The following is a 115,343-nucleotide window of genomic DNA, read 5'->3' on the forward strand; positions in this document are numbered from 1 at the left end:
GGAGACGCCGAAGGAGGCACCGTCGCCGTGGAACCCGGAGCGCTGATGCCGGGCTTCGAATTGGCGGTGCAGCGCCGGCCGACCGCGGCGGGTGTCCGAATTGTCGATGACATCATCGTGGATGAGCGCGGCGGCGTGCAGCAGTTCGAGCGACCCGGCCGCCTGCGCCAGACCCGCAGTGACGTCGGCGGCGGTGCCGGTCGTCGGGCGGACGTCACCGCCGGCGAGCTGGAAGCCCCACCACAGCAGGACGGGGCGGATCCTCTTGCCGCCGCGGGTGAACTCGATGAGTGCTTCGCCGATCGCAGTCGCATCGGGTGAGATCGCCTCGAACTCGGCGGCCTTCTCGGCGAGGAACGCCTCCAGCTGGGCGGACACCTCGGCGGCGATGGACTCCGGGGAATCGAGAGACTCGATGAGGGCGGGGAGGGCAGCGGTCGCCTCGGGTGGGGCGGTCGCCTCGGACGGGGCGGTCGCCTCGGACGGGGCGGGTGCGGCTGACGATGTGGGTGCGGAGGACGCGCGGTGCTCGTCGGGCGTCACTGAATTGTGTGAGGTCATGAACCGATGTTTCCGCCGACGGTGACGATCGAATTCGCCTTGTCCTCCGAGTCCTCGGCGACCGTGACGACGAGGACGCTGTCATCGTCCTTGTGCTTGAAGTTGACCACGCGGGCGCTCTTCGTCTTCATCTCATCACCGAGGGACTCGAAGTCGGCCTTGCCGAGCTCCTTCTCGTAGAACGCGAAGATGTCCTCGGCATCGGCTTCGGCACGGACGACGAGGCTGACCTGCTCGGGCAGCTTCTTGTCCTTGTCGTTGTGAGCCTTGACGATCGATGCCGAGAGCACCTCGGAATCCGGGTAGGGCCTGATGTACTCGGGCAGATCCTTCACATCGTTCGACGTGTCGGGATCTGAGCCGGTGGCCTCGGTCGATGCCTCGGCCGACGCGGTCTCGGACTCCGCCGGAGCCGCAGCGGTCGAGGTCTCCTGAGCGGCCGAAGGGGTCGATTCGGCCGTGTCTCCACCGTTTCCCGAGCACCCGGCAAGCGCGAGAGCGGCAACGATGGGCAGTGTCATGACAGCGGTGCGCGATACCATGCTTCAAGAGTACCTGGACTGTTCGGCGGAGCCGAAAGGAACAAGCGCGAGGGGCAGGCGATGAGTCGGAAGCAGCTGGCACGATCCGGAGGCGATCTGAGCCGACTGGGCACTGACGACGCCGGTGCCACCATCCTCCACCTCGACATGGACTCGTTCTTCGTCTCCGTCGAGCTGCTCAGCCGACCCCACCTCGTCGGACGCCCCGTCATCGTCGGCGGCCGCAGCGGACGCGGAGTCGTCGTCTCGGCCAGCTACGAAGCGCGCGAATTCGGGGTGCATGCGGCGATGCCGATGTCGAGGGCCATGAATCTGTGCCCCATCGCCGAGGTGATCCCACCGTCCCATGGCCTGTACTCCTCTTACTCCCGCCAGGTCTTCGACCTCGTCTCCGAGGTGACCCCCGACGTGCGGCAGGTCAGCGTCGACGAAGCCTATGTCGACGTCTCCGGTGCCGTGCGTCGTCTCGGATCGCCGGTGGAGATCACCACCCGGCTGCGAGCACAGATCCACGAGCGCACGGGGCTGAGCGCCTCGGTCGGCATCGCCGTCAGTCGAGTCGTGGCCAAACTCGCTTCCACCCGGGCGAAGCCGAACGGTCAGCTCCTCGTGCCGGTGGCCGCGACTCAGGAATTCCTCGACCCGATGCCGATCGAAGCGCTGCCCGGAGTGGGGGAGAAGACGCAGGAGGGGTTCTTCCGCTACGGCATCCGGCTCATCGGCGATCTTGCCGCAGTCGACGAGGATTGGGCCGCACGTGTCTTCGGTGCCCAGGGCCATCAGCTGTGGCGAGCCGCTCACGGCCAGGACTCCTCCGGATTCGACCAGCAGGCCAAGGAGCATTCGATCAGCGCGGAGAACACCTTCGGCGAGGACATCTGGGACCTCGATGTGCTCGAACACGAACTGCTGCGTCTGGCCGACAAGGTCGCGTACAGGGTCCGTGCCGAAGGAAAAGTGGCCACGAGCCTCGGACTGAAGTACCGCCTCGGCGATTTCACCACCCTGTCGAGGTCGGTGACCCTGTCGGCTCCGACGGACCTGGCCCGGGAGATGTATGAGGCGCTGCGGCCGGCCCTGCGCAAGCTGCGCGAGCAGCGCGCCCAGGGAGTCAGGCTGCTCGGCGTCAGGGCCGCGGGTCTCAGCGATTTCGCCGTCACCGGGCGGCAGGCCACCTTGGACGAACCGGAGCATTCCGGACGCGAAGCCGAGGTCGCCCTCGACGAGGTGAGACGTCGATTCGGCAGCGAAGCGATCTCTCAGGCCTCGCTTCTGCGCAGGCGACCCGACGCCTGAGAGCGGGTGAGCGGGAGCACAGTCTGAAGACCCCGTGGGAATCCGGCCCCTGAAGGCCCCCGGAGATGTTTTTTCAAGCCTCAGAGACTATGATTGTGGGAAAGACTTGAGTAGCGAAACGGGGGTTCGAGATGCCACTCTCCGATCACGAACAGCAGCTGTTGGATCAACTGGAGAAGCAGCTGCGCAGTGAAGACCCTCGTTTTGCCCGGAATATCTCGGAAACCCAGGCCGCGGCCACGGGTCCCGGGTTCTCCGCCAAGCGCTTCGTCCTCGGCATCCTCATCGCTCTGGCCGGACTGGCCGCGACGATCCTCGCGATCTCGCTCATCTCCAGTTCGACTTGGTGGATCGCCCTCGGCGTCGTCGGATTCGGCCTCATGGTCGCCGGAATGTACTGGGCGTTCAGCCGTCCCGGCCGTGCGCACACCACTCAGACCGACTCTCGGAACTCCGGAGCGAAGTCCGGCTCCAAGGGCGGGGCCGGGTTCATGAGCCGGATGGAAGACCGGTGGGAGAAGCGCCAGCGCGGCGAATGATCCGCACTCTCCACGATCAGGGCACTCTCGATATGAGAGTGCCTTTTTCAATGCCCGTCCGCGCGCTCGGGATCGCCGGTGCGGTCCTCGCGGGAGTCTTCGCCTTCGCCGAGGCGGCGCACTGGCGATCGAGCCGCCGACGCCTCGGCGACGGCCGTGGAGTGGTGAGCTGTCGAGCACAGCCTCAGGGCCTGACCGGGTTGAGCACAGAGCCCCGGATGACGGCAGGCAGCAATCAGATCATCGTTGTGCTCGGGTACGCCAACCACGGGGAGCGGCCGAACGGAATCAACCGCTTCCGGGCCCGTGCCGGCCTGCGGACGATCGATCCGGCGGCACGTTCGACCGTCCTCATCTTCTGCGGGGGAGCCGTCATCAGGCGGACACCGGAGGCGCTCATCCTCGAACGCTTCGCCCGTCGGACGCTCGGCTTCACCGGCCGATCTCTGCTGGAGACGCAGAGCTCATCGACGTGGGAGAACATCGCCAACGCGATTCCGCTCATCGACGAGGAACTCACACCTGCCTCGACGATCAGCGTCGTCTCGAACTCCCACCATGCGGAGAAGGCCCGTGACCACCTGTGGCAGATGCGACCGGATCTGGCACGTCGCCTCGTGCGCGGGGGAGACTACCGATTCGGCGAACATCCGTGGGTCAGACCCATCGCCGCCGTGCGCGGTCTGATGGCCCTGCGGATGCTTGACCGAGAGAACGCCGGACAGGCCATCAGTTCGGACGATTGAACAAGCTGGCCGGCCAGATCCTCGCGGAGATCCGGCTGCCCGGCGTGGCCCGCTCCGACAGCTCCGTACTCACCTCGTCGATGAGCGCGCGCACTTCGGAGTCGTCGAGAGACTCGGCCGCGGCACCGTAGCGCTGGGCTTCGAGAGCATCGACGAAAGCCGACAGGGCGGAGTCATCGCGACCTGCTGCCTCCGGTCCGGTCGGGGCCGGACTGCTCAGACGCTTCAGCCGCTCATCCGAACGATCGAACGCCGAGGATCCGGCAGCCCCGTCGCCGTCTGCGGCGGCACCGGAACCGGCAGCCAGCTCGGCGGCGGACCTGCGCACGGGTTCACCGGTCTCCGGATCGGTCTCGGGACCCGTGGAGCCGGCAGCCGTACCAGCGGAGCTCGAGACGTCCGCGGACCCTGCCGCAGCGCCACCGGCAGCACTGGCTCCGGCCGCAGGCACGGCGCCGGCCAGCACGAGTTCGTTGAAGCGCAGCGTCCGACTCGAATCCAGGCTCTGCCCGAAGTCGGTGGCCAGAGCCCGCACTTCGGTCCACACCGCTTCGAGATCATGCGGATCCTTCGTCCGGCGCGACCGCAGGATCGAACGCCAGATCGCCGGCAGCGCGGCGAGCAGCAGCAGGACGAGCACGACCGCTGCGATGCCGAAGACCGTGCTGAGATCCGAGCCGGCCGGCTCAGCGGCCTGAGTGCTCGTCTCCTCCTCGGTGGGCTCGTCGGAGCCGCCGGTCGGCGACGCGGATTCGGTCGGTTCCTCGCTCGGGCTCGCCGATTCCGACTCGTCGCTGTCCTCCTGCTGGCCGGCGCCATCGGCCAGAGTCCACTTCGGCGGATCGCCGGCGGGACCGCCGGGGGTGGGTTCGAAACGGACCCAACCGGCGCCTTCGAAGTACAGTTCGGGCCATGCATGCGAATCCTGCATGCTCACGTCATAGCTGTTCCCGGCTTCATCTCCGCCGGCGAATCCGACGCCGATACGGGCCGGAATACCCATCGTCCGGGCCATGATCGTCATGGCCGAGGAGAACTGGACGCAGTAGCCCTGCTTATCGGCCAGGAAGTCCGAGATCGCATCGCCGCCGGCACGTTCGGGAGCATCGAGCGAATACTCGAAATCACCGCCGCGGAAGTACGCCTGCAACATGACTGCGGCCTCCCACTGGTTCTGTGCATCGGCGGTGACCCGCTCCGCGGTCTCCTGCACACTGGTCGGCAGAGAATCGGGGACGGCGAGTTCGGTCTCGAAGTCGCTCTCGGACACCGGAGTCGCAGACTGCAGATCTTCGACATCGGGGTTCGGGGACAGGTAGTCCATCGAATACTGCAGGCCACCGGTCTTCTCACCGTTGCCGACGATCGTCAGAGTCTTGTCGTCGAAGATCCACCGCCGATCCAGATCCTTCGGCTGCTGCGGTGCATACGGCGACGGCAGATACTGCTGGTCGTATCTGTCACCGACAGTGACGCTGATCGTCTCTTCCCTGAAGTTCTCATCCCGCGGCATCCCCTCAGGCCATGGCATGCCGTCGGCGGCGATCGCGAAAAGATCGAGGCTGAACGGGCTCGGTGCCCAGGCCTCTCCGTCGAAATCATCGATGGACGTCAACCTGATCGGATCCGCGTCCTCATCCGTCGTCTGGAAACTGAACAGCGTCGAATCGTCACGATCGCCGAGGTTCTGGCGCAGGTTGAGGAACGGGTTCGTCACCGTCAGATCGCCTTGGCCCTTCGAGGCCCGATCGGGCAGGCTCGGCACCGGCGGCAGCAGAACGGGCAGACCGATGCCGATCGCCAGAGCCAGAGCTCCGGCCAGGATCGCCGTCATCCCGCCGCGCCAGCGGGTCGCCGGCAGATAAGGGCTGAGCATGAGCAGCAGGAAGGCCGCGAGGATCGCGACCACATGCCACCACTGGACTTCCTGAGAGGCGAAGTAGACGGGGATCATCCACAGCACGAGCAGCAGCACACCTCCGACCTTCGGCGCCCGCAGGTCCGAGACGAGGCCGTCGATGAGGATCGTGATGAGGGTGAAGGCGATCGTGAGCATCGCGATGAAGCCCGGAGTGCTCGCGGCCGGGGGAGCAGTCGCGTAGAGGTCGCTGACTCCCTCGGAGAGCAGGTCGACGATCGTTCCGAAGGACTCGCCCGTCGGTATGAACCCGAGCAGCAGCGAATTCCCGGCGCAGACGACGAAGACCGCGATGAGACCGGCCACGCACTGAGCGATGACCGCTGTGCCGCTCGAGCGCAGCACGGGGACGGTCCGGAACACGGCACCGATGATGACGACGACGGCGACGGCGACCAGCACGGGCGGCAGCCAGGCGAAGTCCTTGAACACCGCGGATACGGCGACAGCGGTCAGAGTCATGGCGACGAAGACGACGATCGCTTCGAGCCAGCCGGTGCCCGGACGCTCATCACCTGTCGACACGCGGGCCGACCGGCCCTGCACAGGAGGTTCGGAAGCAACCCCGCGCGGACGGGTGGGAGGAGTATCGAGGCTCATCGGCGCACCCCCTGCGGAGTCGAGGTCGCGTCGCCCGGTGTCGAACTCGTGCCACCCGGCGCCGAGGAGGGACCACCGGCCCCGGCAGTTCCCGACCCGGTCGCAGTCCGACCGGTGCCGCTGCCGGATCGCCTCGACTCGAAGGTCGTCCACGACTCCGGCAGATCCTCGCTGAGGCCGAGCATCGTCAGATCGTCGATCTCGCTGAGCGTGCGCAGAGTCACCGGCACACGGCGGGAGAAGTGCGAGGCGAGTTCCTGCCCGCGCTGATCCCCGACGGAGCAGATGACGATGTGATTCGGGTTGTCGTGCGAGGGCAGTTCGACTCTGCCCGATCGCACCAGGGCCGAGAGAAGACGCAGCTTGTCGATGTCGCGTGCTCCATTGAATCTGATCTGGTGTCCGGGAGCGACGACATTGACCTCGTAGTCGGCCCTGAGGAACGCCGTTCCGGCAGCGGTCGCCGCCGCCAGCAGGAACTCGATCTCGAGATCGCTCGGCTCCTCGACGCCCTCATCGGCGATGAGGTCGATGACGATGAGCGCATGGAGAGTCTCCTCGTCGGCTTCGTGTCGGACCATGAGCTCGCCGGACTTCGCCGTCGAGGGCCAATGCACATGCCGCAGATCATCACCGGGCACGTACTCACGCGTGTGGAAATCCCGGGTGGTGTGCCCGGTCCGGACCTTGCCGTCATCGAGGCGGGCGGGCCGGATCGACGAATCCTGCGGAATGCGCGCGGGCAGAATCGGCACGGATACGGCAACGGGGAAGGCCCCGTGGACCTTCTTCTTCATCTTCACCAGGCCGAAGGGGCCGAACACGGTGATGAGCACCGCTTCGATGCCGGAGACGCCGCGCCGGTTGGGGGTGAAGGACGTGAGAACCGACTGCGAAGCGCCATGGGCCAGAGGCGGAACGTCACCGGAGGTGGAGTCGCCGAAACCCTCGGCCGGGACGAAGTCGATCGTCGCCGCCGGAATCGCGAGCTGACCGATATTGGTCACGCGCGCCTCCATCTCGACCTCCTTGCCCTCGGCGGCCAGAGGGTGGCGGTCGCCCGAAGGGGACAGCGCCACCTCGTGCAGCGAGGTGCTCATCGCAATCGACACCCGCCGGGTTCCCCACAGGATGAGCAGCGCAGAGAGCAGAACCAGACCGAGCAGCAGCAGACCTGCCGGCAGCAGTCCGGGCAGCGCGAAGCGGTAGGCCGTGATGATCAGGGCCGCCCCGGCGAGGACGAAGATGATTCCCGAAGTGCTCAGTCGCATGCGGTCACTGGTTCGTCGAGACGGGCACGCGGCCGATCACTCGACCGATGAGGTCGGCAGCCAGGTCTGCGTCATCTCCGTCGCGGGGGATGATGCGGTGGGCGAGGACGAACGGGGCCAGGGCCTGCACATCATCGGGGGTGACGAAGGTGCGACCCGAGAGGGCCGCACGAGCCTTCGCCGCACGCAGCAGGTGGACTCCGCCGCGCGGGGAGCTGCCGAGCAGTATCGCCTGATCATTGCGGGTGGCATGGAGGATCGCCACGATGTATTCGCGCAGCTGCCGACTCGCGGAGACATGGCGGACGATCGTGCGCGCCTGAGTGATCTGTTCGAGATTCGTCACCGCGGCCGCGGTCTCGAGCGGATCGTTCTGGATCTGGTTGTCCAGCAGATCGACCTCATCGGCGGTCGCCGGGTATCCCAGAGAGATGCGCGTGAGGAACCGGTCACGCTGCGCCTCGGGCAGAGCGTAGGTGCCCTCCATGTCGATCGGGTTCTGAGTGGCGACGACGATGAACGGCGTGGGCATCGGATAGGTCTGCCCGTCGATCGTCGCCTGTCCCTCGGCCATGCACTCGAGCATCGCCGACTGCGTCTTCGGGGACGCACGGTTGATCTCATCGGCGATGACGATGTTGGCGAACACCGGGCCCTGCCGGAACTCGAAGTGACGAGTCTCCTGGTTGAACAGGTTCACACCCACGACGTCGGTGGGCAGCAGGTCCGGAGTGAACTGGATGCGGCGCACGGAACCGTCGACGACCTTGCCCATGGCACGGGCCAGCAGTGTCTTGCCGACGCCCGGGACATCTTCGAGGAGGACGTGCCCGCCGGCGAGCAGCGCGATGAGCGAGAGCCCGACAGCGTCATCCTTGCCCTCGAGGACCGAGTTCATCGCCGTGCGTGCCCGCGACGTCAGATTCTGCACCCACTCGATGTGTTCGGCGCCGATCACGGAATTGGTCTGTGTACCTTCTTGGCTGGTCGACATACCCACCATTGTCCCTTAAAGCCGGCACCCCAGCCACACGAGCTTCTTTCAGCTTCGTCACTGCCGTCTCCTCCCCGCTCCCATTCCCTCCCCGAGGCGACCCCCACTCCACTCCCCACCCTCCGCCCCACTTTCCTCCACGCGGACCCTCCACTTCCCTCCCCACTCGCCTCCACGGTGGTGCGGGGAATCCGTGACGATCCGCGGATTCTCGCGGATCCCGGCCGTCATCGGCACTCTCGCCGAGGCGGCGCACCCTCACCGTGAACCCATCATCTTCCGGTCGTCCGACACTCCCGCAACGCGCCTTCGGGAAATTTTCCCCACTTTCCTCCACCTGTCTGACCTGGGAAAATAATGGGTCTTCGGCATCGGCGGGGTGAAAAGCTGGAATCTGTGGAGGGAAGTGGAGTACTGTGGTTGCTATCGGAGCCGATGGGTTTCGAAAGGGGTGAGACGACATGTTCTTGGGCACTCATATGCAGAAGCTCGACGACAAAGGTCGCCTCATCCTGCCCGCAAAGTTCCGCGAGGAGCTGTCGCCCGGACTCGTTCTGACCCGTGGCCAGGAGAACTGCCTCACCCTGTTCCCCACCACGGAGTTCGAAGCCGAGCACGCGCGAATCCAGAACGCGCCGAAGACGAATAAGGAAGCCCGCGATTACCAGCGTGTGTTCCTGTCGGCGGCATTTGCGGACCAACCGGACAAACAGGGACGCATCACGGTCCCGAACATATTGCGGCAGTACGCATCACTGACACGGGAAGTCGCAGTGATCGGCATGGGCAACCGAGTCGAGATCTGGGATGCACCGACCTGGGAGGACTACCTCGTCGGCGCTCAGCAGACCTTCGCCGAACGCGAGGAGGAGGTGATCCCCGGAGTGATCTGATTCTGCTCGGGTTTGATCCTTGCCCGCCGTGCTCGAGTTTCGGGGAACTTCCCCGTTTCCGAAGCTCGGACGTCCTGACACACTTCCCCGGTGGCAGGGCCACGGCGGTCAAGGTTCTGGCTCCAGCAGCGCACCCCCGACCACCCCCGTATGAAGGACCCACGAATGACAGCTCAGCACGTACCGGTGCTCCTTCAGCGCGTGGTCGAACTCATCGGCGTCGGGGTCGACGCCGCACGTGTTGCCGGACTCACCCCGGTCGTCGTCGACGGCACCTTGGGCATGGGCGGGCACGCCGAAGCCGTGCTGAGCGCCTTCGACGACGTCCACCTCGTCGGCATCGACCGCGATCTGCAGGCCATCGACATCGCCACCGCACGTCTGGCCCCCTTCGCCGACCGCACCGATATCGTCCACGCCGTCGACGATGAGCTGCCCGACGTGCTCGCCGACCTCGGCATCGAGGCGATCAGCGCGATCCTGCTCGACCTGGGGGTGTCCTCCCTCCAACTGGACGAAGACGAGCGCGGATTCTCCTACGCCCGGCCGGCGCCCCTGGACATGCGCATGGACCGCACCCAGGAACTCACGGCCGCGAAGGTGCTCGCCACGTACTCCGAATCCGAGCTGCGTCGCATCCTTCGCGAATACGGCGAGGAGAAGCTGGCCGGCAGGATCGCGAAGATCATCGTCACCGACCGGACGCACACTCCGTGGGAGACCTCGGACCAGCTCGCAGCCATGCTCTCGCGGGTGATTCCGCAGACGAAGAAGAAGTCGCATCCCGCCAAACGCACCTTCCAGGCCCTGCGCATCGAGGTCAACGACGAGCTCGGGGTGCTGCGCACCGCACTGCCGGCGGCACTGGAAGCACTGCACATCGGGGGAGTAGCCGTCATCGAGTCCTACCAGTCATTGGAGGACACGATCGTGAAGAAGACCTTCCGGGCGGCCACGACCTCCTCGGCGCCGCCGGACCTGCCGGTCGTGCCCGAAGCGCACCAGCCCTGGCTGACCGAGATCATCCGGGGCGCCGAAATGGCTGATGAGCAAGAAGCAGAGACCAACCCGCGGGCGGCGAGCGTCCGACTGCGGGCAGTGCAGAAGATCAGGGAGGCACGATCGTGAAGAACACACAGGCGACCGCGGGTCAGTCCCACTTCACCGAACGCTTCCGCCGGCTCGAAGAGGCCGGTGGCCAGCAGGGCGGGGCGAAGCTGCGGCTGCTCAAATTCGAGCTGCCCAAGTCCCGTCTGCCCTTCTCGCTGCTGTGTGTGGGGATCCTTCTCGCCACTCTCGTGGCCGTGCTGCTGCTCAACATCTTCGTTGCCAACACCTCGTATAAGGTCGACCAGCTGACGAGCGAGAAGGAAGCCCTCGCCGAACAGAAGGACCGCCTCGTAGAGGACAATTCGTACCGCGAGTCCCCGCAGAACATCGCGCTGGCCGCCGAAGAACTCGGCCTCGTCCGCGATTCCTCACCGGAATTCCTCGATGCGAAGACCGGAAAGATCATCGACGCACCGGGAATCGACGTCAGCGGTGAGAAAGAGCCCACAGTCGTGCCCGGCCCGCGTGCCGATACACGTGAAGACATCCGACCCAATCTACGATCGGATGAGAAGCTCCCGGTCGTCGGGGGCAGCCCGAGCCAGGACGTGGCGGCTCCGAGCCAGGAGGCGCCGAAGTAGTCCGAGCTCACCGGGACCAGGGAACGGCCTGACCGAACCATACGCCGACCACACCAAGGACCGAGGACTCAAGCTATGGGCTCAGCCAAGACCCGACTGAAGAAGAAGCGCAAGGGCGATGGCCCCAATCTGCGTCTGCGGATGGGCATCATCGCCGCGCTGTCGGTCCTCGCTCTCCTCATCACCTCCGGCCGACTCGTGTCGATCCAGGGCATGGACTCGATGAAGCTGGCGGAGAAGGCGCTGTCGAACCGGCTCGTCACCCGGACCCTGCCGGCCGACCGCGGACAGATCCTCGCCGCCGACGGCGCCGTGCTCGCCGACAGCGTCTCCCGCTACCAGCTCGTCGTCGACCAGCAGAACGTCGCCCAATACGAGGTCGACGGCGAACTCGTGGGTGCATGGGGTGCGGCCGAAGCCTTGTCGAAGCCGCTGAACACCGACCCCGGTCTGCTCTACCCGAAGCTCGTCGGTGACAAACGCTGGAACCCCGTCGCCAAGGGACTGACCTCGGAGACGTGGCGTGAGGTGAAGAAGCTCGGAGTCCTCGGCGTCTCCGCCGAGGAGTACGCAGTGCGTTCATATCCCGCTGGCGGAGTCGCCGGCAACCTCGTCGGCTTCCTCAGCTCCGACGGCACGGCTCAGGCCGGACTGGAAATGGCCTATGACGAACAGCTGTCGGGCACGGACGGCCAACAGCAGTACGAACGCGGGGCACGCGGAGAGATCATTCCGCTCGGCGACAACAACATGAAGGACGCCGTCGACGGTCAGGGACTGCAGACGACGATCGACCCTGCGATGCAGTACTACGCTCAGCAGGCCATCGAGGAGCAGCGGAAGAAGCACGAAGCCGAATCCGCCTCGATCGTCATCAAGGAGATCAAGACCGGACGGATCATCACCGCCGCGGACGCTCCCACTGTCGACCCGAACTCTCCCGGCAAGGTCGACGGTCCCGACCGCGGCTCGCGCATCTTCACCGACGTCTTCGAACCCGGTTCGACCGCGAAGATGGTCACCGCCGCATCTTTGCTCGACCAGGGGCTCGTGACTCCCGAACAGGAGTTCACCGTCCCCGACAAGTGGAAGGCGCCGAACGACGAAGAGTTCCGCGACTCCCACGAACACCCCGACGAGAAGCTCACCTTCGCCGGAATCCTCGCCGAATCCTCGAACACCGGCACCGTGCTGGCCGGAAAGGAACTCACCGAGGCGCAGCGCTACGAATACATGAAGAAGTTCGGCTTCGGCTCCAGCTCGGGCATCGGCTTCCCGGCCGAGACTGCAGGCATCCTGCACCCCTACGAAGACTGGGACGGACGCACGAAGTACACCGTGATGTTCGGTCAGGGTGTGGCCGCGAACGCGATCCAGACCACCGACGTCATCTCCACCATCGCCAACGGGGGAGTGCACGTGCCCTCCCGTCTGGTCGACGGGATGATCTCACCGAACGGGCGCACCATCTCCACCCCGGCAGGGGAGAACGAGCGGATCGTCAGCGAGAAGGCCGCCGACGAGACCCTGCGGATGCTCGAAGGCGTCGTCGCCGAAGGCACCGGCAAGTCCGCCCAGGTCTCGGGGTACCGAGTGGCCGGCAAGACCGGCACGGCCCAAGCGCCGGCCGCCGAAGGCGGAGGCTACGACGGATACACCGCCTCCTTCGTCGGCGTCCTGCCGGCAGAAGACCCCGAGCTCGCGATCTCCGTGACTTTGCAGAGGCCTCGAAACGGCTACTACGGTGGACAGGCCGCAGCCCCCGTCTTCTCCGACGTCGCGGGCTTCGCCATGCGGCATCTGAAGATCCCACCGTCGACGCAGAAGCCCGACCTGCCCGCTCGAGAATGGAAATGATGCGTTTTTCACAGCTGCTGCCGATCGCACCCGGCACCCTCCACGGCGACCCCGAGACAGAGGTCACCGGAGTTTCCCATGACTCGCGAGCGGTCTCACCCGGTCAGCTCTACGCGGCACTTCCGGGGGCGAACGTCCACGGAGCGAAGTTCGCCCCCGAACTGATCCGTGCCGGCGTCAGCGCCGTCCTCACCGACGAAGCCGGCTGGCAGCTCATCACCGAATCCCTCAGCGCGGACGAGGCAGACAGGCAGCTTCTCGCCGGAGTGACCGCACTCATCGTCGAAGCGCCCCGCTCCGTGCTCGGGTTCGTCTCCGCAGCCGTCTACGGGACCACCTCGGTGCCGGAGCTCATCGGAGTCACCGGAACGAACGGGAAGACGACGACGACCTACCTGGCCGACGGAATGCTCGCGGCGCTCGGCCACCGCACCGCCGTCATCGGGACTGTCGCCATCCTCATCGCCGGTGACACCGTTCCCAGTGTGCGCACGACGCCGGAAGCCCCCGAACTCCACGCACTGTTCAAGAAGATGCGCGAGGCCGAGGTCGACACCTGCTCGATGGAGGTCTCCTCCCACGCGCTCAGCCAGCACCGCGTCGACGGGGCGCACTTCCGCGTCGCAGGATTCACGAACCTGTCCCAGGACCACCTCGACTTCCACAACACGATGGAGGAGTACTTCGAGGCGAAGGCCCAGCTGTTCACCCGGACGTTCTCCGACACGGCCGTCATCGTCGTCGAAGACGAATGGGGCGAGCGGATGACGGAGGCCGCACAGGTGCCGGTGCGCACCCTGGGACGCGACGAGCGCAGTCAGTGGCGCATCGAACACACCCCAGGCGTTTCGGACTTCGTGCTCCACCTCGGCGAAGGGGAGAGCATCCGACTGCGCTCACCGCTGCCCGGCGACTTCAACGTCACGAACACGGCGCTGGCGGCCTCGATGCTCATCGAATCGGGCATCCCGGCCGCAGCCATCGACGCCATCGGCCGCAGCTTCGCGGCCACGGTGCCCGGACGGATGGAGATCATCGACGTCTCCGGACCGCGAGCTCTCGGGGAATCCCACCCGGAGGTCCTGCCGCGGGCCATCGTCGACTACTCGCACACCCCCGATGCGATCGCGAAGGCACTTAGGACCCTGCACGCCGATTCCGACGAACTCATCATCGTCTTCGGCGCAGGAGGCGACCGCGACCGCGGCAAACGCTTCGGAATGGGGCAGGCCGCGGCTCGTGAAGCCGATGTGATCGTACTCACCGATGACAATCCGCGCACCGAGGACCCGGATACTATCCGCGCCGCCATCAGGCAGGGCATCGACGCCGAGGTGGATGCGGGGCGGGCCCGTGTGAAAAAGATCATCGAAGTGCCCGATCGCGGTGCCGCCATCGATGAGGCGATCGCGGGAGCGGACGCCTGCGCAACCGTGCTCATCGCAGGCAAGGGGCACGAGACAGGCCAGACCGTGGGCACCGCGGTCACCGATTTCGACGACCGGGCCAGGACACGCTCAGCGCTGTCCATGCGACTGGGCGGCGCACAACCAGGTAAAGTTCACAGATGATATGAAGCGACTGACTGCAGCCGAGATCGCAACCGCCCTGAGCGGCGAGTTGTACGGCATCGACCCCGAGACCCCATTGACCGCCGGTGTGGTGACCGACTCGAGAGAAGTCGGACCCGGCGATATCTACGTCGCCCGCCGAGGCGAGAGCTTCGACGGCATCGAATTCGCCGCCGCCGCCGTCGAGGCGGGAGCGGCCCTGATCATCGGCGAATCCGTCCCCACCGTCGACGACGAGCCGCTGCCGTCCGTCGTCGTCGCCGATGCCACCGAAGCGCTCGGCCAGCTGGCCAAGCACAGCATCGAGGGCCTGCGCGCCGACGGTGAGCTGACCGTCATCGCGATCACCGGATCAGTCGGCAAGACCACCGTCAAGGACCTCGCCGCGGACCTGCTCTCCGGTGAGGCCGAGACCGTGTGGCCGCCGAACTCGTACAACAACGAGGTCGGTGTTCCGCTGACGGCTCTGCGGGCCGACGAGTCCACCCGCTTCCTCGTCCTCGAGATGGGGGCCCGGTCGATCGGCAACCTCGCCTACCTGACCAGCCTCATCCGGCCCGATATCGCCGTCGAACTCGCCGTGGGCACCGCTCATTCGGGAGTCTTCGGTTCGATCGAGAACACGGCTCGGGCCAAGGCCGAGCTCGTCGAGTCCCTGACCGCCGGGTCGACCGCCGTGCTCAACGCCGACGACACCCGCGTGTCTGCGATGCGCGAAGTCCTCGCCCCCGAGGTGACCACCCTGTGGTTCTCGCAGCGTGAGTCCCTGCCCGAATGGGTCGAAGCGGATGACCGGGTCGTGCGCGGCACCTCCGTGACCACGGACTCCTCCGGCCACCCGACCTTCACCCTCACTCTGCCCGGTGAGGAGCCGCGGGACGTGCGTCTGGCGCTCATCGGCGAACACCACGTCGGCAATGCCCTGGCCGCCGCCGCCATCGCCCACGCCTGCGGAGTCACCACGAAGTCGATCGTGACGACCCTGTCCACCTCCTCGGCGGCCAGCCGCTGGCGGATGGAGCTCATCGACTCGCCCTCGGGCGTGACCGTGCTCAACGACGCCTACAACGCGAATCCCGAATCCATGCGGGCCTCGCTGAAGACCCTGGCTTCGATGGGCCGCGGGGACGAGGAGACCAGCCCGCGCCGCACCTTCGCCGTGCTCGGTGAGATGCTCGAGCTCGGTGACGAGTCGGTGTCCGCGCACTCTGACATCGGCGAGCTCGTCGTGCGTCTCAACATCACCCGCACCATCGTCGTCGGCGATGGCGCCAAACCGATCTTCAACGCCGCGAACCTCGAAGGCTCCTGGGGCAACGAGGCGGCCTGGGTCGCCACGGCGGCAGAGGCGAGAGATCTGCTGAGCGCCGAACTCGCGCCCGGCGACATCGTCCTGTTCAAGTCCTCCCGAGACGCCGGTCTGCGCTACCTCGGAGACGAAATCGCCGGAGTATCGGGGGCCCAATGATTGCCGTACTGCTCGCAGCCTGCCTGGCTCTCATCTTCGCCCTTGTCGGCACCCCGCTGTTCATCCGGGTGCTCGTCAGGAAGGGATACGGCCAGTTCGTCCGTGACGACGGTCCGACCTCGCACGCGACGAAGCGCGGGACTCCGACCATGGGCGGCGTCGTCATCATCGGTGCCGCCGTGCTCGCCTACCTGCTCGGACACCTGTTCACCGGTTCCGTGCCGACGGCGTCCGGTCTGCTCGTGCTGTGGCTGGCTGCGGGACTGGCGGTCGTCGGCTTCCTCGACGACTTCATCAAGATCAAGAAGCAGCGGTCCCTGGGGCTGCGCCCGATGCCGAAGCTCATCGGACAGGCCTTCGTCGGCATCTCGTTCGCCGTCCTCGCCCTGCAGTTCCCGAACTCCTTCGGCGAGACCCCGGCCTCGACGAAGATCTCGTTCATCCGCGACACGAACCTCGACCTCGCCTTCGGGTCCGCGATCCTCGGTCTCATCCTGTTCGTCATCTGGGCGAACCTCATCGTCACCGCCGTGTCGAACGCGGTGAACCTCACCGATGGTCTCGACGGTCTGGCCGCCGGCGCCTCGGTGGTCGTCTTCGCCGCCTACGTCGTCATCGGCACCTGGCAGTCGACCCAGAACTGCAACCTCATGTCCGAGGCCACGAACGCCTGCTACTACATGCGCGACCCGCGCGACCTCGCGATGGTCGCCGGCGCCATGGCCGCGGCCTGCTTCGGCTTCCTGTGGTTCAACACCTCGCCGGCGAAGATCTTCATGGGCGACACCGGTTCGCTGGCCATCGGCGGCGCCTTCGCCGGACTGGCGATCATGTCGCGCACCGAGCTGCTGCTCATCGTCCTCGGCGGACTCTTCGTCATCATCACCCTGTCCGTGATCATCCAGGTCGCCTCCTTCAAGACCACCGGCAAGCGCGTGTTCCGAATGGCCCCGCTGCAGCACCACTTCGAACTCAAGGGCTGGGCCGAAGTGACGATCGTGGTGAGATTCTGGATCATCGCCGCCCTCTTCGTCATCGCCGGAATCTGCCTCTTCTATGCCGATTGGGTGGCCCGCGTTGGCTGATGAACCCACCACCGCCAAGGAGATCCCGGTCGCACTGAGCGGACCGAGCTCATCCCTGGCGGGACTGCGCATCCTCGTCACCGGTCTCGGCGTGACGGGATTCCCCGCGGCCGTCCACCTCGGCGAACGCGGTGCCGACGTCATCGTCATCGACGGTGACGACACCGTCGATGTGAGTGAGAAGGCGCAGATCCTCGAGGTCTTCGACGTCGACATCCGACGCGGACCCGAACACGTCGAAGCCCTGCCCGAAGGTGAGTTCGACCTTGTCGTCACCTCTCCCGGTTGGCGACCCGACCAGCCGGTGCTCGCGGCGGCCGCGGCAGCCGGAGTCCCCGTCATCGGCGAAGTCGAACTCGCTTGGCGGATCCGCGGGGCCAATGACGCCAAATGGCTGGCCATCACCGGCACCAACGGCAAGACGACGACCACGACGATGCTCGAATCGATGCTGCTGGCCGCCGGACTCAAGGCCAAAGCCTGCGGCAACATCGGCACCCCGCTGCTCGAAGCAGTCCTCGAACCCGGGCTCGAAGTCCTCGCGATCGAACTCTCGAGCTTCCAGCTGCATTGGCAGGAGTCGATGAGCGCCGACGCCGCGGCCGTGCTCAACATCGCTCCCGACCACCTCGACTGGCACGGCAGCGCCGAAGCCTACGCGTACGACAAAGCGAAGATCTTCCACAACGCGAAGCTCGCCTGCGTGTACAACTGCGCCGACGAGGTGACTCTGCACATGGTCGAGGACGCCGACGTCATCGAAGGAGCCAAGGCCATCGGCTTCACCTCCGGTGTGCCTCGCCCCGGTGAGCTCGGAGTCGTCGAGGACCTCCTCGTCGATCGGGCCTTCATCCCTCAGCGCTACTCCTCGGCCGCCGAACTCGCCTCCCTCGAAGACGTGGCGGTCGCCACCGGCGTCGCCGGCTCCCGCCCCGCTCCGCACCAGGTCGCCAATGCTCTGGCCGCAGCCTGTCTGGCACGCGCCATCGACGTGCCGGGCCAAGCGATCTCCGCCGGTCTGCGCAGCCACTCTCTCGGCGCCCACCGCATGGTCACCGTCGCAGAAGCAGACGGCATCCGCTGGGTCGACGACTCGAAGGCGACGAACACCCATGCCGCGAATGCCTCTCTGGCCGCCTTCGACTCGATCATCTGGATCGCCGGCGGACTGCCGAAGGGCGCCGACTTCACCTCACTGTTCGCCGACCACCGCGACCGACTGAAGGCACTCGTGCTCATCGGCTCCGATGACTCGGCCTACCGCGAGGCCATCGCCGCGACCATTCCCGACCTCGACGTCATCCGGATCGAACCGGCCCTGGCCGTGGACTCCGGAGTGCCGAAGCGCCGTGGGGAGGCCGTCGCCGCGGCCGCAGTCGAGGCCGCCGCAGGCGTGGCCGAAGCCGGAGACACCGTGCTCCTGGCCCCAGCCGCCGCGAGCATGGACCAGTTCCTCAACTACAACACACGCGGCGAACTGTTCACCGAGGCCGTCAACACGCATCTGGAGCGCTGAGATGGGACGGCAGACCACCGCGAAGGCGGATGAACGTCGCCGTCGCAAGCTTGCGAAGTCGACGGTCTCCGCATCCGCTCCGACGACGTCGAAGGATGCCGGAGTGAAGACCGCGGCAAAGACCTCGGGCGTGAAGACCGCCGCGAAGACTCCCACCGCGAAGACTGCTGCTGCGAAGTCTGCCGCGAGGAAATCCGCCACGAGGAAGTCCGCCACGACCACGACTGCCGGGAAGCGTCCGGCCGGGAGCAGGACGGCTGCTCCACGCGGTACGGCGTCCACGACAGCAGCGGTGGAGAGGAAACCGGCGAAAGCCGCCGGGAAGAACTCTGAGAAGACCGCCTCGGTGCTCGGGAGAGCGTGGGATCATCTGCGCGGCGATATCGCCGGTCTCTCCGCTCATCCGCTGACGACCTACTTCCTCATCCTCGTCTCCGTGGTGCTGCTCACGGGGCTCGGCCTGGTCATGGTGCTCTCCGCCTCATCGATCACCTCGTACGACGGGGGAGCGGGCTCCTCATTCGCCTACTTCAACAAGCAGGCGATGTTCGCCGGGGTCGGCCTCGTCCTCATGTACACGGCGAGCAGGATGTCGCTGCAGTTCTGGAAGCGGATCGCGTGGTTCGCGATCATCGGCGGACTCATCATGCAGGCTCTGGTCTTCGCACCCGGACTCGGCAAGGAGACGAAGGGCAATGCGAACTGGATCGGCCTCGGCGGATTCCAGATCCAGCCCTCCGAGTTCCTCAAGGTCGCCCTCGCCCTGTGGCTCGGCTTCATCCTGGCCCAGAAGGCCGGGAAGATGACCACCTTCGGCCACGCCATGATCCCCGTCGTCCCCGGAACCCTCGCCGCCGTCGGCCTCGTCGTCGCCGGCAACGACCTGGGCACCGGACTCGTCATCATGGCCATGGCGGTCGTCTGCCTGTTCGTCGGCGGATTCCCGATGAAGTACTTCCTGCTGCTGGGCAGCGTGCTGGCCGCGTCCGTCGTCTTCTTCGTCCTCAGCTCCCAGAACCGTCTCGACCGCATCCAAGCGATGCTCACCGGACATGCCGATCAGAGCGCCGCGGACACCATGGGCCAAGCCTGGCAGTCCAACCACGGACTGTTCTCCCTGGCCTCCGGCGGATGGCTGGGTGTCGGGCTCGGCGCCAGCCGTGAGAAATGGTCCTGGCTGCCCGAAGCCCACAACGACTTCATCTTCGCCATCATCGGAGAGGAGCTGGGGCTCGTCGGCACCCTCGTCGTCATCCTCATCTTCGCCGTCCTCGGCTTCGGAATGGTCCGTGTGGTGATGCGTTCGAACAGTCTCATGGTCCAGGTCGCCACCGCCGGCTTCTTCGCCCTCATCGTCGGCCAGGCCGGCATCAACATCGGCGTCGTGACCGGACTGCTGCCAGTCATCGGTCTGCCGCTGCCGTTCGTGTCCTACGGCGGCTCCTCGATCATCGCCTCACTCCTCGCTGTCGGAGTGGTGCTGTCGTTCGCCCGCACGGAGCCGGGCGCCGAGGCGGCCATCGCCGCCAACAAGGATCGGCTGCGATCCTCACTCGCCGTGCTTGCCCGCAAGAAAAGGAAATGAGATGACGAGCATCCTCCTCGCCGGTGGAGGCACCACCGGCCATATCTCGCCGATGCTGGCGATCGGCCGCGAGCTGCGACGGCAGCACCCCGATTGGGATGTCGTGGCATTGGGCACTCCCGACGGACTCGAAGCCGAAATCGTTCCGCGTGGCGGATTCGAACTGCTCACCATCGACAAGGTGCCCATGCCCCGGTCGATCAGCCCGGCGCTGCTGAAATTCCCGGGCCGCTTCCGCGGCAACATCTCCGCCGTCGGACAGATCATCTCGTCCCGCAGCATAGACGCCGTCGTCGGCGTCGGCGGCTACGTCTGCCCACCGGCGTTCCTCGCCGCCAGACAGGCGAAGATCCCGCTGATCGTCCACGAAGCCAACGCGAAGCCGGGAATGGCCAACCGCCTCGGCGCGCGACTGACCACACCCGGTCGGGTCGGGATCACCTTCCCGGACACGAAGCTGCGGAACTCGACTCTCGTCGGCATGCCCATGCCCACCGAGATCACCGATCTCGACCGCAGCGACGACGCACAGCGAGCAGGGTTCCGTGCCGATCTCGGACTGCGCGATGACCGCCCGGTCCTCGTCGTCACCGGCGGCTCGTCGGGCGCACAGAAGATCAACGAAGCCTTCCTGGCCACCGCGACCGCCTGCCAGGACGCCGGCATCCAGGTCCTCCACATCACGGGAGCGGGAAAGGGCGACGCTCTGCGCACGGTCGCCGCGGAACTGCCCGACTACCACGTCGTCGACTACGTCGACGGAATGCACCGGGCCTATGCGGTCGCCGATCTGCTCGTCGCCCGCTCCGGAGCCGCTACGGTCTCCGAAGCCACGGTCGCCGGAGTGCCGGCACTCTATGTGCCCCTGGCCATCGGCAACGGCGAACAGCGTCTCAACGCCTCCGGCAGCGTCGCCGCCGGGGCCTCGCTGATGGTCGACAATGCGGAGTTCTCCCCGTCGACGGTCGTCGAGACCATCCTGCCGCTGCTCGCCGACGAAACCCGCCGCGCCGACATGAGCGCAGCGGCACTGGAGCTGAACTACCCCACCGATGCCGCGGCCCGCATGGCCGCCATCGTCAATCGCGCGCTGGAAGGCTGAACATGACCTCTGCGAACACGAGTCCTGCGAACATCGTTCCCGTCGGTGAACTCGGAGCCGTCCACTTCATCGGGATCGGCGGTTCGGGAATGTCCGGAATCGCCCGGATCATGGTCATGAACGGAGTCGCCGTGTCCGGATCGGATGCGAAGGAATCCAACGTCGTCGACGTGCTCCGCACCCTGGGCGCCACCGTCACGATCGGACATTCGCCCGCCAACCTCGGCGAGGCCGATACGCTCGTCATCTCCTCAGCCATCCGCAAGAACAACCCCGAACTCGTCGAAGCGCAGCGTCGGGGACTGCGCATCCTGCACCGCTCCGGGGCCCTGGCCTCGCTCATGGTCGACCGGCGGGCCGTGGCCGTGGCCGGCACCCACGGAAAGACCACGACCACGTCGATGACCACCGTCGCCCTCCAGGCCTGCGGAGTCGATCCGTCCTTCGTGATCGGGGGAGTGCTGTCGACGACGGGCACGAACGCCCACCTGGGCACCGGAGACGTCTTCGTCGCCGAGGCGGACGAATCCGACGGATCGTTCCTCCTCTACGAACCGGCCATCGGCATCCTCACGAACGTCGAAGCCGACCACCTCGACCACTACGGGACACCGGAGAAGGTGCGCGAAGCCTTCATCGAATTCTGCGCCGGCATCCAGTCCCGCGGCGGCACGATCATCGCCTGTGCCGACGACCCGGGATCCCACGACGTCGCCATGCACTCCCGCAGTCAGGGAGCCGACGTCGTCCTCTACGGCACCTCCGACGACGCCGATATCATGCTGCGTGACCTCGACTCCGGAATCGGCTCGTCCTTCGTCCTCGACCTGCCCGGCCGGGACGACGAGCTGCGGGTCGAACTGCGGCAGCCGGGAATGCACAACGCCCTCAACGCCACTGCCGCGATCGCCGTGGCACACAGCCTCGGTGCCGATGTCGAACGCGCTGCCACCGGGCTCGCCGGATACGGCGGGACCCGCCGCCGGTTCGAAGAACGCGGGCTCGCCGGCGGAGTGCGAGTCATCGACGACTACGCCCACCACCCCACCGAAGTGCGGGCCGTGCTCAGCGCCGCCCGCGGAGTCGTCACCGACGGGGGACGCGTCTGGGCGATCTTCCAGCCGCACCTGTACTCGCGGACGATGGAGTTCCGGGAGGAGTTCGGCCACGCCCTCGGCCTGGCCGATGAGGTCGTCGTCCTCGACGTCTTCCCCGCCCGCGAAGATCCCGTGCCCGGAGTCACCGGAGCGCTCATCGCCGACCGAGTCCCGCACGAGAACGTGACCTTCCTGGAATCGTTCGCCGAGGCGGTCCCCTTCGTCGCCGCCCGGGTGAAGCCGGGCGACCTCGTGCTCACCGTCGGAGCCGGTGACGTGACGATCCTCGGACCCGAGCTGCTGAGCGCATTGGAGAGCTGAGGCCGATGGTGCCGCTTCCCCCGGCTCGGGCCGGTGACAACTCCACTGCGGACCTCACCGGAGTCATCCGGGCCCGCCGTCGGCAGACGTGGCGCCGCCGACTCATCGCCGTCGGCATCGTCGCAGCCCTCATCGCCATCGTCGCCGTCGCCTGGTTCACACCTCTGCTGGCCCTGCAGAAAGTCCAGGTCAGCGGCAGCCGACTGGTCGACACCGACCGAGTCAGCAGCTTCGTCCTCGACACCGAGGGCGGCAGCCCGCTGCCCCAGGTGCGTCCCGGTGCGGTCGAGCAGTCCGTGCTCAAGGAGTTCCCGAAAGCCGAAGCGGCCTCCGTCCGCTATTCCGGCCCCCGTGCCCTGAAGATCGAGATCACCGACCGCACCCCTGTCATCGCGATCGAAGGCGAATCCGGCTACCGCCTCTACGACTCCGAGGCCGTCGACCTCGGAACAGTCGACACGGCACCTAAGAAGCTCACCGTGCTCAGCGGGGGCGGGCACCAACCGGACAGAGAGACCGTGTCCGCGGTGATCCGGTTCATGGGCGACCTGCGGCCGGAGCTGCGCCGTCAGCTGGTGACGATCGAGGCCAAGGACGCCATGAGCCTCGAAGGTCGCCTCGACACAGGAGAACAGAAGGCCACAGTCGTGTTCGGCGATGCCTCCGACTCCAGCCTCAAGATGCGCACCGCCGCCCAACTCGCCGCGGAGGGCCGCACCGAGATCGACGTCTCCGTGCCTTCGGTGCCCGTGACCGACTGAGTCCCGAACCGACCGGCTCAGTCCCGAACCGACCGGCTCAGTGTTGAGCCGACCGGCTCAGTCCCGAACCGACCGGCTCAGTCCCGAACCGACCGACTCAGTCCCGAACCGATCGAGCCCCGAAGACCCGGGGGCGCCGGCCATGAGACCTCCGTGTCCGTCCCACGCCGGGCAGTCACCACGATTGCCTCCGTTTGGCCCCGACACACCGGGCGCGGAGTTTGGCCGAAGTCCGACACTCCGGGGAGAATGGTTGCAGTGATGTTGCCCCGCCCAATAGCCTCAGGGCAGAGAACACAGACCGATTGCACACGCAGACCCTGCGTGACCGAAGCGCTTGAGACGAGGAACCGACTTGGCTGAATTCCCACAATCCGGAGCGGATATCAAGGTTGCCGGAACCGGCGGCGGCGGTGTCAACGCTGTGCAGAGGATGATCGACGTCGGCCTGCGCGGCGTGGAGTTCATCGCAATCAACACCGATGCCCAGGCACTCGTCCTCTCCGATGCCGATGTCAAGCTCGAGATCGGACGTGACCAGACCCGCGGGCTCGGTGCAGGTGCGGACCCGGAGATCGGCCGCAAGGCCGCCGAGTCCTCCGAAGACGCCATCCGCGACGCCCTCGAAGGTGCGGACATGGTCTTCGTCACCGCTGGCGAAGGCGGCGGCACGGGAACCGGCGCCGCCCCCGTCGTGGCCCGCGTGGCCCGTTCGCTCGGCGCGCTGACCATCGGTGTCGTCACCCGTCCCTTCACCTTCGAGGGACGTCGTCGCTCCGCACAGGCAGAAGCCGGAATCGCGGCGCTGCGCGAAGAGGTCGACACCCTCATCGTCATTCCCAATGACCGTCTGCTCTCGATCTCCGACCGCAGCGTCTCCGTCGTCGAAGCATTCCGCTCCGCCGATGAGGTCCTGCGCTCCGGTGTTCAGGGCATCACCGACCTGATCTCGGTGCCCGGCCTGATCAACCTCGACTTCGCCGACGTCAAGTCGGTCATGCAGGACGCCGGAACCGCGCTCATGGGCATCGGTGCCGCGACCGGAGACGACCGCGCCGTGCAGGCCGCCGAATCCGCCATCGCGTCCCCGCTGCTGGAAGCCAGCATCGACGGAGCCCACGGAGTGCTGTTCTGCATCACCGGCGGCGGCGACCTCGGACTCTTCGAGGTCAACGAGGCCGCCCGTCTGGTGCAGGAAGCCGCGCACCCCGAAGCGAACATCATCTTCGGTGCCGTCATCGACGACAACATCGGTGACGAATGCCGCGTGACCGTCATCGCAGCCGGATTCGACAACTCCTCGCCGAATGCCGAGACCGCAGGGTCCGATCAGATCCCGGCGCCGATCCCGGCCGCTCCGGCAGAGACCGAGGCCGAGTCGCCCGTCATCGCCGAATCCGAGCCCGAGACTCCGGAAGCCGACGAGCCGGCGGCTGCTCCGCGCCGCAGCGAGGAGCACCAGATTCCTGCCTCGCTGCCGAACGAACGCAGCACCTCGAACTTCGACTCCGACCTCGATATCCCGGACTTCCTCAAGTAATATGCTGCGCTCGAGGTTCGTCATCCCGGGCAGGCGCACCGCCCATGTCGCCTTCACCGACCGGCACGGCGGCTATTCGAGCGGGGACTTCTCCTCGTTCAACCTCGCCCGTCACGTCGGAGACGATGACGAACTCGTCGCAGCCAACCGAGCCGCTCTCGCTCAGGTCATCGGCCTGAGCGGGGAGCGGCTCTCGTTCGTCTCCCAGGTGCACGGAACCGATGTGCACACCATCAGCGACGAGGCGCAGCTGCGGCAGGCATCGGTCGAAGCCGATGCCCAGATGACGACCGTCCCCGGGATCGGACTGGCGATCATGGTCGCCGACTGCACCCCAGTCATGCTCGCCGATGCCGAAGCCGGGGTCATCGCCGCCGTCCATGCGGGACGTCCGGGCATGGCCGCGGGCGTGGTCGGCACCGCGGTCGCCGCGATGCGCGAGGCCGGGGCCGGGGACATCCACGCGGTCATCGGCCCCTCGGTCTGCCCCCGCTGCTACGAAGTCCCGGCCGGGCTGAGAAGCGAGGTCGCGGCGATCGAGCCGACGGCCGCCTCGGTGTCGGTGACCGGCACACCGGCACTCGACGTCGCCGGAGCCGTCGCCGAACAGTTGGGGCGGGCAGACGTGACCATCGATCATTTCTCACGCACCTGCACGAAGGAATCCGAGGATCTGTTCTCCTACCGCCGACAGAAGCGGACGGGCAGGTTCGCCGGGATCATCTGGCTGCAGGAAGAAAAGACCGCGACACACCCGTAGGACTCACCTGCCCGGATGCCCGCGTGCGATAGTTTGGGCGACAGGTGAGCAAGTGCCGAAGTCCGAGGAGCTTTAGACATGTCAGCAATCAAGAAGACGCTGGAATACCTGGGTTTCGTCGAAGAAGAGGACGAGACCGCCCAGCGCACCGATCGTCGTGAACCCGCCCACCGGGACCGCGAAGTCGTCGAGACCTTCGACGACGTCGAGCAGTACGACGAACCGGCAGCAGCGGAAGAGCGGACTCCGGCCCCGGTGACACCGATCCATCCGTCACCGATCCGTCCCGTAGACACCCCGGCGCCAGGAACCTCAATGAATCGCATCAGGACCATCCACCCCCGCAGCTACAACGACGCCATGGTCATCGGTGCCGCCTTCCGCGAGGGCACCCCCGTGATCATGAATCTCTCGGAGATGGACGAGAACAACTCCAAGCGCCTCGTCGACTTCTCCGCCGGACTGATCTTCGGTCTGCACGGGTCGATCGAACGGGTGACGAACAAGGTCTTCCTGCTCACTCCCGAGAACATCGAGGTCGCCGGCGAGAACGAAGCGGATTCGGACACTCAGGCCAGCTTCTTCAACCAGAGCTGAACGCAGCCGAAGAATCTCTCAACTCGTCCTCAGCTGGAGCCGATAGGCTGAAGCCTCGGAACTCAAGCAACAACGAAAGGCGCGGGGGACCCACGTGGCCATCATCTTCTACATCCTCGGTACAGCTCTGAGCCTCTATGTCTACGTGCTCCTGGCGCGAGTCGTGCTCGACCTGGTCCAGGTGTTCTCCCGCGACTGGAAACCCTCGGGGTTCCTGCTCGTCCTCGCCGAGATCGTGTACACGCTCACCGATCCGCCGCTGAAGCTCCTGCGCAAGGTCATTCCGCCGCTGCGCCTGGGGCAGGTCTCGCTCGATCTGGGATTCATCGTCCTGCTCATCGGCATTCAGATCATCGCGTCAGTGTTCTTCAACCTCTCGCACGCCTCTGCCTGATCCCCGCTATCACGGTGATCTCGGGCGATGAGTCACTGCGATCGGGTGCCGGGAAGAGCATGAGTGATGTGCCGGTCGATTCACGGGAATTCGATTGCGTGTATACCGGATAACCGGTGAATATGCTCACCGGAATTGGCTGTTTGCGTGCCCGGGTTGTTAGCCTCGGATGCGTAGAACTTCGTCATTGAACGCAAGACACGCCATTTCTGCGGGACAAAACTGCAGGTGTTACGCTAATGTGACGTTGAAGCCGTCCTTCGGGGCGGCAGCGTAATGAATGTAGATCGACCGAAGGTGACCTCATGGCGCTCACGCCTGAAGACGTAGTAAACAAGCGGTTCCAGCATGTGAAGTTCCGCGACGGGTACGACCAGGACGAAGTCGACGATTTCCTTGATGAGGTCGTCGTTGAGATTCGCCGTCTCTACCAGGAGAACGACGAACTGCGTCAGAAGCTCTCCACCGCCGAACAGCGTGTGAAGGAACTCGAAGCCGGCGGCGCCACCGCCGCACCGGCCCAGGACATCGACGCCACTCAGGCGATGCCCGCCGCGGTTCCTGCACCCGAAGAGAAGGAAGAGGCTCCGGCTCCGGCCGAAGCACCTGCTGCTCCGGCACCGGTCGAAGAGACCCCGGCCCCGGTCGTCAAGGAAGCCGCCCCGGCTCCCCAGGAAGGCTCTGCTGCACCGGCGATGGCCGCCGGCGGAGCCGCAGGCGCCGGTCTCGGTGCTGTCGCAGCCGGTGGCGACGGAGACGCCCATGGCCTCATCGCTCTGGCCCAGCGCGTCCACGACGAGCATGTCGCCGAAGGTGAGCGCAAGCGCGACGAGCTCATCAAGGGTGCCGAGAAGGAAGCCGCCGACATCGTCGGCAAGGCCGAATCGAAGCGCGACGAAACGCTGTCGACCCTCGAATCGCAGAAGTCGACCCTCGAGCGTTCCATCGACCAGCTCTCGAACTTCGAGCGCCAGTACCGCACACGACTGAAGAGCTACCTCAACGATCAGCTGCGTGACCTCGAGAACTCCACGAGCCTGGCTCCGGAGACCCTCGACGGAAACGGCCCGCTGGGCGGTTCGTCGAACCACAAGCTCTGATCCCAGGGCATCACCGACCGAGGTCCGGGAACTCTTCGGAGTACCCGGGCCTCCGTTGTGTCCGCGCATTCCACCGGCACGCGGCTGAGTCCCTCAACGTCGGCAGTGGGCTAGAATGAACCAAATGAACGATCCTGCCTCACGGGTGAAAAGACCTCGCGCCGCCATGATGGCCCTGCTGTTCACAATCGCGGCGACCGTGCTCGTGATCGATCAGTTCACCAAGTTCCTTGCCGTCACCCTCCTCGAGGACCAGCCGCCGGTGCCTGTGCTCGGCTCTCTGGCCGGATTCACCTTCTACCGCAACCCGGGAGCCGCACTCGGACTCGGCTCGAACGTGACGTGGATCTTCCCGATCATCGCCATCGGGGTGTTCATCGCGATCCTCGTGATCTCCCGCAAGCTCGGGTCGCGAGCCTGGGCGACCGGGCTCGGTCTGCTGCTGGGCGGACTCTTCGGCAACCTCGTCGACAGGCTCTTCCGCGAACCCGCATTCCTGCACGGAGCCGTCGTCGACTTCATCGATCTGTCGCTGTTCATCTGCAACGTCGCGGACATCGCGATCTCCGCCGCCGCAGTGACCCTCGTCATCGTCAGCCTCAGGGGAATCGACATCGACGGCTCGGACTCCACACGTGTGAAAGAGGACTCTCATGACTGAACGCTCCATCCTCGTCCCTGAGGGACTCGACGGTCAGCGCGTGGACGCTGCGATGTCGAAGCTGCTCGGCCTCTCCCGCACCGCAGCCGCAGATATCTGCGCCGACGGGGGAGTGGAGATGTCCGGACGCCCGGTCATCAAATCCGATCGCGTCATCGCCGGTGAACGGCTCGACATCATGATGCCCGAACCCAAGAGGCCCCTCGAGGTCGTGCCCGATCCCGTGCCGGGAATGCGCATCGTCCACGACGAGGATGCCTTCGTCGTCGTCGACAAACCGGTCGGCGTGGCCGCTCACCCGGCTCTCGGCTGGACCGGACGCACCGTCGTCGGCGGGCTCGCCGCGGCGGGCTTTCGTATCGCGACCTCGGGTGCCCCCGAACGCCAGGGCATCGTGCAGCGCCTCGACGTCGGAACCTCCGGGCTCATGGTCGTGGCCAAAAGCGAATACGCCTACAGCGTGCTCAAACGGGCTTTCAAGGAGCGCACGGTGGACAAGACCTACCATGCGGTCGTCCAAGGTCTGCCCGACCCTGTGCTCGGCACCATCGACGCCCCGATCGCCCGCCACCCGAAGCACGACGGACTCTACGCTGTGCGCAGCGAAGGCAAGAACGCGATCACCCACTACGAGGTGATCGAAGCTCACCGCCGTGCCGCGCTCGTCGAGATCCACTTGGAGACCGGACGCACCCACCAGATCCGTGTCCACTTCTCAGCCACCAAACACCCCTGCGTCGGAGACCTGCCCTATGGAGCCGATCCGGTGCTGGCGAAGGAACTCGGTCTTGAACGCCAGTGGCTGCACGCCGTCAAACTCGGCTTCCACCACCCCGACACGCAGAAGTGGGTCGAGTTCGAAAGCGGCTATCCGGAGGATCTGCAGACCGCGCTCGACCGCATCCGGCCGAACTGAACACCGAGTCGCAGCCGTCGAAGGTGCCCGGAGCAACAGTCTCCGAAGCCTCCTGAAGCGCAGCTGATGGACTAAGCTGGGGGCGCACCACCGGCAACTTCAGGAAGGCGGCGCCCAGTGCCGAACGAGGACTTCGTCCACCTCCACGTCCATACCGAATACTCCATGTTGGACGGTGCGGCCCGCCTCGCCGATCTGATGGCGGCGACGAAGGCATCGGGAATGTCCGCGATCGCCACGACCGACCACGGATACCTGTTCGGAGCCTTCGACTTCTGGTCCCAGGCGACCGCCGCCGGCATCAAACCCATCATCGGCGTCGAAGCCTATGTCACCCCGGGCACCGACCGCCGGGACAAGACGCGCGTGAAGTGGCGCACCGACGAATCGCAGAAGAGCGACGACCTCTCCGGCGGTGGTCTCTACACACACATGACCCTGCTGTCGCGGAACAACACGGGCATGCGGAACCTGTTCAAGGCATCGTCCTACGCCTCTCTGGACTCGGTGACGGCGAAATGGCCGCGGCTGGACCAGGACCTGCTCGAGACCTATTCCGACGGACTCATCGCCACCACCGGCTGCCCGTCGGGAGAGGTCCAGGTCCGCCTGCGACTCGGACAGTACGAAGAGGCCAAGGCTGCGGCGGGGAAGTACCGTGAGATCTTCGGCAGGGACAACTACTACGTCGAACTCATGGACCACGGTCTGTCCATCGAGAAGCGAGTGACGAAGGACCTCATCCGGCTGTCGAAGGAACTCGACATTCCGCTGGTCGCCACCAACGACCTCCACTACACACACGAATCGGATGCGAAGGCGCACGAAGCGCTGCTGGCCATCCAATCCGGTTCCAAACTCATCGAACCCACCTATGATCAGGGCGGTTCGCGCTTCGCTTTCTCCGGCTCCGGCTACTACCTCAAGACTCCCGCAGAGATGCGGTCCCTCTTCAGGGAATTCCCCGAAGCCTGCGACAACACCCTCGAGATCGCCGAGAAGTGCGAAGTCTCCTTCGACACCTCGGCGAACTATATGCCGAAGTTCCCGTGCCCTCCGGGTGAGGATGAGACCTCATGGCTGATCAAGGAGGTCGCGAAGGGACTCGACTACCGGTACCCCGACGGTGTTCCCGACGAAGTCCGCAGACAGGCCGACTACGAACTCGACATCATCATCTCGATGGGCTTCCCCGGATACTTCCTCGTCGTCGCCGACTTCATCAACTGGTCGAAGGACAACGGCATCCGCGTCGGGCCCGGCCGTGGTTCGGGAGCCGGCTCCATGGTCGCCTACGCGATGCGAATCACCGACCTCGACCCGCTGCAGCACGGACTGTTCTTCGAGCGCTTCCTCAATCCGGACCGTGTGTCCATGCCCGACTTCGACGTCGACTTCGATGATCGTCGCCGTGGCGAGGTCATCGAATATGTGACCGAGAAGTACGGCGATGAGCGTGTGGCGATGATCGTCACCTACGGCACGATCAAGACGAAGATGGCGCTGAAGGACTCCGCCCGTGTGCTCGGCAAGCCCTTCTCGATGGGTGAGCGGCTGACGAAGGCGCTGCCGCCGGCGGAGATGGCCAAGGACATTCCGCTCAAGGACATCGAGGACCCGGAGTCCAAGCGCTTCAAGGAAGCCGGCGAATTCCGCGAACTCGTCGACACCGATCCGGAAGCCCGAGAGACCTTCGAGACCGCGAAGGGGCTGGAAGGACTGAAGCGGCAGTGGGGTGTCCACGCAGCCGGTGTCATCATGTCCTCGGACCCGATCATCGACGTCATCCCGATCATGCGTCGGTTCCAGGACGGTCAGGTCATCACCCAGTTCGACTATCCGACCTCTGAGGGCCTCGGGCTCATCAAGATGGACTTCCTGGGCCTGCGCAACCTCACGATCATCTCCGACGCGGTGGAGAACATCAAGGCCAACCGGGACTTCGACCTCGACCTCGAGCACCTGACTCTCGACGACCCGGCCGCCTATGAACTGCTCACACGGGGCGACACCCTCGGTGTGTTCCAGCTCGACGGCGGTGGTCTGCGTGCCCTGCTGCGGATGATGAAGCCGGACAACTTCGAGGATATCTCCGCGACCCTGGCCCTCTACCGACCCGGTCCGATGGGTGCTGATTCGCATACGAACTATGCCCTGCGCAAGAACGGCCTGCAGGAGGTCACCCCGATCCACTCGGAGCTCGAGGAGCCGCTCAAGGATATCCTCGACACCACCTACGGTCTCATCATCTACCAGGAGCAGGTGATGGCGATCGCGCAGAAGGTCGCCGGCTACTCGCTGGGTCAGGCCGACATCCTCCGCCGTGCGATGGGCAAGAAGAAGAAGTCCGAGCTCGACAAGCAGCAGGTCGGCTTCTTCGGCGGAATGAAGGAACGCGGCTACTCGGAGGCCGCCGCGCAAGCACTGTGGGACATTCTGCTGCCGTTCTCGGACTACGCGTTCAACAAGGCGCACTCGGCCGCCTACGGTGTCGTGTCCTACTGGACCGCCTACCTCAAGGCCCACTACACAGCCGAATACATGGCGGCCCTGCTGACGTCGGTCGGTGACAACAAGGACAAGCTCGCGATCTACCTCAACGAGTGCCGTCGCCTCGGCATCACCGTGCTGCCTCCGGATGTCAACGAATCCGCGCTCCACTTCACCCCGGTCGGCACCGATATCCGCTTCGGCATGGGCGCGGTCCGCAACGTCGGCGCCCACGTCGTCGAAGGCATCGTCGAAGCCCGCGGAGAGAAGGGCGCCTACACCTCGTTCACGGACTTCCTCGACAAGGTGCCCAGCCACGTGTGCAACAAGCGCACGATCGAGTCGCTCGTCAAGGCCGGCGGCTTCGACTCGCTCGGCCACAGCCGTCGCTCACTCGTCGAAGTCCACGAGGAGGCCGTGGACTCGGTCATCGGCGTCAAACGGCAGGAAGCCAACGGACAGTTCGACCTCTTCGCCGGGCTCGGCGGGGGAGACGACGCACAGGGCTTCTCCGTGACCATCCCCGATCGTCCGGAGTGGGAGAAGAAGGAGAAGCTGTCCTTCGAGCGCGACATGATCGGCCTCTACGTCTCCGACCACCCGCTGAACGGGCTCGAAGGGGTGCTGGCCGCCGAATCCGATGCCTCCATCGCCGAGGTGGTCGATCCGGAATCGCACCGCCATGACGGATCCCAGATCAAGGTCTGCGGAATGATCACGCAGGTCACTCGCAAGGTGTCGAAGAACTCCGGACGTCCCTATGCGATCGTGACCTTGGAGGACCTCGAAGCCGAGATCGAAGTGATGTTCTTCGGCGACACCTACGAACCCGTGGCGAGCCTGCTGGCGACCGACCTCGTGATCTCCCTGACCGGCCGCATCCGCACCTCCGACGACCGTCCGACCTCACTGATGGCGATGTCGATGACGATTCCCGATGTCACCGACCCCGACGATCGACCGCTCACCCTCATCATGCCGATGGAGAAGGCGACCGAGGAGATGGCGACGAAGCTGCGACGGATCCTCGAATCCAACAAGGGCCAGACGGACGTCCACATCACCCTGTCTCAGCCGGGGCGGCAGACGGTGATGCGTCTGGACCGGTCGATCCGGGTCGACCCGAACCCGAGCCTCTACGGAGACCTGAAGGCTCTGCTGGGCTCCCGCTGCTTCAGCGTCTGAGGCTCAGCCGCATCGCCGCTCACGATTGCTCAGCGGCCGCAGGCAGCGGGTCGCGCTGGCTGTTCTGGTGCACCCTTCTCTGAACCGCCCACTGAAGAACGTGAGCAGTTCAGAGAAAGGTGTGTCGTTTCGCCGATCGTGCCGTTGCAGCGATTCCGGTCCGTCCGCACTTCGGGCCGGAGGACTGCGGTGCTGCTGCGGAGACTAGAATGGTGCGGGTGAACATTCTGGACTTCCGTGGTGAGACCCTCAGCAAGCGATTCCTGGCGCAGAAGCTGCCTCGGGCCGCCGAGACCCATGCCGATATCGAACGACGCGTCGCCGAACTCCTCGACACCGTCGCCGACGGGGGCGCGGCCGCGGTGAAGGACTTCACCGAACGCTTCGACGGAGTGCGCCCCGAGTACCTCCGCGTACCGGCATCGGCTCTGGCCGAGGCCGCAGACGCTCTCGATCCCGCGGTCAGGGCCGCGCTCGTCGAATCCATCGCCCGCGCCCGGAAGGTCGCCGCCGACCAGCGTCCCGCCGATGTCCGCACCGAGCTGGCCTCCGGTGCCTTCGTCACCACCCGCCACCTGCCGGTCGAACGCGTCGGCCTCTATGTGCCCGGCGGACTGGCCGTGTACCCCTCAACGGTGATCATGAACGTCGTGCCGGCGCAGACCGCCGGTGCACACTCACTGGCGATCGCCAGCCCGCCCCAGAGCAGCGGCCTGCCGCACCCGACCGTGCTCGCCACCGCACACATCCTCGGCATCGACGAAGTCTGGGCGATCGGCGGAGCACAGGCGATCGGCGCACTGGCCTTCGGCTTCGACGACGGCGAGGAACTCGAACCGGTCGACCTCATCACCGGCCCCGGGAACGCCTATGTGGCTGCGGCGAAATCACTCGTCCGCTCCCGGGTCGGCATCGACGCGGTCGCCGGTCCCACGGAGATCATCATCCTCGCCGACGCACAGGCCGACCCGCGTTTCGTCGCCGCCGATCTCATCAGCCAGGCCGAACACGACGAACTGGCCGCCTCGGTGCTGGTCACCGACTCCGTCGAACTCGCAGAGGCGGTGCAGAGGGAGCTGGACGTGCAGGTAACGGAGGCGACGCACACCGAACGGATCTCCACGGCTCTGGCCGGAAGACAGTCGGCGCTCGTCCTCGTCGACGACCTCGACGCCGGGATCACCGTCGTCAACGGCTATGCCGGTGAGCACGTCGAGGTCCACACGGCCGATGCCGCAGCGGTCGGGGCGCGGATCACGAACGGGGGAGCGGTCTTCCTCGGCGATTGGGCACCGGTGTCGCTGGGCGACTACTGCGCCGGGTCGAACCACGTGCTGCCCACGATGGGCACCGCCGCCCACGGTTCGGGCCTGGGTGTGCACTCATTCATCAAGGTCAGCCAGGTCATCGACTACGACCGGCAGGCCCTGTCAGAGGTGGCCGAACACATCGGTGTTCTCGCCGCCAGCGAACAGCTGCCGGCCCACGGCCGGGCTGTCGACATCAGGTTCGAGGAGTAGAGATGCGCTGTCCGTTCTGCCGTGAGTCCGATTCGCGGGTCGTCGATTCGAGGACCAGCGAAGACGGAGCCGCGATCCGCCGGCGCAGGCAGTGCCGTCACTGCGGTCGCCGATTCACCACGATGGAGGCCACGAGCCTGTCGGTGATCAAACGCTCCGGAGTCACCGAGGAGTTCTCCCGTCAGAAGATCATGTCGGGTGTGCGCAAAGCCTGCCAGGGTCGTCCGGTCAGTGACGATGATCTCGCGAAGCTCGCGCAGCGGGTGGAGGAGAACATCCGGTCGCGGGGAATCGCCGAGATCGACGCCGACGAAGTGGGTCTGTCCATCCTCGAACCGCTGCGCGAACTCGACCAGGTCGCCTACCTGCGCTTCGCCAGCGTGTACCAGGGATTCGACTCGCTCGAAGACTTCGAGGCCGCGATCGATTCGCTGCGTGCCGATGCGCTGCTGCAGTCCGGTCAGACCCGGGAACCCACCCCCGAAGACTTCGCCGACTGAACGTGTCGGAGCGTCCCCGTGACTGGATTCCGAGACTGCTGAGATTTCTGTCAGAAATCTTCGTGTCGAGTACCGCGGTACAGAATTAGTTGTGTAGTATTGAACGTGCGCGCTACGGCGCGCGGCCGCTTGCGGTTCGGAGGGGAAGCCGAACCCAAGCGGCCTTTTACATTCACCCACCTCCCTTGCTACCTGACGGCGGCCCAGCAACCTCGCGCGAGGTTGCTGGGCCGCCGTCAGGTAGCAATTGGGAGGGTCAGCCGGCTTGACGGATCGCCTCGGCGGAGAAGAGTTCGGTCAGCTCCGTGGACACAGAGGCCAGGACGCGCAGACGTTCCGTCGTCCGCGTCAGCGCCACATAGAGGCCGCCGACGCCGGCCTCGCCGCCGATCGGGGCGATGCGGCCGGGTTCGACGATGATCACCGAATCGAACTCGAGGCCCTTGGCCTGCTGCGGGGTGATGAGGGCGATCTGATGGTCCAGGCCCGTGACCGAGCGTCCGAAATCGAAGTCCGCGACCGCCTCGGCGATGGGCTCGATGAGCTCCTCATCAGCGATGACAGCGATCTTCCCACCTTCGGCAGCGGACACCTCGGCCGCAACCGCCGCGGGGAGGGCGGCCAGCATCTCGGACTCGTCGGCGAAGGAATCCAGCTGCGGGTCCGAACCTCCCCGGCGCACCGACTCGACGAGCTCGAGCTGCGGGAAATGCCGATGCAGGTACCGGTTGGCCAGATCCATCACCGACTGCGGGGTGCGGTAGGAGACAGTGAGCACCTGGAGGGCGAAACGGTCCCCGACGAACTCGTTCAGGATCGACGACCAGGTGCGGGCGTTGTCGACCTGCGAGGACTGGGCGAGGTCGCCGACGACGGTGGCCGACTTCGACGGCACGCGGCGGAAGAGGACGCGCCACTGCATGGGAGAGAGTTCCTGGGCCTCGTCGACGACGAGGTGGCCGTACGTCCATTCCCGGTCCTCAAGGGCGCGTTCGGCCAGGGTCATCGTCGGCCCCTGCTCCTCCCAGCGGGAGGCGAGCGTCTCGGCCGAGACCATTCCGCCGGTCTCGGTCATATCGACGACGGCTTCGGCGTATTCGCGGGCCGAATCATCCCGAGCCTGGGTCTGCTGCGGAGCGGAGCCGAGAAGCTCGGCCAGCTCATCGAGCAGCGGCACATCGTCGACCGTGAACTCATCGCGACGCTGCTCGAGCAGAATCGACTGCTCGGCCGGGGTGAGGAGTCTGCGAGCGGCGCCCTGCAGCTTGTGCGCTCTGCCCAGCAGGGATCGCAGAGCGGCGACGGGGCCGATGGGGAACCATGCGAGGTTGAGGGCGCGACGGACGTCGACGGAGGAGCGCAGATCCTCGAGCAGCTCGGGCAGCCGCTCTCCGGCGGCATCCAAACCCATCTCACGGGCGAGATCCTCGGCGAGGATCTTCAGCAGACCGGTGACGAAACCGGTGCGAGCGGCATTGTGCGGATCTCCGCTGCGACGGGCCCGATCGCGCGCGGACCGGACGTCGCGGCGACGCAGCACGATCGTGTGCGAACGCACCCGCATCTCGACATCGTGGTCGGGGATGCGCTGGTAGTTCGCAACGTGGTTCTTCAGCACCCGGGCCATGACGGAGCGGCCCTTGATCTCGGCTACTGCCGGTGCATCTGTGGCATCCGTGTCGAGCCCGGGGTAGAGCTGACCCGGGGTGAGCAGGACGGCCCCGGTCTCGCCGAGGCTGGGCAGGACCTTCTCGATGTACTTGAGGAACACCGTCGACGGGCCGACGAGGAGGACACCGGACTTCGCGATGCGCTCCCGGTGCCGGTAGAGCAGGAATGCGGCGCGGTGGAGGGCGACGGCGGTCTTGCCGGTTCCCGGCCCGCCCTGGACGACGAGGACTCCGGAGAGCGGACGGCGGATGATCGCATCCTGTTCGGCCTGGATGGTTGCGACGATATCGCCCATCCGACCGGTGCGGTGTGTGGTCAGAGCGGCGAGAAGGGCTCCCTCACCCTGCAGGTTCGACCGCTGATCGTCATCGAGCGCGTCGATGTCGAGCACATCGTCTTCGATGCCGGTCACCAACCGGTTCGCGGTGACGAGGTGACGGCGGCGGGCGATCCCATCGGGGTTGGCGGCAGTCGACTGGTAGAAGCGCTCGGCGGCCGGCGCTCTCCAGTCGATGAGGATCTGCTGTCGCTGTTCGTCGGTGAGTCCGATGCGACCGATATACGTGGGTGCGTCTTCGTCGACGATGTCGAGGCGACCGAAGCACAGTCCCTCCTCGGCGCCGTCGAGGCGGATGAGCTGATCTTCGTACATCGTCGCGAAGGCATCGCGTTCGGTGCGATGCTGGTGATTTCCTCCGACCTCGGAGATCCTCACCGTGCCCAGGCGGGCTGTCGTCTCCTCCCGGAGCTCATCGAGGCGGGCATAGAGCTCGTCGAGCTTGGTCTGCTCAACACGAATTTCTGAAGTTTCGGTCATCTCACCTTCTTGGGTCGGCATTCAATTATGCCGAACTTTCCCGGGCGTCTGTAGTCGCAACGTCATTTCGGACCGGGGCGTACCTCACATCCTGCTGAGGGCGTGCCTGCGATTCCGGTTGTGGGCGTTCCTCAGATTCCGGATGTGGGCGTGCCTGAGACTCCGGTGGAAGGCTGGCGCGGGAGTCAGAGACCGAGGCGGTAGCGCAGGTCCGCTCCGGCCAGGAAGGTCGCAGATGAGGCGGCGGTGCGCAGACTGCGGTCGAGACCGGTCACATCCGGCGCTGTGTTGGATGCGAGGACGACGACATTGCCGCGTCGACGTCCTTTGAGGATCGCCGGTTCCGTGGCTGCGGCCAGATGGGCGAAGTGTTCGCCGAGGCCGCGCAGTTCGGACCGGAGGATGCGGTGGTCCCCGCTGTCGGGAACGTTGGCGATATAGAGACCGGAGTCCTTGACCGCCACGGCGCAGCCGGCGAAGAACTCAGCAGTCTGCAGGGAGGACGGAACCGAGTCATGGTCGAAGGCGTCCCGGACGAGGACGTCGAGGGCATCGGGCCGGAACTTCCCGATCTCCACCGCGCCGTCACCGGCACGCAGAGCCAGCGAGGGGGAGCGGGGCAGGTCGAACCACTCGCGGGCGAAGTCGAGCAGCTTGGCATCGATGTCGATCGCCGTCTGTTTCGACCCGGGCCGCGCCGAGTCGATGGCGCGGGCCAGAGCACAGCCGGCGGCACCGATGTGTGCGGCCCGCAGCGACCCGGCAGGGAGCTCGACGTCGATGATGCGTCGCATCCAATCCAGGTACTCGAAGTCCAGTCGCTGCGGATCGCTGAGAGTGATCGACGAGGAGGGGACCCCGTTGACGTGGAGGATGTAGGAATCGGCCTCACCGTCGAGCTTCTCCAACCGTGCCTCTCCCGTCGAGATGTCGACCACTTGAGAACCAGGAGCTGTGTATATCCGTCTCTTCGCCACCCCTCACTTGTATGCCAGCGAGGGGCTGGAAGCAATTCGGAGCTGATTCTCGTGGGGACGCCGGCCTCGACTCAACCACCAGGGCGCTGTGGGCAGGTTCGGGCCGTCCACAGGCTCGGAGCCGGATCTGGAGGAATCGACCCGGGATCGGATGGAGTGGGACCCACTCACGGAACCACCACCGGCGCAGGTGCCGTCCCGGGTACGGGAACCGCTCCGGCCGACACGACCCGCCCCGACCACGGAGGACACAATGAAGACACCGGCCCGCTCACCCGAAGACATCATCGGGATCATTCCCCACACACTGGGCTACACCCCGCGGCGCAGCCTCGTCGCCGTCATCGTCGGCACCGAGAAGACCGGGGCCCAGACCAGTTCGACGACGATGCGCGTCGACTTCGACCGGGAGAGTGCGGCTCAGACGCTGTCCGAAGGCGGCGGCTGGTACGCCGACCTCATCATGCGCACCTGCAGGGTGACCGGTGTCTTCCTCGTCCTCTACGACGATGACTACCAGCCGGTCGGTGCCTTCGGGGCCGGTGCCGACTCCGAATACGCCGAGGTCCACCGCGGCCTCATCCGAGCGGCGATCGACGAACTGGCCATGACCTTCGCCGCCAGAAGCGTCGACACGCTCAGCGCATGGTGGGTCAACCAGGACCACTTCGGCCGCATCGACGAGGACGGATACGACAGCACACCGCTGATCGAAGCGACCACCTCGGCGTGTGCCACGGAACTCGTCGCCGGCGGATCCAACCCGGTCGCCGATCCCGAGGACCTGGTCATCTCCCCGATGCCGGCCGAGGCCTTCGCCGACAGCCGCCGCGGGCGGTCTCAGGAGTGGATGGGCACGGACGAGGCGTTCGCCATCCTCGCCGACGTCTACCCGCGGCTGGAAGCGATGCGACACGAGGACGAACCGGTCGACGAGGTGCGCATCCACGACCTGATGGACCTGCCGACGGTGATGGCTCTCGATACCCTGCTCGTCGAGATCTGGTCACGTGACGCCCTCGAGATGATCCTCAGCTTCGACCACCCCGACTTCCCGCCCTCCCAGGTCAGGGAACTCGACGGTGATGAGCTCTGTGCGATGAGCCGCCGCATCGTCTCCCAGGCTCACGCCGCCCAGCAGCTCGTCGGACTCTCATCCCGTGCTCCGCGGCCGCGGGACATTCTGCTCGCCATCGCCTTCCTCAAGGTCTACCTGCGGGCAGGGCACCCGCAGGCTCGAGCCAACACCTATGCCGTCATCGCCTGGTTCGAATGGGCGTTGGGCGGCTCGACGATGGCGCTCAACTATGCGCTGGCCGCCGTCGAACTCGAATCCGAACACGGTCTGGCCGAACTCATCATCAATGCCGTGAACATGGGGTGCCTGCCTCGGTGGCTGGCGGAGACCCAGAGCTCGGCTGTCTGAGTCTCGACGAGCGGGAACAGTTTCGCCGGCCCCTTCGTTCTCATGGGCAGACAGGCCGTATCGCCCCGGAGTCTTCGCGGGCCGATTCGCAAAGCAGGGAATAACGTGAGAAAATTAAGCGTTGACCCAGTCATTGCAGGATGGGCGAACTATGCGTTCGCCCCGGACCGCACGCGGACCACTTGACTTGGGTCTTAGTACTGTCCGAATGCATGGGGAAGTTTCAACGCTCGCGAAAGGTGAACACGTGCCCAGAGTCGACAAGGAATCCACAACGGTGACGGAGAAGTCGGAGGGAACGGCCGGCACGACCTCGACCGGTGGATCCAAGACCACTGCGGCGTCGAAGTCCACTGCGAAGAAGACGTCCGCTGGAGCCAAGAAGGCGGCGACCGCGAAGACGACTGCGAAGTCGACTGCCGCAAAGACGGAGACGGCTGCGTCGAAGAAGACGACTGCTGCAAAGAAGACGACCGCCGCGAAGACCACTGAGACCAAGTCGACGGCTGCTCCGAAGAAGACCGTGACGAAGGCCACCGCCGCCAAGGAAGCCAAGAAGGAGACCAAGGCGAAGAAGGCCGACGACGATATCGACACCACCGAGGAGGTCGAACCGGCAGCGGACGCCCTGGCCACAGAGGAGAGCCCCGCCGAGGCGACCGAGACGAAGAACTCGGAGGAGAAGGAGAAGAACGCCGCCGTGGCCGAGGCCGGAGGCTTCATCGTCTCCGATGCCGACGAAGAAGATGCACCTGCCCAGCAGGTCGTCTCCGCCGGTGCGACCGCGGACCCGGTCAAGGACTACCTCAAGCAGATCGGCAAGGTGGCACTGCTCAACGCCGCCGAGGAGGTCGACCTGGCCAAGCGCATCGAGGCCGGAATGTACGCCGAGCACCTGCTCGACGGCGGAGAGGTGACCGATCCTCGCGAAACGATGGACTACAAGTGGATCATCCACGACGGTCGCATCGCGAAGAACCACCTCTTGGAGGCCAACCTCCGACTCGTCGTGTCGCTGGCCAAGCGCTACACCGGCCGTGGAATGCTCTTCCTCGACCTCATCCAGGAGGGCAACCTAGGCCTCATCCGCGCCGTCGAGAAGTTCGACTACACGAAGGGCTTCAAGTTCTCCACCTACGCCACCTGGTGGATCCGTCAGGCCATCACCCGCGCGATGGCCGATCAGGCCCGTACGATCCGCATCCCGGTGCACATGGTCGAGGTCATCAACAAGCTCGCCCGTGTGCAGCGCCAGATGCTGCAGGACCTGGGGCGCGAACCGACCCCGGAAGAGCTTGCGAAAGAGCTCGACATGACACCCGAGCGTGTCGTCGAGGTGCAGAAGTACGGTCGGGAGCCGATCTCGCTGCACACCCCGCTGGGCGAGGACGGCGACTCGGAGTTCGGCGACCTCATCGAGGACTCCGAAGCCGTTGTGCCCTCGGACTCGGTCAGCTTCACCCTCCTCCAGGAGCAGCTGCATTCCGTGCTCGACACGCTCTCCGAGCGTGAAGCCGGAGTGGTGTCCATGCGCTTCGGCCTCAACGACGGCCAACCGAAGACCCTTGATGAGATCGGCAAGGTCTACGGCGTCACTCGTGAGCGGATCCGCCAGATAGAGTCCAAGACCATGGCGAAGCTGCGTCACCCGTCCCGCTCGCAGGTGCTGCGCGACTACCTCGACTGAGTTTCGCCTCGACTGCGCTTCGCCTCGACCGCTCCAAGAGCGGATCCGTCAGCTGCCAACGCCCCTGGGAACCTCCCAGGGGCGTTCGGCATTCACGGTTCAGAACCAGCGGCTGGATCCGGTTCGGAATCGGAGGCGCCGGGCGCGGTTCAGAACCAGTCGACGATGCCGTCGAAGAGGGCGTCGGCGTATTTCCTCTGCCCGGACTTCGACTCCATGATCTTCGCTTCGGACGGATTGCGCATCTCTCCGCATTCGACGATGACGGCGGGAACCGAAGCATTGTTCAACCCGGCCAGGTCCGGCCGTCGGCTGATCGCATCCTTTCCGTAGGCACTGTTCGGAGTGAACTCCTCACCCATCGAACTCCCCACGGATTTCGCCAGATCAACGGAGGCCTTCTCGGTCTTCTCGTCCTCACCGGGGTCGGCAGCGATGATGTGGAAGCCCTTCACCGAGCTCGACTCGCTGCCGTTGGCGTGGATGCTCACGAGCAGATCCGCATCGTCGGCGAAAGTCCCGCGCTCATCCACACACGGTCCGACTCCTTCGTTGTCCTTGCGGCTGAGCACGACTTCCGCCCCGGCGTCGGTCAGCGACGTGTTCAGCTTCTGCGCCACTGCCCATGTGAAATCGGCTTCCGGGTAGTCCGAGTTCGTCGACGTGCCCGTGGTGTTGCACGCCTTCGTTCCGCCCCGTCCGTCCGGAACCTGTCGATTGATCTCCTCCGGGTGCTGCGCATTGCCGCCGTTGTGGCCCGGATCGATCGCGATGACCTTCCCCTTCAGGACCGCTTCGTCTGCCTTCGCCGAGGCGGTCTCGCTCGGGTTCCCCTCTTCTTCGACGCCCGTGTCGGCAGACGCCGACCGACCGGCGGTCTCAGCCGCGTGACTCGTCTGCCCCGGAGCAGACGACTCATCGGAGCAGGCCGCCAGACCGGGGAGGCAGAGAGCGGCAGAGGCAAGGAGGATCGGCACGAGCAGGCGTTGACGCATGGCCCCATTGTTTCAGCTCTGCGGTGCCCATCGGTGCGTTCGTCCGGATCGGTTCCCGACACGACCCGCAGAGAATAGGGTCCTGAGCGCACAGCGATTAGAATTTAATCGAACGAGAGGAATTGTGTGGAAGACGAAAGCTACGGCGCCAGGCACCTATCCGTCCTGTCCGGTCTTGAAGCGGTTCGCAAGCGACCCGGCATGTACATCGGCACGACCGATTCCCGCGGTCTCATGCACTGCCTGTGGGAGGTCATCGACAACTGCGTCGACGAGGCCCTCGGCGGATACGGATCCGAGATCCTCATCGAACTCGCCGCCGACGGCTCGGTGGCCGTCACCGACAAGGGCCGCGGCATCCCCGTCGACATCGAGCCCAAGACCGGCCTGACCGGAGTCGAGGTCGTCATGACCAAACTCCACGCCGGCGGTAAGTTCGGCGGCTCGTCCTACGCCGCCTCGGGCGGTCTGCACGGAGTCGGAGCTTCGGTCGTCAACGCCCTGTCCGCACGCCTCGACGTCGAGGTCACCCGCGGATCGAAGGTGCATAAGATGTCCTTCCGCCGAGGTGTGCCGGGACGCTTCGACGATTCCTCCGGCACCCCGAGCCCGGACAACCCGTTCGAGGCTTTCCAGGAGCCGACCGGTCTCGACATCGTCGGCAAGGCCAAGCGCGGTGCCACCGGCACTCGTGTCCACTACTGGGCCGATCCGCAGATCTTCCTCGCCAAAGCCCAGTTCGACTACCCGCATCTGGTCGAACGCGCCCGTCAGACCGCGTTCCTCGTCCCCGGCCTCGAACTGCGCATCGTCGACCGTCGCGGGGTCGCCCGTGACGAGACCGGCGCCGTCATCGCAGAGCGCGAAGAGGTGTTCAAGTTCGACGGGGGAATCACCGAATTCGTCGACCACCTCTCCATCGACCCGCCGATCACCGACACCTGGCGTCTGCAGAACACCGGTACGTTCAAGGAGACCGTGCCGGTGCTCAACTCCTCGGGCCACCTCGAGTCCAAGGAAGTCGAACGTGAGGTCGGCGTCGACATCGCACTGCGCTGGGGGACCGGCTACGACACGAAGCTGAAGTCCTTCGTCAACGTCGTCGCCACACCACAGGGCGGCACCCACCTCGCCGGGTTCGAACAGGCCTGTCTCAAGGCGATGCGCAAGGCCGTCGACGCCAACGCGCGCAAGCTCAAGGTCGGCAAGGACAAACTCGAGAAGGACGATGTGCTCGCCGGCATCACCGCCGTCGTCACCGTGCAGCTGTCCGAACCCCAGTTCGAGGGGCAGACCAAGGAGGTGCTCGGCACCGCAGCTGTGCGACAGATCGTGGCGAAGACCGTCGAGACACAGCTCGGAGAGGTGCTCGCCTCGACCAAACGTGCCGAGAAGCAGCAGGCCGCGGTCCTCATGGAGAAGGTCGTGGCCGAGATGAAGTCACGCATCTCCGCCCGCACCCACAAGGAGAATCAGCGACGCAAGACCGCGTTGGAGGCCTCCTCGCTGCCGGCGAAGCTCTACGACTGCCGCGACAACGGAGTGGAGAACACGGAACTGTTCATCGTCGAGGGCGACTCGGCGATGGGCACGGCAAAGGCCGCCCGCAACTCCGACCACCAGGCGCTGTTCCCCATCCGCGGGAAGATCCTCAACGTGCAGAAAGCGACCCTGGCCGACATGCTCGCCAACGTCGAATGCTCAGCTCTCATCCAGGTCATCGGCGCCGGCTCCGGGCGCAGCTTCGATATCGATGCCGCCCGATACGGACGTGTCGTCATCATGACCGATGCCGATGTCGACGGTGCCCATATCCGCACTCTGCTGCTCACCCTGTTCTTCCGGTACATGAAGCCGTTGGTCGAAGCCGGTCGCGTCTTCGCCGCAGTGCCTCCGCTGCACAGAGTCGAGGTCGTGACGAAGCGCGGAACGCCCAACGACATCATCTACACCTACACCGAAGCGGAGCTCCATGCTCTGCTGAAGAAGCTCGAGAAGCAGAAGAAGACCTACAAGGAACCCATTCAGCGCTATAAGGGCCTGGGTGAGATGGACGCAGACCAGCTGGCCGAGACGACCATGGACCCGAGCATGCGCACCCTGCGTCGGGTGACGATGGCCGATGCCGAGATGGCGGAGAACACCTTCGAACTCCTCATGGGATCATCTGTCGGTCCGCGCAGGGAATTCATCGTCTCCGGTGCCGCCGTGCTCGATGCCGAACGCATCGACAGCTGAGACCGACAGCTGAGTCAGTCCGTCCCCTCTGAGCCCAGGCCGATCACCGGCTTGGGCTCAGATGCCGAATGCGGACGGTGTGACGATGAGCAGAGTCGGCAGGAGCAGAAGCAGCACGGCCAGTCCGATCGACATCAGCCGCACGGGGATCCGCGCCGGATCCAAGGGACGTGACAGCCTTCGGATGCGCTGGGCGGACAGATCACTGCGGTGTTCGGGACTGATCGCCGCGGCCGAGCTCACCGCCTGAGCCAGGATCTGCGGATCGACGTGGTCGCGAGCCTGATCATCGGCCATGAGCTCGATGAGCTGATTCACCGAATTCAACCCGATCGCCGTGGCTGAGAAGTATGGCAGTGCCCGATGCCATGCGGCAAAAGGAATGACGAGCACATCGTGCCGGAAATCCAGATGCGCCCTCTCATGAGCGATGACGGCGGTGCGCTCATCCTCATCGAGGGCCTTGAGCAGACCGGTCGACAGGACTGCAGTGCCCTTCCGCGGCCCCTTGGGCAGGCAGTAGGCAACGGCCTCATCGGTGGTGATGATGCGAGTGTCGGGGTAGGTGATCGACGGTTCGCTGAGAAGATGCAGGATCTCGTCGTGGCGCAGACGAGTCTTGCGCGCGGAATAGAGAGTCAGGACCAGGCAGCCGAGCAGCCGGCCGATGAGGAGCACGGCGATGACGAGGAAGATCCACGCCAGGAGCGACAGCTGAGTGTGGTCCTTGCCCCGCAAGAGGTCGAAGAGTCCCTGTGGAAGACTAGTCGTGCCAGGGGCGACGGCGAAAGCGAGGGCGGCGCCGATGAGGGACAGTCCTCCGGAGAGTCCGACGGCCTGCCAGAGGACGACCTCGGAGATCGGGTCACCGCGGAAGCGAGCGAGTGCCGCAGGAATGGGCCATGCCAGCAGAAAAGCCAGCACGGCCAGAACAAGTCCCACGATGGTCATTGAGGTGACCGGCCTGGGTCAGGACTGCGTCGAGTGATTGCGCCCGAGCAGATTGCGCAGCGCCTTGGTGTCGGCCTCCGAGACGGTGCCGAGGAAGCGCGCGAGGACAGCCTGACGGTCCGGTGCCTGAGACAGCATCTCGGTCATCAGCTCCGCCACATGATCCTCACGGGTCGAGACCGCGATATAGCGGTGCGGACGGATGCTGCGATCACGAGTGACGAAGCCCTTCTTCTCGAGTCGAGACAAGACCGTATGGACCGTCGTCAGCGCGAGCTCGCGGTCCGAGAGGACTTCGCGGAGTTCGGCGGCGCTCAACCCGTCGTCGTGGACCCAGATGGCGTCCATGACGCTGCGTTCGAGTTCACCCAGTGTTCCCACAGTTCTTTCGCCCTCAATTTCTTTGTCGGTCTGATCGCTCCAGTATATCTCTACAGTCTGTCGAATTCCACACAGGCACCTGGGGTTTCGGCGGAGTGTGATCCTGGTCAGGTGTCCTTGCGGGAAGGCATACTTGGTACCGGGAGTCTTGAATGATGAAACCATGAGGGTGCCGCTTCTACGGGTTGTAGAATTCTACATGACGTAGAAACAATGCTCTCGTGAAACCTGAATGGAGCGCCCATGGAGCTGGATCCGGTCCTCATCGGTCGGTGGCAATTCGGAATCACAACGGTCTACCACTTCTGGATGGTGCCGTTGACCCTGGGACTCGGCATGCTCGTGGCTGTCCTGCAGACGATCTACCACCGCACCGGCAATGAGGTGTATCTGCGGAGCACGAAGTTCTTCGGCAAGCTCTTCCTCATCAACTTCATCATGGGTGTGGCCACCGGCCTGGTCCAGGAATTCCAGTTCGGCATGGCCTGGAGCGAATACTCTCGCTTCGTCGGTGACGTCTTCGGGGCCCCCTTGGCTCTGGAGGCCCTTCTGGCGTTCTTCCTCGAGTCGACTTTCCTCGGCCTGTGGATCTTCGGCTGGGGTCGCCTGCCCCGCGCGGTCCACCTCGGCTCTCTGTGGTTGGCCGTCATCGGCACGTGGGTCTCGGCCTACTTCATCATCGTCGCGAACTCCTGGATGCAGCATCCCGTCGGCGTCGACATGGTCGACGGTCGGCCTGTGATGACCGACGTCTGGGCGGTGCTGGGCAACAACACCGCCATCGCCGCGTTCACACACACGATCTTCGGTGCCCTGGCCGTCGGCGGGTCCTTCCTCCTCGGCATCTCCTGGTACCACCTCTACCACCGGCGCAAGGCCGGAATCGACAGCGTCGGAGCCGACGGCAAGGTCGTCGTCGGCTCGTCGGAGGAACTGCCCGGGCGGGACAAGACTGACCACACGGTGTGGATCAAGTCTCTGCGCATCGGCGCGATCGTCGGCGTCATCGCCTTCGCCGGAGTCTCGATCACCGGTGATGTCCAAGCCAAGCTGATGTTCGATCAGCAGCCCATGAAGATGGCCTCCGCCGAGGCGGCCTGCCACGACGGCACCCAGTTCTCCGTCCTCACGATCGCCGACCCCTCCTCGAACGACTGCGACGGAGTGCAGAACATCTTCGAGATCCCCGGTCTGCTGTCCTTCCTGGCCAACGGCGATTTCGACACCCCGGTCCACGGTGTGACGACGCTGCTGCCGGAATACCAGGAGCGCTACGGAACCCATATCCCCGACGATCCGCGGTACGGCGACCATGCCGGCGAACCGGTTGACTACCAGCCGATCATGATCGTCACCTACTGGGGCTTCCGCATGATGATCGGCTTCGGCGCCCTGGCCGCCGGAGTCTGCGTCATCGGACTGTGGCTGGCTCGCAAGGGCACGGTGCCCGAGTCGAAGTGGCTCAGCCGGGGATTCGTCCTGGCCATCACGGCGCCGTTCCTCGCGAACTCGGCCGGCTGGATCTTCACCGAGATGGGACGTCAGCCCTTCGTCGTCGCCCCGAACCCGGCACAGCTCGATGGGGTGTACATGTACACCCAGGCGGCACTCTCACCCGAGGTGACACCGGCGATGCTGCTGTTCTCACTGATCAGCCTCACCACCGTCTACGGGGTTCTGATGGCCGTCGAACTGCGTCTGATCACGAAGTACGTCAAGGGCGGAGTCGCCTCGGCGATGCCTGAGCTCGACCAGACGAATACGAAACCCACGATCACCGACAACGGCGACGACGTCCTGTCGTTCGCGTACTGAGGGAAGGTCACGATGGAAATCCTCGCCACTATCTGGTTCGTCCTCATCGTCGTGCTCTGGATGGGATACCTGTTCCTCGACGGATTCGACCTCGGTGTGGGCATGATGATGCCCTTCCTCAGCCGCAGCGAACGCAGCAAACGCGTGCTGCTCAACTCGATCGGTCCGGTCTGGGAGGGCAACGAAGTCTGGCTGATCACCGCGGCCGGTGCGATGTTCGCGGCCTTTCCACACTGGTACGCCTCACTGTTCTCCGCGCTCTACATTCCGCTGACGCTGTGCCTGCTCGCGCTGATCTTCCGTGCCGTGGCCATCGAATACCGCGGAAAGGGCCACTCGGAGAGGTGGAAGTCATTCTGGACCTGGGCGCTGGCGGTGGGCTCGGCCGGAACAGCCTTCTGCATCGGTGCGATGCTCGCACTGACGACCATCGGACTGCCGCTCAATGATCACGGCGATCTGATCGGCGGAGCCTTCGCCTGGATGTCCTGGCCGGTGCTCGCCGGCGGTCTCGGCGGACTCGGCTTCTCCCTGGCCCACGGGCTCATCTTCCTCGGTCTCAAGACCCAGGGCGAGGTCCGGACGAGGTCGCGGCGCTGGGCCGGAAGGATCATGCTGCCGGCCGCGATGCCGTTCCTCATCTGGTTCGCCTACTCGATCACACAGCGGACCTGGCTCGTCGTCCCGGTGCTCGTCGCTCTTGCCGCACTCATCGCCGCGTTCTTCGCGGTCCGCGCCGGTGCCGAGAAGCGGGCGTTCCTTCTGCACGGGATCTACCTCATCGCCGGTCTGGCCGCGGTCTTCGCCGGCGTCTTCCCGAACGTGCTGCCCTCGACGATCGATCCGGCGAACTCGCTGACGATCGGCTCGGCCTCCTCGTCGGACTACACCTTGAACGTCATGCTCATCGTGACCATTGTGATCCTGCCGATCATCATCGCCTACCAGATCTTCAGCTACCGGATGTTCCTCGGCCGCATCGCCGAGACCCACATTCCGGAAGCGCACAAGCTGCCGGTGGCGATCCGGTCGTGAGCTCCCCCCTGTCGATTCTGCTCGAACTGCCCACCGGTCGGCGGGGGTTCGCGCTCTCAGTGTTCTCCGCCCTGTGCCGGGCGGTGGGAATCGTCCTCATCGCCGAAGCCCTGGTGCGAGCCATCATCGGCCACAGCACGCCCGGACTGTGGCTGGTCCTCGGAGCCCTCGGCGCCTTGCTGCGCGGCGGTGGTCTCTGGCTCGACCGGGGTCTGGGCACCTCTCTGGCCGCCGAATCGAAACGCGGTCTGCGCTCCTCGATCCTCTCGGGTCTGCTGCGCGGTCAGGGACGGCCGCGGACGAACGCGGCAGTGACGGTCACACGGGGAATCGACGATCTCGACGACTATTTCACCACGGTGGTGCCGGCCCTGACCGCAGCCGCAGTCGTGCCCATCGTGCTGCTGGCGCGCATCGTCTTCAGCGATGTGCTCTCCGCCGTCATCATCGCGGTGTGCCTGCCGCTGGTGCCGATGTTCATGGTGCTCATCGGCCGCTACACGGCAGAGTCGACCTCGGAGACGATGGCCGCTCTGGAGCGACTCTCGGACCATCTGGCCGAACTCGCCGAGGGGCTTCCCGTCCTCATCGGTCTCGGGCGCTCACGCGACCATGCCCGCCGACTGCGCGAGTTGGGGGAGCGTTACCATCAGGCGAACCTGTCCACGCTGCGCATCGCCTTCCTCTCCAGCCTGGCTCTCGAACTCATCGCCACGATCTCGGTGGCGCTCGTGGCCGTGGTCATCGGTCTGCGTCTGGTGAACGGGACGATGGATCTCAGCGACGGACTGCTCGTCCTGCTCATCGCGCCCGAATGCTTCATCCCGCTGCGCGAGCTCGGCGCCGGCTACCATGCGAGCGAGAACGGCCGTGAAGCCCGGGGGAGAGCCCAGGCACTGCTGTCGGAGACACAGCCGGCAGATGAGGCGACGACGGTGGAGACCGGCCCTGACACGGCCGGCCGGCCCGGTGATCAGCAGGTCCACTATGCCGACGGCACGCTCATCACCTGGTCGGGCACCATCGACACCCGGCCCGGAGTGACGACGATCAGCGGCCGGTCAGGGTCAGGCAAGACGACTGTGCTCAGTGCATTGGTCGGCAGTCTGCCTGCCGATGCGCACACCACCGTCGCGCCCGTGACCGCGGCCTATGTGCCGCAGGCCCCACGCATGTTCGCCGAGACCACCGGCACCGAACTGGCCCTCTTCGGGCTCGACGAGGACAGAGCGCGGACCGCCCTGTCGGCTGCCGGGCTGCCCACCGATCTGCAGGTGCAGACGGCGGCGCTCAGTCCCGGCCAGCAGCGACGACTGGCACTGGTGCGTGTGCTGCACCGCCTCGGTGAGGGGGCCGAGGTGCTCGTTCTCGACGAACCGACCGCGCACCTCGATGCCGACAATGCCGACATCGTCATCGCCATGATCGCCGAGGCGGCCGCCACCCACCGAGTGATCCTCGCCAGCCATGACGAACAGGTCCGCGCCCTGGCCGACACCGAGATCCGTCCGGAGAAGATCCGGACCGAGGCGGTCGGGATTGCGGATTCAGCGGCGTCGGCACCAACCGCGGCGGCGGATCAGGGCCGGGCTGACCCTGCCGAGGGTCCTGTCGCTGGGACGTGGGAGGAAGCCCCGGCGTCGGAGGCCCGGGCGGGCTCCGGAGACGAACCCCGCACTCGGTCCGTGACCGAGAGGCAGTCGGACGTCGAGAAGCAGCAGTCCGCGGGCGAGACCTGGACGTCGGCTCTGCGTCGTCGCTGGTCGATTCTGTACTCGAGCCTTCCGCTCTTCACCTCGACCATGCTGGTGGCAGCCCTCACCGCCTGCGCCTCCAGCCTCGCGGCCATCGCATTGACCGCGGTCTCCGCGTGGCTCATCGTCGAAGCCTCCTACCAGCCGCCGATCATGCTGCTCATGGTCGCCATCGTCGGTGTGCGGTTCTTCGGACTCAGTCGGTCCGTGCTGCTCTACGTCAGCCGACTCAGGCTCCACTCGGCGATCTTCTCCGCACTCACGCGACTCCGCACGCGGCTGTGGATGCACTTCGAACGCGTCGGCATGAGCGATCGGCGTCTGCTGACCTCGGACTCGGCGCTGCGTGCGATGGTCGCCGACGCCGATGACGTCCGCGACCTGGTGCCGCGGACCCTGTTCCCGCCGCTCGTCTCCGTCATGGTCGTCATCGGCGTGAGCATCACCGCGGCGCTCCTCGACTCGGGTTCGCTGGGCTGGTTCGTCCTCGTGGGCGCCCTCAACCTCGTCATCGTCCCGATCCTCGCCGTCCGGGCAGAGAGCCGCCTCGCATGCGGAATCCGGAACGACCGCAATGGGATCCTGTCCGTGCTCACGCGTGCTCTGCACGCGAAAGACGATCTGCGCACGAACCGGATCGACACCCGAGTCCTCGACCTGTTGGCCGGTCTGGAGAACGACCTCGAAGCGAAGCAGAAGGCCTCTGCCCGAAATTTCGGGCTCGCCCAACTGTGGCTGCAGCTGAACACGTTCGTCACCGCTGTGATCCTGGCAGCAACCACGGATGCTCCGACCGAGATCGTCGCCGTGCTCTCCCTCATGGCGCTGGGACTGGGCGAAGTGTTCGCCTCGGCGCTCGAGGCATTCCGTCAGATGCCCGGCCTGGGAGCGGCACTGGACTGCCTGCCGACGCCGGACATGTCGCCTGGTCGTGACTCCCACGGGGTGGGCTTCGACGCCGATGCGACGGCCCCTGCGGCTGAGGATTCGACGCGAGGTCCCAGCGACGCAACGGAGCTCGATGGTGTCCGATCACTCGAGTTCGACTCGATCACCGTGGGCTGGGACGACCGCCCCGTCGTCGCTGGACTCGACCTGAGAGCCGAACGCGGCGGCTGGACCGTGCTGTGCGGCGACAGCGGAACCGGCAAGACGACGAGCCTGAGTGTGCTGCTGCGGTTCCTCGACCCCTGGTCCGGCCGCTACAGTGCCCGTGACCGCAACGGCACCGGCCACGATATGCTCACACGCTCACCGGCAGACCTGGTCGGCCGAATCGCCTGGTGTCCTCAGGAAGCACATGTCTTCCGCTCCACCGTGCGCGGCAACCTCGCACTGGCCCAGCCGACGGTGCCCGGGGACGACGAGATGATCTCTGCGCTGAGAGCCGCAGGACTGAGCGACTGGGCCGATGCCGAGGGACTCGACCGGTGGGTCGGCGACCGAGGGGCGGAGATCTCCGGCGGTCAGAGACAGCGGTTGGCAGTGGCGCGAACCCTTCTGACCGGGGCTGATGTGATCGTCCTCGACGAACCGACGGCGCACCTGGACGATGAAACGGCACATCTGCTCATCGGCGACCTGCGGGGAAACCTGAACGACCGCACGGTCGTCATGGTCACCCACGACAGGCGCCTGATCACGGACGGCGACGAGGTCGTCGACCTCGGCACGCGCATTCCCGGCGCCGAGCATTCGGGGGTCTGAGTTCAGTCCCGCTTCGAGCCGAACATGATCTCGTCCCAGCTCGGGATCGAGGCGCGCGAGTTCTTCTTCGACTTCGGCTTCGAATCCTTCGCCGGAGCCGAGTCCTGGAACTGATCGGAGTGATCGCTCACCCCGGGCTCATTGAGCAGCGAGAGCTGATTCTCATCGTCGAAGACACCGACCTTCTCGGTCGGCTCCAGCGGCTCATCAGGAGACGGAGCGGAATCCTCGAACGCGAAGACTTCGTCGTCGGTGGCGGCTTCGGGCTGTCCGGGAGCGGTGTGCGCACCCTGCGGATGAGTCTCGGGATCCTCGGTGACCGCACGCAGACGGGTTCTCGGCTCCTCCTCGGCGTGGCGGCGCTTGCGCAGGTTCTCCAGGATCCTGCCGGTCTCGGCCTGGTGATCGCGGGCCTGCTGCGAAGGAGCCGAACCGGCGGTGGGCCGGACCGGACCGTCCGCGGCGATCGAAGCGGAGGACTGATCCGCGCGGGGGAGGACGTCGACCTCCTCGGTGTTCTTCTGGCGTTCGGCACCGCTGCCGTAATTCGGGATCGGGCCGGTGTCGGTGGGACCGGAATCGGCGAGCCACTTCGCCTCATCGTCGATCGGGGTCAGGGAACGGCGGTAGTAATGCCAGCTGGCGGTGCGGACACGGTCGGCGGCAGTGAAGCTGAGCTGGATGTACCAGTTGCCGTCCTGCTGTTTCCAGGAGTCCCACTCCATCGTCTCGATGTCGACATCGCGCATCGCCAGACGTTCCTGACAGAGCTCGATGAGCGGAGTCGGCTCACCATTGGGATCATGATCGGAATAGATGGGGTGTCGGCTGGCGAGGTAGGCGGTGCGTGCGCGTTCGGCCTTGGCCGGACCTTCATAGGTGCGCACGTATTCGATGTCGGCACCGGTGGAGGCGACGACCTCCTCGGCGTCCATGCCGCCGCGGATCATAGCTTGGATCTCTTTTGGGCGCACGGGAGTCTCGGGCTTGGACTGGGTGCGGTCCTTACGGACCGCGGCGATGAGAGCCTCATCGAGGACGACTCGGTACTGAAGCCCGTTATCGTCGTTCAACAGCAGATGGGTGCCGTCTGCGTTGACTCCGTTCAAGATCAGTTCACGCATTGCCTTAAGCTCCTTTGTCGCGTCTCAGAAGCATCGTGTCACGTTCGGTGCGACGTGCCGGGCAGATTTCCGCGCGAGTCGCGAAATCACGGGCCCGTTCGGCTCTGAACGGGGTGAATCTGTGAGACCGGACACGAATGTGTCGGACGCGAACGATGTTGCCGGGCCGGTCGGCGTCTGCCGACCCGGTCGGCGTCTGCACCGTGAGTGGGCACGGCTCACTCTGCGGACAGCGGGCCGAGTTGAGGCGCAGTCTGTAAGATCGAAACCGTGAATACGACTGCACCCATCGACGCCCTGGTCCTCATGTCTTTCGGAGGACCGGAGGCCCCAGAAGAAGTGGTTCCATTCCTTCGCAACGTCACCGCCGGCCGCGGGATTCCCGAGGAGCGGCTCGAGGAGGTGGGGGAGCACTATTTCGGCTTCGGAGGCAAGTCGCCGATCAACGATCAGAACAAGGCTCTGCTGGCCGCGCTGCGTGCCGAACTCGATCGCCGCGACATCGAGACTCCGTTGATCTGGGGCAACCGCAACTGGGACCCCTATCTCACCGATGAGGTCCGCAGCCTGGCCGCAGACGGTGCCACGCAGTTCCTCTCGATCGACACCTCCGCCTACTCGTCGTATTCCTCGTGCCGTCAGTACCGCGAAGACTTCGCGAAGACGATCGACACGCTCAAGGACGAGGGCCTCACAGTCTCGATCGACAAGATCCGTCAGTTCTACAACCACCCCGGATACGCCGACGCCTGTGCCGACCGCCTGAGCGAAGGCCTCGCCGATTTCCGGGCCCAGGCCGGACAGCTCGACGCGGCCGAGCACCGGATCCTCTTCGTCACCCACTCGATCCCGAACGTCATGCAGGACGCCTCCGAGGTGACCACCAACGGCTACCGTGCCCAGCACGAAGAGCTCATCGACCACCTCATGGGGCGTGTGGACGAAGCGGATCGTGTTCCCTCCGAGCTCGTCTACTGCTCGCGTTCGGGTTCGCCCGAGGTGCCGTGGCTCGAACCCGATGTCAATGACCGGATGACCGAACTCGCCGAGGAAGGGGTGACCGGTGTCGTGCTCGTGCCCATCGGATTCATCTCCGACCATATGGAGGTCGCCTTCGACCTCGACACCGAGGCGAAGGAGACCGCCGCAGAGCTCGGTCTCGACTTCACCCGGGTCGGCACCGTCGGCACTCACGATGCCTTCGTCAGGGGGCTCGTCGACCTCATCGAGGAGCGTGTCGCTCAGCTGCGCGGAGAAGACGTCGACGCTCCCGCCCTGCCCGGAACGAAGGCCCTGGTGCCCGGCAGCGGAGCCTGCAGCATCGACTGCTGCCGCGGCCGCATCGAACGTGCGACCTACCCGAACTGGATCGTCGCGAACTGAGCCCGGACGCAGAGAACCCTCCCTCGCCGATTCGGCGGGGGAGGGTTCTTCTTCAGGTGTTTCTGTTCGTCAGCAGTCGTCCGGGCTCGGAATGACGGGCAGAGCGCCCGTCTCGGCCTGGATCACCTCGGCGATGGGGCCGGTGTCGACATCATTGCGACCGGCCAGTTCCATGAGGTTCTGCAGGTCGTCGATGAGATTTTCGACGAGGAAGTCGTCACCGGCGGACCGGGCCTCGTGAATGCGATGACGGACATCATCGATTCGGGTGTCGAGCTGATCAGCGAATTCACTCATTGTGGATCCGTCCTTCCTCGGGCCGCCTCCACAGGGGACGAACCCGGTAATCTGCCGACAGAGCGTGCTGCCGGCGCTGTCCATCACAAGCATTCTTGCAGAGGTCTTCGTGAACTCTATGTGTGCTCTGCCTCTGCAGACAAGCTGGTGACGAGAATCACCGTACTCGGTCTTCATTCCATCTTGCCAACGGCAAGCATACAGTGCACAATGCTGGGGACACATCCCGGAAGAGGAGAATATGCTCCTCTTCGGCACCCCCTCCGGACAGAGAGCGATGAGGCCACATGGCAACAGACTACGACGCACCTCGCAAGCAAGACGATGAGATCAAAAGCGATTCGATCGAGCAGCTGAAGGCCCAGCGTTCCCAGGACCAGGCGAGCAAGATCGACGAAGACGAGACTGCAGTAGCCGAAGGCTTCGAACTTCCCGGTGCGGACCTGTCGAACGAAGAGCTCTCCGTTCGGGTCCTGCCCAAGCAGAACGACGAGTTCACCTGCATGGAGTGCTTCTTGGTCCGCCATCGTTCGCAGCTTGCGACCGAAGAAGGCGGTGTCCCGATCTGCACGGACTGTGCAGGCTGATTCGCTTCTCTTCGCAGAAAACGGAACGCTTCTTAGGACGCGTTCCGTTTCTCTCTCCCCTTGCTACCTGACGGCGGCCCAGCAACCTCGCGCGAGGTTGCTGGGCCGCCGTCAGGTAGCAATTGGGGGTGTCAGGTGCTGAGGGCGGCTGCGAGCTTGTGCGGGTGCCGCGAGGACACGAGCCAGTACGGGGTGGGGTCGGAATCATCGTCGAGGTCGATGCGGACGACGGACTTCGCCCACGGGCGGATCTTGAGGAAGGCACGAGCGTCGAGGTCGACACCGCGGGCCCGGCGGGCCTCCTCGCCGTCGAAGGCAACCGCGCTCGGGACGAATGTGCGGTCGATATGAGCCTCGCCGACGAACAGCTGACGTTCGGTGACGATGATCGTCAGCGTCAGCGAGTTCAGCCACCAGGCGAAGAGGATGAAGCTGACGACTGGAAGGATGATGGTGCCGAGCTGCCAGACGGGCATGACCATGAGCGCTGTCGACGCCGCCGCCACTACGACGAGGATCCACATGCCGATCGAGGGGCGGACCTTCTCCTGATAGACCACGTGGGTTCCGGATTGAGTTGTTGCCATGGGCCCATTGTCCCATAGCGAGAAGTTTGGCCGCGCTCAGGCTGGAGCGTTAGAGTGCATCTTTGTGACGGAAACCCTGAAGATCAACCTCCAGCTCCTCGACGCGAGCATGAGCGCACCCGCCTACGCGCATGCGAGCGACGCCGGCGCGGACCTGCGTTCGACGATCGACTTCGTCCTCGAACCCTTCGAACGCCGCGTCGTGCCCACCGGAATCGCGATCGCGCTGCCGGAGGGCTATGCCGGCTTCGTCCACCCGCGGTCGGGACTGTCGAGCAAGCACGGGGTCACCGTCGTCAATGCGCCGGGCACCATCGATGCCGGCTATCGCGGCGAGATCAAGGTGCCGCTGATCAACCTCGACGCGAAGACACCGCTGCGCGTCGTCCGCGGCGACCGCATCGCCCAACTCGTGATCCAGGCGATCGCCCACGCCGACTTCGACATCATCGAATCCCTTGACGACAGCACCCGCGGTGCCGGGGGATTCGGATCGACCGGCGGATTCGACGCCGGTCTCAGCGAAAAGGAGAAGTGAGGACTCATGGGACTGTTCTCCCGGTTCAAGAAATCCACACCGACGACCGATGACGACGTCCGCACCGACGACGAACTCGCCGACGATGATGAGCTCGAGACTCAGGACGCAGCCGCCGAGGCTGACGATCGTGAGGACGATGACGCCGATGTCGACGACGCGGAGTCCGGTGACGATGACGCGGAGTCCGATGACGACCTCGACGACGAAGAGGCGCTGCTGGAGAAATCCGCTCCCTTCGACCGGTCCGAGAAAGGCCCGTTCGACATCTCCGAGGAGTATCCGGAACATGACCGCCTCGACCTCGGCGCACTCAGAGTGCCCGTCGTCGACGGAATGCAGGTGCGTCTGGACACGGACGATGATTCCCAGCGCGTTCTGGCCGTGACCCTCGTCCACGACGGCGGAGGCATCCAGCTGCAGGCATTCGCGACACCACGGTCGGAAGGACTGTGGAACACGGTGCGTCGACAGCTCGCTGAATCCGTGACGAAGCAGGGCGGCGAATCGACCGAGCTGCACACTTCGCTCGGCAAGGAACTGGCCATCGAGGTTCCGGCGAAGACGGAATCCGGTCGCCCCGGCAAACGCGCCATGCGCTTCGCCGGCATCGACGGCCCCCGCTGGTTCGTCCGCGCGGTGTTCTCCGGAAAGGCCGTGACCGATGACGGGGTGCGTGCCGAACTCTCCGCGCTCTTCCGCGGAGTCGTCGTCGACCGCGGTGACGAAGCCATGGCTCCGCGCGAGCTCATTGCGCTGACCGCACCGCAGGTCGACCAGGACGAGACGGAGGAGAAGGACGAGGACGAGCTCAACCCGTTCGAGCGCGGCCCCGAGATCACAGAGATCCGCTGAGCGACGATGCGGAACCTCATTCCCCGCCTCGTGCGCGACTTCGGATCCCGTGAGGCCGAGGCCCGGGCCGATCTGCGTCTGGTCAGCCAGATCCCGGGAGTCATTCCGGTCGAAGAGCTCGAAGCGCGCAAGACTGCACGCATCGCCGGAGTCGTGTCCGCGACCACTCAGTCGTGCAGCGCCGACAGCCCGCGCCTCGACATCACCGTCGCCGACGGCACCGGCGAAGCCCGTGCCCAGTTCCTCGGACGCAGGGAGATCAGCGGCATCCGTCCCGGATCCCTCATCGTCCTCGAGGGACGATTCTGCGGCAAAGACGGAGTCCTCACCGCACACAACCCCGTCTACGAACTGCTGCAGACGCGCGACGACTCAGACGACTGACGGGACTCGGCCGGTCTGTGAATGTGTCGGTCGGACTGTGACTGCGCCGATCGGACCGTCACCGTCGACCGAGCTGACTCAGCCTCGTGACCTGTCTCAGCCGTCGGCGTTGTCTGCCGTCGTCGTCTCCTGCAGCAGCGCCAGCAGCTCCGGCTCCTGATCGGGGGAGGAGAGGAAGAACAGTTCGTCTCCGGCTTCGATGACATCATCGGCACTCGGGGCGAACGCCCGCGAGTTGCGGATGATGGCCACCAGCACCGTATCGAGCGGGAAGGTGATCCCGCCGACGCGTTCGGCCACGAGTTCGGCGTTCTCGTGCACAGTGAACTCGAGCAGACCTGCCTGACCGCGTTCGAAGCTCATGAGATGGACCAGACCGCCGACCTCCACGGCCTCCTCGACGAGTGCCGTCATCAGACGTGGGGTGGAGACGGCGACGTCGACGCCCCAGTTGTCGTCGAAGAGCCATTCGTTCTTCGGATTATTCACTCGCGACACCGTCCGCGGCACCCCGAATTCGGTCTTGGCCAACAGGGACAGCACCAGATTGGTCTTGTCGTCTCCCGTCGCGGCCACGACGACATCGGCGTCCTCCAGCCCCGCCTCGGCGAGACCGGCGAGTTCGCAGGCATCGGAGAGCAGCCATTCGGCGCCCGGAATGCGCTCATGGCCCAAGGCCTCTTTGCTCTGGTCGATGAGCAGGACCGAATGGTCCTTGTCCAGCAGCTCCCTGGCCACCGAACGTCCGACGGAGCCGGCTCCGGCGATGATGACCCTCATTCTTCTTCCTCCACGGTGCGCACGGGCTGATCGAGGATCCGTTCGATCTCGCCGAGGCGGTCGACCGGAGCCATGAGATGAACGAGGTCCCCGTCCTGGAGGAGCAGATCATCGTGGGCGACGATGCCCTCGGACAGGCGGGTGACATAGGCGACCCGGGCCTTGGTCCGTGTTTCGATCTCCTTGATCGGACGTGCCACCCACCCGGGATCCAGATGCACCTCGGCGAGGACGAGGTTGCCCGAAGGCTCGCGGTATTCGGTGATCGACCCCTGTGGGACGAGCTTGCGCATCACCTGCTCGGCCGTCCATCGCACCGTGGGCACGGTGGGGATGCCGAGGCGTTCGAAGACCTGAGCCCGGTCGGGATCGTAGATGCGGGCGGCGACATTGCTCACGCCGAAGGTCTCACGGGCGACACGCGCGGCGAGGATATTCGAGTTGTCACCGCTCGAGACCGCTGCAAAGGCGAAGGCCTCGGAGGTCTTCGCCTGGGACAGGGTCTCGCGGTCGAAACCGACTCCCGTGATCGTCGAGCCGCTGAAATCCCGACCGAGTTTGAGGAACGCGTCGGGGTCCCGGTCGACGACGGCGACGGAATGCCCATTCGCATCAAGGGCCTTGGCCAGGGAAGCCCCGACTCGGCCGCAGCCCATAATCACGAAGTGCATGGGTTTTCCTTCCCGCAGTGATCTACCATTGGTTGCCGTGGCCAGCAGTTTTTCTGATGCCGTCAAAAGACTACTCGTTGGACGGCCCTTCCGCAGTGAGGACAGGCGTGCGCCTGCGCTGAAGAAGCGCATCGCGATGCCCGTCTTCGCCTCCGACATGCTCTCCTCGGTGGCCTATGCCCCTGATGAGATCCTGCTGGCGCTGTCGCTGACCTCACTCGTGGCGCTGACCGTGGCCCCGTGGATCGGTGTGGCCGTGGGCATCGTCATCCTCGTGATCGTCGCCTGCTACCGCATCAACGTCAAGGCCTACCCGTCCGGCGGCGGAGACTACGAGGTGGCCTCGAAGAACCTCGGCTCCGGTGCCGGTCTCGTCGTGGCGGCGGCCCTCCTCGTCGACTATGTGCTCACCCTGGCCGTGTCGATGACGGTCTTCGCCGCCTATATCACCACGGCGTTCCCGATGCTGGCGCCCTACCGTGTGCCCGTGGCCATCGTCGGCATCCTGCTCATCAGCTTCGCCGGACTGCGCGGCTCACGTGCCACCCCCATGCTGCTGGCCGTGCCGACCTACCTGTTCCTGGGGGCCGTGTTCCTCACGATGTCGGTCGGTCTCATCCGGGTCGGGCTCGGCGACACCCCGCACGCCCAGACCGCCGACTACACGATCGTGCACAGCAGCATCAGCGACCAGGCGACGCTCGGACTGGCCACCGTGCTCATCGTCCTGCGCGCGTTCTCCTCCGGAGCCGTCGCTCTCGCCGGTGTGCAGACCGTGGCCACGGCCGTTCCGGCATTCAAGAAGCCGCGCGGCAAGAACGCCGGCAACACCCTGCTCCTGTCGGGTCTGCTCGCCGCCCTCATGCTCACGGGACTGACTTATCTGGCCTCGGTCACCGGCATCAAATACGTCGACGACCCGCATCTCTACCTCGTCCGCTCAGACGGCAGCCCGGTCAGCGCCGAATACGAACAGGAACCCGTCCTCGCCCAGCTCGCGCACGCCATCTTCGACAACGCGCCGGTGATGTTCTTCATAGTCGTCCTCATCACCGCGCTCGTGCTCATCGCCGCTGCGAACACCGCGGTCGAAGGCTTCCCCGGTCTGGCCTCGCGTCTGGCCCGCGACGAATTCCTGCCCCGGCAGCTGGCGACGAAGGGCGACCGACTCACCTTCTCCAACGGCATCCTGCTGCTGGCCGCAGCGGCGATCGTCCTCGTCATCGCCACGTCCGCCTCGGCGACTGTGCTCATCCAGCTCTACCTCGTCGGGGTCTTCGCCAGCTTCGTCCTCGGCCAAGCGGGAATGGTCCTGCACTGGCGCAAACGGCTGCGGCTGGTCATCGACTCGAAGACTCGAATGCGGATGCACTTCAACCGGGTCGTCAACTCCGTCGGCTGCGTGCTCGCCGCCGGCGTCCTCATCGTCGTCATCGTCTCGAAATTCCTCGCCGGAGCCTGGCTGGCAGTCGCCGCCATGGCCGGGCTCTACCTCGTCATGGGCGCCATCCACCGCCACTACTCGCGAGTGACACGCGAACTCGCCCCCGATGCGGACGTGAACTCGCGGACGATCCCGTCGAACACCCACGCCATCGTCGTCGTCAGCGGAATCGACAAACCGACGATGCGTGCCCTCTCCTACGCCCGAGTGACCCGCTCGAGCCAACTCGAAGCCGTCACCGTCGCTGTGGACGAAGACGCCGCGGCCGGTCTGCAGAAGCGGTGGAACGAGATGGAGCTGCCGGTGCCGCTGACCGTGCTCGGCTCACCGTACCGCGAACTCGTCCGCCCGATGCTCGCCCATATCCTCGCCATCCGCCGCAGGTCGCCGCGGGACCTCGTCATCGTCTACATTCCCCAGTTCGTCGTCGGCCGCTGGTGGGAGCACATCCTGCACAACCAGGTGGCCCTCAAGCTGCGCACCCGACTGCTGCTGGTGCCCAACGTCGTCGTGGTCTCCGTGCCCTGGCGGCTGAAATCCTTCTCCCGACAGTACGGCGGAGACGGACCCGGCTCCGACACTTCGCTGTACAGACAGGCATAGAACACGCATGAGCGACACCTCGGTCCCCGCCCAGGAACTCACCCTCGACATCGAGGCACCCGCAGCCGGCGGCACCTCCATCGCCCGACGTGACGGACAGGTCGTCTTCGTCTCCGGTGCCCTGCCCGGTGAGAAGGTCCGAGTCCGCACCGAGGCCGGACCGGCCGCCCGGTTCCTCCGCGCCACCGTCACCGAGGTGATCGAGGCGTCGGCCCACCGCGTGCCCGACCGTCGCCTCGACTATGCCGCCACCGGACCGGCCGGGTTCGGAGGCATGGAATTCGCGCACGTCGACCTCGCCCACACCCGCACGCTCAAGGCCGAAGTCCTGAACGACCAGCTCTCGCGCATCGGCCATATCGACCACGACGCCGAGGTGCTGCCCGCGCCGGGGGAGACCGATGGCACGGACTGGCGCACGCGTGTGCAGCTGGCCGTCGACGATGAGGGACGCGCCGGAATGCTCGCCCCCAGATCACACGAGGTCATTCCCGTGACCACGCCGCCTCTGGCCGCCGGATCCCTGCACGACCTCGACATGACGACACTGCATGTGCCAGGAGTCCGCCGACTCGAATTCGCGTGGGCCGGAGACCACGGCGCGCTCATCATCCGCGGTCGGCCCACCGCGCAGATCCTCGAGTCGATCGAGTCCTGGCTGCCGACGTCCTTCTCCCTCCTCGCCGAGGCGGCCGAACCGGAGAAGAGTCGTCGCCGTGGCCGCGGTGGCCGTGCCCACGGGCGCGGTCGCACCCATGCGCCCGCACCCGAACTGCGAGTGGTCCGCGGCGAGGCCACCCTGACCGAAACGGTCGACGGCCGTGATTTCACCGTCGGCGCCGATGGGTTCTGGCAGGTCCACCGGGATGCGGCCGCACTGCTGAGCTCCGAAGTCGTCGACGCCCTGCCCGCCGAAGTCGATGCGATCACCGACCTCTACTGCGGGGTCGGCCTCCTCGGCATCTCCGCGGCCAGGGCGGCCGGCGCACCTCTGTTCGGGGTCGAAGGGGTGGAGGCAGCCATTGCTCATGCTCGTGACAACGCCGCTGATCTCGACGCCAGGTTCCTCGCGCTCGGCGTCGACCGGGCCCGACTGCCCGATTCGGACGTCGTCATCCTCGACCCGCCACGGGCGGGGGCGGGGAGGAGAGCCACCTCGGCGATCATCGAATCAGCCGCGCGCACCCTGGTCTACGTCTCCTGTGACCCGGCCACGCTGGCCCGGGACCTCGCGGCGCTCACGGGTGGGGGATTCGCGCTCGAGAGCCTCACCGGATTCGATCTCTTCCCGCTGACTTCGCACGTGGAGACCGTCACCGTCCTGCGGCGATGACCGTGCGGCGGGGGAGGAGGACGAGGACGACGAGGGCGATGAACGTCGTGAGGAATCCCCACAGCCCCCACCATCCGCCCGACCGGCCCTTCTCTTTTGCGAAGGAGCTGCAGACGACGGCGAAGATGATGCCGACGAGCAGCGCGCCGAAGCCGAATCCGGCGCCTAGGGTGAACGGGTCCATGGGATCTCCTCGGTGGTGTTGAGCGAGCGCGATGATGTTCCGACCGCGGTTCTCACGCTAGGTCGTGGGGCCCGTCTGCGTCCCTGGTGATGCCCGCACGAGGGCCTGCGGAAAACCCGATCGAAGCGAATCGCGGCTCCGTGTGCCACGGTGGTCAAAGGCCCTCAAATGCGATAGAATTTATCTTGACGTCAAGATACTTTTGGAAACATATGTGTCGCGTAAATCGGTGCGCGATGCAAGGGTCCGACCCCCCGAGTCGGACGGACCCGGTTTCTTGGATGAGTGTCGGATGAAACAGGAGAATCACGATGAGCAACGTCGATACGTTCAAATCGAAGAGCACCCTGACCGTAGGCGATAAGGATTATGAGATCTATCGCCTGGACAAGGTCAAAGGGTCGGAGAAGCTTCCCTTCAGCCTCAAGGTGCTGTTGGAGAACCTGCTGCGCACGGAAGACGGCGCCAACATCACTTCGGAACATATTGAAGCCCTCGGCAGCTGGGACCCCAATGCCGAACCCGATACGGAGATCCAGTTCACCCCGGCCCGCGTGGTGATGCAGGACTTCACCGGTGTGCCCTGCATCGTTGACCTCGCCACCATGCGCGAGAAGGTCGTCGAGCTCGGCGGCAGCCCGGATCAGGTGAACCCGCTGGCTCCGGCCGAGCTGGTCATCGACCACTCGGTGCAGATCGACCGCTTCGGCACCGCCGACGCCGTCGAGCTGAACATGGACATCGAATACCAGCGCAATGGTGAGCGCTACCAGTTCCTGCGCTGGGGCCAGACCGCATTCGAAGACTTCAAGGTCGTGCCTCCGGGCATGGGCATCGTCCACCAGGTCAACATCGAGCACCTGGCTCGCGTGGTCATGCCGCGCGAGGTCGACGGAGTCCTTCGCGCCTACCCGGACACTCTGGTCGGCACCGACTCGCACACCACGATGGTCAACGGCCTCGGTGTGCTCGGCTGGGGCGTCGGCGGCATCGAGGCAGAGGCCGCCATGCTCGGCCAGCCCGTGTCGATGCTCATCCCGCGCGTCGTCGGCTTCAAGCTCACCGGTGAGATCCCCTCCGGCGTCACGGCCACGGATGTCGTCCTCACGATCACCGATATGCTGCGCCAGCACGGTGCCGTCGGCAAGTTCGTCGAGTTCTACGGCAAGGGCGTCGCCGAGGTGCCGCTGGCCAACCGCGCCACCATCGGCAACATGAGCCCCGAGTTCGGTTCGACCGCCGCGATCTTCCCGATCGACGAAGTCACCATCGACTACCTCAAGCTCACCGGCCGAACGGATGAGCAGATCCAGCTCGTCGAGGACTACGCCAAGACGCAGGGACTCTGGCACGATCCGGAGAACGAAGTCGAGTACTCCGAGTACCTCGAACTCGACCTGTCCACCGTGGTGCCCTCGATCTCCGGACCGAAGCGCCCGCAGGACCGCATCGAGCTCTCCGATGCCAAGAGCCAGTTCGCCAAGGACATCCACAACTACGCCGCTCCCGGCGAGGAGTCGAAGTCCGTGGACGTCAGCACCGCCGACGGACGCAACTTCGAGCTGGCCAACGGTGCCGTGGCGATCGCTTCGATCACCTCCTGCACCAACACTTCGAACCCCTCGGTGATGATGGCCGCCGGCCTGCTGGCACGCAATGCCCGCAAGCGCGGACTCAACTCGAAGCCGTGGGTCAAGACCTCGATCGCACCGGGCTCGAAGGTCGTCACCGAGTACTACAACAAAGCCGGCCTCATCGAGGACCTCGAGGCTCTGAACTTCTACATCGTCGGCTACGGCTGCACGACCTGCATCGGCAACTCCGGTCCGCTGGACTCGGAGATCTCGAACAGCATCCAGGACAACGACCTCTCGGTCACCGCCGTCCTGTCGGGCAACCGCAACTTCGAGGGCCGCATCAGCCCCGATGTGAAGATGAACTACCTCGCCTCGCCTCCGCTGGTCATCGCCTACGCGCTGGCCGGAACCATGGACTTCGACTTCGAGAACCAGCCCCTGGGCAAGGACTCCGACGGCGTCGACGTCTACCTGGCCGACCTCTGGCCGTCGCCTGAAGAGGTCGAGTCCGTCATCGCCTCGTCGATCTCGACCGATATGTTCGACAACGAATACGGTCGCATCTTCGACGGTGACGAGCGCTGGCAGCAGCTCGACACCCCCGAGGGCAAGGTCTTCGAATGGGACGACGAGTCGACCTATGTGCGCAAGCCCACCTTCTTCGACGGCATGGGCCTCAAGCCCGAAGCCGTCAAGGACATCAAGGGTGCTCGCGTGCTCGCGAAGCTCGGCGATTCGGTGACCACCGACCACATCTCGCCCGCAGGTTCCTTCAAGGCAGACACCCCGGCTGGCAAGTACCTCGTCGAGCACGGCGTCGAGCGCAAGGACTTCAACTCCTACGGCTCGCGCCGCGGCAACCACGAAGTCATGATCCGCGGAACTTTCGCGAACATCCGCCTGCAGAACCAGCTCCTCGACGGAGTCCAGGGTGGCTTCACCCGCGACTTCTCGCAGGAGAATGGTCCGCAGACGACGATCTACGACGCCTCCGTGAACTACCAGGCCGCCGGCACCCCGCTGGTCGTCCTCGGCGGCAAGGAGTACGGCTCGGGATCCTCGCGTGACTGGGCTGCCAAGGGCACCAAGCTGCTGGGCGTCGAGGCCGTCATCACCGAGAGCTTCGAGCGCATCCACCGCTCGAACCTCATCGGCATGGGCGTTCTGCCGCTGCAGTTCCCCGCCGGCGAATCCGCTGATTCGCTCGGACTCGACGGCACCGAGACCTTCTCCATCGAAGGCGTCACGGAGCTCAACGAGGGCAAGACCCCGGCGACCGTCAAGGTCACCGCCGAGAAGGAAGACGGCACGAAGGTCGAATTCGAGGCCGTCGTCCGCATCGACACCCCGGGTGAAGCCGACTACTACCGCAACGGCGGCATCCTGCAGTACGTGCTGCGCCAGCTCGCAGACGCCTGATCACAGGAGACGCTGAGGTGCTGTGAGTCTGCGACTTGCGGCAGTCGGTTCGCGCTGAGGCGCTGAGCCGGAAGACTTCGAAGGCCGGTGGGATTCTTCCCGCCGGCCTTCGTCGTCCCCGGACGCAAGCGCTGCCGCGCCCCGTTGCAGCGGGGTGATGTGGGACCGACGGTGACGGGTGCTCGCTGTCGGGCGGGAACGTTCGGGGCGTGATCGATTCTGCGGGGGGACGGGCGAAGGCGTCCGTCCGCCTCGGCGATGGTGGTATCCGGTCGCGAGCACGAACATCACGCACCGGTGGCAGCATAACGACCTGGTGCAGCGGGGTGGTGTGCCGCCACCGGTGAGTGATGCGTTGGCAGCTGTATGAATTGCCGCCAGCAGGATGGCGTGCCGCGAACGGCGTGCGGCGGTGGAGCCAGCTGGGCGGCGGAACTTACGCGGTGTGGGAGGGAACACCGTCCGCGGTAGGAGATGCGCCCAGCGGGAGGCCGCGCGGTCGGCGGACGTGACGTGTTGCGGCAGGGCGCGCGCGAAATGGGATGAGTCACTTCCTGCGGTGAGAGATAGGATGGGGCGAATGGAATCTGTCCGCCAACGATGCCGTCAGAAGAGTGAGACCGCATGACATTTCTCGACAACATCGGCTCACCGGCCGATCTGCGTCGACTCGACGCGCCGGAATGCGACGTTCTGGCCAAAGAGATCCGCGACCATCTCATCACAACCGTGTCCGGCACGGGCGGACACCTCGGCCCCAACCTCGGCGTCGTCGAACTCACCATGGGCATCCACCGCACCTTCGACTCGCCGCGCGACACCATCATCTTCGACGTCGGCCACCAGACATATGTGCACAAACTGCTCACCGGCCGCCGCGAGGAGTTCTCCACCCTGCGGCAGCGTGACGGACTCTCCGGGTACCCGAGTCGGCGTGAGAGCGAACACGACGTCGTCGAGAACTCCCATGCCTCGGCGTCCCTGTCCTGGGCCGACGGCATCGCGAAAGCCCGCCAACTCATCGGTGAGAACGACCGCCATGTCGTCGCCGTCATCGGCGACGGCGCACTGACCGGGGGGATGGCCTGGGAGGCGCTCAACACGATCGCCGCCGACACCTCCACCCCGCCGAGGCGGCTGGTCATCGTCGTCAATGACAACGGCCGGTCCTACGCCCCGACCGTCGGCGGATTCGCCGCCCACCTCGACGAACTGCGCACCACCTCGAGCTACGAGAAGCTCCTGAGCTGGGGCAAGGAGACCCTGCGCCAATCGGGTCGCCCCGGCCGCGCCGCCTACAGCGCCATCCACGGCGTCAAACGCGGACTCAAGGACATGGTCAGCCCGCCCGAGACGGGAATGTTCGACGAACTCGGCATCAAATATCTGGGACCCGTCGACGGCCATGACCTGCCCTCGGTCGAAAAGGCCCTCCAACTGGCCAAACAGTTCGACGCCGGACCCGTCATCGTCCACATGATCACGCAGAAGGGCCACGGATTCGATCCGGCCGTCAACGACGACGCCGACCAGTTCCACTCCGTCGGCGTCATCGACCCCGTCACCGGAAGATCGACGCCCTCGAAATCGACATCATGGACCTCCGTGTTCGGCACCGAGATCTGCGCACTTGCCGAAGACCGCGACGACATCGTCGCCATCACCGCCGCCATGCTCCTGCCCGTGGGACTGGCGAAATTCGCCGAGGAATTCCCCCACCGCGTCTTCGACGTCGGCATCGCCGAACAGCATGCGGTCGCCTCGGCGGCAGGCCTGTCCTACGGGGGCCTCCACCCCGTCGTGTGCATCTACTCCACGTTCCTCTCCCGCGCTTTCGACCAAGTGCTCATGGACGTCGCCCTCCATCGGCAGGGAGTGACCTTCGTCCTCGACCGTGCCGGCATCACCGGCCCCGACGGAGCCAGCCACCACGGAATCTGGGACATCGCGATGCTGCGCGTCGTCCCCGGACTGCGCCTGGCCGCACCTCGCGACGCCACACGGCTGACCGAAGAGCTGCGCGAAGCCACGGACGTCAGCGACGCCCCGACCGTGGTGAGATTTCCCCGCGGCAGCGTCGGCACCGACATCCCGGCGCTGAGGCGGCTCGACGACGGCGTCGACATCCTCCGTGAGGGGCCGGCCGGGTCCGACGTCCTCATCGTCTCCGTCGGACCCTTCGCCACGCTGTCCGGAGACGTCGCCGACCGCCTGGCAGAGCAGGGACTGAGAGCCACGATCATCGATCCCAGATGGGTGCTGCCCGTCCCCGAATCGGTCATTACCCTCGCCGCCGCACACAGCCTCGTGGCCGTGATCGAAGACGGAGTGAAGATCGGCGGCGTGGGTTCACAGATCCGCTCCGACCTGCGCGAAGCCGATTCGCGGATCGGTGTGCTCGAACTCGGCGTGCCCGATGAGTTCCTGCCGCAGGGGACACGTGAAGAGATCCTCGCCGAGGTGGGCCTCGACGTGGACACGATCGTGTCCGATATTCTCCGGGCCCTGCCCGCCGGGGTGGCCGATCGGGCCGATCAGAGCTCCCGCCGCGCGGTGTGAGCTCAGGCCCGGGGGAGTCCGACCAGGGACTTCTCCAGCACAGGAGCACTGAGCTCGATCTGCCACGGCCGGGCTCCCGCCTCGGCGAGGTAATCCTCGACATCGACGCCCGACTCCGCGGCCAGGGCCTTCACCAGGGCCGGCTGGAGGAGCACATCGTGGGGGATCGTCAGCTCTTCGGAGAGCTCCGACATCGCGGCCTTCAGCGCCGCCACCCGTTCCTTGAGCTCCGCCGGGTTGAACTCGCTGCGTTTCGTGCGTCCGCGTTCGAACCGGCCGGGCAGCTCCTCGGCACCCAACCGGGAGGCCTTGCGGTAGGCACGGAAGAGTCGGGCCGCCTCGGCGCGGGAGAGCCTGCGCCACTGAGCCAAGATGTCATCGCTGGACTTCACCCCAGACTGTGCGAGCGCGACGAGGTCACGGTCGCGCAGAACCTTCGTGGGCGCCAGGTCGGCCTCGCGGGCCATGGAGTCCCGGGCCTGCCAGAGTTCACGGACCCGAGCGATGTCCCGGCGGGACTTGATCTTCGACAGCCCGTGAGTGCGCCGCCACGGCTCATCGAAATGCTTCGGCGTGAAATCGAGCAGGTGCCTGAACTCCTGCTGCGCATACTCCCACCGGTCGGAGTCGAGAAGCTGCTGGTGGAGGATATCGCGGATCGGCAGCAGCACCTCGACGTCGAGGGCGGCGTAGTTGAGCCACTCCTTCGGCAGCGGACGCGTCGACCAATCGGCGGCCGAATGCTCCTTCGCCAGTCGTACGCCCAGGGTGCGTTCGGCGACCGCAGCCAGACCGAACTTCTCCCAGCCGAGCAGCCTGGCGGCGAGCTCTGTGTCGAACAGGGCCGCCGGGCGCATTCCGCGCTCCTGCAGGCACGGCAGATCCTGAGTCACCGAGTGGATGACCCACTCATCGGTTCCGAGGGCCGGATTGAGATCGCTGAGATCACCGAGAGTTTCGGAATCGAGGAGGAAGGTGCCCGCGCCTTCGCGGCGCAGCTGGACGAGGAAGGCGCGCTGGCCGTATCTGATGCCTGAAGCGCGTTCGGCGTCGATGGCGATCGGACCCTCTGCGGCGGCCAGACCGGCAATCGTGGAGGAGAGGTCCGCCGGGGTGTCGACGACGTCGGGGATGCCGTTCGCGGGTGTTTCCAAAAGCGGTAGTTCAGATGTCATCGACGGCGCCCGGGCAGGGCTGTGACTCCTTCAGGAAGTGGTGGCAGTCCGGCGACTGTGCTGAGCAGATCGATCCAGGCTTCGAAGTGATTGCCGATCAGATCCGGCTCGTCAATCACGGGTGTCCACGAAGCGCGCAGCTCCAAGTCTATCGTGGCCGGGCGATCGGCCAAGGTGCCGAAGCTCTCGGACAGCACCCGTGTGGTCGTTCCGCCGGCGGCGAGCACCTGGCAGTCGTTGGCATCGAGGGCGTCTTCGAGCCAGCTCCACGCCACATGCCCGAGCAGCGTCTCATTGCCGAGTTCGTGTTCGAGCTCGGCCCGGATGTAGGAGACGACCCGGAACGAGCCCTCCCATTCCTCCGGGGCGGCGGGATCGTAGAGGACGACGATGCGGCCGGTCGCGAGTTCGTCGATGGTCTCTCCGCTGGCCCGCAGGAACGTCTCGTCGGCTCTGACCTCGGCCCCGAGCGCATAGGAATAGGGCGCGAGCCGGGCCGGGGCGGGAATCTCGGAGATCGACACGTTGTTCGTGCTGCGCGCCTGACGCAGCACCGACGTCACGGCGGAGAACTGCGCCGGAATGCGATTGAGAGGTGAGGTGTTGACCACAGTCGCCACGATAGATCAGCCATGAGGACAGGGGAATCATCCACGCCGAGGCGGCCCGGGACAATCCCGCGGACGGTGCCCTGGGCCGCATGCTGAGACGGCAAGACGGCCCGTCTTGAAACCGACGCCGAGTGGGCAAGGGCGAGCGAAGAATGGGAAGATGGCCCCATGACATCACCCCTGTTGGCTGCCCTGCGTTCGGAGCCGGTTTCGCACACTCCCGTCTGGTTCATGCGGCAGGCCGGCCGCTCCCTGCCCGAGTACCGCAAGCTGCGCGAAGGCACTCAGATGCTCGAGGCCTGCCGTGACCCCGAGATGGTCTCCGAGATCACCCTCCAGCCGGTCCGCCGCCACGGCGTCGACGCGGCCATCTTCTTCTCCGATATCGTCGTCCCGCTCCAAGCCGCCGGGATCGACGTGGAGATCGTTCCCGGCGTCGGACCCGTCATCGCCTCACCGGTGCGCTCCCGAGCCGACATCGACGCACTGCCCGGACTCGAGGACTCCGATATCCCCGATATCACCGAATCGATCCGACGGGTGACGACCGAACTCGGCGAGGCCACCCCGCTCATCGGATTCGCCGGCGCCCCATTCACCCTGGCCAGCTACCTCATCGAAGGCGGACCGAGCAAGAACCACGAGAAGACGAAGTCGCTCATGGTCTCCGACCCCGAGGCGTTCTCGGCCCTGCTGAGCAAGCTTGCGAAGATGTCGGCGACATTCATCGACGTGCAACTGAACGCCGGCGCTAAGGCCTTCCAGCTCTTCGACTCCTGGGCCGGCTACCTCGCTCGGGAGGACTACGAGAACCACGTCCTCGAACACTCCGCCGCCGTCTTCGAGGCTCTGGCCGGCCATGACGTGCCCGGCATCCACTTCGGCGTGCAGACCGGTGAGCTGCTCGGCTCCATGGCGCAGGCCGGCTCCACCGCCGTCGGCGTCGACTTCCGCGTCGACCTCGCCGACGCCGCCACCCGCGTCAACCCCGGTCAGGCACTCCAGGGCAACCTGGACCCGGCGCTGCTCTTCGCCCCGTGGGAGGCACTGTCGGCCCGCGTCGAGGCGATTGTGCGCAAGGGGCTCGAACTCGACCGCGGTTTCGTCTTCAACCTGGGCCACGGCGTCCTGCCCGACACCGACCCCGAGGTGCCCGGTCGCGTCGTCGACCTCGTGCACCGCATCTCGGCAGAGATCCTCGGCAGCCGCGGCTGATCGGATGGGACAGATCACCGTCGTCGGGGGAGGGGTCTCCGGCCTCGCCGCCGCCTACCGTCTCTCCGCCGACCACCGCGTCACCGTGGTGGAGGCAGGCGACCGCCTCGGCGGCTGCCTGAAAGCGACCACGCTCGACGGTGCCGTGCCTATCGGCATCGACACCGGTGCCGAAGCGAGCCTCAACCGTCGGCCCGAGACCAGAGGTCTGGCCGCCGAACTCGGCCTCGACACGGTGTTCCCCTCGACCCGGCACAGTTCCCAAGTGCTCAATCGGGGCAGCCTGCACGCGATCCCCAAACGCACGATCATGGGTGTGCCCGCCGAGGCGGCCGAGGTCGAATCCCTCATCGGCACCGAGGCGGCCAGTCGGTTGGCGGCCGAAGAGCTCACGGACCCGATCGACGCCGACGATGTCTCACTCGGGCAGTTCCTGTCCGCTCGCCTCGGCGACGCCATCGTCGACTCCCTCGTCGATCCGCTGCTCGGCGGGGTGTACGCCGGCCGGTGCCGGGATCTGTCGCTGGCCGAAACGGTGCCCGCGCTGCTGCCCGCCGCGGTCGAGGGCACCTCGGTGCTCGACCTCGTCGGCAGGCTCCTCGCCGCACGCGACGCCCAGGCGGCGTCTCCGGACCAACCGGCGGAACCGGTGTTCATGAGCTTCGAAGGCGGAATCAACCGGCTCATCCCGGCCCTGCGCGAGGCGATCGTGAACAACGGCGGGACGGTCCGCCTCGGTGCCGGTGTCGCCGGGGTCGACCGCGACGGTGAGAGGTGGATCGTCCGCGGCGAGGGGGACGACATCGAATCCGATGGGCTCGTCCTCGCCACGCCCGCGCATGTGACTGCAGGGCTGCTGACGTCGGTGGCCCCGGAATCGGCGAGCCGCCTCGGCGAGATTCCCTATGCCTCCACCGCCTTGGTCGCCGCCCTCGTCGACCTCAGGGGGACCGATCTCGAGGGGTCCGGGTTCCTCGTCCCCGCGACCGAGGGAACGTTCATCAAGGCCTCGACTTTCGTGTCGAACAAATGGCCGTGGACGGCCGACCACATCCCTGCGGGCACGGCCCTGGTGCGGATGAGCATCGGACGCTTCGGCGACAGGCCCGAGGTGTGGAGCAGCCTGTCGGATGAGGAGATCATCGAACGCGCCTTCGCCGACTGGCAGACGATCTCCTCCCGCCCGGGGTCGCAGCTGGTGAGCGCCGAAGTCCAACGCTGGAACTCCGCACTGCCGCAGTACCTGCCCGGCCATGCCGGACGCATCGCCGACATCGACGCGCAGATCGCGGCCCTGCCCGGCCTCGAACTCGCCGGATCCGCGTTCGAAGGAGTCGGCATCCCCGCCTGCATCGCCCGCGCGGACGCCGTGGCGCAGAGACTGAACCAACCACAACCGTGACCACCGAGAGTGAACAGATGACAGAAGGAGCAGCTATGAGCGAATTTACTCAGCCCACCGACGCCCAGATCGAGGAGGCGAACGAGCAGACGCGGTATATCGCCTACTCCGTCTTCGCCTCTGCGGGAGAACTCGGCGATGCCGACCGCCAGGAACTCGCCGATGAGCTGCACGCAGCTCTCGAGCCCCTGACAGAACGCGGCCTCGTCGTGCGCGGAATCTACGACGTCTCGGCTCTCCGCGCCGACGCCGATGTCATGTTCTGGTACCACGCCCCCGAGGTCGAGGTCGTCCAGGCAGCCTACTCGGCGATCCGCCGCAGCCTGATCGGCGGAGTGCTCGAACCCATCTGGTCCGTCGTCGGAATCCATCGACCGGCCGAGTTCAACAAGGCACACCTGCCCGCTCTGCTGACCGATCCGGAGCCCGGCGACTACATCTGCGTCTATCCGTTCGTGCGGTCCTACGACTGGTACCTCCTCGACCCCGCCGAACGGGCGAAGATGCTGCGCGACCACGGAATGGCCGCCGCAGCATACAAGGACGTCAAGGCGAACACGATCTCCTCGTTCGCTCTCGGCGACTACGAATGGCTGCTGGCCTTCGAGGCCGCCGAACTGCACCGCATCGTCGACCTGATGCGCGACCTGCGCAACACGGAGGCGCGCCTGCACGTGCGCGAAGAGGTTCCGTTCTACACCGGACCGCGCCGCGAACTCGTCGACGTCATCTCCGACTGGCGCTGACCGAACGCTGCTCGCCCGCCGGGGCGTGAGAACGGCAAGAGAAGGGCCGCCGCACCGATTCGGTGCGGCGGCCCTTTCAGTCGGCTGAAAAGCGCCCTCGGGCTACTTGCTGCCTTTCTTCACCACGTAGGAATGGCCGTTTGCGTCGGTGCGCATCTCCAGTCCCATGGCATCGAGCTGTTGGTGTCGCAAGGTCTCGTCCTCGTAGTATCCGCCCGGGCGAGTATTGTCGACCTGGGCCGGTCCGACGATCTTGCGGAAGAAGTTGTTCAGCCACCCGACGCCGCGCTGGGATTCCGGATGCTGATTCCTCTTCCGCACCGGATTCGTCTGCTTCCGGTTCTGCTTCCGGTTGGAACCATCGGCGGGAGTCTGCGAGGAGGACGACATAGAGAGAATCCAATCGACGAGGCGCCGCATGGGCGAGAGGCTATGCAGGGTTCACCTGAAGTGTACACTAATCATTAGTGCACGAACTGTTTTGGCTGCACGACCTGATTGCCGACGCGGAGGATCGACGAAACACGATGCTGGAATCCGAAGGTTCGACAAAGCGGTTGGACAATCCGCTGGCGCTCGAGAGCCAGATCTGCTTTGCCCTGGCTGTGGCCTCTCGCGGAGTGATCGGCGCCTACCGGTCCGTGCTCGAACCGATCAGCCTGACCCATCCGCAGTATCTGGTCATGCTCGCACTGTGGCAGCACGAGAAGCTGCCGATGCGTGAGATCGCTCGACTGCTGCGACTCGAGCCCGCCACGGTGTCGCCGCTGGTCAAACGTCTCGAAGCGCTGGACTATGTGATGAAGACCCGCAGTGACAGCGACGAGCGGATCGTCGAGGTCACGCTCACCGACACCGGCCGCGAACTGCGCAGGACCGCCGAGGCGATCCCCGGGACGATGATGGCCAAGCTCGGCATCGACGTGGAAGGAGTTCGCGAGCTGCACGCCATGATGCAGAAGATCATCGCCTCCGTGGACGCCGCCGACGACTGACCGGTTTCAGCCGGCCGGGCGCTCCATCGGCGTGTGTTCGATCCCGTCCTCATCGAAGTGCGGACCATTCGGTGCGAACCCCACGGAGGCGTACAGCCCCTCGAGATGCGACTGCGCATTCAGCGTCAGCGGTGTGGTCGACCAGGCGTCGACGATGTCGCTGAGCAGTCGGCGGCCCCACCCCTGTCCACGGGCATCGGGATGGGTGGCGACGCGACTGATGCTGCGCGCGCCTTCCCTGGCTGCCGGTCCGTCAGGGACGTCCGCCGGCAGCAGACGGGCGTAGGCCCACGGCGCGAGGTCGCGTCCGTGCTCGGCGCCATGGGTGTCCGCCATCGGCGTCGCCGGCCGTGGGCAGAAGAAATGCAGGGTCTCCGGCAGAGTGTCCACCCCGTCCGGGTCGAGGAACACGCACTCCTGTTCGACGACGAAGACGCGTGAGCGCAGCTGCAGAATTCCGTAGAGCTCTTCAGGCCGAAGCTCGGCGAAGGTCCGAACGATCGGTTCGGCAGGGGCTTCAGTTCTCAGCATCGACCGATCCGCCCTGAGCATCTTTGGGGTTGAGCTTCAGGGAGATCGAGTTGATGCAGTAGCGCTGATCGGTGGGAGTGCCATAGCCCTCGCCCGAGAAGACGTGGCCCATATGCGAGTCGCAGTTCGCGCAGCGGACCTCGACGCGTTCCATGCCCAGCGTTGTGTCGCGGATGTAGCGGACCCGGTCCTCGGCCAGAGGCGCGTAGAACGATGGCCATCCGCAGTGCGAGGCGAACTTCGTATCGGCGGGGAACAGGTCGGCGCCGCAGGCCCGACACTGGTACATCCCGGCAGCCGTCTCATCGTTGTATTCACCGGTGAAGGGACGTTCGGTCGCGCCCTGGCGCAGCACCGCGAACTCCTCGGGAGTGAGCACGTCCTGCCAACGGATCTCCTCAGCCGCGGCCCCCTCGTTCGTCGAAGTTCCAGCGTTGATATCTGATGACTGTGTCATCGTGTCCTCCGGTCTCTGTCAGTGACGGTGATTGCGGCGAGGAGGAGATGATCTCCGCCCCTGGTGAGCGCAACAGCGAGTGACACTCGCTCATTCCGCACAACAGCGTTTGGTGCCTGATCATTCCGTAGGCAACAATGAACACAGGAGGTTTTCATGGTCCGCGACACGAAGTTCCCCGCCCGCCTGCTTGCCGCCGGTATCGGCGTCGGCGCCGGACTCGGTGCCCTGATCTCTGTTGCGTCGTCGGGTCTGGCCGCCTACTTCGCCCGGAAGATCATCGTTCCGGAGAACGCCCCGGAAGAACTCGACATCCTGCACATCGACGGCTTCCCGCCGAATATGCGCATTCAGCTGCCCGCCGATGAGGAGACCACGGTGCCCGGCACCTATGGTCTCTACTTCAACCAGGGTTCGGGACATGCCGTCGTCGGCGACATCGTCGAGTACGATCCGCGCTCGCGCACCGTCTCCCGAGAGATCCTGTCCGTCACCCGCGGTGACATCCGACGGGCCTGGCGGGGACGCTGGACCGGAGTCGTCTATCCTGATCCGATCGCTGCCGGAGTGAATTTCGAAGACATCGAGATCCGCTCCGATGCCGGCGACCTGCCCGCGTGGCTGCTGCCGACCGACCATCCAGAACCGCACGAGACCTGGGCGATCCTCATCCACGGTCGTGCCAGCACCCGTGCCGAGGGACTGCGTGCCGCTCCCGTGCTCAACACCCTCGGGGTGCCGTCGATCGCGATGTCCTACCGCAATGACGCCGAGGTGCGGGTGGAGACCACATCGCGCTACGGACTCGGCGACACCGAATGGATCGACGTCGACGCGGCCATCGACTTCGCGGTCGAACACGGAGCGAAGAACGTCGTGCTCTTCGGCTGGTCGATGGGCGGAGCCATTGCCCTGCAGGCGGCCTCCCGCGGACGCAACTGCAGATTCGTCACCTCACTGGTCCTCGACGGCCCCGTCGTCGACTGGGTGAACGTGCTCGACGGGCAGGCGAAGAAGAACCTGCTGCCGACACCGATCGCCAAACTCACGCTCGAGATGATCACGCAGCCATGGGCACGGCCGATCACCGGACTGGAGACCCCGCTCGATCTCGATCGCATGGATTGGGTGACCCGTGCCGCCGAACTCGATGTGCCGGTTCTGCTCATCCACTCCGATGACGACGAATTCGTTCCCTCCGGCCCCTCTCATGCGCTGGCAGGGGTCAGGCGGGATCTGGTCACGATGCCCTCATATGGCAAGGCCCATCACACGAAGGAATGGAACGTCGACCCTGTGCGCTGGGAAGACGATGTCGCGAACTTCCTCGAAGCGAAGATCCTGCCCAAGGGCTGAATACCTGGCGAAGATCGTGGCTGAGGACTGATCACGGGGCGCGGGTGAAGACCCCGCGCCTCTGCCATGTCCTCATGTCTGCCCTGTGCTCACGGCTCGAGAGTGAGTGTGTCCTCTGCCGCCGCTGCCACGGCCTGCTTCGAGTACGGCCACGGACGATTGACATTGGCGGCCCAGTCATTCGTCTGATCGTCGTAATGCGGGTGAAAAGCATGCCCCGACGCGCCCGTGAGGTTGATCCAGTTCGAGGCGTCGAAGTTCGACAGATCGACCGTCTGGCGCATCGACGGCACCCAGTTCGTCTCATAGCCGACCGAGGCATCCCACCCGGTGGCATGGACGACGCCCGAACCGCCGGAGACCTCATAGGGGCCGCGGTTGAACAGCTTCTCCACCGGTGTGATCCCGGATTCGCCGAGGCTGGCGTTGCGGATCGTCAGCCGGTGCAGGATTCCCCACCGCCACGTCTCGGGCTCCGGTCCCAGCAGGTCCTCCGTCTCCGCCCAGGCCGTCTTCATGGCCTTGCGCAGAGCCTCGTCCCGACCTTCGACGCCCTTGCTCGACCACCACTGGGAATGCGGGTCTTCGAGCAGCTCCGAGAGCACGAGGTACCACCGTGAACCGCCGGCAGGGGACACCCCGTCGGGCAGCTTCGAGCTGATCGTCTGCTCGAGCAGCGTCTTCGTGAGCACATTGAAGTAGGCGGCGCCCGCGCTGTTCGCGGAGTCGAAGCCATTCCAGCTCTTCAGCAGCTTCTTCGCCTCGAGGATGTCCTCGTCACCATGGGAGTGGATCTTCACCGCTTCGGGAACGAGCTTCGCAGCGAACGGATTCTGGTCGTCGTTCTGGATCTCCGCCATGTCCATCGGCCGCAGCTTCCGGCCCTCGTCCGCCGCGTCCTTGATGCGTTTCGTGATGCGGCGGGCACGATCTCCGTAGTCGAAGTCCTCACCCAGCTGCACGGTCTCGCCGGGGGCGGCGACCGGGTTGTTCGCGGTGACGATCCAGCCGCGCTCGGGGTTGTACAGGCTCGGCAGGTCATCGAAGTCGACCCAGCCCTGCCAATCCTCGTCGGATTTCCATCCGCGGCGGGGCACGGTGCCGTCGGCCTTGCCTCGGCGCGGGATCATCCCGGGGGCCTGATAGCCGATATTGCCCGCGACATCGGCGTAGACGAGGTTCTGTGAGGGCACGTCGAACTGGGAGGCCGCGTGCCGGAATTCCTGCCAGTTCGTGGCCTTGTTGATGGCGAACACCGCCGAGGCGGTCGTGCCCGGACGCAGAGCCGTCCAATCGAGGGCGAGACCATAGTGTTCCTCGGCCGGTCCCGATTTCGGGTCCTGAGAATCCGCTCCGGTCGTCGCATCGAGAGCTTTGCGATACGTGCCGTCGAGCTTCGATACGAGTGGGCCGTTGCGGGTGGAGCGGATGGTGATCTCGCGCGGGTCCTCGCCCGCGACCTCGATCGTCTCCTTGCGCACCTGCAGCGGTTCGTCTCCGTCGTCGTGGATGACCTTGCCGTCGCGGATCTTCTCCACGACGAGGTCGGTGACATCGGCACCGAGGTTCGTCAGTCCCCAGGCGATCGACTGGTTGTGGCCGATGACGACTCCCGGCAGTCCGGAGAAGGAGGACCCGGTGACGTCGAAGGGGCACTCATCGGTGACTTTCTTGCACCGCAGTCCCACCTGATACCACACCGAGGGCATCGCCGGGGCGAGATGCGGGTCATTGGACAGCAGCGGCCGACCGGTGTTCGTATGCTCCCCGGAGATCACCCACGAGTTCGACCCGATATCGTCACTGTTCTGTCCCAGCATCGGCGGCAGAGATGTGAGCGTATTCCGCAGTTCGAGGAGATCATCGGTCGGTGCGGCCGCCTCGGTGTCGGTGGTCCCCGTTCGGGGAGCCTCGGTGACGGTGACGGCGCCTCCGGCCTGTGCCTCATCGTCCTCCCGCGCACGGTCGTCGACTCGCGGCTCCTGTTCGACGTCGTCACCGCTGCGGTCCTTCGGTGCTTTGTCGCCGGCTCTGCCCCCGAGGATCGTCGGACGGGTGGCATACGGGTAGTCCGGATAGAGGTCGCTCATCTGCTCGTCGGTGAGCTCCGAGCCGAGTATCGACCGGTCGATCTCGTCTTCGAGGTTCGATCGCAGATCCCACGCCATGGCCTTGAGCCAGGCGACGCTGTCGACCGGGGTCCATCTCTCGACATCGGTGCTGCCGGTCTCGAGGCCGAGGACGGCATATTCGAGGGACAGTTCGGTGGGGGATTTGTCCTTGAGGTAGGCGTTGACCCCGTCCGCGTAGGCCTCGTAGTAGCCCAGGCTCGTCTTGTCGAGCTTCTTCACCTCCTGCTCGGCGACCTTCCGCCAGCCGAGTGTGCGGATGAAGGTGTCGGTGCCCAGCTGGGATTTGCCGAAGAGTTCGGAGAGTCGTCCCGAGGTGACGTGTCGGCGGAAGTCCATCTCCCAGAACCGGTCCTGAGCGTGGACGAACCCCTGAGCCAGGAACAGGTCGTGGGCGGTTTCGGCCTCGATGGTGGGAACACCCGATTCGTCACGGTGGACGGTGACTGGCGCGTCGAGACCCGGCAGCGAGATCTCGCCATCGGTGGTCGGGAAGGACCGGCGGACGAGGAACAGTCCGACGAGGGCGAGGATGAGAGCGAGGACGAGGACTCCGGCGATGACGCGCAGCAGCACACGAGCACTGACCGACAGGTTGGATCCGCTGGATGGGCGGAGCACCTTGAGCAATGCGCTCGATTCCTTCTCATTCTGCGCATCGGGTGCCGCCATGAGTCTCCTTCGGCTGTCCTGAATGTTTCGGTTCTCAGCAAGTATAGGTGTCAGGAGGCCCGTGTCTGTGGACCTCAGGCGGCCTGGGTCTGTGGACGAAGGTCACGAGGACGACGGAGATCATCATGAGCAGGAACCAAGCCACCAGCTTCGTCAGCGGCACCAGGTGCCAGCCGTCGTCCTGGCTCGGATACAGCCAGGCCCCGGCCGCGGTGCCGATGTTCTCAGCCACCCAGATGAAGAAGGCCACGAGGACGAAGGCCAGCAGCACCGGCATTCTCAGGGTTCTGCGGTGGACGCTGAAGTACATACGGCAGCGGAAGAAGACGATCACAGTGGCGGCGACGAGGATGAGGCGGACGTCGAGGATGAAATGGTGGGTGAAGAAGTTGATGTAGATGGCGGCGGCGATGATCACGGTCAGCCACCTCGGCGGGTATTGGCTGAACCGCAAGTCGAAGAGGCGGTACACGCGGACGATATAGGACCCGACGGCGGCGTACATGAACCCGGTGAACAGGGGCACGGCACCGATGTGGAGGACTCCGCCGGGGGCGTAGTCCCACGAACCGACGGCGGTCTTGAAGATCTCCATACCGGTTCCGACGATGTGGAAGACGATGATGACGATGAGTTCGCGGCCGGTCTCGAGTCGGGCGGCAAGCATGCCGATCTGGATGAGCACGGCGAGGACGACGAGGAAGTCGTTGCGTGCCACTGCCGCGTCGTCGGGATAGAACCAAGAGGCGGCGATGATCGCGGCGAGCATGAGAGCACCGAAGAGGCACGCCCACGCCTGCTTGATTCCGAAGGCGAGGAACTCCCGGACACCGGCGGGGACCCGGGGGAGGAGCCTGTCGGCGAAGGCGTCGAGGACGGCCTCGAGGCGAGTCAGTTCGCGGCGATCGGCCATCTGCTGAGTACCCACTTCCGTAATACTGGGAATACCCTTACGATAATCCTGCGGTCACGTTGGGTGCCCGTGATTCGGCCCCCATCCAGTGAGGAACACCCTCACTCGGTCATGGATGACCTCAAGGACCCCACCTGATGAAACCGTTGCAATTCTGCGCCTCGGCACTCACCGGAATTCTCCTCACAGCGACCCTATCGGGATCCGCGCTCGCCGCCACACCGGAAACACACACGAACACGCCCGGCGTCTCTGCCGCGGACGTGTCAGAGACGGCGTCCGGTCTCGGCGACGCCGGACTCGGCGAGGGCGACAGCGGGGACGCCACCACCGCTGACGACTCGGCACAGGGCGGCGATGCTGCCGCCGATGACACCGACGACACCCCCTCCGAGACGACCGTCGATGCCCGGACCGATGAGGTCACGACTGTGCCGCTCGACACCTCGGACGTCACGATCATCGGTGCCGCTTGGGAAGGGGAGGACCCCGAACTCGAGATCCGCACCCGTGACGAAGACGGCTGGACGGCGTGGGAGAGCCTGCCGACCGATGACGAGGGAGGCCCCGACCTCACCTCCGCAGAAGCCGCTCAGATTCCCGCCGACTCACACCGGTCGCAGTCCGTCGCCCTTCCGGTGCTCGATTCGGATGCTGTCGAGGTGCGCGCCGCCGACGAGCAGGCTGATACCGATGATCTGCAGATCACCCAGGTGTCCACGGCGGTCACGAGGGCCGACGCACAGGTGGCGAAGTCCGCCGGAGGCCTGAGCACACAGGCGGCCACGGGACCGGCAGTCGACGCGCAGATCACGGCCAAGGACCTGCGCACGAAGATCGTCACCCGCAAGCAGTGGGGTGCCGATGAGAAGCTCGTCCGCTGCGCCACGGACAAGACGTCGTCGGCCAAGGGCGTGTTCATCCACCACACGGCGGGGTCGAACTCGTACTCGAAAGCGCAGGCACCGGCGATCATCCGCGGCTACCTCGCGTACCACACTCAGAACCGCGGCTGGTGCGACCTCGGGTACAACTTCCTCGTCGACAAATACGGCACGATGTACGAGGGCCGGGCCGGCAGCCTCGACAAGGCAGTGACCGGTGCTCATGCTTCCGGCTTCAACTCGTGGACCCTCGGCATCAGCGTGCTCGGCACCTATACATCGTCGGCCCCGAGCACAGCAGCACAGAACTCGGTCAAGCAGCTTGTCGCCTGGAAGTCCGGACAGTACGGCTTCAATCCGACCGGGAAGATGACCTTGACCTCGGGTGGAGGCGCGACGAGCAAGTACGCCTTGGGTAAGAAAGTCAGCCTCAATGTCGTCTCCGGACACCGGGACACCAGCTACACCGAATGCCCGGGAATCGCGTTCTACAATAGGCTCGGCAGCATCCGCACCGGAGCAAAGGCGCTGGTGCCGGGACTGACCCCGCCTCCGACGAAGGCGCCCGCGCCGAAGCCGAGCCCGAAGGCGAAGTCGTACAAGACGAAGGGCGCGATCGGCTCGTACTACAAGAAGCATTCGGCGAAGACCGGCAAACCGGTCGGCCCGGAGAAGAAGCTGACGAATCCGAACGGCGCCTACCAGACGTTCTCAGAGGGCACCGTCTATTGGTCGAAGAAGACAGGAGCGCACTTCCTGACCAAGGGCGCGATCCGCAAGGCCTACAAACGGGTGAAGTACGAGAAGGGCGTCATCGGATTCCCCAGCAGCGATAAGCAGACCTTCAAGCACCGCAAAAGCGCGCGCTACCAGAACTTCCGGTCCGGAATGATCACCTGGTCGCCGAGCACCAGCAGCCATGTCATCTACGGAGGGTTCCTCACGAAGTGGAAGAAGATGGGCTGGGAACGCAGCAAGCTCGGCCTGCCCACCGCTGACCGCACTGTCAAGAACGGCACGAAACGCCAGAACTTCGAACGCGGGCACATGACGTACACGAAGAAGACGGGCATCAAGGTCTACATCCGCAAGTAGCGGAGCAGTCCTCGACCTCAGCGGGCCGAAGAGGAGAGAGTCTAGACTCGCATCATGCACATCCTCCTCTTCGGCGCGACCGGCCACGTCGGGACCGGACTCGCCCAACGGCTCAGCTCACACCACACAGTCACCGGCATCGTGCGCCGCCGACCGGAGACGCAGACGGCCTACGAACCGGTGACTGTGCCGGAGTGGGTGGACGAACCGGAAGCGGTCGCCTCGGCGCTCGCCTCCGCGGACCTGCCCCCGGTCGATGCCGTCATCGCGGCCCTCGGCGGGTGGTACATCGATGAACCGGTGCTCGAACGGGGGCTGGCGAAGTTCGATGAGGACTACGACGCCTACCTGCGGGCGCACTTCACGGCATGCGCGATCTCGCAGCGCCTGGCGGCCGAACGCACGGCGCCCGGACGACCGGCCTCCGACCACGCGGAGTCTGCCGGCTCTGCGCCCACGCGCTTCGTCCACCTGGCCCTCAACGGGGTCGCCAGCGTCGAGCCGCTGGCCGGGTCCGGGGCGATCAGTGTCTTCGGCGCCGCGCAGAAGATGCTCCTCGAGGTCGCCGCGGCGGATTCGACGACCGTGGACTTCCGGGAACTGCGGATCATGGCCCCCGTCGGCGGTGATGATCGCAACGATCTGACCGGGGGAGTCGAAACCGTCCGTCTCGCCGAGGTGGCCGATGCGGTCACAGCGATCCTGGACTCACCCGAGCGCTTCGATGTGGGCACGGAGATCCACGCGAACGCCGGGAACTCTGAAAGCTGGGACCTCGAAAAGCTGAGGCTCCCGAAACATGAGACTGCGGAGAGCTGAGATCTCCGAGGACTGAGCGTCCCGTTCAGGCGCGTCTGTAGCGCAGGAAGACCTGATCGTCCTCGACGCGCACATCGATGAGGCGCAGATCGATCTCGGCCTCGAGCGCCGAGAGATGGCTGCCGCGCGCTCGGACATAGCGCGGACTCACGCTCAGATGCAGTTCGGCCCCCGGATAGTGCTTGAGAAGCCGGAAGGCGAGATTCGGACCCGATTCGCACAGGAGCACCACCTCACCGAATTCCTCGGGCTCCGTCCCCGCGGACGGCAGGGCTGAGTTCGCGTCGGACTGTCGCGATTCGGGGGATGGAGCCGTCGGCAGGGCGGCGGCCACCTCGGTGATGGTGTCCGCACTGAAATGCTGGGCACGGTAGTCGAGGCCGCGGGCGTCGAGCTCGCTCTGCAGCGCGGCAGGATCGGACTCGGTGAGCACATAGACGGGTGTGTGTTCGAGCGTTTTGCCGACGGCGTTGATGACGGGCAGCCGCGGATTCAGCGCGGTGCGGCGGTCGATGATGATCGCATTCGCGCTGCGGCGAAGAGCGAGGAAGCGCCGGAAGTCAGCGTCCGTGGACACCCCGGTCGACCAGCCGTCCTCGGCGAAGGATCCGTTGATCGACTGGACGAGGGAGATGATGAGACGGCGCACGGGATCCTGCTCTGCTGCTTCTTCGACTCTGCTATTTCTTCAGTTCGGTCGCCGGCCCCATGGCGATGCGCGGATGGGCGTCGGGGTCGATGGTGCGCATGATCCACTTGAGATCCGCCTCGTCGAGGGTGACGCAGCCGTTCGTGCCCGAATCATGGTCGAGGTGCAGCCAGATTCCGCCGCCCTTGTCCCAGCCCAGCGGACGCGTCTTGTCCGTCGGCGCGGTGCCGGGCTTGCGGTTGTAATCGATGGCGATGATGTAGTCGAAGACCGATTCGTAGTCCGCCCCGTAGGCCACCGTCGCCGAGGAGGGCAGACGATCGTCCTGGGTGTACGGAAGATCGGTGCCCGGGTTCGCCTTGAAACCGCCCGCGTCGCTGAGTGTGAACACGCCGATCGGGGTGGTCTTGTCACCCTCGCGGCGATCCTTCAGCCACCCGTTGCTGCCGTTGTGGGTGTCGAACGTCTTGAGCTTCTTCCACTTCTTTTCCGTGAACTCATAGAAGCTCAAGCTCGACTTCTCCGAGGCGGCTGTCGGTGAGGTGGCGACGAGGACCTGTGAGGTCTCTGCCGGGATCTGGTCCGTGAACTCCTTCGTCAGACCGGGGACAGGGACGGGATGGACCGGGCCGGTCGCCTCGGTGCCGGACCGGTCGGAGTCGGAGTGATCGGTGGCGGACTGCTCGGTATCAGTTGCAGGGGAGCCGGTTCCGGTGGGGGAATCCTGTGCCGGAGCCGCGAAATCACCGAAACTCGTCTGCTGTGCGGGAGCGGCGAATCCTGCGGATTCGACAGTCGCGGAGTCGGCCTCGCCGTCATCGGCATCGGCGCCGCAGGCGGTCAGGAACAGAGCGCAGGCGAGAAGCGCGGGCAGGCCCGCGTGCCGAGAGACTCCATTGGACATGAGGTCATCATCTCACGAGGTATGAGAACCGGCCGGTAGCGACTATGCGAAAATATGCTCATGAGCATTCCACCTGTGCCGAACCATCCTCCGCGCCCCGGGCGTCGGAAGCCGGCCGAGGAGTCTCCGGAGTCGATCACAACCCAGTTGTTCATCGGCGAGGATGAGTCCGCGGCCGCCGATGGCTCCACCCAAGCGCTGACTCCCGCAGAACTTCAGAGGCTGCGGTCGATGGTCGAATCCGACGGCACCGATGCCACCGAGGTGCTCAGCCTCGAAGAGCTGCGCGGACTCGCCGCCGCTGAAGGATACGAGACCGGCGGACTGCCGGCCGCACCGCGCAAAGTGAACTCCGATGACATCGCCGCCGCCGAGGCCGCCTCGGCACCGAAGCAGTGGAACCCGCTGCCCGGTTCGCAGCCAGGCGCCGCGGATGCGCCTCAGGCACAACCGCACCAACCCGAACCGCACCCGCACCAGGGACAGTGGGGAGGGGAGTTCGGTGCTGCCGGCCAGTCAGCGGCCCCACAGCCGCAATCCGCCGGTCCGGTTCAGTCACCGGCCGGACCGGAATACGGTCAGCCCGGATCGGGCCAGCCCGGTGGATCCGGATACGGGCAGGCGGGCCACGGCCCTGCCTATGCCGCCGCACCGGCCGGCTACGTTGCCGGCTACGGCCCTAGCGGGCCCGGAGGTCCGGCAGCGCCCGGCGGGCCCGGCGGGCCGGGAGGCCCCGGTGGTCCGGGAGGCCCCGGCGGACCGGGGAGCCCCGGCGGACCGCGCGACCCCTATGGTCGGCGCACCGACACGAAGAAGGTCCCCGCGTGGCTGTGGGTGCTCGCAGCCATCGCGCTCATCCTCGCCCTCGGCATCGTCGGCTATATCGTCTGGGACTCCACTCAGGGGGAGGAGACCACCACGGTCGGACCCACGGACGAACCTTCGATCGGTCAGTCCGATGACCCGGAGCCGTCCGATTCGGCCAGCTCAGAGGCCCCCGTCGCCGAGGAGACCTTCACTTCGCCGTCGGGCAACATCGCCTGCACCATCGATGACGAACGTGCTCGCTGCGTGATCAACGACTACGAGTACTCGCCGCCGGAGAAACCCGATGACTGCAAGCTCGACGACTGGGGCTCCATCGTCGTGGCGAACAAGGAAGGCGCAGGATTCTCCTGCCTCGATGCCCCGGAGAGCAACGGACCGGCACGCGTCCTCGGCTACGGTGATTCGATCTCCGCCGCGGGAATGACATGCACCTCCAGCGAGGAGGGCATGACGTGCAGATCCGACGACACGGGAGTCGGATTCAACGTCCGACGCGCCTCGGTCGACTTCCTCAAATAGGTCGACCTCCGCAGATGAGGGGAGCCGGCCCGGGTCGGACCGATGAGACACGGCCCGGGCGGAGCCGCCTCGGCGGTCTTAGGATGTGGACCGGATTCGGACGGAACGAGGGAAGAGGACTATGGTGATCACGTGGCTCACAGGTTCCTCCTCCTTCCTTGCCGCGACGAGTCCTGAACGGACAGCACGCTCGTCGCGGAGTCCTCGTATGCTGGTCAAGCGTTGAGAAACTGAGATAGAGGAACAATGAAACTGCAGAAGCCTTCTCCCATGCCGTTCGGCAAATACAAGTCGTTCCAGGACCGCATCGCTCTGGACATGCGCGACCGCACCTGGCCGGATCAGATCATCCGCAAGGCGCCTCGCTGGCTGAGCACCGACCTGCGCGACGGCAATCAGGCCCTCATCGATCCGATGACCCCGGACCGCAAACGCAAGATGTTCGATCTGCTCGTGCGTCTCGGCTTCAAGGAGATCGAGGTCGGATTCCCTGCCGCCAGCCAGGTCGACTTCGACTTCGTCCGCGAGATCATCGAACAGGACGCGATCCCCGACGACGTCCGCATCTCCGTGCTCACCCAGGCCCGCGAGGACCTCATCGAACGCACCGTCGAATCCCTCGTCGGCGCGAAGAAGCCCACCGTCCACCTCTACAACGCGACAGCCCCGGTCTTCCGCAAGGTCGTCTTCGGCTTCGACGGCGACGGCTTCGACCAGACCCGCGACATCGCACTGCAGGGCACTCAGGCCGTGATGAAGCACGCCGAGACGCTGCTGTCCGACGCGGACTTCGGCTACCAGTACTCGCCGGAGATCTTCGTCGACACCGAACCCGAGTTCGCTCTCGACATCGTCGGCAGCGTCCTCGACATGTGGCAGCCCGCCGACGGCCGCGAAACCGTCGTCAACCTGCCCGCCACCGTCGAACGCGGCACCCCTAACACCTACGCGGACCAAATCGAATGGTTCTGCCGGAATATGCCCTACCGCAACGAGGTGGCCGTCTCCCTGCACCCGCACAACGACCGGGGCACCGGCGTGGCCGCAGCGGAACTGGGAATGATGGCCGGCGCCGACCGCATCGAAGGCTGCCTGTTCGGCAACGGTGAGCGCACCGGCAACCTCGACCTCGTCACCGTCGCCCTCAACCTGTACACGCAGGGAGTCGACCCGGAACTCGACTTCTCCGATATCGACGAGGTCATCCACACCGTCACCGAATGCAACCAGATCGGTGTCCACGAACGTCACCCCTACGGCGGCGACCTCGTCTTCACCTCGTTCTCGGGCTCGCACCAGGACGCGATCAACAAGGCCTTCGCCGATCGTGAGAAGAAGGCGAACGCGCAGGGCACCCCTGTCGACCTGATGGAATGGGACATGCCCTACCTGCCGGTCGATCCGAAGGACCTGGGGCGCTCCTACGAGGCGATCATCCGCGTCAACTCGCAGTCCGGAAAGGGCGGAGTGACCTACCTGCTCAAGAGCGAGCACGGACTCGACCTGCCGCGTCGCATGCAGGTCGAGTTCTCCCGCGCCGTGCAGCAGCACACCGAGGGCGGCGGTGAGGTCACGTCCGAGGAGATCCGCCGCATCTTCAACTACGAGTACCTGCCTGCCGACGACCCCGAGAAGGCATGGGGCCGCTTCCAGATCGTGGGGCTGCGCACCGAGTCGGGCACCGTCGACGCGTCCGGCTCCTCCGCCGAACGCATCGAGGTCGACCTCATCGTCGACGGCCAGGAACGCACCTACGAAGGACGCGGCAACGGACCGATCGATGCGCTGGTGAAGATCCTCATCGACCAGTTCGACGTCGACGTCCGCCTCCAGGACTACTCCGAGCACGCCATCGGCTCCGGCGCCGACACCAACGCCGCCGCCTATGTCGAACTCGCCGTCGAAGACCGCGTCGTCTGGGGTGCCGGACTGCACCCGAACATCACGAAGGCCTCGCTCAAGGCCGTCGTCTCGGCCGTCAACCGTGCGGCACGGGACCGCCAGGACTGAGCAGCGCGTTTCGACGCGGTCGTGCGCGGTGCTCCGGGGTCGTTTCGGACGCGCCGGCGCTCGGGGGACGCGAAAGTCGAAAGAGTCGTCGCCGGCGACGTGATCTTCGACTTTCGCGTGACCTGAGGCAGTCTGCGCCCGGAGGCGTGCTGCCGGAGCGGACGCGAGTCTGAGCGGTCGATCTCACAGCAGTCGCTTAAGCGCGGCGGGATGATTCCCCGCCGCGCTTAAGCGATAATGGGCGGGTGCACAACTATCGTGATGAAGGCATCGTGCTCCAGGGGCACAAGCTCGGCGAAGCCGACCGCATCGTCACCGTGCTCACTCGCAGCCACGGCCTCGTCCGTGCCGTCGCGAAGGGGGTGCGCCGGACGAAATCGCGGTTCGGCTCCCGCCTCGAGCCCTTTATGCTCGTCGACGTCCAATGCCATGTCGGGCGCAGCCTCGACATCGTCACCCAGGTCGAACTCATCGAACCCTTCGCCCGCGGAATCGCCACGGACTTCGATGTCTATTCAGCCGCCTCGGTGATGGCCGAAACGGCACGCAGCATCACCGAGGCCGAACCCCAATCCCGGACGCATTTCCTCCTCCTCGTCTCCGCGATCCGCTCACTGTGCAACCGCGAACACGCGCCGAGGCTGTCCCTCGACGCGTATCTGCTGCGCGCGATGTCCGTGGCCGGGTGGGCGCCGAGCCTGCTCGACTGCGCCCAGTGCGGGAACCCCGGGCCCCACCGCGCGTTCTCGGCCTCCTTGGGCGGGGCCGTGTGCACGAACTGCCGCCCCTCCGGTGCGGCACTGCCCGACACCGATGCGCTCGAGCATTTGGCCGCGTTGCTGTCCGGAGACTGGGAGCGGGCGGAGGCCTCTGACCTGCACGATCAGATCGACGGGTCGAAGCTGGTCTCGGACTGGGTGTCCTGGCACCTCGAGCGCAATATCCGATCACTGAGAGTTCTGGAGAGCACATGAGCTACCCCGCACCACCGGCCCACCCCAGCGGAGCGAGGCCTCCGCGCATCGACGCGAAGTTCGTGCCGGGGCACGTCGCGATCGTCATGGACGGCAACGGTCGGTGGGCGAACCAGCGGGGACTGCCGCGCACGGAAGGGCACAGAGCCGGAGAGGCGTCGCTGCTCGACGTCATCCACGGCGCGATCGAGATCGGCGTGGACTATCTGTCGGCGTATGCGTTCTCGACGGAGAACTGGAAGCGCTCACCCGACGAGGTGCGGTTCCTCATGGGCTTCAACCGCGACGTCATCCGTCGCCGTCGCGATGAGCTCAACGAGCTGGGGGTGCGCATCGTCTGGTCCGGCCGGCGGGGTCGTCTGTGGCGTTCGGTCATCGACGAACTCGAAACCGCCGCGGAGATGACGAAGAACAACACCGGACTCGTGCTCCAGTTCTGCGTGAACTACGGTGGACGCTCCGAGATCGTCGATGCCATCAATGAGATCACCGCCGAGGTGGCCGCCGGGAAGCTCAGACCCGGCAAGGTCTCGGAGAAGACCGTCCGCTCCCGCCTCTACGCACCCATCGTGCCCGACGTCGACCTGTTCATGCGGTCGTCAGGGGAGCAGCGGACCTCGAACTTCCTGCTCTGGCAGTCCGCCTACGCCGAGATGGTCTTCCAGGACGTGCTGTGGCCCGACGTCGACCGGCGCACCCTGTGGGCGGCGATCGAAGAGTACGCCCGTCGCGACCGTCGCTTCGGCGGCGCCGTCGACACACCCTCCGCCTGAGACCGGCCCGCTCCGGCACGGAAACGGCCCCGCAGCACAGTGCTGCGGGGCCGATCTGTCACGTCAGAGCGAGCTCACGCCGTGCGAGTGCGTCCGCGACGCTGACGCCTCAGTAGCGGTCGCGGGGACGGTCGCCCCGACCGCCGAACTTCTTGCCGCCTCGGCGATCGCCGCGGAAGTTGCGGCTGTCACCGGGCTGCTTGTCGAAGTTGCGCTTCTTGAACGGGCGTCCCGGGCGGCCCGAATCCGGACGGATGTCGATGGGACGACCCTGGATCTCGGTGTGGGAGAGCTTGCGCAGCACCGACGGATCGAGGTCCTTGGGCAGGTCGACGAGCGTGTGGTTCGAACGGATGTCGATATGGCCGATCTGCTTCGAGGTGATTCCGCCTTCGTTCGCGATCGCGCCGACCACGGCGCCCGGCTGCAGACGCTCATTGCGCCCCACGGCCAGACGGTAGGTCGTCATGTTCTCGTCACGGGCACGTCCGCCGCGACCCGGACGGCCGCCGTCACGGCCGCCGTCGCGGTCGCGGTCACGGCCCTGGCGACGTGCCGGCTCGGGCATCGGTTCGGCCTTGAGGGTGTTCGACTCGAGGACGAGGGAGGCCAGAGCAGCGGCGATGTTCGAGGCAGGCACATCGCGGGAGAGCGAATACTGCTCGATGACCTCGGTGAGTTCGGACAGTTCGGTCTGAGCGAGCACATCGTCGATGCGCTTCGTGAACTTCTCGACACGAGTGTTCGTCAGCTCTTCGACGCTGGGCAGAGTCAGCGGTTCGACCTTCTGCTTCGTGGCGCGCTCGATCGAACCGAGCATGCGCTGCTCGCGCGGGGTCACGAAGAGGATCGCCTCGCCGGAGCGTCCGGCACGACCGGTGCGGCCGATGCGGTGGACATAGGATTCGGTGTCGTGCGGGACGTCATAGTTGACGACCAGCGTGATGCGCTCGACGTCGAGACCGCGGGCGGCCACATCGGTGGCGACGAGGATGTCGATCTTGCCCTCACGCAGCATGTCGATCGTGCGCTCACGCGCCTGCTGCGGGATGTCGCCGTTGATCGCGGCGGTCTTGAAACCGCGGGCACGCAGCTTCTCCGCCAGCTCCTCGGTGGCCTGCTTCGTGCGCACGAACATGATGATGCCCTCGTACTCCTCGACCTCGAGGATGCGGGTCAGAGCGTCGAGCTTATGCGAATGCTGGACCATGAAGTAGCGCTGACGGATGTTCGCTCCGGTCTGCGACTTCGCGGCGATCCGGACTTCCTTCGGATCGTTGAGGTACTTGCCGGTGATCCGGTGGATCGAGGTCGGCATGGTGGCCGAGAACAGTGCGACCTGACGGTCGTCACCGACCTGGCTGAAGATCTCTTCGATGTCTTCGGCGAAGCCCATCTTGAGCATCTCGTCGGCCTCATCGAGGATGAGGTGCTGGAGGCTGCCGAGCTTGAGGGAACCGCGCTTGAGGTGGTCGATGACACGCCCCGGGGTGCCCACGACGACCTGCGCACCGCGGCGCAGACCGGCCAGCTGCGGACCATAGGCCTGACCGCCGTAGATCGGGAGCACGGAGAAGTCGGAGAGCTCAGTGGCGTAGGAGGTGAACGCCTCGGCGACCTGGATCGCGAGTTCGCGAGTGGGGGTGAGCACGAGAGCGAACGGGCCGTCGTCGGCGCGGCCCGCCTCGGCGAGGTCGGACAGAGCCGGCAGGGCGAAGGCCGCGGTCTTGCCGGTTCCGGTCTGGGCGAGACCGATGACGTCACGGCCCGACAGGAGGGTCGGGATGGTCTCGGCCTGGATGGGGGTGGGGATCTCGTAGCCCTGCGCCTCTACGGCCTTGAGCACGAGCGGGTGAAGTCCCAGTTCGGAGAATCTCGGAGTGGTTTCGTCGTTTGCGGACACATCGGTCATGAGTGATCTCTCTCACGTCGGCACACACTTGATCGCAGATGACTGTAGTGGCGATCTACCCTGCGGCCGCTTGTGCAATCATCGTGAGCAATCCGGGCCGAAACCGTAGAGATCCAAGAACTCGCTTGGACAGACGTGGAAACGTCGGTACGGAGAAAGGTTTGGGTGTACCCCAAGTCTACATGCCGTCCCCTCGCCGAGGTGGCCCCGGACCGGGAAACCGAGTGTGAGATCAGTCGCCTCCCGCGGTCCCTTCTGCTGACCGCGATCGGACGTTGCGGCTGGTCGGACCGGCGTGGAGGAAGCGGCAGTGTGACCAGTTAGGCTGGTACCTGCGAGCCACGGCAGCCGGCCGTCGGCGAACTGAATCAAGGAGAGAACAAGTGGCACAGTCCAAGTTGGATGCCGTCATCGCCCTGGCCAAGCGCAGAGGATTCGTCTTCCAAGCCGGAGAGATCTACGGCGGTTCCCGCTCGGCATGGGACTACGGACCCTTGGGCGTTGAGCTCAAAGACAACATCAAGGCCCAGTGGTGGCAGCAGTTCGTGCGCGGTCGCGAAGATGTCGTCGGCCTCGACTCCTCGATCATCCTGCCCAAGCGCGTCTGGGAAGCCTCCGGCCACGTCGAGACCTTCGTCGATCCGCTCGTCGAATGCCTCAACTGCCACAAGCGCCACCGCGAGGACCACCTCGTCGAGGCGTATGAGACGAAGAACAAGAAGGCTCCGGAGAACGGAATGGCCGATATTGTCTGCCCCGACTGCGGCACCCGCGGTCAGTGGACAGAGCCGCAGGAGTTCTCCGGGCTGGTCAAGACCTTCCTCGGTCCCGTCGATTCCGAAGCAGGCCTGCACTACCTGCGCCCGGAGACCGCTCAGGGCATCTTCGTGAACTTCAACAATGTGCTCACCGCGGCACGGAAGAAGCCTCCGTTCGGCATCGGCCAGATCGGCAAAGCCTTCCGCAACGAGATCACCCCCGGCAACTTCATCTTCCGCACCCGTGAGTTCGAGCAGATGGAGATCGAGTACTTCGTCCACCCCGATGAAGCTGATGACTACTACAAGCAGTGGGTCGAAGACTGCTGGGCCTGGTTCCTCGACCTGGGCATCTCCGCGGACAACGTCCGCCGCCTCGACGTTCCTGCCGAGGACCGTGCGCACTACTCGGCCGGCACCATCGACATCGAATACCGCTTCGGCTTCCAGGGATCCGAATGGGGCGAGCTGATGGGCGTGGCCAACCGCACCGACTACGACCTCGGCACCCACACCGAGGTCTCGGGAGCGAAGCTGCAGTACTTCGACCAGGCCAGCGGCGACCGCTACACCCCCTATGTCATCGAACCCTCCTTCGGCCTGACCCGGTCGATGATGGCGTTCCTCGTCGAGGCCTACAGCGAAGACGAGGCGCCGAACACGAAGGGCGGTGTCGACAAGCGCGTCGTGCTGGGGCTCGACCCGCGTCTGGCTCCGGTCAAGGCTGCGGTGCTGCCGCTGAGCCGCAACGAGAAGCTGACACCGGCTGCCAAGGATCTGGCTGCCCGTCTGCGTCGCCGCTGGAACATCGACTTCGACGATGCCGGTGCCATCGGCCGCCGCTACCGTCGTCAGGACGAGATCGGCACCCCGCTGTGCATCACCGTCGACTTCGACACCCTCGATGATCAGGCAGTGACGATCCGCAAGCGTGATGACATGACTCAGGAACGTGTGAGCATCGACCAGGTGGAGAATTACCTGGCCGACCACCTCGCCGGAGCCTGACCCCAATTGCTACCCGACGGCGGCCCAGCAACCTGGCGCCAGGTTGCTGGGCCGCCGTCAGGTAGTCCCGATAGTGGCTGGCCGCTCTCGGCGGGCAGCTGCCGCACATCCGCCCTTGGTCGGCCGCAACCGCACCTTCTCGGTCAGCCCTCCCTCTAAGGACCGCCATGCATATGACGTCCCGACACGAACCGAAGGCCTCGCCAAGGGTTCGCCTGATCATGCTCGCCTGCCTCATCCCGCTGATCGTCGTCACTCTCGTGGGGCTGTTCGTACTGTGGCCGTCGAGCCCCGACACCGAGCTGCCCGGAGGCGGACCGACGACGAACGCGGCCGAAGGCACGACGGATACGAAGGTCACCGTCACCGCCGTCGACGCCTCGGAATGTGAGCCGGGGGAGACGGACCCGATGGTGCGGGCTGACTGCACGAAGTACACGGTGGAGGCGAACGGGCAGGACGGCAGCCTGTACGTCACCCCCGATGCGGTCAAGGCCGGCGTGGACGTCGGGGACACGATCAAGGTCCTCGATTTCACGCAGTCACCGGATCGGGCGGAGATGGGCACCGACTATGTGTTCATCGATTTCGACCGCAACGTTCCGATGCTGGCGCTGGCGATCATCTACGCGATCGTCGTCCTCCTCGTTGCCGGTCTGCGGGGACTGCGCGCACTGATCGGGCTCGGGTTCGCCGGTGCCGTGCTGTTCGTGTTCATGCTCCCGGCGATGCTCGACGGCAGACCCCCGGTGTTGGTGGCGATGGTCTCGGCGAGTCTGATCATGGTCATCGCTCTCTATCTGGCGCACGGGATCTCGACGCGGACGTCGACGGCGCTGTTCGGAACGGTGCTCGGCATCGTGATCACGGGCATCCTCGGCGCGTGGATGACCTCATGGGCGAATCTGGGCATCGCCTATTCGGAGGACGGGTACCTGCTGGTCGATACGACCGATCTGGGAATGACCGACATCATCGTGTGCGCGATCCTCATCACCGGGCTCGGGGTGCTCAACGACGTCACCATCACTCAGGCTTCGGCGGTGTAGGAGCTGGCGGCCGCGGCTCCGGAGATGAAGCCCGGTCAGCTGTTCGCCCGGGCGATGCGCATCGGCCGTGACCATATCGCATCGACCGTCTATACGATCACGTTCGCCTATGTGGGCTCGGCGCTGATGACGCTCATCATCGTCTCCGCACACGATCAGCCGCTGCTCGACACGTTCACGCTCGGGGACATGTCGGTGGAGGTGGTGAGCATCCTCGTGTGCTCGATCGGGCTGGTCATCGCGATCCCGCTGACGACCGGACTCGGCGTCCTCGTCGTCCGCTCCGGCCTCCGCTCACCGAGGCGGCCGGCCGCACCCGCGGTTTCGCCGATACCAGCCGAGCCGCGTGGAGAGACGATCGAGCGCTCGGCAGCCGTGACAGCCGGAGCAGCGGAAGGGCACTCTGAAGCCGAGCGCGCCGAACCCGCGGGGGAGCGACCTCCGATGACCCGCCGCGAGGCCCGCGAACGTGACCGAAACCGCTGAACTTCGCCCCGGAACAACCTGACGGCGGCCCAGCAACCTCGCGCTGTGAGTATTGACAGTGGCTGGTCTGGGACTGGCTGGCAGAGTAGGTGTTGGCCTCTCCGTCCAGTGATCGTGACTCCACCTCGCGCTGACCCACACAATGGTGTCTTGACCTCGATTTGTCCGATCACATGGATGGTGCGGCCGGCACCTGCCCGGCCCACCTCGGTAACTTGATCAGAAGGTTGTCCACCCCCTGAAACCAGGGGGTGTGACTCATCACAGTGTTGTTCCGAAGTGATCTCTAACCCGGACCGGTACCGGCCGCAAGCGGCCACACAACCTATCGGTCAAACAGGGAGCTTCGAACCGCTATGTCCATTGTCGCGCACTTATACAGTTTCTTCATCGGCGTCGATACACACGCCAGAAACCACGTCTACACGATCATCACCAGCACCGGTGTCCTCATCGACACCGGCACCTTCCCGACCACTGCTGCTGGCATCAAACGAGCACTGAGCTGGGTCGGCCGGCGCACCGACGGCGACCTCGACACACTCTGGGTCGTTGAAGGTGCTGCTTCGTACGGGGCGATGCTGACCGGCCACATCGCCGCAGCCGGATACCCCGTCGTCGAAGCCGCCCGCATGGACGCCAAAGCCCGCCACGGGGTGGGTAAGAGCGATGAGCTCGATTCCCGCCGCATCGCAGAATCCGTGCTGCGGTTGGATGCCGACCAGCTGAGGTGGCCGCGCCAGGGCGAAGGCGTGCGGCAGGCACTGCGTGTCCTGCTGGCAGCGCGGAACTCGATGAGCACCGAACGCACCCGGCAGATCAATGCTCTGACCGCGCTGGTGCGCACCAACGATCTGGGACTCGACGCCCGCAAGTCGCTGACGGCTGAGCAGTTCGCTGAGATCGCCAGGTGGCGGGACAGGAAGGAAGACATCGGCCTGGCCACTGCCCGGGCTGAAGCGGTCCGTTTGGCCAAACGAGTTCTCACCCTCGACGAGGAGCTGGCAGGCAACCTCGCCAAACTCACCGAACTCCTCAAAGCCAGCCCGGCTGCGGCCTTGCTGGATGAGCCCGGGTTCGGGCCCTTCAGCGCCGCGGTGTGCTTCACCGCCTGGTCCCATCCCGGCCGGGTTCGCAACGCGGCGGCATTCGCCGCCCTGGCGGGGGTGAATCCGATTCCAGCGTCATCGGGCAACACGCATCGTCACCGGTTGAATCGGGGTGGTGACCGGCAGTTGAACCGGGCCTTACACACGGTGATCATGAACCGGATGGTCCATGATGAGCGGACCCGAGACTATGTTGCCAGGCACTACGGTGAAGACCCGACGAAGAAGTCGAAGAAGGAAATCCGACGCAAACTCAAATGGTATCTAGCGCGCCGGGTCTACAAGATCCTTAACGCGCTAGATACCGTTCCTCAACCCGCTTGACAAGACATAGAAGGATCGAGGTTGCTGGGCCGCCGTCAGGTAGTAGGGGGAGGTCAGAACATGGTCCAGGCTTCCTGCAGGACGCCGCGGATGATCTGCTCCATCTCGTCGAACTCGGGCTGACCGACGGTCAGCGGAGGCGAGAGCTGGATGACCGGGTCTCCACGGTCGTCGGCGCGGCAGTACAGGCCGCTGTCGTACATCTTCGCCGACACGAAGTTCTTCAGGATCCGCTCGGACTCCTCTTCGGTGAACGACTCCTTCGTGTCCTTGTCCTTGACGAGTTCGATTCCGTAGAAGAACCCCTCACCGCGGACATCGCCGACGATCGGCAGATCCTTGAGCTTCTCGAGCGTGAACTTGAACGCCGCAGCGTTCTCGTGCACGTGATCGTTGAGCTTCTCCTCTTCGAAGACGTCGAAGTTCGCCATCGCGGCGGCACAGGCGACGGGGTGACCGCCGAAGGTGTAGCCGTGGTAGAAGGTCTCATCGCCGCCGGGGCCGAAGGGCTCGAAGAGACGATCGGAGGCGATCATCGCACCCAGCGGCGCATAGCCGGAGGTGATGCCCTTGGCCGAGGTGATGATGTCGGGAACATAGCCTAAGTCGTTGCAGGCGAACATGTCGCCGATGCGGCCGTAGGCGCAGATCGTCTCGTCCGAGACCAGCAGCACATCGTACTCGTCGCAGATCTCGCGGACCCGCTCGAAGTACCCGGGAGGCGGCGGGAAGCAGCCGCCGGAGTTCTGCACGGGCTCGAGGAAGACGGCGGCGACGGAGTCGGCGCCCTCGAACTCGATGGCCTCACCGATGCGGTCGGCAGCCCAGCGGCCGAAGGCCTTCTCGTCGTGGGCGAGGTGCTCCGGTGCCCGGTAGAAGTTCGTGTTCGGCACCTTGTGAGCGCCGGGAACCAGGGGAGCGAACTGCTCACGCAGGCCCGGCAGCGAAGTCACCGACAATGCGCCGTGCGGGGTGCCGTGGTAGGCGGTGGCCCGCGAGATGATCTTGTGCTTGCCGGGCTTGCCGACGAGCTTGAAGTAGTTCTTCGCCAGCTTCATCGCCGATTCGACCGAATCGCCGCCGCCGGAAGTGAGGAAGACCCGATTGAGGTCGCCCGGGGCATAGCTGGCCAGACGCTCCGAGACCTCGATCGCCTGCGGGTGGGCGTACGACCACAGCGGCATGAACGGCAGCTTCAGCGTCTGGTCGTACATCGCCTTCGCGATCTGCTCGCGACCGTGACCCACCTGGACGGTGAACAGGCCGGCGAGACCGTCGAGGTACTTCCTGCCCTTGTCATCGAAGATGTGGTGGCCTTCGCCGCGTACGATGACCGGCGCCTCACCACCGTTGAACAGTGCTTGGTGTGGTGACATGTGCATCCACACGTTGTTGCGGATGGCATCCTGATAAGGAGTGCCGGCTCTGGTGACATTCTCTGTCATCGCGTCCCCCAGTTGTATTTCTGCTTTTCGAGTGAGAGGTACATGAAGAGCTCCGTATCCACGACGGCATCGATCGAGCGGAGCTCCTCATTGACGAACTCGATCAGATGCCGATCCGATTCACACACGATCTCGACCAGGAGGTCGAACGAACCGGCGGTGACGACGAGGTAGTCGATCTCGTCGTAGTCGTGCAGCTGCTCGGCGACCGCGGAGATGTCTCCACGGACCTTCAGCCCCACCATCGCCTGCCGCGCGAATCCCAGACTCAGCGGGTCCGTCACGGCGACGATCTCCATGACACCCGACTCGATGAGCCTCGACACCCGCTGGCGCACGGCGGCCTCGGACAGGCCGACGGACTTGCCGATGGCCGAATAGGATTTCCTTCCGTCGTGCTGCAGTTCGACGATGATCGCCTTAGACTTCTCGTCGAGATTCCCCAGTCGGGAACCGCTGCCGTTCGGCAGGAGCGGGTCCATTCTTCACCTCCGTGATGTGCGTCTCTCAACAACCTATCACTGAATCTGCTGAAATGCGCTGTTTCGGATGCGAATTCCGTCGAAACTGAAATTGTTTGATTCTGGATTCGTCAGAAATCGCCGAGGCGGCCGACGAGTATGCATGTGCCCTCGCCGCTCTCGCGACGACCGGAGCTCGCGGTGCCAAATGCTGACAGGATCGCCGTTGTCGAGACCCGCGGATCCGCGCCGACATCGTGATCTGCCGACCGCCGACAACACGCGCATCGACAGTGATTGACAGTATGTGAGCGGGATCACCACACTGGGATCATGAATGAGGGTGAGCTGTTCTCCGCCGGCGACGACAATCGCCCGGATGTGTATGGGATGCGTCCCGGAGCCGAGCAGGGGCAGGCCGGCAAAGAGGTCAAGGCTCGCCCGCAGCCGATTCCCGGCGAGGTCGATTCGATCGGTGCGAACGAGCTGTCGTTCAGCGCCGAAGAGTATCTCGGCCGGATCGCCTCGGTGCGCAATCGCATGGTCGACCAGGGCCTGGCCGCGCTCATCGTGACGGATCCGGCGAACATCTACTACCTCACCGGATACAACGCCTGGTCCTTCTACACTCCGCAGCTGCTCTTCGTTCCCTCATCGGGGCCGATGACCCTGTTCATGCGCGATATGGACGCCCGCGGCGCCTCGCACACCTCGTGGCTGCCGCCCGAGGACATCGTCGGCTACCCCGAACGCTATGTGCAGCGCCCCCATATCCATCCCTTCGACTGGGTCGCCTTCGCCCTGCGCCAGCGGTGGGAGGTGGCCCGCGCCTCGACCTCGCCGGTCGGGGTCGAGATGGACTCGCACTTCTTCTCCCCGCGAGCCTTCCGGGCGCTGGTCAACGGTGTGCCCGAATGGCGCCTCGTCGACTCCTTCGAGCTCGTCAACTGGATCCGTGCGGTCAAATCCCCGGCCGAGATCGAGCTCATGCGCAAGGCCGCGAAGGTGACCACCGCAGCCATGGACGCGGCCCTGGGGACCATCGGCATCGGCGTCGGACAGCACGAAGTGGCTGCTGCGATCGCCGAGGCTCAGACCCGAGGCGGCGACGGCATCTGGGGCGACTATCCCTCGATCGTCCCGCTCATGCCCACCGGCGAAAGCGCGGACACCCCGCACCTGAGCTGGACCGATAGGAAGTTCTCCGCCGACGAATCGGTGAGCATCGAGCTCGCCGGAGTTCACCGCCGCTACCATGTCCCGCTGGCCCGCACCGCGGTGACCGGACGACCGAAACACGAGCTCGTGCGTCTCGAGGGCGTCGTCGCCGAGGCGCTGTCCGCGGTCCTCGACGTCGCCGCACCCGAGGTGCCGACTGCGGAACTCGCCCGCACCTGGAACCGCGTGCTCGCGCTGTCGGGACTCGAGAAGCCCAGCCGCCTGGGCTACTCGATCGGCATCGGCTACCCGCCGGATTGGGGTGAGCGGACGATCTCGATCCGCACCGAGGACGATCAGATCCTCGAAGCGGGAATGACGTTCCACCTCATCGGCGGAATGTGGATGAACGGCTACGGAATCGAACTGTCCGAGCCGGTGCTCATCACCGACACCGGCTGCGAGCCGTTCACTAACTTCCCCCGTGAGATCATCCGCGTCTGAGGAGGGCGCGGGCTGGGCTCGGGCCAGCCGCCGTTCCTCAGGCGAAGAACTGGATCCACAGACCGAGGGCCAGGGCGTTGATCCCGGCCACCGCGAGTGCTCGACCCTGCACCCAGGTGATGTCCTGCGCCGAGGCGGCCGTTCGGGAATCGGCGATCTGCACGGCCATGGCGACCCGCGGGGGAGCGGCGAGGGCGGCCAGCGACCCCGCGGCGTTTCCGGCCGCGACCACGGGCAGAGCCGACACATGCGAAGAAGCGGCGACCGCGGTCAGGGTGCCGGTGAACATCGAATTCGCTCCCGTGTTCGACCCGGTGAGGACCGCCCCGATGGAGTTCAGCCACGGGGTCAGGAGAACGAGCCCGGCCGGCAGCAGACCGCCGATCGCCTCGCTCATCCCCGTCGTCGTCATGATCCACCCCATGAGCATGAACGCGGCCGTGCCCACCCCGATGGGGACCCAGGATCGCAGTGCCGCGACGGAGACTTCGCGCCTGCCCTCGACGGCGAAGGCTGCGATGAGACAGGCAGCCGCCAGCCAGAACGGGGGAGAGGCGACGAGCTGCGTGAGAGGTGACGGCAGCGCCGAATGCAGCGCCCGTGCCATCAGCAGCCCGATCGTGAGCACCCCGTAGGGCAGAACGGCCGCACCGAGGCCGCGGGTGAGCCCCGAGGTCTTCATCCGGATCATGAACAGCACACCGACGACGAGGATGACGAGCAGCGATCCGATGACCCCCGAGGGAGCCATGCCGATGACATGGCTGGAGCCGAGGATCCCCAGCCACATGAGTGCGGCAGCCCCGACGATCCCCAGCGCCGAGGCGGGAGAGGGGCGCATGATCGCGACCACCGCGATCGCGACGATGATGACTGGAATCGCATTGATCCACGCCGTGGCCAGTCCGAGTTCGTCGACGTCGAATCCGGCCAGAGCCGCCGCGACCGTGGTGCCCGGCCCCAGAGCACCCCAGGGGACGGCGATGAGGCCGAGGAGACCGAGAACCGCCGACTGCCGCAGTGTGCAGCCGAGGTGGCGCAGAATCGGCACGCCGACGGTGACGCCGATGCCGAAGCCGGTGACCGATTCCGCGAAAGGGACGATGCCGAAGACGACGAGCGCGACACCGAGAGGTCGGCTCGGTGACAGAGATTCGACCCAGGAGGAGATCTGCGACATCGACCCGGCGGACTCGAGCAGCCGGGCCAGCAGCATGCCGAAGAGCAGGATGAGCGCGACCTCGAGGATGAGCGGGAAGTAGTCGATCCCCGACTCCACCAGCACCGAGGCGGGGGTGGGGAAGACGAAGGCGACGAGGGCGGCCGCGAGCACGGCTCCGGCCAGAGCCGCGACCCAGGAACTCTGCTTGAGCAGGAGCAGGACGATGGCGAGGAGGATCGGGGTGAGAGCCAGCACTGCCGCCATACGAATGAGTTTCCTTTGTGAGAAGCGAATCTATGATCCAAGAATAGATTATGATGCTCCAATGGTGAAAGAAGAGGATCTCGGCGCTCGTGTCTTCGGCGCCCGCATCAGAGCACGGCGCAAATTCAACAACCTCACCCTCAATGAACTCGCGGTCCGGGCAGGACTGTCCCGGGCTGCTCTGTCGAAGATCGAGCGGGGAGAGCAGGACACCTCGGTGTCGAACGCCATGGGCCTCTCCCGAGCCCTCGGCGTCGACGTCGGCGAACTCCTCGCCGCCCCCGAGGTGACCATCACCCGCTCCGATGCGATCCCCACGACCTCGACCTTCGGGAAGGGGATCTGGCGAAGGGACCTGCCATCGGCGATCGAGAACATGGACGTCGTCCACTACCGCCTCGATCCGCGCAGCGAGACCTCGGCCTTCGCCGCCCACCGCAGCGGTTCGCGTGAGAGCTTCTTCGTCCTCGACGGCAGCATCGAGGTCGTCACCATCGACCGTCGCACCACTCTGCACGCCGGTGACTGCGCTCAGGCCCCCGGCGACGTTCCGCACCAATTGGCGAACCCCCACGACGAACCCGCCGAACTCATGCTCATCATCGTCTGAACCTGCCGGACCCCTTCTTACTACCTGACGGCGGCCCAGCAACCTCGCGCCAGGTTGCTGGGCCGCCGTCAGGTAGTAAGAAGGGGTGGTCTTGACCGGGCGAGGCGCCTCGGCGATCATGGACATGTTCCATTTCCGACGAAGGACGTCTCAGCTGTGAAGTGAATCCTCATGCCGTGATGTGCGGGTGCCACGGGCCCGCAGCGCTTCTGCGTACACGAAATGAGGACCCTCATGTCTACAGCAATCACTGTGTCCGAACTGGACTTCCGCCTCGGCGACGATACCGAGATCTTCTCCGGACTCACCGCCGCCATCCCTGCTGACCTCGTCGGACTGGTCGGTGACAATGGGATTGGCAAATCGACGTTCGCCCGCATCCTCGCCGGTCGTCTGCGCGCCTCGGCCGGAACCGTCACGGGTGCCGACGGCGCCGTCTACATCGATCAGCTGCTGCCGCATTCGACGCAGCGGGTCGACTCCGCCTTGGACATCGCCTCCGTCAGGCAAGCGCTGGGCCGCGCCCTGGACGGAGAGGCGACCGGCTCCGATTTCGACCTCATCGGCGATGACTGGGACATCGAGGAGCGTGCCCTGGCGGCCCTGGCCGACCTCGGCCTGCACCTGAGCGCGGGCGACCTCGATCGGAGCCTGAGCAGCTTCTCCGGCGGACAGGCCACGCGCATCGGACTGGCCCGAGCCGCACTGGTCGGGGACAGCTGGCTGATCCTCGACGAGCCGAGCAACAACCTCGACGGGAACGGTCGGGGACTGCTGAGGACTCTGCTCACCGCACGCCGCGGACCCACCCTCGTCATCTCCCACGACCGAGCCCTGCTCACGCATACGAACTCGATCATCGAGATGACCGACCGACTGCGCGTCTACGGCGGGAACTTCGACGACTACGAAGCCATGGTCGCAGCGGAAGAAGAGGCCAAGCAGCAGAAGGTCACCGACGCGAAGAAGTCCCACCAGTTCGAGAAGCGACAGCGCATCGAACTGGAGACGAAGCTCGCACGGGCCGACCGAAAGGCGGCGAAGGACAAAGAGAACAAACGCCGACCGAAGATCGTGATGAACGGGCTGACGAACTTCGCCGAGAAGTCAGCGGCCAAACGACGCGGGGACAAAGCCGCCGACGAAGCAGCCGCCCGGGACGAACTCACCGCCGCCAAGGACGCGCTGCGCCGAACATCGAGCGTCCGCCTCGACCTGCCGGACACCCAGGTCCACGCGACCAAACGGGTCCTCGAGATCTCCACGGCCGCCTCGGCGAGGTCCGAACGTCCGCAGACGATCGTCGGTCCCGAGCGGATCCGGCTGACCGGACCGAACGGGGCGGGGAAGTCGACCCTGCTGGCGGCGATCCTGGCGGCTGCCAACGGCCAGGACGGGCAGGGCGGGGACACGGGCGACACTGTCGAGGGACACGCGGGGGCCGAAACCGGTCCGCCGGTCGCCGAACTCTTCGGCGACCTCGCCATCACCGTTTCCGCACCGACGGCTCACCTCGACCAGCAGTACCGACTGCCCGGGGAGCTGACGGTGATGGAGGCGGTGCGAGCAGGCAACCCGCAGCTCGACCCGCACCGCGTCCACGAGGTGCTCGCGGCCATGGGACTGCGCGCCGGACGCACCGACCAGATCTGTAAGACCCTGTCCGGTGGGGAGCGCTTCCGCGTCGCCTTGGCCTCAGGGCTCCTCCAGGACCCGGCTCCGCAGCTGCTCATCCTCGACGAACCGGGCAACAATCTCGACCTGTCATCGCTCGAGGCGCTGGTGACCGCTCTCGAAGGATTCGGCGGTGCCATGGTGATCGTCACCCACGACGACCGGCTCGCCGCCGAGCTCTCCGTCGACACCGAATGGGACGTGCGGGAATTTCTGCGCACGGAAGCCGTTGATTGAGTTGAGACGAAACGGATGAGTCGAGGCGGCGAAGCAGGCGGAAGAGGCAGACGAATGTGCGATTTTGACTTGACTGGGATAATGGTTGCGTGAGTGTCATCAGCCCTGCCCCAGAAACCGCATCCCCGAAGCCCGAAACCGCCCTGCGCATCGGGCCCATCGAGCTGTCCTCCCCAGTCGTGCTCGCCCCCATGGCCGGGATCACGAACACCGCGTTCCGCCGCCTGTGCCGCGAATACGGGGCAGGACTCTACGTGACCGAAATGGTCACCACCCGAGCCCTGGTCGAGCGCAATCCGAAGACGATGCGCATCATCCACCACGAACCCTATGAGACCCCGCGCTCCGTCCAGCTCTACGGAGTCGACCCGGCGACCATGGGCCAGGCCGTGCGGATGCTCGTCGAAGAGGATCGCGCCGACCACATCGACCTCAACTTCGGCTGCCCCGTCCCCAAGGTCACGCGCAAGGGCGGCGGCTCCGCGCTGCCGTGGAAGCAGGACCTGTTCACATCCATCGTCACGACAGCCGTCACCGAGGCGGCCCGCCGGGACGTGCCGGTGACCGTGAAGATGCGCAAGGGCATCGACGCCGACCACACGACGTTCCTCGACGCCGCCGAGACCGCCCGCAACGCCGGAGTCGCCGCCGTCGCCCTGCACGGGCGCACCGCTGCCGACCTCTACTCGGGGACGGCGGACTGGGACGCGATCGCCCGCCTCAAGGACCACCTCGGCGATACCGTTCCGGTGCTCGGCAACGGTGACATCTTCGCCGCCGAGGATGCCCTGGACATGATGGCCAAGACCGGCTGTGACGGTGTCGTCATCGGTCGCGGCTGTCAGGGCAGGCCGTGGCTGTTCGGCGATCTCGCGAACGCTCTGGGCGGCAGCGACGAACGCCATCGTCCCGGACTCGCCGAGGTGGCTCGGGCCGTGTACAAACACGGCGAATACCTCGTCGACCATTTTGAGGACGAATTCCTCGGCGTGCGTGACCTGCGCAAACACATCGCCTGGTACTTCAAGGGCTACCCGGTCGGGGGAGAGCTGCGCAGCCAGCTGGCCATGGTGTCCTCGCTGGAGGAACTCGCCGGACTGCTCGACCAGCTCGACGATAACGCCCCGTACCCGGGAGAAGCCGCCGAAGGGTCCCGCGGCCGCACCACCCGGCCGAAGAAGCCGCACCTGCCCGAAGGCTGGTTGGACTCCCGCATCTTCGATCCCAGCGGGAAATCGCTGCTGTCGGAGGCCGAACTCGACATCTCAGGAGGATGAGAATGCCCTTCGACACTCACCCGCACACCTCGGTGCGGACGGGTACCGTGGCGGTCTACTCGCTGTGGGACGAGGAACGGTGGGTGAGCGAACCGGCGAAGAATCCTCGGCGTTCGGCCTTCCAGCGCGACCGCGCCCGCGTTCTCCACTCCTCGGGTCTGCGCCGCCTCGGTGCAAAGACCCAGGTCGTCTCCCCGGGTACGGACGATTTCGTCCGCACGCGCCTCACCCACTCCCTCGAGGTCGCCCAGGTCGGACGCGAGCTCGCCCGCTACCTCGGCTGCGATCCCGACATCGTCGACACCGCCTGCCTGTCCCACGACCTCGGGCACCCGCCCTTCGGCCATCACGGGGAGACGATCCTCGATGCCCTGTGCCGAGACATCGGGGGCTTCGAAGGCAATGCGCAGACCCTGCGCCTGGTCACCCGGATCGAACCGAAGGTCATCGCCGACGACGGCCGCCCGGCCGGTCTCAACCTGTCTCGAGCCAGCCTCGACGCGCTGACGAAGTACCCATGGCCGCGGGCCGAAGCCACGGCCGGTCGCCGCGACTCCGGGGTGCGCAAATTCGGTGTCTACGATGACGACCGCGCCGTCTTCGACTTCTACCGCGACGGCATCGACAACGGCAAGAGGTGCATCGAAGCCCAGGTCATGGACTTGGCCGATGACATCTCCTATTCCGTCCACGACGTCGAGGACGCCATCGTCGCAGGCCACCTCGACCTCGCCGACTTCGTTGCCGAGGACCGACGGGCAGAGCTCTTCGACATCACCCGTCAGTGGTACCTGCCGGAGACCGCGGACGCGGAGATGGATAAGGCACTCGGTCGCCTGCAGGCCGCCGCATACTGGCCCAAGGAGGCCTTCGACGGATCCCGCCGTGCTCAGGCCGGTCTCAAACACATGACCAGTCAGCTCATCGGACGCTTCGTCGGCGCCGCGGAATCCGCGACCCGTGAGGAATTCGGGTGGGAGCCTCTGGCCCGGTACTCGGCCTCGCTCGTCGTGCCCGAGTCGACCATGGTCGAGATCGCCGTGCTCAAGGGCATGGCCACACTCACGGTGATGGTCGCCGAGGATCGGCTGCGGCTCCATGACATCCAGGCCGCCGTCATCAGCGAACTCGCGGAATGGTACTCGGAATCACCGGACAAGCTCGATCCGATGTTCCGCGGCGATCATGCCGAGGCCGCCGACGATTCCGCCCGGCTGCGTGTCATCGTCGACCAGATCGCGTCCCTGACCGACCATTCCGCTTGGGCCCTGTACCACCACCTCAACGCCGGAGCGGAGGATCGGCTCTAGACCATGGCCGGACTCATCAAGCGCGAGGACATCGACGAACTGCGCAGCCGCACGCGCATCGACGAGGTGATCGGAGAATTCGTCACCCTCAGGACCGCGGGAATCGGATCGCTCAAGGGGCTGTGCCCCTTCCACGACGAGAAGACCCCGTCGTTCACGGTGCGCCCGCAGGTCGGGATGTACCACTGCTTCGGCTGCGGTGAGTCCGGAGACGTGTTCACCTTTCTGCAGAAGGTCGAACAGCTCAGCTTCGTCGAGGCCGTCGAGACGCTGGCCGGCAAGGCCGGAATGCACCTGCGCTACGAGGACGGGAAAGGACCCGACCGGGAGCAGGCGAGCCGGAGACAGCGGCTGCTGGAGATGCACGAGGTCGCGCAGCGCTTCTTCGCACAGGCCTTGGAGTCCGAAGCCGGACAGATCGGTCGCGAGTTCCTCACCGGGCGCGGCTTCCCGGCCGAATCGAGCCGGGACTTCGGCCTCGGCTTCGCCCCGAAGTCCTGGGACGCACTGACGACGCACCTGCGCAAGGCAGGTTTCACCGATGAGGAGATCCTCGCCGCGGGTCTGGCCAGCGAAGGCGGTCGCGGGATCTACGACCGGTTCCGCGGCCGGGTGATCTGGCCGATCAAGGACATGACGGCCCGGACCATCGGCTTCGGTGCCCGCCGGCTCTATGACGATGACAAAGGGCCGAAGTACCTCAACACTCCGGAGACCGCGCTCTATCACAAGAACCAGGTCCTCTACGGACTCGACCTGGCGAAGAAGTCGATTGCGAAGACCAAACGCGTCGTCGTCGTCGAGGGCTACACCGACGTCATGGCCGCCCATATGGCCGGAGTCGATCAGGCCGTGGCCACCTGCGGTACGGCCTTCGGCGCCGAACACGTGAAGATCATCCGACGCCTCCTCGGCGACGACCCCACCGGGCAGGTGATCTTCACCTTCGACGGTGACGCCGCCGGGCAGAAGGCCGCACTCAAGGCCTTCGAATTCGAGAACCTGTTCACCGCCCAGACCTTCGTCGCCGTCGAACCCGACGGACTCGACCCCTGCGACCTGCGCATGCAGAAGGGCGACGCGGCCCTGCGCGAACTCATCGACGGGTGCAAGCCGCTCTTCGAATTCGTCATCACCACCGCGGTCTCCCGCTTCGACCTCGACACGGTCGAAGGGCGGATCTCCGCGGTGAAGGCCGCCGCCGAGGTGCTCACCGACATCCGCGACCGCAACAGCCTCTCCCACTACTATCGCTTCGTCGCCGGCCGCATCGGCGTCGACATCGACGAGGTGGAGGCCGCCGTTCGCACCGCCGCCCGCCAACCGAAGCAGAACCACCGGGACCAGCCGAGCAATCGGCCCGGGTTCCGCGACGGTCCGCCTCCCGCACCTGCGCAGAACTTCCGCAGCGGACCACCGCCTCCGCCCGCAGCACAGGCGCCCGCCGAGGCGGCACCGGAGCCGGCGGCCGCCTCGGCGGGGGAGATCTCCGATGAGCGCAGGATCGAATACGTCTACGAAGAACGCCCCGACGTCTCGAACCTCTCGGCCCCGATCAGCCCTGCCCGACTGAAGACGGAGAAGGGCGTGCTCATGGTCGCCCTCCAGCATCCCGAGGTCGTGAATGCGAAGCTCTTCGACTCGCTGTCCGCGAAGGCCTTCGAGCACCCCGGCTACCGACGGATCCAGGAAGCGGTCAAACAGGCCGGCGGTTTGGGTGCCGCCGGCGCCGTCCAGTCGAAATGGGCCGAACGCGTCCTCGAGGCCAGCGCCGAGGATCTCAAACCCTACGTGGCCCAGCTGCTCGTGACGCCGCTGCCGGTGATCGAGGGAACCGGGATCGACCGTTTCGCCCGCGGAATCGTCGCCCGACTCTTCGACTACGACCTCGAACGCATCGCCAAGGAGCTCCACTCCCGCCTGCAGCGCCAGGACACCGGCGACGGAGCCGGCCAGGCCGCGCTGCTCGGTCAGCTGCAGACTCTCGAGCAGCACCGGGCGCGGCTGAAGATGCTCATGTAGAACACTGCACACAGTGAAATAGTGCACAATTGCATATTTGCAGTTGGTGAAAGTTTGCATGTGGTGCAAAATGTACGTATGCCCGTAGAAGAAACCCTGCGCTCGAAGAAGGCACGGCTGACCCGCAACGCCCTCCACGAGGCGGCGATCACCCGTGTCCTCGAAGACGGCCTGGCCTGCGCGACGGTGGCGACCATCGCCGCCGACGCAGGAGTGTCCACGCGCACCTTCTTCAACTACTTCGAGACGAAAGAGGACGCGATCGTCGGCCTCGGATCCGAGGTCAGCGTCGACGAGGGCCTCGCCTTCGACTACGTCCACAGCCCCGCCGGACTCGACACATTGGCCGAAGACACGGCGCGCTTCCTCCGCGAAGCGCTGCTCGTCGGCTCCGTCGATCCCAAACTGCCGGCCCGGCGCCGCCGCCTCTTCGCCCTCTACCCGGAACTCGTGAGCAAGAGCTTCGACCGGGCCGAAGCACTCGAAGAGATCGTCACCGGACATGTGCTCGAGCGGCTGCGCCGCCTCGGCCAGGAGTTCTCCTCCGATGAGTCCGCCTGGCGCAGCGCACGCATGCTCACCCAACTCTGCCGCGTCCCGCTGACCCATGCGGGGCAGACGATCAAAGCCAATCCGGAGACGGTCGACGACAAGGGCGGGACCAAAGCGATCTTCGAAGATTCCCTGGGCCTGTTCCGCAAGGTACTGGACCGACTGCAATGACGAAAGCTGTGATGAGAAACAACCACGAACCAGATACGAAGACGATGACGGCAACCACCTCGAAGAACTCAGCCGCAGCGGGACCCGACGCACAGACCGAGCCGATGGCCACCTCGGCGATCATTCTGCTCTTCGTCGGCCTGATGATCGCGATGTTCATGTTCTCGCTCAATCAGACCGTGCTGGCCACCGCCCTGCCGACCATCGTCGGCGAGCTCGACGGCGTCGACCAGATGCTGTGGGTCTCGACCGCATTCATGCTCGCCTCGACGATCATGATGCCCGTCTACGGCAAGGTCGGTGACCTGTTCGGACGCAAGCCCCTGTTCATGTTCGCCATCTGCTGCTTCCTGCTGGGCTCGGTCTTCGCCCTCATCGCGAATGAGATGTCGACGCTGATCGTCGGCCGCGTGCTCCAGGGAATCGGCGGCGGCGGAATGATGATCCTCTCGCAGTCGATCATCGCCTCCGTCGTCCCCGCCCGCGAACGCGGCAAATACATGGGCATCATGGGCTCGGCCTTCGCCGTGTCGTCGGTGGCCGGACCGCTCATCGGCGGCTGGCTGACCGAAGGGCCCGGATGGCGTTGGGCCTTCGCCATCAACTTCCCGCTGGGCATAATCGCCCTCGTCGCCGCCGCCGTGTTCCTCAAGGTGCCCAAGCACGCGCGGGGCAGCGGACCACGCCCGAAGGTCGACGTCATCGGCATGGCGCTCATCTCCGTCGTCACCTCCAGCATCGTGCTCACCTCCGCCTGGGGCGGACACGACTACGAATGGGGATCCTGGCAGATCAACGGCCTCATCGTCACCGGAATCGTCGCCGCCGTGGCCTTCGTGTTCGTCGAACTCAAGGTGAGCGAACCCGTCATCCCGATGCATCTGTTCACCAACCGCGACTTCCTGCTGTGCACGATCGCCGGTCTCTTCGTCGGCATCGGCATGTTCGGTGTGCTCTCCTATATGCCCACCTACCTGCAGATGGTCCACGGAATCGACGCCACAGTCGCAGGCCTGATGATGGTGCCGATGATGGGCACCATGCTTGTGTCCTCGACCCTGGTCGGGTTCATCGTCTCCCGCACCGGCAAGTACAAGAAGTACCCGCTGACCGGCATCCTCATCATGGCCGCCTCGCTCGTCCTGCTCTCCCAGCTGAAGGCCGAGAGCTCGGCCTGGGAGACCATCGGCTGCCTGGCGCTGCTCGGACTCGGACTGGGCCTGAGCATGCAGACTCTCGTCCTCGTCGTCCAGAACGCCTTCCCGGTGTCCATGGTCGGCACGGCGACGGCATCGAACAACTACTTCCGCCAGGTCGGTGCCACCCTGGGCATGGCCTTCATCGGATCGGTGTTCACCCAACGACTCATGGACAACATCAAGTCCGGAATCACGGAGATCGCGAAGGCGGCCCCGAGCGGTCACATGCCGAAGGTCTCCTCGACGGGGCTGACCCCTGAGATCGTGTCGAAGCTGCCGGAGCCGCTGCACTCTCTCATCATCACCTCCTACAACGACGCCCTCGTCCCACTGTTCCTGTGGGTGGCACCGCTGGCCGTCCTCGGCTTCGTCTTCCTCTGCTTCCTGCCCAACACTCCGCTGGCGCAGACGCTGAAGAACGAACCGGCTCAGCGGGAGAGCGTCGATGTCGGAGCAGAGAACGCTGTGGTCGCGTCCGCGTCGGTATCCGCCCCCGCCGGGTCTTCATCGGTTAGTGTGGCAGAAAGCCCACTGCTGGAGGAGCCGAGGAATGACGGTACTGACCATACTCAACTCGCCCGGGACCGAGATCCCCGAACTGATCACTGATCTGGGGGAGCGGGACGGGATCGAACTGCGCATCGCCGAGGCGGAGACCCTGGCCCGGGCGCTGCCCGGCACCGATGTGCTGCTGATGTGGGATTTCTTCTCCACAGCACTCAAGGATGCCTATGGCAGCGCCGACCGTCTGGACTGGGTCCACGCCGCCGCGGCGGGCGTCGATTCGCTCCTCTTCGATGAGCTCGTCGACTCGCCGGTGACGGTGACGAACGCCCGGGGGATCTTCGACCGCCCGATCGCCGAGTTCGTTCTGGGCTACATCCTCATGCACGCGAAGAACTCGATCGGTTCGCTCTCCGACCAAGCCGAGGGGAAGTGGAATCGCCGGTCGACCCGCGACATCGCCGGCACCAAGGCTCTCATCGTCGGCACCGGAGCGATCGGCCGGGAGATCGCCCGGCTGCTGGGGTCAGTCGACATCGAGGTCACCGGTGCCGGGTCCCACGCCCGCAGCGGCGACGCGGACTTCGGTGAGGTCATCGACTCCGCCACCCTGCCCGAGCACGTGGCCGGATTCGACTGGGTCATCGACATCGCACCGCTGACGGAGAAGACGGAGAGGCTCATCGGCGCCGAGGTGTTCGCCGCCATGGACGACACCGCCGTGTTCATCAACGTCGGACGGGGAGACACCGTCGACACCGATGCCCTCGTCACCGCGCTGCGTGAGGGCCAGATCGCCGGGGCCGGACTCGACGTCTTCGACGAGGAGCCGCTGCCCGCCGGGCATCCCCTGTGGGCGATGGACGATGTCATCATCACCCCGCATATGAGCGGGGACACCGACGGTTGGAGAAGGCGTCTGGCCGAGCAGTTCCATCGCCTGTTCGAACAGTATCTGGCCGGAGAGCAGTTCCCGCACACCGTCGACAAGAGACTCGGGTACGTGCGGTGAGCCAGGCCGACGATCCCGCGGCTCAGCGGGCGTTCCTGGCCAGGGTGGTCGCCGAACTCATCGCGGTGCGCCGTGCCCGTCTGCTGAGCATGCTGGCGCTGGCGCTGGCGATGCTCGTCGCCGGACTCGGTGCCGCCGTCCAAGCCCAAGGCGATCACATCGATGCGGTGCTGCTGTTCTCGGCGTTCAGCCTCATCATGGTCGGCATCGTCTGCGCACTGGGCGCGATCGTCGCCTGGACGCGGATCAACCGGGATGTCCTCGACTCGATCGCGGCGACCCGCCCGTCCCGCGCCAAGGCACCGCGCACCCGGAATGCGGGAATCGCGGTGGCCGCAGGCTTCGCGGTGATCGGGGTCCTGTTCGCAGTGCTGCTGTGGGCCCAGACTCCGATCCTGGCGGTGGGCGTCATGATCGCCTGCCTGCTGCTGGCGTGCCTCGGACCTATCTGGGCGAATGAGCTGGCCAACGCCGACGACCGGCTCGCTGTCATCCTCGACAGCGACGATGAGCTCGCGGAGCGCTTCGCAGCCTTCACCCCGATCTGGCTGCACGAAGCCATGGAGTCCGACGACGCGGAGTGATCAATTCCTCCCGCTGCCGGGAAACCGTCCCGCAACCTGCAAAACCTCCCGTTCCTGCGGGAGGTTTTGTCGTCAGCGAGGTGTTGTGGCGCGAAGAGCAGGGCGTGGCGCTGTATGTCTGGGATGGCGGCGGAGGCGGGATGCGACGCTATGGGGTGAGACGACGCTGCCGGTCGGTTGAGACGCTTGTGGTGATTCGCCTACGGAAACTGCACACTTTCGGGGCACCTACGGAAACGGCCCACTCTCGGCTGAATAGCCCAAGTTCGGAACTGGGCTGCTCAGCCGAAAGTGGGCCGAAACGCAAATGTCCTTCAGCGTCTCACCAGGGAGCCATCGCAGGATCCGGTGAGCCGCCTCGGCGGTATCAGGGGAAGGCCGGAACGTCGACGTCGGCCATCTTCGCCACGCAGCGCACGACCTGGCAGGAGTAGCCGAACTCGTTGTCGTACCAGACGTAGACGACGACGCGGTCCTCATCGACGATCGTGGCCAGACCGTCGACGACACCGGCGCGCTTGGAGCCGACGAGATCGGTGGACACGAGTTCGGGGGAGGTGACGTAGTCGACCTGGTTGCGCAGCGGCGAATGCATCGACACCTCGCGCAGGAACGTGTTGAGCTCGTCGACGGTGGTGGCTTTCTCAAGGTTGAGATTGAGGATCGCCATCGACACGTTCGGGGTGGGCACGCGGATCGCATTGCCCGAGAGCTTCCCGGCCAGCTCCGGCAGAGCCTTGGCGACGGCCTTGGCGGCACCGGTCTCGGTGAGGACCATGTTCAGTCCGGCAGCGCGGCCGCGGCGGGAGCCCTTGTGGAAGTTGTCGATGAGGTTCTGGTCGTTGGTGAACGAGTGGACCGTCTCGACATGGCCGTTGCGGACACCGAACTTGTCGTTGATGGCCTTGAGCACCGGTGTGATCGCATTCGTCGTGCACGACGCGGCCGAGACGACCGTGTCCGTGTCGAGGATCGCGTCGTCGTTGACTCCGAAGACGATGTTCTTGACATCGCCCTTGCCGGGAGCCGTGAGCAGGACCTTCGAGGCACCGGGGCAGGCGAGGTGCTTGGACAGGCCCTCGTCGTCACGCCACTTGCCGGTGTTGTCGACGATGATGGCGTCGTCGATGCCATAGGCGGTGTAGTCGACCTCCGAAGGGTCATTCGAGTAGATGACCTGGATGAGGGTGCCGTTGGCCTGGATGGTGCTGTTCTCTTCGTCGACGACGATGCTGCCGTCGAAGGCACCATGGACCGAATCGCGGCGCAGCAGGGAGGCACGCTTGACGATGTCGTTGTCGCCATTGCGGCGCACGACGATCGCGCGCAGGCGCATACCTGTTCCCCCGGCACGGTCGATGAGGATGCGGGCGAGCAGACGACCGATGCGACCGAAGCCGTAGAGGACGACGTCGCGGACCTCGCCCTTGCCGGACTGCGACTGAACGACCTCGGCGAGCTCGGCGGCGAGGAAGGCATCGACATCGGCGTTCGGATCATCGAGCTTCTCGATGAGGCGTCCCAGATCGATGCGAGCCGGTGCCAGGTCGAGTCCTGACAGCGCCTTGACGATCCGGTGGGTGATCTGGATGTCGAGCTCCTCGCCGAGGAAGTGGCGAGCGTAGCGGTGGGCCTTGATCATGCCGGTCACCGACTTGTTCAGAAGCGACCGTCCGAACAGAGTCAGCAGCACGTCGTTCTCACGGTACAGGCGTCCGACTAGCGGAATGAGTTCTTCGGCGGCGGTCTGCTTCTTCGCCCAATCGTCCAGGCGAGCAGTCGTGGCGTCAGTCAAAGGTCGTGTCCCCTCGGTCAGTTATAACGGATGCGCCAACAGTCTACCGTCTCGACTATTCGCGATCGGACCGGTGTTCCTCGAAACGCTTGAAGCCCAGAAGGGTGAGTGCCACGATTCCGGCACCGGTGATGAGTGCGCCCAGGCTCTGCGCCTGCACCTTGGGTTCGACGAACCGGTAGTCCGGCTCCTCTTCCTTCAGCTTCGGCGGGTTGGCGGTACCGATCCACGCGGCGATGAACA

Annotated in this window: 94 protein-coding genes and 1 pseudogene (2 of these 95 cut by a window edge); 64 read left to right on the forward strand and 31 right to left on the reverse strand. The window is 65.6% G+C overall.

All coding sequences use genetic code 11. The features are described from left to right. A protein-coding gene (locus GUY37_RS07700) for a polyprenyl synthetase family protein (protein ID WP_166824104.1) crosses the window boundary here: on the reverse strand, window positions 1–561 show its start. Its footprint begins 744 nt before the window's first position; only the first 561 of its 1,305 coding nucleotides appear in the window; the start codon lies at window positions 559–561; the stop codon falls past the left edge of the window. Continuing rightward, a complete protein-coding gene (locus GUY37_RS07705) occupies window positions 558–1,103 on the reverse strand; it encodes a hypothetical protein (RefSeq protein ID WP_228278427.1) in 546 nt (181 codons plus the stop codon). The genes GUY37_RS07700 and GUY37_RS07705 overlap by 4 nt, the downstream gene beginning before the upstream one ends. A gap of 60 nt (window positions 1,104–1,163) precedes the next feature. On the opposite strand from GUY37_RS07705, the gene dinB reads away from it, so the two are divergent. The 3 genes from dinB to GUY37_RS07720 all read left to right on the forward strand — a co-directional run bounded on the left by dinB (window position 1,164) and on the right by GUY37_RS07720 (window position 3,684). Next, window positions 1,164–2,399 carry a DNA polymerase IV gene (dinB, locus tag GUY37_RS07710; protein ID WP_166824123.1) on the forward strand — a complete coding sequence of 412 codons (1,236 nt, stop codon included), beginning with the start codon at window positions 1,164–1,166 and terminating at the stop codon, window positions 2,397–2,399. 131 nt (window positions 2,400–2,530) lie between these two features. Beyond that, entirely contained in the window at window positions 2,531–2,938 is a 408-nt protein-coding gene (locus GUY37_RS07715) for a DUF3040 domain-containing protein (protein ID WP_166824126.1), read from the forward strand. Window positions 2,939–2,988: 50 nt separating this feature from the next. Further along, complete coding sequence (locus tag GUY37_RS07720) at window positions 2,989–3,684, forward strand: YdcF family protein (protein ID WP_166824129.1); 696 nt, start codon at window positions 2,989–2,991, stop codon at window positions 3,682–3,684. Here the strand turns inward: GUY37_RS07720 and GUY37_RS07725 are convergent. From GUY37_RS07725 to GUY37_RS07735, 3 genes are read right to left on the reverse strand one after another with little or no spacing between them, the layout of a single operon-like run. Next, window positions 3,668–6,202, reverse strand: coding sequence for a transglutaminase family protein (locus tag GUY37_RS07725; protein ID WP_166824132.1), 2,535 nt, complete (start codon window positions 6,200–6,202; stop codon window positions 3,668–3,670). The two genes, GUY37_RS07720 and GUY37_RS07725, sit on opposite strands and share 17 nt — an antisense overlap. After that, window positions 6,199–7,473 (reverse strand): DUF58 domain-containing protein, encoded by a 1,275-nt coding sequence (locus tag GUY37_RS07730; protein ID WP_166824135.1) that lies wholly within the window; start codon window positions 7,471–7,473, stop codon window positions 6,199–6,201. The genes GUY37_RS07725 and GUY37_RS07730 overlap by 4 nt, the downstream gene beginning before the upstream one ends. A gap of 4 nt (window positions 7,474–7,477) precedes the next feature. Beyond that, the gene (locus tag GUY37_RS07735) at window positions 7,478–8,467 is read right to left on the reverse strand and encodes an AAA family ATPase (RefSeq protein ID WP_152348840.1); all 990 of its coding nucleotides are present in this window, start codon (window positions 8,465–8,467) and stop codon (window positions 7,478–7,480) included. Window positions 8,468–8,928: 461 nt separating this feature from the next. Between GUY37_RS07735 and mraZ the strand changes: the two genes are divergently transcribed. From mraZ to nrdR, 22 genes are all read left to right on the forward strand, one after another. Beyond that, complete coding sequence (gene mraZ / locus GUY37_RS07740; protein ID WP_166824138.1) at window positions 8,929–9,360, forward strand: division/cell wall cluster transcriptional repressor MraZ; 432 nt, start codon at window positions 8,929–8,931, stop codon at window positions 9,358–9,360. A gap of 165 nt (window positions 9,361–9,525) precedes the next feature. Then, entirely contained in the window at window positions 9,526–10,488 is a 963-nt protein-coding gene (gene rsmH / locus GUY37_RS07745; RefSeq protein WP_166824141.1) for a 16S rRNA (cytosine(1402)-N(4))-methyltransferase RsmH, read from the forward strand. Continuing rightward, window positions 10,485–11,051: a hypothetical protein gene (locus GUY37_RS07750; RefSeq protein WP_228278428.1), complete on the forward strand. Its 567-nt coding sequence runs from the start codon at window positions 10,485–10,487 to the stop codon at window positions 11,049–11,051. Before rsmH ends, GUY37_RS07750 begins: the two co-directional genes overlap by 4 nt. A gap of 75 nt (window positions 11,052–11,126) precedes the next feature. Beyond that, window positions 11,127–12,908, forward strand: a complete 1,782-nt coding sequence (locus tag GUY37_RS07755; protein WP_228278429.1) for a peptidoglycan D,D-transpeptidase FtsI family protein — start codon at window positions 11,127–11,129, stop codon at window positions 12,906–12,908. Continuing rightward, complete coding sequence (locus GUY37_RS07760) at window positions 12,908–14,479, forward strand: UDP-N-acetylmuramoyl-L-alanyl-D-glutamate--2,6-diaminopimelate ligase (protein ID WP_228278430.1); 1,572 nt, start codon at window positions 12,908–12,910, stop codon at window positions 14,477–14,479. The genes GUY37_RS07755 and GUY37_RS07760 overlap by 1 nt, the downstream gene beginning before the upstream one ends. Window position 14,480: 1 nt before the next feature. Then, the gene (locus tag GUY37_RS07765; RefSeq protein ID WP_166824147.1) at window positions 14,481–15,947 is read left to right on the forward strand and encodes a UDP-N-acetylmuramoyl-tripeptide--D-alanyl-D-alanine ligase; all 1,467 of its coding nucleotides are present in this window, start codon (window positions 14,481–14,483) and stop codon (window positions 15,945–15,947) included. Continuing rightward, window positions 15,944–17,032 carry a phospho-N-acetylmuramoyl-pentapeptide-transferase gene (mraY, locus tag GUY37_RS07770; protein ID WP_166824150.1) on the forward strand — a complete coding sequence of 363 codons (1,089 nt, stop codon included), beginning with the start codon at window positions 15,944–15,946 and terminating at the stop codon, window positions 17,030–17,032. The genes GUY37_RS07765 and mraY overlap by 4 nt, the downstream gene beginning before the upstream one ends. Then, entirely contained in the window at window positions 17,004–18,548 is a 1,545-nt protein-coding gene (gene murD, locus GUY37_RS07775; protein WP_166824153.1) for a UDP-N-acetylmuramoyl-L-alanine--D-glutamate ligase, read from the forward strand. The genes mraY and murD overlap by 29 nt, the downstream gene beginning before the upstream one ends. A 1-nt stretch (window position 18,549) precedes the next feature. Then, on the forward strand, window positions 18,550–20,133 hold the full coding sequence (gene ftsW, locus GUY37_RS07780; protein WP_166824157.1) for a putative lipid II flippase FtsW: 1,584 nt from the start codon (window positions 18,550–18,552) through the stop codon (window positions 20,131–20,133). Window position 20,134: 1 nt separating this feature from the next. Then, window positions 20,135–21,235: a UDP-N-acetylglucosamine--N-acetylmuramyl-(pentapeptide) pyrophosphoryl-undecaprenol N-acetylglucosamine transferase gene (locus tag GUY37_RS07785; protein WP_166824160.1), complete on the forward strand. Its 1,101-nt coding sequence runs from the start codon at window positions 20,135–20,137 to the stop codon at window positions 21,233–21,235. A 2-nt stretch (window positions 21,236–21,237) separates the two neighbouring features. Further along, window positions 21,238–22,653 carry a UDP-N-acetylmuramate--L-alanine ligase gene (gene murC / locus GUY37_RS07790; RefSeq protein WP_166824163.1) on the forward strand — a complete coding sequence of 472 codons (1,416 nt, stop codon included), beginning with the start codon at window positions 21,238–21,240 and terminating at the stop codon, window positions 22,651–22,653. A gap of 5 nt (window positions 22,654–22,658) precedes the next feature. Continuing rightward, window positions 22,659–23,414, forward strand: coding sequence for a cell division protein FtsQ/DivIB (locus tag GUY37_RS07795; protein WP_166824166.1), 756 nt, complete (start codon window positions 22,659–22,661; stop codon window positions 23,412–23,414). A 355-nt stretch (window positions 23,415–23,769) separates the two neighbouring features. Further along, on the forward strand, window positions 23,770–24,954 hold the full coding sequence (ftsZ, locus tag GUY37_RS07800; RefSeq protein WP_166824169.1) for a cell division protein FtsZ: 1,185 nt from the start codon (window positions 23,770–23,772) through the stop codon (window positions 24,952–24,954). A gap of 1 nt (window position 24,955) precedes the next feature. Next, window positions 24,956–25,714, forward strand: a complete 759-nt coding sequence (gene pgeF / locus GUY37_RS07805) for a peptidoglycan editing factor PgeF (protein WP_166824172.1) — start codon at window positions 24,956–24,958, stop codon at window positions 25,712–25,714. Between the two features lie 78 nt (window positions 25,715–25,792). Beyond that, window positions 25,793–26,311 carry a cell division protein SepF gene (locus GUY37_RS07810; protein WP_166824175.1) on the forward strand — a complete coding sequence of 173 codons (519 nt, stop codon included), beginning with the start codon at window positions 25,793–25,795 and terminating at the stop codon, window positions 26,309–26,311. Between the two features lie 94 nt (window positions 26,312–26,405). Then, window positions 26,406–26,705: a YggT family protein gene (locus GUY37_RS07815; protein ID WP_166824179.1), complete on the forward strand. Its 300-nt coding sequence runs from the start codon at window positions 26,406–26,408 to the stop codon at window positions 26,703–26,705. Window positions 26,706–27,010: 305 nt separating this feature from the next. Then, window positions 27,011–27,805: a DivIVA domain-containing protein gene (locus GUY37_RS07820; protein ID WP_166824182.1), complete on the forward strand. Its 795-nt coding sequence runs from the start codon at window positions 27,011–27,013 to the stop codon at window positions 27,803–27,805. A gap of 124 nt (window positions 27,806–27,929) precedes the next feature. Further along, window positions 27,930–28,466, forward strand: coding sequence for a signal peptidase II (locus tag GUY37_RS07825; protein WP_166824185.1), 537 nt, complete (start codon window positions 27,930–27,932; stop codon window positions 28,464–28,466). Then, a complete protein-coding gene (locus GUY37_RS07830; RefSeq protein WP_152348822.1) occupies window positions 28,459–29,382 on the forward strand; it encodes an RluA family pseudouridine synthase in 924 nt (307 codons plus the stop codon). Before GUY37_RS07825 ends, GUY37_RS07830 begins: the two co-directional genes overlap by 8 nt. A 165-nt stretch (window positions 29,383–29,547) precedes the next feature. Continuing rightward, complete coding sequence (gene dnaE, locus GUY37_RS07835) at window positions 29,548–33,057, forward strand: DNA polymerase III subunit alpha (RefSeq protein ID WP_407645407.1); 3,510 nt, start codon at window positions 29,548–29,550, stop codon at window positions 33,055–33,057. Window positions 33,058–33,266: 209 nt separating this feature from the next. Beyond that, on the forward strand, window positions 33,267–34,577 hold the full coding sequence (hisD, locus tag GUY37_RS07840; protein WP_166824191.1) for a histidinol dehydrogenase: 1,311 nt from the start codon (window positions 33,267–33,269) through the stop codon (window positions 34,575–34,577). 2 nt (window positions 34,578–34,579) lie between these two features. After that, entirely contained in the window at window positions 34,580–35,077 is a 498-nt protein-coding gene (nrdR, locus tag GUY37_RS07845) for a transcriptional regulator NrdR (RefSeq protein ID WP_135809799.1), read from the forward strand. Between the two features lie 256 nt (window positions 35,078–35,333). On the opposite strand, the gene GUY37_RS07850 is transcribed toward nrdR, so the two are convergent. Both GUY37_RS07850 and GUY37_RS07855 read right to left on the reverse strand, forming a co-directional pair. Further along, window positions 35,334–37,565, reverse strand: a complete 2,232-nt coding sequence (locus GUY37_RS07850) for a HelD family protein (protein WP_166824194.1) — start codon at window positions 37,563–37,565, stop codon at window positions 35,334–35,336. 185 nt (window positions 37,566–37,750) lie between these two features. After that, entirely contained in the window at window positions 37,751–38,503 is a 753-nt protein-coding gene (locus tag GUY37_RS07855; RefSeq protein ID WP_228278431.1) for a spermidine synthase, read from the reverse strand. Between the two features lie 292 nt (window positions 38,504–38,795). On the opposite strand from GUY37_RS07855, the gene GUY37_RS07860 reads away from it, so the two are divergent. Then, a complete protein-coding gene (locus GUY37_RS07860) occupies window positions 38,796–39,968 on the forward strand; it encodes a DUF4192 family protein (protein ID WP_166824200.1) in 1,173 nt (390 codons plus the stop codon). A 208-nt stretch (window positions 39,969–40,176) separates the two neighbouring features. Continuing rightward, window positions 40,177–41,655 carry an RNA polymerase sigma factor gene (locus tag GUY37_RS07865; protein WP_152348816.1) on the forward strand — a complete coding sequence of 493 codons (1,479 nt, stop codon included), beginning with the start codon at window positions 40,177–40,179 and terminating at the stop codon, window positions 41,653–41,655. A 149-nt stretch (window positions 41,656–41,804) separates the two neighbouring features. On the opposite strand, the gene GUY37_RS07870 is transcribed toward GUY37_RS07865, so the two are convergent. After that, window positions 41,805–42,650, reverse strand: a complete 846-nt coding sequence (locus tag GUY37_RS07870) for an N-acetylmuramoyl-L-alanine amidase (RefSeq protein ID WP_166824203.1) — start codon at window positions 42,648–42,650, stop codon at window positions 41,805–41,807. A gap of 126 nt (window positions 42,651–42,776) precedes the next feature. Here GUY37_RS07870 and GUY37_RS07875 point away from each other — a divergent pair, with 126 nt between their 5' ends. Then, window positions 42,777–44,888 carry a DNA gyrase/topoisomerase IV subunit B gene (locus tag GUY37_RS07875; protein ID WP_166824206.1) on the forward strand — a complete coding sequence of 704 codons (2,112 nt, stop codon included), beginning with the start codon at window positions 42,777–42,779 and terminating at the stop codon, window positions 44,886–44,888. 57 nt (window positions 44,889–44,945) lie between these two features. Here the strand turns inward: GUY37_RS07875 and GUY37_RS07880 are convergent, their stop codons facing one another. Both GUY37_RS07880 and GUY37_RS07885 read right to left on the reverse strand, forming a co-directional pair. After that, window positions 44,946–45,839 carry a M56 family metallopeptidase gene (locus GUY37_RS07880; protein WP_152348813.1) on the reverse strand — a complete coding sequence of 298 codons (894 nt, stop codon included), beginning with the start codon at window positions 45,837–45,839 and terminating at the stop codon, window positions 44,946–44,948. Between the two features lie 18 nt (window positions 45,840–45,857). Further along, entirely contained in the window at window positions 45,858–46,220 is a 363-nt protein-coding gene (locus GUY37_RS07885) for a BlaI/MecI/CopY family transcriptional regulator (protein WP_039210305.1), read from the reverse strand. 243 nt (window positions 46,221–46,463) lie between these two features. Here GUY37_RS07885 and GUY37_RS07890 point away from each other — a divergent pair, with 243 nt between their 5' ends. The 3 genes from GUY37_RS07890 to cydC are packed head-to-tail and all read left to right on the forward strand — an operon-like array spanning window position 46,464 to window position 52,531. Further along, window positions 46,464–48,035, forward strand: coding sequence for a cytochrome ubiquinol oxidase subunit I (locus tag GUY37_RS07890; RefSeq protein WP_208094796.1), 1,572 nt, complete (start codon window positions 46,464–46,466; stop codon window positions 48,033–48,035). A 12-nt stretch (window positions 48,036–48,047) separates the two neighbouring features. Beyond that, complete coding sequence (cydB, locus tag GUY37_RS07895; RefSeq protein WP_166824210.1) at window positions 48,048–49,070, forward strand: cytochrome d ubiquinol oxidase subunit II; 1,023 nt, start codon at window positions 48,048–48,050, stop codon at window positions 49,068–49,070. After that, window positions 49,067–52,531: a thiol reductant ABC exporter subunit CydC gene (cydC, locus tag GUY37_RS07900; protein WP_166824213.1), complete on the forward strand. Its 3,465-nt coding sequence runs from the start codon at window positions 49,067–49,069 to the stop codon at window positions 52,529–52,531. Before cydB ends, cydC begins: the two co-directional genes overlap by 4 nt. A 2-nt stretch (window positions 52,532–52,533) precedes the next feature. Here cydC and sepH read toward each other — a convergent pair whose 3' ends face one another. Continuing rightward, window positions 52,534–53,655, reverse strand: coding sequence for a septation protein SepH (gene sepH, locus GUY37_RS07905; RefSeq protein ID WP_166824215.1), 1,122 nt, complete (start codon window positions 53,653–53,655; stop codon window positions 52,534–52,536). A 270-nt stretch (window positions 53,656–53,925) separates the two neighbouring features. Between sepH and GUY37_RS07910 the strand changes: the two genes are divergently transcribed. After that, window positions 53,926–55,038, forward strand: coding sequence for a ferrochelatase (locus GUY37_RS07910; protein WP_166824217.1), 1,113 nt, complete (start codon window positions 53,926–53,928; stop codon window positions 55,036–55,038). Between the two features lie 69 nt (window positions 55,039–55,107). On the opposite strand, the gene GUY37_RS07915 is transcribed toward GUY37_RS07910, so the two are convergent. Beyond that, window positions 55,108–55,335 carry a hypothetical protein gene (locus GUY37_RS07915; protein WP_152348808.1) on the reverse strand — a complete coding sequence of 76 codons (228 nt, stop codon included), beginning with the start codon at window positions 55,333–55,335 and terminating at the stop codon, window positions 55,108–55,110. 287 nt (window positions 55,336–55,622) lie between these two features. Between GUY37_RS07915 and GUY37_RS07920 the strand changes: the two genes are divergently transcribed. Beyond that, on the forward strand, window positions 55,623–55,922 hold the full coding sequence (locus tag GUY37_RS07920; protein WP_101546971.1) for a DUF4193 domain-containing protein: 300 nt from the start codon (window positions 55,623–55,625) through the stop codon (window positions 55,920–55,922). A 131-nt stretch (window positions 55,923–56,053) separates the two neighbouring features. On the opposite strand, the gene GUY37_RS07925 is transcribed toward GUY37_RS07920, so the two are convergent. Continuing rightward, window positions 56,054–56,509, reverse strand: coding sequence for a DUF3093 domain-containing protein (locus tag GUY37_RS07925; protein WP_152348807.1), 456 nt, complete (start codon window positions 56,507–56,509; stop codon window positions 56,054–56,056). Window positions 56,510–56,573: 64 nt separating this feature from the next. On the opposite strand from GUY37_RS07925, the gene dut reads away from it, so the two are divergent. The 3 genes from dut to GUY37_RS07940 are packed head-to-tail and all read left to right on the forward strand — an operon-like array spanning window position 56,574 to window position 58,286. Continuing rightward, a complete protein-coding gene (gene dut, locus GUY37_RS07930; protein ID WP_166824219.1) occupies window positions 56,574–57,047 on the forward strand; it encodes a dUTP diphosphatase in 474 nt (157 codons plus the stop codon). Between the two features lie 6 nt (window positions 57,048–57,053). Continuing rightward, a complete protein-coding gene (locus GUY37_RS07935) occupies window positions 57,054–57,902 on the forward strand; it encodes a DUF3710 domain-containing protein (RefSeq protein ID WP_166824221.1) in 849 nt (282 codons plus the stop codon). A 6-nt stretch (window positions 57,903–57,908) separates the two neighbouring features. Beyond that, the gene (locus GUY37_RS07940; protein ID WP_152348804.1) at window positions 57,909–58,286 is read left to right on the forward strand and encodes an OB-fold nucleic acid binding domain-containing protein; all 378 of its coding nucleotides are present in this window, start codon (window positions 57,909–57,911) and stop codon (window positions 58,284–58,286) included. 96 nt (window positions 58,287–58,382) lie between these two features. On the opposite strand, the gene GUY37_RS07945 is transcribed toward GUY37_RS07940, so the two are convergent. Both GUY37_RS07945 and GUY37_RS07950 read right to left on the reverse strand, forming a co-directional pair. Continuing rightward, window positions 58,383–59,066: a potassium channel family protein gene (locus GUY37_RS07945; RefSeq protein ID WP_166824224.1), complete on the reverse strand. Its 684-nt coding sequence runs from the start codon at window positions 59,064–59,066 to the stop codon at window positions 58,383–58,385. Continuing rightward, entirely contained in the window at window positions 59,063–59,737 is a 675-nt protein-coding gene (locus tag GUY37_RS07950) for a potassium channel family protein (RefSeq protein WP_152348802.1), read from the reverse strand. The genes GUY37_RS07945 and GUY37_RS07950 overlap by 4 nt, the downstream gene beginning before the upstream one ends. Before the next feature lie 136 nt (window positions 59,738–59,873). Between GUY37_RS07950 and GUY37_RS07955 the strand changes: the two genes are divergently transcribed. Further along, window positions 59,874–61,784, forward strand: coding sequence for an APC family permease (locus GUY37_RS07955; RefSeq protein WP_208094798.1), 1,911 nt, complete (start codon window positions 59,874–59,876; stop codon window positions 61,782–61,784). A gap of 7 nt (window positions 61,785–61,791) precedes the next feature. Then, a complete protein-coding gene (locus tag GUY37_RS07960; protein ID WP_166824230.1) occupies window positions 61,792–63,117 on the forward strand; it encodes a class I SAM-dependent RNA methyltransferase in 1,326 nt (441 codons plus the stop codon). On the opposite strand, the gene GUY37_RS07965 is transcribed toward GUY37_RS07960, so the two are convergent. Continuing rightward, a complete protein-coding gene (locus GUY37_RS07965) occupies window positions 63,098–63,301 on the reverse strand; it encodes a hypothetical protein (protein ID WP_166824233.1) in 204 nt (67 codons plus the stop codon). The two genes, GUY37_RS07960 and GUY37_RS07965, sit on opposite strands and share 20 nt — an antisense overlap. A gap of 311 nt (window positions 63,302–63,612) precedes the next feature. On the opposite strand from GUY37_RS07965, the gene acnA reads away from it, so the two are divergent. Both acnA and dxs read left to right on the forward strand, forming a co-directional pair. Beyond that, window positions 63,613–66,297, forward strand: a complete 2,685-nt coding sequence (gene acnA, locus GUY37_RS07970; RefSeq protein WP_166824236.1) for an aconitate hydratase AcnA — start codon at window positions 63,613–63,615, stop codon at window positions 66,295–66,297. Between the two features lie 624 nt (window positions 66,298–66,921). Further along, on the forward strand, window positions 66,922–68,856 hold the full coding sequence (gene dxs, locus GUY37_RS07975) for a 1-deoxy-D-xylulose-5-phosphate synthase (RefSeq protein ID WP_166824239.1): 1,935 nt from the start codon (window positions 66,922–66,924) through the stop codon (window positions 68,854–68,856). A gap of 2 nt (window positions 68,857–68,858) precedes the next feature. Here dxs and GUY37_RS07980 read toward each other — a convergent pair whose 3' ends face one another. Further along, complete coding sequence (locus GUY37_RS07980; RefSeq protein WP_228278432.1) at window positions 68,859–70,010, reverse strand: HRDC domain-containing protein; 1,152 nt, start codon at window positions 70,008–70,010, stop codon at window positions 68,859–68,861. Between the two features lie 17 nt (window positions 70,011–70,027). Then, the gene (locus tag GUY37_RS07985) at window positions 70,028–70,642 is read right to left on the reverse strand and encodes a DUF3000 domain-containing protein (protein ID WP_166824245.1); all 615 of its coding nucleotides are present in this window, start codon (window positions 70,640–70,642) and stop codon (window positions 70,028–70,030) included. A gap of 168 nt (window positions 70,643–70,810) precedes the next feature. Here GUY37_RS07985 and hemE point away from each other — a divergent pair, with 168 nt between their 5' ends. From hemE to hemQ, 3 genes are read left to right on the forward strand one after another with little or no spacing between them, the layout of a single operon-like run. Then, window positions 70,811–71,857 carry a uroporphyrinogen decarboxylase gene (hemE, locus tag GUY37_RS07990; protein WP_166824248.1) on the forward strand — a complete coding sequence of 349 codons (1,047 nt, stop codon included), beginning with the start codon at window positions 70,811–70,813 and terminating at the stop codon, window positions 71,855–71,857. Between the two features lie 4 nt (window positions 71,858–71,861). Beyond that, entirely contained in the window at window positions 71,862–73,259 is a 1,398-nt protein-coding gene (hemG, locus tag GUY37_RS07995; protein ID WP_166824251.1) for a protoporphyrinogen oxidase, read from the forward strand. A gap of 35 nt (window positions 73,260–73,294) precedes the next feature. After that, window positions 73,295–74,005, forward strand: a complete 711-nt coding sequence (gene hemQ / locus GUY37_RS08000; RefSeq protein ID WP_166824254.1) for a hydrogen peroxide-dependent heme synthase — start codon at window positions 73,295–73,297, stop codon at window positions 74,003–74,005. A gap of 102 nt (window positions 74,006–74,107) precedes the next feature. Here hemQ and GUY37_RS08005 read toward each other — a convergent pair whose 3' ends face one another. Then, window positions 74,108–74,425: a hypothetical protein gene (locus GUY37_RS08005; protein WP_228278433.1), complete on the reverse strand. Its 318-nt coding sequence runs from the start codon at window positions 74,423–74,425 to the stop codon at window positions 74,108–74,110. A gap of 107 nt (window positions 74,426–74,532) precedes the next feature. Between GUY37_RS08005 and GUY37_RS08010 the strand changes: the two genes are divergently transcribed. Continuing rightward, window positions 74,533–75,000: a MarR family winged helix-turn-helix transcriptional regulator gene (locus tag GUY37_RS08010; RefSeq protein WP_166824257.1), complete on the forward strand. Its 468-nt coding sequence runs from the start codon at window positions 74,533–74,535 to the stop codon at window positions 74,998–75,000. A gap of 6 nt (window positions 75,001–75,006) precedes the next feature. Here GUY37_RS08010 and GUY37_RS08015 read toward each other — a convergent pair whose 3' ends face one another. Then, window positions 75,007–75,531, reverse strand: coding sequence for a GNAT family N-acetyltransferase (locus tag GUY37_RS08015; RefSeq protein ID WP_166824260.1), 525 nt, complete (start codon window positions 75,529–75,531; stop codon window positions 75,007–75,009). Further along, window positions 75,518–75,988 (reverse strand): peptide-methionine (R)-S-oxide reductase MsrB, encoded by a 471-nt coding sequence (msrB, locus tag GUY37_RS08020; RefSeq protein ID WP_166824263.1) that lies wholly within the window; start codon window positions 75,986–75,988, stop codon window positions 75,518–75,520. The genes GUY37_RS08015 and msrB overlap by 14 nt, the downstream gene beginning before the upstream one ends. A 156-nt stretch (window positions 75,989–76,144) precedes the next feature. Between msrB and GUY37_RS08025 the strand changes: the two genes are divergently transcribed. Further along, the gene (locus GUY37_RS08025; protein ID WP_166824266.1) at window positions 76,145–77,344 is read left to right on the forward strand and encodes an alpha/beta hydrolase family protein; all 1,200 of its coding nucleotides are present in this window, start codon (window positions 76,145–76,147) and stop codon (window positions 77,342–77,344) included. A gap of 89 nt (window positions 77,345–77,433) precedes the next feature. Here GUY37_RS08025 and GUY37_RS08030 read toward each other — a convergent pair whose 3' ends face one another. Both GUY37_RS08030 and GUY37_RS08035 read right to left on the reverse strand, forming a co-directional pair. Then, the gene (locus GUY37_RS08030) at window positions 77,434–80,145 is read right to left on the reverse strand and encodes a penicillin acylase family protein (RefSeq protein ID WP_166824269.1); all 2,712 of its coding nucleotides are present in this window, start codon (window positions 80,143–80,145) and stop codon (window positions 77,434–77,436) included. Window positions 80,146–80,179: 34 nt separating this feature from the next. Continuing rightward, window positions 80,180–81,058, reverse strand: coding sequence for a DUF817 domain-containing protein (locus GUY37_RS08035; protein ID WP_166829526.1), 879 nt, complete (start codon window positions 81,056–81,058; stop codon window positions 80,180–80,182). 137 nt (window positions 81,059–81,195) lie between these two features. On the opposite strand from GUY37_RS08035, the gene GUY37_RS08040 reads away from it, so the two are divergent. Continuing rightward, a complete protein-coding gene (locus GUY37_RS08040) occupies window positions 81,196–83,037 on the forward strand; it encodes an N-acetylmuramoyl-L-alanine amidase (RefSeq protein WP_166824272.1) in 1,842 nt (613 codons plus the stop codon). A 54-nt stretch (window positions 83,038–83,091) separates the two neighbouring features. After that, window positions 83,092–83,856 (forward strand): Rossmann-fold NAD(P)-binding domain-containing protein, encoded by a 765-nt coding sequence (locus GUY37_RS08045; protein ID WP_208094799.1) that lies wholly within the window; start codon window positions 83,092–83,094, stop codon window positions 83,854–83,856. Window positions 83,857–83,881: 25 nt separating this feature from the next. On the opposite strand, the gene GUY37_RS08050 is transcribed toward GUY37_RS08045, so the two are convergent. Continuing rightward, window positions 83,882–84,505 carry a dihydrofolate reductase family protein gene (locus tag GUY37_RS08050; protein ID WP_166824275.1) on the reverse strand — a complete coding sequence of 208 codons (624 nt, stop codon included), beginning with the start codon at window positions 84,503–84,505 and terminating at the stop codon, window positions 83,882–83,884. 31 nt (window positions 84,506–84,536) lie between these two features. Beyond that, a complete protein-coding gene (locus GUY37_RS08055; RefSeq protein ID WP_166824278.1) occupies window positions 84,537–85,409 on the reverse strand; it encodes a L,D-transpeptidase family protein in 873 nt (290 codons plus the stop codon). A 60-nt stretch (window positions 85,410–85,469) separates the two neighbouring features. Here GUY37_RS08055 and GUY37_RS19165 point away from each other — a divergent pair, with 60 nt between their 5' ends. The 4 genes from GUY37_RS19165 (at window position 85,470) to GUY37_RS08075 (ending at window position 90,513) form a co-directional block, all read left to right on the forward strand. Beyond that, complete coding sequence (locus tag GUY37_RS19165) at window positions 85,470–86,756, forward strand: DUF6636 domain-containing protein (RefSeq protein ID WP_228278434.1); 1,287 nt, start codon at window positions 85,470–85,472, stop codon at window positions 86,754–86,756. Window positions 86,757–87,002: 246 nt separating this feature from the next. Further along, complete coding sequence (gene leuA / locus GUY37_RS08065) at window positions 87,003–88,766, forward strand: 2-isopropylmalate synthase (RefSeq protein WP_152348782.1); 1,764 nt, start codon at window positions 87,003–87,005, stop codon at window positions 88,764–88,766. A 245-nt stretch (window positions 88,767–89,011) separates the two neighbouring features. Next, the gene (recO, locus tag GUY37_RS08070) at window positions 89,012–89,740 is read left to right on the forward strand and encodes a DNA repair protein RecO (protein ID WP_166824281.1); all 729 of its coding nucleotides are present in this window, start codon (window positions 89,012–89,014) and stop codon (window positions 89,738–89,740) included. Beyond that, entirely contained in the window at window positions 89,737–90,513 is a 777-nt protein-coding gene (locus tag GUY37_RS08075) for an isoprenyl transferase (RefSeq protein WP_166824284.1), read from the forward strand. Before recO ends, GUY37_RS08075 begins: the two co-directional genes overlap by 4 nt. Window positions 90,514–90,622: 109 nt before the next feature. On the opposite strand, the gene GUY37_RS08080 is transcribed toward GUY37_RS08075, so the two are convergent. Continuing rightward, window positions 90,623–92,425, reverse strand: a complete 1,803-nt coding sequence (locus GUY37_RS08080; protein WP_166824287.1) for a DEAD/DEAH box helicase — start codon at window positions 92,423–92,425, stop codon at window positions 90,623–90,625. A gap of 383 nt (window positions 92,426–92,808) precedes the next feature. Between GUY37_RS08080 and GUY37_RS08085 the strand changes: the two genes are divergently transcribed. From GUY37_RS08085 to GUY37_RS08100, 3 genes and pseudogenes are all read left to right on the forward strand, one after another. Then, a complete protein-coding gene (locus GUY37_RS08085) occupies window positions 92,809–94,191 on the forward strand; it encodes a glycine--tRNA ligase (RefSeq protein WP_166824290.1) in 1,383 nt (460 codons plus the stop codon). A 410-nt stretch (window positions 94,192–94,601) separates the two neighbouring features. Next, a pseudogene (locus tag GUY37_RS19170) lies at window positions 94,602–95,726 on the forward strand (YibE/F family protein). Between the two features lie 356 nt (window positions 95,727–96,082). Beyond that, window positions 96,083–97,159, forward strand: coding sequence for an IS110 family RNA-guided transposase (locus tag GUY37_RS08100; RefSeq protein WP_166824300.1), 1,077 nt, complete (start codon window positions 96,083–96,085; stop codon window positions 97,157–97,159). A gap of 53 nt (window positions 97,160–97,212) precedes the next feature. Here the strand turns inward: GUY37_RS08100 and GUY37_RS08105 are convergent, their stop codons facing one another. Both GUY37_RS08105 and GUY37_RS08110 read right to left on the reverse strand, forming a co-directional pair. Next, entirely contained in the window at window positions 97,213–98,604 is a 1,392-nt protein-coding gene (locus GUY37_RS08105) for an aspartate aminotransferase family protein (protein WP_166824303.1), read from the reverse strand. Continuing rightward, window positions 98,601–99,086 carry an Lrp/AsnC family transcriptional regulator gene (locus GUY37_RS08110; protein ID WP_025780565.1) on the reverse strand — a complete coding sequence of 162 codons (486 nt, stop codon included), beginning with the start codon at window positions 99,084–99,086 and terminating at the stop codon, window positions 98,601–98,603. Before GUY37_RS08110 ends, GUY37_RS08105 begins: the two co-directional genes overlap by 4 nt. Before the next feature lie 312 nt (window positions 99,087–99,398). On the opposite strand from GUY37_RS08110, the gene GUY37_RS08115 reads away from it, so the two are divergent. Then, entirely contained in the window at window positions 99,399–100,727 is a 1,329-nt protein-coding gene (locus tag GUY37_RS08115) for a M24 family metallopeptidase (RefSeq protein WP_208094801.1), read from the forward strand. A gap of 37 nt (window positions 100,728–100,764) precedes the next feature. On the opposite strand, the gene GUY37_RS08120 is transcribed toward GUY37_RS08115, so the two are convergent. Further along, window positions 100,765–102,153 carry an L-lactate permease gene (locus tag GUY37_RS08120; RefSeq protein ID WP_166824306.1) on the reverse strand — a complete coding sequence of 463 codons (1,389 nt, stop codon included), beginning with the start codon at window positions 102,151–102,153 and terminating at the stop codon, window positions 100,765–100,767. A gap of 61 nt (window positions 102,154–102,214) precedes the next feature. Between GUY37_RS08120 and GUY37_RS08125 the strand changes: the two genes are divergently transcribed. The 9 genes from GUY37_RS08125 (at window position 102,215) to GUY37_RS08165 (ending at window position 113,305) form a co-directional block, all read left to right on the forward strand. Next, on the forward strand, window positions 102,215–102,763 hold the full coding sequence (locus GUY37_RS08125) for a helix-turn-helix domain-containing protein (RefSeq protein ID WP_166824309.1): 549 nt from the start codon (window positions 102,215–102,217) through the stop codon (window positions 102,761–102,763). A gap of 234 nt (window positions 102,764–102,997) precedes the next feature. Beyond that, entirely contained in the window at window positions 102,998–104,674 is a 1,677-nt protein-coding gene (locus tag GUY37_RS08130) for an ATP-binding cassette domain-containing protein (RefSeq protein ID WP_166824312.1), read from the forward strand. A gap of 89 nt (window positions 104,675–104,763) precedes the next feature. After that, window positions 104,764–105,951 (forward strand): tRNA dihydrouridine synthase DusB, encoded by a 1,188-nt coding sequence (gene dusB / locus GUY37_RS08135; protein WP_166824315.1) that lies wholly within the window; start codon window positions 104,764–104,766, stop codon window positions 105,949–105,951. A 2-nt stretch (window positions 105,952–105,953) separates the two neighbouring features. Then, entirely contained in the window at window positions 105,954–107,261 is a 1,308-nt protein-coding gene (locus tag GUY37_RS08140; protein ID WP_166824318.1) for a deoxyguanosinetriphosphate triphosphohydrolase, read from the forward strand. A gap of 3 nt (window positions 107,262–107,264) precedes the next feature. Then, window positions 107,265–109,283 (forward strand): DNA primase, encoded by a 2,019-nt coding sequence (gene dnaG / locus GUY37_RS08145; protein WP_166824321.1) that lies wholly within the window; start codon window positions 107,265–107,267, stop codon window positions 109,281–109,283. A 78-nt stretch (window positions 109,284–109,361) separates the two neighbouring features. Further along, window positions 109,362–110,006 (forward strand): TetR/AcrR family transcriptional regulator, encoded by a 645-nt coding sequence (locus GUY37_RS08150; protein ID WP_166824324.1) that lies wholly within the window; start codon window positions 109,362–109,364, stop codon window positions 110,004–110,006. A gap of 11 nt (window positions 110,007–110,017) precedes the next feature. Next, window positions 110,018–111,814, forward strand: coding sequence for an MDR family MFS transporter (locus tag GUY37_RS08155; RefSeq protein WP_228278435.1), 1,797 nt, complete (start codon window positions 110,018–110,020; stop codon window positions 111,812–111,814). Next, on the forward strand, window positions 111,756–112,721 hold the full coding sequence (locus GUY37_RS08160; RefSeq protein ID WP_166824327.1) for a D-2-hydroxyacid dehydrogenase: 966 nt from the start codon (window positions 111,756–111,758) through the stop codon (window positions 112,719–112,721). The genes GUY37_RS08155 and GUY37_RS08160 overlap by 59 nt, the downstream gene beginning before the upstream one ends. Further along, the gene (locus tag GUY37_RS08165; protein ID WP_166824330.1) at window positions 112,718–113,305 is read left to right on the forward strand and encodes a hypothetical protein; all 588 of its coding nucleotides are present in this window, start codon (window positions 112,718–112,720) and stop codon (window positions 113,303–113,305) included. The genes GUY37_RS08160 and GUY37_RS08165 overlap by 4 nt, the downstream gene beginning before the upstream one ends. A gap of 367 nt (window positions 113,306–113,672) precedes the next feature. On the opposite strand, the gene GUY37_RS08170 is transcribed toward GUY37_RS08165, so the two are convergent. Further along, window positions 113,673–115,100, reverse strand: a complete 1,428-nt coding sequence (locus tag GUY37_RS08170; protein ID WP_166824333.1) for a glyceraldehyde-3-phosphate dehydrogenase — start codon at window positions 115,098–115,100, stop codon at window positions 113,673–113,675. Window positions 115,101–115,155: 55 nt separating this feature from the next. Next, a protein-coding gene (locus GUY37_RS08175; protein WP_152349306.1) for a YhjD/YihY/BrkB family envelope integrity protein crosses the window boundary here: on the reverse strand, window positions 115,156–115,343 show its 3' portion. The gene runs 850 nt beyond the window's last position; 188 of the gene's 1,038 nt are visible here — the last part of the coding sequence; its start codon lies off the right edge, out of view — the gene reads right to left on this strand; the stop codon is at window positions 115,156–115,158.

The sequence above is a fragment of the Brevibacterium limosum genome (assembly GCF_011617705.1).
Classification (GTDB): Bacteria; Actinomycetota; Actinomycetes; order Actinomycetales; family Brevibacteriaceae; genus Brevibacterium; species Brevibacterium limosum.

Excerpts from the sequence above, each read along its gene's own strand:
- GUY37_RS08075 (WP_166824284.1), top strand. The coding sequence starts at position 89,737 with ATGAGCTACCCCGCACCACCGGCCCACCCCAGCGGAGCGAGGCCTCCG.
- GUY37_RS08080 (WP_166824287.1), bottom strand. The coding sequence starts at position 92,425 with ATGACCGATGTGTCCGCAAACGACGAAACCACTCCGAGATTCTCCGAA.
- msrB (WP_166824263.1), bottom strand. The coding sequence starts at position 75,988 with ATGACACAGTCATCAGATATCAACGCTGGAACTTCGACGAACGAGGGG.
- GUY37_RS07765 (WP_166824147.1), top strand. The coding sequence starts at position 14,481 with ATGAAGCGACTGACTGCAGCCGAGATCGCAACCGCCCTGAGCGGCGAG.
- GUY37_RS08055 (WP_166824278.1), bottom strand. The coding sequence starts at position 85,409 with ATGTCCAATGGAGTCTCTCGGCACGCGGGCCTGCCCGCGCTTCTCGCC.
- murC (WP_166824163.1), top strand. The coding sequence starts at position 21,238 with ATGACCTCTGCGAACACGAGTCCTGCGAACATCGTTCCCGTCGGTGAA.
- leuA (WP_152348782.1), top strand. The coding sequence starts at position 87,003 with ATGAAACTGCAGAAGCCTTCTCCCATGCCGTTCGGCAAATACAAGTCG.
- GUY37_RS07785 (WP_166824160.1), top strand. The coding sequence starts at position 20,135 with ATGACGAGCATCCTCCTCGCCGGTGGAGGCACCACCGGCCATATCTCG.
- GUY37_RS07935 (WP_166824221.1), top strand. The coding sequence starts at position 57,054 with ATGGGACTGTTCTCCCGGTTCAAGAAATCCACACCGACGACCGATGAC.
- murD (WP_166824153.1), top strand. The coding sequence starts at position 17,004 with ATGCCGATTGGGTGGCCCGCGTTGGCTGATGAACCCACCACCGCCAAG.
- GUY37_RS08015 (WP_166824260.1), bottom strand. The coding sequence starts at position 75,531 with ATGCTGAGAACTGAAGCCCCTGCCGAACCGATCGTTCGGACCTTCGCC.
- GUY37_RS08100 (WP_166824300.1), top strand. The coding sequence starts at position 96,083 with ATGTCCATTGTCGCGCACTTATACAGTTTCTTCATCGGCGTCGATACA.
- GUY37_RS07870 (WP_166824203.1), bottom strand. The coding sequence starts at position 42,650 with ATGCGTCAACGCCTGCTCGTGCCGATCCTCCTTGCCTCTGCCGCTCTC.
- GUY37_RS07940 (WP_152348804.1), top strand. The coding sequence starts at position 57,909 with ATGCGGAACCTCATTCCCCGCCTCGTGCGCGACTTCGGATCCCGTGAG.
- GUY37_RS07755 (WP_228278429.1), top strand. The coding sequence starts at position 11,127 with ATGGGCTCAGCCAAGACCCGACTGAAGAAGAAGCGCAAGGGCGATGGC.
- GUY37_RS07820 (WP_166824182.1), top strand. The coding sequence starts at position 27,011 with ATGGCGCTCACGCCTGAAGACGTAGTAAACAAGCGGTTCCAGCATGTG.
- GUY37_RS07705 (WP_228278427.1), bottom strand. The coding sequence starts at position 1,103 with ATGGTATCGCGCACCGCTGTCATGACACTGCCCATCGTTGCCGCTCTC.
- hisD (WP_166824191.1), top strand. The coding sequence starts at position 33,267 with ATGGTGCGGGTGAACATTCTGGACTTCCGTGGTGAGACCCTCAGCAAG.
- GUY37_RS08110 (WP_025780565.1), bottom strand. The coding sequence starts at position 99,086 with ATGGACCCGCTCCTGCCGAACGGCAGCGGTTCCCGACTGGGGAATCTC.
- GUY37_RS07810 (WP_166824175.1), top strand. The coding sequence starts at position 25,793 with ATGTCAGCAATCAAGAAGACGCTGGAATACCTGGGTTTCGTCGAAGAA.
- mraY (WP_166824150.1), top strand. The coding sequence starts at position 15,944 with ATGATTGCCGTACTGCTCGCAGCCTGCCTGGCTCTCATCTTCGCCCTT.
- GUY37_RS07735 (WP_152348840.1), bottom strand. The coding sequence starts at position 8,467 with ATGTCGACCAGCCAAGAAGGTACACAGACCAATTCCGTGATCGGCGCC.
- GUY37_RS07945 (WP_166824224.1), bottom strand. The coding sequence starts at position 59,066 with ATGAGGGTCATCATCGCCGGAGCCGGCTCCGTCGGACGTTCGGTGGCC.
- GUY37_RS07715 (WP_166824126.1), top strand. The coding sequence starts at position 2,531 with ATGCCACTCTCCGATCACGAACAGCAGCTGTTGGATCAACTGGAGAAG.
- mraZ (WP_166824138.1), top strand. The coding sequence starts at position 8,929 with ATGTTCTTGGGCACTCATATGCAGAAGCTCGACGACAAAGGTCGCCTC.
- hemQ (WP_166824254.1), top strand. The coding sequence starts at position 73,295 with ATGAGCGAATTTACTCAGCCCACCGACGCCCAGATCGAGGAGGCGAAC.
- GUY37_RS08160 (WP_166824327.1), top strand. The coding sequence starts at position 111,756 with ATGACGGTACTGACCATACTCAACTCGCCCGGGACCGAGATCCCCGAA.
- GUY37_RS07965 (WP_166824233.1), bottom strand. The coding sequence starts at position 63,301 with ATGGACCCGTTCACCCTAGGCGCCGGATTCGGCTTCGGCGCGCTGCTC.
- dnaE (WP_407645407.1), top strand. The coding sequence starts at position 29,548 with ATGTTGGACGGTGCGGCCCGCCTCGCCGATCTGATGGCGGCGACGAAG.
- rsmH (WP_166824141.1), top strand. The coding sequence starts at position 9,526 with ATGACAGCTCAGCACGTACCGGTGCTCCTTCAGCGCGTGGTCGAACTC.
- GUY37_RS07730 (WP_166824135.1), bottom strand. The coding sequence starts at position 7,473 with ATGCGACTGAGCACTTCGGGAATCATCTTCGTCCTCGCCGGGGCGGCC.
- GUY37_RS07725 (WP_166824132.1), bottom strand. The coding sequence starts at position 6,202 with ATGAGCCTCGATACTCCTCCCACCCGTCCGCGCGGGGTTGCTTCCGAA.
- cydB (WP_166824210.1), top strand. The coding sequence starts at position 48,048 with ATGGAAATCCTCGCCACTATCTGGTTCGTCCTCATCGTCGTGCTCTGG.
- GUY37_RS08030 (WP_166824269.1), bottom strand. The coding sequence starts at position 80,145 with ATGGCGGCACCCGATGCGCAGAATGAGAAGGAATCGAGCGCATTGCTC.
- GUY37_RS07950 (WP_152348802.1), bottom strand. The coding sequence starts at position 59,737 with ATGCACTTCGTGATTATGGGCTGCGGCCGAGTCGGGGCTTCCCTGGCC.
- GUY37_RS07825 (WP_166824185.1), top strand. The coding sequence starts at position 27,930 with ATGAACGATCCTGCCTCACGGGTGAAAAGACCTCGCGCCGCCATGATG.
- acnA (WP_166824236.1), top strand. The coding sequence starts at position 63,613 with ATGAGCAACGTCGATACGTTCAAATCGAAGAGCACCCTGACCGTAGGC.
- GUY37_RS08155 (WP_228278435.1), top strand. The coding sequence starts at position 110,018 with ATGAGAAACAACCACGAACCAGATACGAAGACGATGACGGCAACCACC.
- GUY37_RS08025 (WP_166824266.1), top strand. The coding sequence starts at position 76,145 with ATGGTCCGCGACACGAAGTTCCCCGCCCGCCTGCTTGCCGCCGGTATC.
- GUY37_RS07830 (WP_152348822.1), top strand. The coding sequence starts at position 28,459 with ATGACTGAACGCTCCATCCTCGTCCCTGAGGGACTCGACGGTCAGCGC.
- GUY37_RS08140 (WP_166824318.1), top strand. The coding sequence starts at position 105,954 with ATGCCCTTCGACACTCACCCGCACACCTCGGTGCGGACGGGTACCGTG.
- GUY37_RS08040 (WP_166824272.1), top strand. The coding sequence starts at position 81,196 with ATGAAACCGTTGCAATTCTGCGCCTCGGCACTCACCGGAATTCTCCTC.
- GUY37_RS08105 (WP_166824303.1), bottom strand. The coding sequence starts at position 98,604 with ATGACAGAGAATGTCACCAGAGCCGGCACTCCTTATCAGGATGCCATC.
- GUY37_RS07850 (WP_166824194.1), bottom strand. The coding sequence starts at position 37,565 with ATGACCGAAACTTCAGAAATTCGTGTTGAGCAGACCAAGCTCGACGAG.
- GUY37_RS08045 (WP_208094799.1), top strand. The coding sequence starts at position 83,092 with ATGCACATCCTCCTCTTCGGCGCGACCGGCCACGTCGGGACCGGACTC.
- GUY37_RS07720 (WP_166824129.1), top strand. The coding sequence starts at position 2,989 with ATGCCCGTCCGCGCGCTCGGGATCGCCGGTGCGGTCCTCGCGGGAGTC.
- GUY37_RS07920 (WP_101546971.1), top strand. The coding sequence starts at position 55,623 with ATGGCAACAGACTACGACGCACCTCGCAAGCAAGACGATGAGATCAAA.
- dxs (WP_166824239.1), top strand. The coding sequence starts at position 66,922 with ATGACATTTCTCGACAACATCGGCTCACCGGCCGATCTGCGTCGACTC.
- GUY37_RS08150 (WP_166824324.1), top strand. The coding sequence starts at position 109,362 with ATGCCCGTAGAAGAAACCCTGCGCTCGAAGAAGGCACGGCTGACCCGC.
- GUY37_RS08010 (WP_166824257.1), top strand. The coding sequence starts at position 74,533 with ATGCTGGAATCCGAAGGTTCGACAAAGCGGTTGGACAATCCGCTGGCG.
- nrdR (WP_135809799.1), top strand. The coding sequence starts at position 34,580 with ATGCGCTGTCCGTTCTGCCGTGAGTCCGATTCGCGGGTCGTCGATTCG.
- hemE (WP_166824248.1), top strand. The coding sequence starts at position 70,811 with ATGACATCACCCCTGTTGGCTGCCCTGCGTTCGGAGCCGGTTTCGCAC.
- ftsW (WP_166824157.1), top strand. The coding sequence starts at position 18,550 with ATGGGACGGCAGACCACCGCGAAGGCGGATGAACGTCGCCGTCGCAAG.
- GUY37_RS07925 (WP_152348807.1), bottom strand. The coding sequence starts at position 56,509 with ATGGCAACAACTCAATCCGGAACCCACGTGGTCTATCAGGAGAAGGTC.
- GUY37_RS19165 (WP_228278434.1), top strand. The coding sequence starts at position 85,470 with ATGAGCATTCCACCTGTGCCGAACCATCCTCCGCGCCCCGGGCGTCGG.
- GUY37_RS07960 (WP_166824230.1), top strand. The coding sequence starts at position 61,792 with ATGAGCGACACCTCGGTCCCCGCCCAGGAACTCACCCTCGACATCGAG.
- GUY37_RS07915 (WP_152348808.1), bottom strand. The coding sequence starts at position 55,335 with ATGAGTGAATTCGCTGATCAGCTCGACACCCGAATCGATGATGTCCGT.
- GUY37_RS07880 (WP_152348813.1), bottom strand. The coding sequence starts at position 45,839 with ATGACCATCGTGGGACTTGTTCTGGCCGTGCTGGCTTTTCTGCTGGCA.
- GUY37_RS07865 (WP_152348816.1), top strand. The coding sequence starts at position 40,177 with ATGCATGGGGAAGTTTCAACGCTCGCGAAAGGTGAACACGTGCCCAGA.
- GUY37_RS07795 (WP_166824166.1), top strand. The coding sequence starts at position 22,659 with ATGGTGCCGCTTCCCCCGGCTCGGGCCGGTGACAACTCCACTGCGGAC.
- GUY37_RS08125 (WP_166824309.1), top strand. The coding sequence starts at position 102,215 with ATGGTGAAAGAAGAGGATCTCGGCGCTCGTGTCTTCGGCGCCCGCATC.
- dnaG (WP_166824321.1), top strand. The coding sequence starts at position 107,265 with ATGGCCGGACTCATCAAGCGCGAGGACATCGACGAACTGCGCAGCCGC.
- GUY37_RS08035 (WP_166829526.1), bottom strand. The coding sequence starts at position 81,058 with ATGGCCGATCGCCGCGAACTGACTCGCCTCGAGGCCGTCCTCGACGCC.
- GUY37_RS07955 (WP_208094798.1), top strand. The coding sequence starts at position 59,874 with ATGCCCGTCTTCGCCTCCGACATGCTCTCCTCGGTGGCCTATGCCCCT.
- GUY37_RS08120 (WP_166824306.1), bottom strand. The coding sequence starts at position 102,153 with ATGGCGGCAGTGCTGGCTCTCACCCCGATCCTCCTCGCCATCGTCCTG.
- GUY37_RS08115 (WP_208094801.1), top strand. The coding sequence starts at position 99,399 with ATGAATGAGGGTGAGCTGTTCTCCGCCGGCGACGACAATCGCCCGGAT.
- GUY37_RS07760 (WP_228278430.1), top strand. The coding sequence starts at position 12,908 with ATGCGTTTTTCACAGCTGCTGCCGATCGCACCCGGCACCCTCCACGGC.
- GUY37_RS07860 (WP_166824200.1), top strand. The coding sequence starts at position 38,796 with ATGAAGACACCGGCCCGCTCACCCGAAGACATCATCGGGATCATTCCC.
- GUY37_RS07890 (WP_208094796.1), top strand. The coding sequence starts at position 46,464 with ATGGAGCTGGATCCGGTCCTCATCGGTCGGTGGCAATTCGGAATCACA.
- GUY37_RS08130 (WP_166824312.1), top strand. The coding sequence starts at position 102,998 with ATGTCTACAGCAATCACTGTGTCCGAACTGGACTTCCGCCTCGGCGAC.
- dinB (WP_166824123.1), top strand. The coding sequence starts at position 1,164 with ATGAGTCGGAAGCAGCTGGCACGATCCGGAGGCGATCTGAGCCGACTG.
- sepH (WP_166824215.1), bottom strand. The coding sequence starts at position 53,655 with ATGCGTGAACTGATCTTGAACGGAGTCAACGCAGACGGCACCCATCTG.
- hemG (WP_166824251.1), top strand. The coding sequence starts at position 71,862 with ATGGGACAGATCACCGTCGTCGGGGGAGGGGTCTCCGGCCTCGCCGCC.
- GUY37_RS08005 (WP_228278433.1), bottom strand. The coding sequence starts at position 74,425 with ATGCGGCGCCTCGTCGATTGGATTCTCTCTATGTCGTCCTCCTCGCAG.
- pgeF (WP_166824172.1), top strand. The coding sequence starts at position 24,956 with ATGCTGCGCTCGAGGTTCGTCATCCCGGGCAGGCGCACCGCCCATGTC.